Origin of the sequence: Paenibacillus sp. P46E (assembly GCF_001909095.1) — a bacterium.
GTDB classification, from domain to species: Bacteria; Bacillota; Bacilli; order Paenibacillales; family Paenibacillaceae; genus Paenibacillus_AQ; species Paenibacillus_AQ helianthi.
On record NZ_LVYZ01000037.1, the window covers coordinates 1 to 112,012 of the forward strand.

The 112,012-nt window shown below is 50.8% G+C and carries 76 protein-coding genes and 1 pseudogene; 16 read left to right on the forward strand and 61 right to left on the reverse strand.

The window, feature by feature from the left end:
- From A3849_RS12530 to A3849_RS12625, 19 genes are all read right to left on the reverse strand, one after another.
- On the reverse strand, positions 1-840 hold an 840-nt coding region (locus A3849_RS12530), incomplete at its 3' end, for a glycoside hydrolase family 38 N-terminal domain-containing protein (protein WP_483874377.1).
- Positions 827-3,328 (reverse strand): glycoside hydrolase family 3 N-terminal domain-containing protein, encoded by a 2,502-nt coding sequence (locus A3849_RS33540; RefSeq protein ID WP_256700752.1) that lies wholly within the window; start codon positions 3,326-3,328, stop codon positions 827-829. The genes A3849_RS12530 and A3849_RS33540, both read right to left, overlap by 14 nt.
- A gap of 28 nt (positions 3,329-3,356) precedes the next feature.
- Entirely contained in the window at positions 3,357-4,241 is an 885-nt protein-coding gene (locus A3849_RS12545) for a carbohydrate ABC transporter permease (RefSeq protein WP_074111734.1), read from the reverse strand.
- 17 nt (positions 4,242-4,258) lie between these two features.
- Positions 4,259-5,161 (reverse strand): ABC transporter permease, encoded by a 903-nt coding sequence (locus A3849_RS12550; protein WP_074111735.1) that lies wholly within the window; start codon positions 5,159-5,161, stop codon positions 4,259-4,261.
- Positions 5,162-5,252: 91 nt separating this feature from the next.
- The gene (locus A3849_RS12555) at positions 5,253-6,968 is read right to left on the reverse strand and encodes an extracellular solute-binding protein (RefSeq protein ID WP_083613480.1); all 1,716 of its coding nucleotides are present in this window, start codon (positions 6,966-6,968) and stop codon (positions 5,253-5,255) included.
- Between the two features lie 23 nt (positions 6,969-6,991).
- Positions 6,992-9,724 carry an endo-beta-N-acetylglucosaminidase gene (locus tag A3849_RS12560; RefSeq protein WP_306010703.1) on the reverse strand — a complete coding sequence of 911 codons (2,733 nt, stop codon included), beginning with the start codon at positions 9,722-9,724 and terminating at the stop codon, positions 6,992-6,994.
- Between the two features lie 141 nt (positions 9,725-9,865).
- Positions 9,866-11,524, reverse strand: a complete 1,659-nt coding sequence (locus A3849_RS12565) for a response regulator (RefSeq protein ID WP_074111737.1) — start codon at positions 11,522-11,524, stop codon at positions 9,866-9,868.
- A gap of 23 nt (positions 11,525-11,547) precedes the next feature.
- A complete protein-coding gene (locus tag A3849_RS12570; protein ID WP_074111738.1) occupies positions 11,548-13,287 on the reverse strand; it encodes a sensor histidine kinase in 1,740 nt (579 codons plus the stop codon).
- Positions 13,288-13,494: 207 nt separating this feature from the next.
- Positions 13,495-13,566, reverse strand: coding sequence for an S-layer homology domain-containing protein (locus tag A3849_RS33965; protein ID WP_372237761.1), 72 nt, complete (start codon positions 13,564-13,566; stop codon positions 13,495-13,497).
- Entirely contained in the window at positions 13,563-14,981 is a 1,419-nt protein-coding gene (locus A3849_RS12580; RefSeq protein WP_074111739.1) for an alpha-L-fucosidase, read from the reverse strand. The genes A3849_RS33965 and A3849_RS12580 overlap by 4 nt, the downstream gene beginning before the upstream one ends.
- 289 nt (positions 14,982-15,270) lie before the next feature.
- On the reverse strand, positions 15,271-17,430 hold the full coding sequence (gene gnpA, locus A3849_RS12585; protein ID WP_074111740.1) for a 1,3-beta-galactosyl-N-acetylhexosamine phosphorylase: 2,160 nt from the start codon (positions 17,428-17,430) through the stop codon (positions 15,271-15,273).
- A gap of 244 nt (positions 17,431-17,674) precedes the next feature.
- Positions 17,675-18,766, reverse strand: coding sequence for a peptidyl-prolyl cis-trans isomerase (locus tag A3849_RS12590; protein ID WP_074111741.1), 1,092 nt, complete (start codon positions 18,764-18,766; stop codon positions 17,675-17,677).
- A gap of 369 nt (positions 18,767-19,135) precedes the next feature.
- Positions 19,136-20,005 carry a carbohydrate ABC transporter permease gene (locus A3849_RS12595; RefSeq protein ID WP_074111742.1) on the reverse strand — a complete coding sequence of 290 codons (870 nt, stop codon included), beginning with the start codon at positions 20,003-20,005 and terminating at the stop codon, positions 19,136-19,138.
- Positions 20,006-20,007: 2 nt separating this feature from the next.
- Positions 20,008-20,895, reverse strand: coding sequence for a carbohydrate ABC transporter permease (locus A3849_RS12600; RefSeq protein ID WP_256700753.1), 888 nt, complete (start codon positions 20,893-20,895; stop codon positions 20,008-20,010).
- Between the two features lie 248 nt (positions 20,896-21,143).
- On the reverse strand, positions 21,144-23,279 hold the full coding sequence (locus A3849_RS12605) for a discoidin domain-containing protein (protein WP_074111743.1): 2,136 nt from the start codon (positions 23,277-23,279) through the stop codon (positions 21,144-21,146).
- A gap of 158 nt (positions 23,280-23,437) precedes the next feature.
- Positions 23,438-24,871: a carbohydrate ABC transporter substrate-binding protein gene (locus A3849_RS12610; RefSeq protein WP_074111744.1), complete on the reverse strand. Its 1,434-nt coding sequence runs from the start codon at positions 24,869-24,871 to the stop codon at positions 23,438-23,440.
- Between the two features lie 160 nt (positions 24,872-25,031).
- Entirely contained in the window at positions 25,032-26,669 is a 1,638-nt protein-coding gene (locus tag A3849_RS12615; protein WP_074111745.1) for a response regulator transcription factor, read from the reverse strand.
- A gap of 1 nt (position 26,670) precedes the next feature.
- On the reverse strand, positions 26,671-28,467 hold the full coding sequence (locus A3849_RS12620) for a sensor histidine kinase (protein WP_256700754.1): 1,797 nt from the start codon (positions 28,465-28,467) through the stop codon (positions 26,671-26,673).
- A 152-nt stretch (positions 28,468-28,619) separates the two neighbouring features.
- Positions 28,620-29,810, reverse strand: coding sequence for an Acg family FMN-binding oxidoreductase (locus A3849_RS12625; RefSeq protein ID WP_178382669.1), 1,191 nt, complete (start codon positions 29,808-29,810; stop codon positions 28,620-28,622).
- A gap of 228 nt (positions 29,811-30,038) precedes the next feature.
- On the opposite strand from A3849_RS12625, the gene A3849_RS12630 reads away from it, so the two are divergent.
- On the forward strand, positions 30,039-30,620 hold the full coding sequence (locus A3849_RS12630) for an LOG family protein (protein WP_074111747.1): 582 nt from the start codon (positions 30,039-30,041) through the stop codon (positions 30,618-30,620).
- Positions 30,621-30,838: 218 nt separating this feature from the next.
- Here the strand turns inward: A3849_RS12630 and tyrS are convergent, their stop codons facing one another.
- A complete protein-coding gene (tyrS, locus tag A3849_RS12635; protein ID WP_074111748.1) occupies positions 30,839-32,098 on the reverse strand; it encodes a tyrosine--tRNA ligase in 1,260 nt (419 codons plus the stop codon).
- Between the two features lie 611 nt (positions 32,099-32,709).
- Between tyrS and A3849_RS12640 the strand changes: the two genes are divergently transcribed.
- Positions 32,710-34,350 carry a cellulase family glycosylhydrolase gene (locus A3849_RS12640; protein ID WP_074111749.1) on the forward strand — a complete coding sequence of 547 codons (1,641 nt, stop codon included), beginning with the start codon at positions 32,710-32,712 and terminating at the stop codon, positions 34,348-34,350.
- A 274-nt stretch (positions 34,351-34,624) separates the two neighbouring features.
- Positions 34,625-36,124: an amidase gene (locus tag A3849_RS12645; RefSeq protein ID WP_074111750.1), complete on the forward strand. Its 1,500-nt coding sequence runs from the start codon at positions 34,625-34,627 to the stop codon at positions 36,122-36,124.
- Between the two features lie 168 nt (positions 36,125-36,292).
- Here the strand turns inward: A3849_RS12645 and A3849_RS12650 are convergent, their stop codons facing one another.
- Together A3849_RS12650 and A3849_RS12655 are read right to left on the reverse strand one after the other, a co-directional pair.
- Positions 36,293-37,150, reverse strand: coding sequence for an AraC family transcriptional regulator (locus tag A3849_RS12650; RefSeq protein WP_074111751.1), 858 nt, complete (start codon positions 37,148-37,150; stop codon positions 36,293-36,295).
- Between the two features lie 21 nt (positions 37,151-37,171).
- Entirely contained in the window at positions 37,172-38,002 is an 831-nt protein-coding gene (locus A3849_RS12655; protein WP_083613483.1) for a DsbA family protein, read from the reverse strand.
- A 354-nt stretch (positions 38,003-38,356) separates the two neighbouring features.
- On the opposite strand from A3849_RS12655, the gene A3849_RS12660 reads away from it, so the two are divergent.
- Positions 38,357-40,801 carry a glycosyl hydrolase family 95 catalytic domain-containing protein gene (locus A3849_RS12660; protein ID WP_074111752.1) on the forward strand — a complete coding sequence of 815 codons (2,445 nt, stop codon included), beginning with the start codon at positions 38,357-38,359 and terminating at the stop codon, positions 40,799-40,801.
- 121 nt (positions 40,802-40,922) lie between these two features.
- On the opposite strand, the gene A3849_RS12665 is transcribed toward A3849_RS12660, so the two are convergent.
- The 7 genes from A3849_RS12665 to A3849_RS12695 form a co-directional block, all read right to left on the reverse strand.
- Complete coding sequence (locus tag A3849_RS12665; protein WP_074111753.1) at positions 40,923-43,286, reverse strand: glycoside hydrolase family 95 protein; 2,364 nt, start codon at positions 43,284-43,286, stop codon at positions 40,923-40,925.
- Positions 43,287-43,436: 150 nt separating this feature from the next.
- Entirely contained in the window at positions 43,437-45,116 is a 1,680-nt protein-coding gene (locus A3849_RS12670; protein WP_074111754.1) for an extracellular solute-binding protein, read from the reverse strand.
- Positions 45,117-45,300: 184 nt separating this feature from the next.
- Positions 45,301-46,206 (reverse strand): carbohydrate ABC transporter permease, encoded by a 906-nt coding sequence (locus A3849_RS12675; protein WP_074111755.1) that lies wholly within the window; start codon positions 46,204-46,206, stop codon positions 45,301-45,303.
- A 15-nt stretch (positions 46,207-46,221) separates the two neighbouring features.
- Positions 46,222-47,169, reverse strand: a complete 948-nt coding sequence (locus A3849_RS12680; protein WP_083609439.1) for an ABC transporter permease — start codon at positions 47,167-47,169, stop codon at positions 46,222-46,224.
- Positions 47,170-48,048: 879 nt separating this feature from the next.
- A complete protein-coding gene (locus A3849_RS12685; RefSeq protein WP_074111756.1) occupies positions 48,049-50,337 on the reverse strand; it encodes a helix-turn-helix domain-containing protein in 2,289 nt (762 codons plus the stop codon).
- A gap of 432 nt (positions 50,338-50,769) precedes the next feature.
- Positions 50,770-54,615: a X2-like carbohydrate binding domain-containing protein gene (locus tag A3849_RS12690; protein WP_074111757.1), complete on the reverse strand. Its 3,846-nt coding sequence runs from the start codon at positions 54,613-54,615 to the stop codon at positions 50,770-50,772.
- A 354-nt stretch (positions 54,616-54,969) separates the two neighbouring features.
- Positions 54,970-55,404 carry a MarR family winged helix-turn-helix transcriptional regulator gene (locus A3849_RS12695; RefSeq protein ID WP_306010704.1) on the reverse strand — a complete coding sequence of 145 codons (435 nt, stop codon included), beginning with the start codon at positions 55,402-55,404 and terminating at the stop codon, positions 54,970-54,972.
- A gap of 132 nt (positions 55,405-55,536) precedes the next feature.
- On the opposite strand from A3849_RS12695, the gene A3849_RS12700 reads away from it, so the two are divergent.
- From A3849_RS12700 to A3849_RS12715, 4 genes are all read left to right on the forward strand, one after another.
- Entirely contained in the window at positions 55,537-55,992 is a 456-nt protein-coding gene (locus tag A3849_RS12700; RefSeq protein WP_074111759.1) for a CBS domain-containing protein, read from the forward strand.
- Positions 55,993-56,195: 203 nt separating this feature from the next.
- Positions 56,196-56,822, forward strand: coding sequence for a chromate transporter (locus A3849_RS12705; RefSeq protein WP_074111760.1), 627 nt, complete (start codon positions 56,196-56,198; stop codon positions 56,820-56,822).
- Between the two features lie 20 nt (positions 56,823-56,842).
- Entirely contained in the window at positions 56,843-57,382 is a 540-nt protein-coding gene (locus tag A3849_RS12710; RefSeq protein WP_074111761.1) for a chromate transporter, read from the forward strand.
- Positions 57,383-57,413: 31 nt separating this feature from the next.
- Positions 57,414-58,619 carry an ROK family protein gene (locus A3849_RS12715; protein WP_256700755.1) on the forward strand — a complete coding sequence of 402 codons (1,206 nt, stop codon included), beginning with the start codon at positions 57,414-57,416 and terminating at the stop codon, positions 58,617-58,619.
- An 80-nt stretch (positions 58,620-58,699) separates the two neighbouring features.
- On the opposite strand, the gene A3849_RS12720 is transcribed toward A3849_RS12715, so the two are convergent.
- From A3849_RS12720 to A3849_RS12780, 12 genes are all read right to left on the reverse strand, one after another.
- On the reverse strand, positions 58,700-59,467 hold the full coding sequence (locus A3849_RS12720) for a DUF817 domain-containing protein (RefSeq protein ID WP_074111762.1): 768 nt from the start codon (positions 59,465-59,467) through the stop codon (positions 58,700-58,702).
- 709 nt (positions 59,468-60,176) lie between these two features.
- A complete protein-coding gene (locus A3849_RS12730) occupies positions 60,177-61,049 on the reverse strand; it encodes a PhzF family phenazine biosynthesis protein (RefSeq protein WP_074111764.1) in 873 nt (290 codons plus the stop codon).
- Positions 61,050-61,269: 220 nt separating this feature from the next.
- Entirely contained in the window at positions 61,270-64,338 is a 3,069-nt protein-coding gene (locus A3849_RS12735) for a glycosyl hydrolase (RefSeq protein WP_218619233.1), read from the reverse strand.
- Positions 64,339-64,382: 44 nt separating this feature from the next.
- A complete protein-coding gene (locus A3849_RS12740; RefSeq protein ID WP_074085930.1) occupies positions 64,383-65,384 on the reverse strand; it encodes a glycoside hydrolase family 130 protein in 1,002 nt (333 codons plus the stop codon).
- Positions 65,385-65,499: 115 nt separating this feature from the next.
- Positions 65,500-66,336, reverse strand: coding sequence for a carbohydrate ABC transporter permease (locus tag A3849_RS12745; RefSeq protein ID WP_074111766.1), 837 nt, complete (start codon positions 66,334-66,336; stop codon positions 65,500-65,502).
- A 13-nt stretch (positions 66,337-66,349) separates the two neighbouring features.
- Complete coding sequence (locus A3849_RS12750; RefSeq protein WP_074111767.1) at positions 66,350-67,252, reverse strand: carbohydrate ABC transporter permease; 903 nt, start codon at positions 67,250-67,252, stop codon at positions 66,350-66,352.
- A gap of 109 nt (positions 67,253-67,361) precedes the next feature.
- Positions 67,362-68,747, reverse strand: coding sequence for an ABC transporter substrate-binding protein (locus tag A3849_RS12755; protein ID WP_074111768.1), 1,386 nt, complete (start codon positions 68,745-68,747; stop codon positions 67,362-67,364).
- Positions 68,748-68,907: 160 nt separating this feature from the next.
- The gene (locus A3849_RS12760) at positions 68,908-70,566 is read right to left on the reverse strand and encodes a response regulator (protein ID WP_074111769.1); all 1,659 of its coding nucleotides are present in this window, start codon (positions 70,564-70,566) and stop codon (positions 68,908-68,910) included.
- Positions 70,553-72,382 (reverse strand): cache domain-containing sensor histidine kinase, encoded by a 1,830-nt coding sequence (locus A3849_RS12765; RefSeq protein ID WP_074111770.1) that lies wholly within the window; start codon positions 72,380-72,382, stop codon positions 70,553-70,555. The genes A3849_RS12760 and A3849_RS12765 overlap by 14 nt, the downstream gene beginning before the upstream one ends.
- A 396-nt stretch (positions 72,383-72,778) precedes the next feature.
- Entirely contained in the window at positions 72,779-73,447 is a 669-nt protein-coding gene (locus A3849_RS12770) for an SGNH/GDSL hydrolase family protein (protein WP_074111771.1), read from the reverse strand.
- Between the two features lie 356 nt (positions 73,448-73,803).
- Complete coding sequence (locus A3849_RS12775) at positions 73,804-75,204, reverse strand: helix-turn-helix domain-containing protein (protein ID WP_178382671.1); 1,401 nt, start codon at positions 75,202-75,204, stop codon at positions 73,804-73,806.
- Between the two features lie 150 nt (positions 75,205-75,354).
- Positions 75,355-78,033, reverse strand: coding sequence for a YhgE/Pip domain-containing protein (locus A3849_RS12780; protein ID WP_074111772.1), 2,679 nt, complete (start codon positions 78,031-78,033; stop codon positions 75,355-75,357).
- Positions 78,034-78,276: 243 nt separating this feature from the next.
- Between A3849_RS12780 and A3849_RS12785 the strand changes: the two genes are divergently transcribed.
- Positions 78,277-78,804 (forward strand): hypothetical protein, encoded by a 528-nt coding sequence (locus tag A3849_RS12785; protein ID WP_074111773.1) that lies wholly within the window; start codon positions 78,277-78,279, stop codon positions 78,802-78,804.
- A 284-nt stretch (positions 78,805-79,088) separates the two neighbouring features.
- On the forward strand, positions 79,089-79,943 hold the full coding sequence (locus A3849_RS12790) for an AraC family transcriptional regulator (protein ID WP_074111774.1): 855 nt from the start codon (positions 79,089-79,091) through the stop codon (positions 79,941-79,943).
- Between the two features lie 103 nt (positions 79,944-80,046).
- Here A3849_RS12790 and A3849_RS12795 read toward each other — a convergent pair whose 3' ends face one another.
- The 6 genes from A3849_RS12795 to A3849_RS12815 form a co-directional block, all read right to left on the reverse strand.
- A complete protein-coding gene (locus tag A3849_RS12795) occupies positions 80,047-80,931 on the reverse strand; it encodes a DUF1349 domain-containing protein (RefSeq protein ID WP_074111775.1) in 885 nt (294 codons plus the stop codon).
- Positions 80,932-81,104: 173 nt separating this feature from the next.
- Entirely contained in the window at positions 81,105-81,572 is a 468-nt protein-coding gene (locus A3849_RS12800) for a transcriptional regulator (protein WP_074111776.1), read from the reverse strand.
- Between the two features lie 162 nt (positions 81,573-81,734).
- On the reverse strand, positions 81,735-82,334 hold the full coding sequence (locus tag A3849_RS12805) for a response regulator transcription factor (protein WP_372237762.1): 600 nt from the start codon (positions 82,332-82,334) through the stop codon (positions 81,735-81,737).
- 324 nt (positions 82,335-82,658) lie between these two features.
- Positions 82,659-83,006, reverse strand: a complete 348-nt coding sequence (locus tag A3849_RS33545) for a DegV family protein (protein ID WP_372237760.1) — start codon at positions 83,004-83,006, stop codon at positions 82,659-82,661.
- The gene (locus A3849_RS33550; protein ID WP_256700757.1) at positions 83,006-83,596 is read right to left on the reverse strand and encodes a DegV family protein; all 591 of its coding nucleotides are present in this window, start codon (positions 83,594-83,596) and stop codon (positions 83,006-83,008) included. The genes A3849_RS33545 and A3849_RS33550 overlap by 1 nt, the downstream gene beginning before the upstream one ends.
- A 304-nt stretch (positions 83,597-83,900) precedes the next feature.
- Positions 83,901-84,908, reverse strand: a complete 1,008-nt coding sequence (locus tag A3849_RS12815) for a M23 family metallopeptidase (protein WP_074111778.1) — start codon at positions 84,906-84,908, stop codon at positions 83,901-83,903.
- A gap of 200 nt (positions 84,909-85,108) precedes the next feature.
- On the opposite strand from A3849_RS12815, the gene A3849_RS12820 reads away from it, so the two are divergent.
- Complete coding sequence (locus tag A3849_RS12820; RefSeq protein WP_074111779.1) at positions 85,109-85,816, forward strand: response regulator transcription factor; 708 nt, start codon at positions 85,109-85,111, stop codon at positions 85,814-85,816.
- Positions 85,817-85,820: 4 nt separating this feature from the next.
- A complete protein-coding gene (locus A3849_RS12825) occupies positions 85,821-87,584 on the forward strand; it encodes a sensor histidine kinase (protein ID WP_074111780.1) in 1,764 nt (587 codons plus the stop codon).
- Positions 87,585-87,698: 114 nt separating this feature from the next.
- Here A3849_RS12825 and A3849_RS12830 read toward each other — a convergent pair whose 3' ends face one another.
- The 5 genes from A3849_RS12830 to A3849_RS12855 all read right to left on the reverse strand — a co-directional run bounded on the left by A3849_RS12830 (position 87,699) and on the right by A3849_RS12855 (position 93,101).
- Complete coding sequence (locus tag A3849_RS12830; RefSeq protein ID WP_074111781.1) at positions 87,699-88,907, reverse strand: TerD family protein; 1,209 nt, start codon at positions 88,905-88,907, stop codon at positions 87,699-87,701.
- A gap of 286 nt (positions 88,908-89,193) precedes the next feature.
- Positions 89,194-89,454 (reverse strand): S-layer homology domain-containing protein, encoded by a 261-nt coding sequence (locus A3849_RS33970; protein WP_074111782.1) that lies wholly within the window; start codon positions 89,452-89,454, stop codon positions 89,194-89,196.
- Positions 89,427-90,389: a hypothetical protein gene (locus A3849_RS12840; protein ID WP_143191802.1), complete on the reverse strand. Its 963-nt coding sequence runs from the start codon at positions 90,387-90,389 to the stop codon at positions 89,427-89,429. Before A3849_RS12840 ends, A3849_RS33970 begins: the two co-directional genes overlap by 28 nt.
- 428 nt (positions 90,390-90,817) lie before the next feature.
- Positions 90,818-91,795, reverse strand: coding sequence for a diaminopimelate dehydrogenase (locus tag A3849_RS12850; protein WP_074111785.1), 978 nt, complete (start codon positions 91,793-91,795; stop codon positions 90,818-90,820).
- Between the two features lie 34 nt (positions 91,796-91,829).
- Positions 91,830-93,101, reverse strand: coding sequence for a Glu/Leu/Phe/Val family dehydrogenase (locus A3849_RS12855; RefSeq protein WP_074111803.1), 1,272 nt, complete (start codon positions 93,099-93,101; stop codon positions 91,830-91,832).
- A gap of 652 nt (positions 93,102-93,753) precedes the next feature.
- Between A3849_RS12855 and A3849_RS12865 the strand changes: the two genes are divergently transcribed.
- Entirely contained in the window at positions 93,754-94,332 is a 579-nt protein-coding gene (locus A3849_RS12865) for a hypothetical protein (protein ID WP_074111786.1), read from the forward strand.
- Between the two features lie 614 nt (positions 94,333-94,946).
- On the opposite strand, the gene A3849_RS32390 is transcribed toward A3849_RS12865, so the two are convergent.
- Entirely contained in the window at positions 94,947-99,362 is a 4,416-nt protein-coding gene (locus A3849_RS32390) for a fibronectin type III domain-containing protein (protein WP_178382675.1), read from the reverse strand.
- A 295-nt stretch (positions 99,363-99,657) separates the two neighbouring features.
- Between A3849_RS32390 and A3849_RS12935 the strand changes: the two genes are divergently transcribed.
- Together A3849_RS12935 and A3849_RS12940 are read left to right on the forward strand one after the other, a co-directional pair.
- Positions 99,658-100,128, forward strand: a complete 471-nt coding sequence (locus A3849_RS12935; protein WP_074111787.1) for a pyridoxamine 5'-phosphate oxidase family protein — start codon at positions 99,658-99,660, stop codon at positions 100,126-100,128.
- 324 nt (positions 100,129-100,452) lie between these two features.
- A pseudogene (locus tag A3849_RS12940) lies at positions 100,453-100,922 on the forward strand (SDR family oxidoreductase); the annotation flags it as partial.
- Between the two features lie 190 nt (positions 100,923-101,112).
- Here A3849_RS12940 and A3849_RS12945 read toward each other — a convergent pair.
- Together A3849_RS12945 and A3849_RS12950 are read right to left on the reverse strand one after the other, a co-directional pair.
- The gene (locus A3849_RS12945) at positions 101,113-102,492 is read right to left on the reverse strand and encodes an FAD-binding oxidoreductase (RefSeq protein ID WP_074111788.1); all 1,380 of its coding nucleotides are present in this window, start codon (positions 102,490-102,492) and stop codon (positions 101,113-101,115) included.
- Between the two features lie 512 nt (positions 102,493-103,004).
- Positions 103,005-103,925 carry an alpha/beta hydrolase family protein gene (locus A3849_RS12950; RefSeq protein ID WP_074111789.1) on the reverse strand — a complete coding sequence of 307 codons (921 nt, stop codon included), beginning with the start codon at positions 103,923-103,925 and terminating at the stop codon, positions 103,005-103,007.
- A 109-nt stretch (positions 103,926-104,034) separates the two neighbouring features.
- Between A3849_RS12950 and A3849_RS12955 the strand changes: the two genes are divergently transcribed.
- The gene (locus A3849_RS12955; RefSeq protein WP_074111790.1) at positions 104,035-104,475 is read left to right on the forward strand and encodes a MarR family winged helix-turn-helix transcriptional regulator; all 441 of its coding nucleotides are present in this window, start codon (positions 104,035-104,037) and stop codon (positions 104,473-104,475) included.
- 113 nt (positions 104,476-104,588) lie between these two features.
- Here the strand turns inward: A3849_RS12955 and yidC are convergent, their stop codons facing one another.
- The 6 genes from yidC to A3849_RS12985 all read right to left on the reverse strand — a co-directional run bounded on the left by yidC (position 104,589) and on the right by A3849_RS12985 (position 111,725).
- Positions 104,589-105,431 carry a membrane protein insertase YidC gene (gene yidC, locus A3849_RS12960; RefSeq protein WP_074111791.1) on the reverse strand — a complete coding sequence of 281 codons (843 nt, stop codon included), beginning with the start codon at positions 105,429-105,431 and terminating at the stop codon, positions 104,589-104,591.
- A 625-nt stretch (positions 105,432-106,056) separates the two neighbouring features.
- Complete coding sequence (locus tag A3849_RS12965) at positions 106,057-107,019, reverse strand: glycoside hydrolase family 43 protein (RefSeq protein WP_074111792.1); 963 nt, start codon at positions 107,017-107,019, stop codon at positions 106,057-106,059.
- A gap of 25 nt (positions 107,020-107,044) precedes the next feature.
- Positions 107,045-108,523: an alpha-N-arabinofuranosidase gene (locus A3849_RS12970; protein WP_074111793.1), complete on the reverse strand. Its 1,479-nt coding sequence runs from the start codon at positions 108,521-108,523 to the stop codon at positions 107,045-107,047.
- Between the two features lie 32 nt (positions 108,524-108,555).
- Positions 108,556-109,467: a carbohydrate ABC transporter permease gene (locus A3849_RS12975; protein ID WP_074111794.1), complete on the reverse strand. Its 912-nt coding sequence runs from the start codon at positions 109,465-109,467 to the stop codon at positions 108,556-108,558.
- 54 nt (positions 109,468-109,521) lie between these two features.
- Positions 109,522-110,400, reverse strand: coding sequence for a carbohydrate ABC transporter permease (locus A3849_RS12980; protein ID WP_074111795.1), 879 nt, complete (start codon positions 110,398-110,400; stop codon positions 109,522-109,524).
- Positions 110,401-110,480: 80 nt separating this feature from the next.
- Entirely contained in the window at positions 110,481-111,725 is a 1,245-nt protein-coding gene (locus tag A3849_RS12985; protein ID WP_256700758.1) for an extracellular solute-binding protein, read from the reverse strand.
- Between the last annotated feature and the right edge of the window lie 287 nt (positions 111,726-112,012).

Sequence of the window (112,012 nt, forward strand, 5' to 3'; positions counted from 1 at the left end):
CGGCTGGCTCTGGGCAAATTGATAGTCCGGGTATTCGTCCATTAAGGCATTGACGGTAGAGAAGGTCCGGCTGGTCTTCCGCACGGTCTCCCGCGCCGGCCACAGCCAGGCAATGTCGATATGCGACTGGCCAACCATATGAATGGTGCCTTCCGCATTGCCGCCAATCCCTGCGATATCTGTACGCAGCGTCGCTTCCAGGGCCGCTACAGCACTGCCTTCACGTACCGCTGTCTCTTCCAAATTCAAATATTCATCCATCACCCGGTACAAGGCTTCCAGCATCCGCGCGCGGCGCATATCCGCTTCGGGCAGCAGGACCGCCGCATCGCGGACGATGACGGCGGTGTACATCAGGCTCTGCACCGGTTCATTGACCCGTACCAGCCAGGTGCGGATGGCCCGGATCGGCGGCTGGATGACCGCCTGCTGATTCAGCGGGTCCACCGGCTCGGGAATGGGATCAAACAATTCGATCTCCAGCTCCAGCGGCCGGCCGTCCGGCGAGGCTTCCAGGGTTACAAAGGTGTGGTTCCGGTCGAGGCCTTGGCGGGATTCCCCGTTCACCCGCAGCAGGCCCTCGCCGCCCGACTCAAATATGAGCCCCGTACGCTGCCCTTGCCATTCCACAGGAATTTCCAGTGTACGGCGAAAAAAATACGTGGTTCCCTGTACACTCGGGAACAGATTGAAATCTCCGCCTTCGGTATACGGCCGCATTCCGTCATATTGACCCGGCACGGTATAGACCGAAGCCTGAATGTCCCAGCCCTCCAGCGCCTGCTGCTCCAGCCATTGCCGCTCGGACAGCTCGCGGATGAATCTTCTAATCCGTTCCATGTGACCCCTCCGTTCTACGTGACCCCTCCGTTACCTCGAGTGCGGCTTCCAGTACCTCATTGACATGAGGACCCACCAGCACCTTGAATCCTCCCGGCTCCACGACAGGCTGAACCTCCGGGCCGATATATTGCAGCTGCTCCGCGCCGACTTCAAATTCTACGATTTGCGCAGCGCCCGGAGCCAGCGTGATTTTGCGGAAGCCTTTGAGTTCCTTCGCGGGTCTGGATACCTTGCTCGCCACGTCGGAAATATAGAGCTGGACAACCTCGGCGCCTTCCCGTTCCCCCGTGTTGGTCACGGTGACCCGTACCGTTGCGGTTTGGTCTGCCGTAATTGCCTGCGGCTCCACCTGAAGTTCCGAGTAGCGGAAGCTCGTATAGCTCAGTCCGAACCCGAACGGGTAGCGGGGCTGCGAATCGGCTTCCAGATATTGTTTGCCGCGTGAACGCTTGCCGTTGTAGTACACCGGAAGCTGACCCACATCCTTCGGCCAGGAGATGGTCAGCCGGCCGGAAGGATTCACGTCTCCGAACAGAATATCTGCCACCGCATGGCCGCCCTCCTGGCCGGGATACCAGGCTTCCAGAATGGCAGCCGCGTGTTCCTCGATCCAGGGCTCACTCACCGGACGGCCATTGATATAGACCACAACCACCGGCTTGCCCAGTTGATGAATCTTCTTGAACAGTTCCAGCTGCACACCTGAGAGGGCCAGCGAGATCCGGTCAATCCCTTCGCCGCAGTCCATATCGCTCCAGGCATGCTCCGTCACCTTTGACGCTCCGGTCTTCAGGTCGATGCTGCCTTCGCCGAAATCGCGGGCACTTGAACCCCCGAGCACCATGACCACAGTATCAGCCTGCTCGGCGCAGGCCAAGGCGGCTTCGAAGCCTTCTCTGTCGTCGCCTTTGATCCGGCAGCCGGGGGCGTACAGCACCCGCTCTGCTCCAAGCTTGCTGCGGACCCCATCCAGCACGGTGACGATGCTGGACCGCGGCTGGGGCGAGGTATAATCGCCCAGCTGATTGTACGGTGCATCGGCATTCGGGCCGATGACCGCCACCTTGCCGGTGCTCCCGCTGCCGCTATTGCCGCTCGCACTGACGCCGCCACCCAGGTTGCTGCCGGTGCCACCCGCACTGACGCTGCCACTCCCGCTATTGCCGGTGCCACCCGTACTGACGCTGCCATTCAGGCTATTGCCGACGCCATTCCTGCTGCCACTCCCGCTGCCCACGCCCATACTGCCGTTACCCGCCAGCGGCAGCGTCCCGCCTTCATTCTTCAGCAGAATGATGCTCTCCGCAGCCAGCTTCCGGGCCAGCTCCCGGTGCTCCGCGCTGCCGATGAACTTTTCGGCCGCCTCCGGATCGGCGTACGGCTGCTCAAACAGGCCGAGCCTGAACTTCAGCTCCAGTACCCGCTGCACGGCGCGGTCCAGAACCTCCACCGCCAGCTTACCGCTGCGGACAGCACTGGCGAGATGTTCTCCGAACATGACGCCGGACATCTCCATATCGATGCCTGCCGTGATGGCCTGCACCGACGCATCCAAACCGTCCTCGGCGACGTCATGGCCGGCGGCCAGCATTTCGATGGCGCCGCAATCGGTAATCACGAGGCCGTCAAAGCCCCAAGCCCCCCGGAGAATCTCCTCCAGGAGTGCGGTATTCGTCGTACAGGGTACGCCGTCAATCTCATGATAGGCGGGCATAATGGACACCGCGCCTGCTTCCACCGCCTTCTTGAACGGAAGTAAATCCACTTCCAGCAGCTCGCGCCAGCCCATATGCACCGGACCGGCATTGCGGCCGCCCTCGGAGCTGCCGTAGCCGACAAAGTGCTTCAGTGTAGCGCCCACACTATCCGGGCTGCTCAGCGATTCTCCCTGCAGCCCCTCCACGGCGGTCACCGCCAGTTCGCTGATCAGGTAGGCATCTTCGCCAAAGCATTCCTCCGTCCGGCCCCAGCGGGGATCGCGCACGACATCCAGCACCGGCGAATAAGTCACCGTTCCTCCCTGGCTCCGGGTTTCCAGTGCCACCGCCCGGCACATCTCCCGGTACAGATCCACATCCCACGAGCTGCCCAGTGACAGCGGAACCGGAAATACGGTCGCCCCGATGGCCATATGGCCGTGCGAGCACTCTTCCCCGATCAGGATCGGGATGCCAAGGCGTGAGTTCTCGATGGCATAACGCTGAATGGCATTCACTGCCTCCGCCCCCTGGCGCGGGGACAGCCCGCTGGCCAGGGTCACTCCGGTCCACGGATCTGCGCGGAGCATGCCGTAGAGCGAGCCGATGCCCGTCTCCGCTACCTGACGTTTGAAATCCTCAGTAAGAGTAATCTCCCCTTCGGTATGTTCGTAAGCCTGCCAGCCGAAAGGCTGAACCAGCTGTGCAGCCTTTTCTTCCAAGGTCATCTGTCCCAGCAGATGCTCAGCCCGTTCCCGGGGAGAGCACTGATTAGACTTGTCACTCATAAGCTTCTCTGACCTCCCTTTCCTGGAGTTATCCTTTAACACTGCCGAGTACGAGACCCTTCACAAAATACTTTTGTAAAAATGGATAAACAAGCAGGATAGGGAGCGCTGTAAGGAAGATCTGTGCTGCCCGTCCCGTACGGTCCGACACGAATTTCAAGGTATCCGGGTCCTGCATTTTCATATTTTTCAGCGAATTGGCATCTATTGTAACGGCTTGAAGATAAGTCGCGAGCGGATAATGCTCCGGGCTTTTCATATAGATCAGTCCGTCGAACCAGGAATTCCAATGGAATACCATCGTTAACAGCGCAACAGTCGCAAGCGAAGGAAGGGAAACGGGCAGATAGATGCGGAAGAGCACGGTCAAATGGTTCGCACCATCCATCAGGGCCGATTCCTCCAGCTCTTTAGGCAGCCCCCTGAAAAAATTCAGGATTAGAATGACATTGAACACGTTAACGGCACCAGGGAGAACCAGAGCCCAAATCGTATCCAGCAGCCCCGTCTGTTTTACTGCAAGATAGGAAGGAATCAGACCGCCGTTGAACAATATGGTAATGACGAAAACCCATGCATAAATGCTTCTCCAGGGAAACTTATCGTTTTCCTTGGAGAGCGGGTAAGCGGTAAGGACACAGATGAAAAGACTCAGCACAGAGCCGAGCACAAGCCGTTCGACTGAGTTGAACAGGGAATGCATGAATGTGCCGTACTTCATCACGACTGCATAAGAGTGCAGATTGAAATCCACCGGCCAGAAGTTGACCTGACCTGCACTTACCGCGCCCGAAGAACTAAAGGAGACCGCCAGCACATTGAGCATAGGCAGGAGACAAACGATTGATAAGGCGATCAGGAAGACATAATTGCAGATCATAAACAGCATCCGGGATTTTGAACGTTTATACATATCAGGAACCCCTTTGATTAGAAGATTCGGTAATTCGCCAGGCGATAGGCCAGATAATAGGAGCTCGAAATGAAGAATAGCGAAATCAGCGATTTGAATAGTCCGATAGCTGTAGATACGCTGTACTGGGCATCAACAATCCCAATGCGGTAAATCAGTGTATCCAGCACATCTCCCGAAGAATAGGTGGCAGGTGTGTACAGGTTGAAGATCTGGTCAAAGCCTGCATTCAGCACATTGCCCAGGCTCAGTGTCCCCAGGAGAATAATAATCGGCAATATCCCCGGAAGGGTCACATTCAGCGTCTGCTTCCATCGCGAGGCACCATCCATCAGTGCGGCTTCGTACAGGGAAGGATTAATTGCGGTAAGTGCTGCCAGATAAACAATCGTATTGAAGCCAAATTCTTTCCAGATATCGGTAGCTACCAGTACAAATCGGAACCATTGATTATCCCCCAGAAAGAACACCGGATTGAACCCGAAGAAGGCAATCACCTGATTGACCACACCGGACGATGGCGAAAGAATATCCTTCAGAATCCCAGCCAGAATGACCCACGAGAGGAAGTGGGGAAGATAGATCAGGGTCTGAACGCCTTTTTTGATAAAAGTGTGCACCACCTCGTTGAGCAGCAGGGCAATGATGATGGGCACTATCAAATTCCCAATCATTTTCATCACGGCGATCAGTACCGTATTTCGCAGCACCGGCAGAAACTCCGGCATTTTAAACACATAGGTGAAATTATCGAAGCCCACCCAGGGGGAATGGAGCATCCCCTTAAATCCTGAGAACTTCTCAAACGCTATCACAATGCCGGCCATAGGATAATAGCAGTAGACCAGCACGAGAATTATAGCGGGAAGCAGCATCAGGTGCAGGATTGTATGTTCTTTGAAACTCCTCAGATAGCGCATACTCTTCGTCTCCCTCAATCCATTTATTGATATGAGGCCATTCGAATAGGCGAAGGGGAAGAATCCTTCCCCTCCGCTCACCGATATTCTTTTAATGTGAGGCTTTCCAATCATTCACTTCCTTGGTGATTTGGTCACCGCCGAGAGAGTTCCAGTCCGCTACGAATTTGTCAAAATCCTCACCGGAGCCTTTATTCATAATGATCTTCGTAAAGACCTCCTGCTCCAGCTTATCCAGCGAGCTTTTTTTGGTCACCATCGTTGGAGTAGGCGCGCCGTAAAACTCGGATTTCAGCTGATTCGGCAGATTATCCTTTTTGATAATGGCAAAAGCGTCAAATTGGCGCATAGTGCCGTAGCCCTTAGCAATATCTCCTTTTTTGAAAGCTTCAATTGCATTGAAGGCTTCGATCTGCTCGGAATTCAGTTTGGAGGAATCTCCAGAGGCAAGCGCCGCTTCCACTGCATCGAGATTATCGGGAATATCTTTGGTGGTCGGCCAGGATTGCACGAGCGGATATTTAAAGTAGCTGACGACCGGTGTAACATTCATATTTGCTCCGAATTTGGCATTCTCGGACGTTGCTCCCCACATTTTTTCCTGGAATTCATTCAGCAGCTTCACAGCCGCCTCCGGATGCTCATATCCTTTGCGGATGACCGTATAGGAGTTGACCGTTGGGTTGACCGCTTGAACCACAGGCTTGCTGCCATCTACGGATACGATGGAATAAGGCTTCAAGTTGACCAGATCGGCATTTTTACTGACATCAATGGGCCAGAGCGAATTCCAGTTCCCGCCATACCACATGCCAAGCTTATTGCCAATGATATCCTCGCCCAGCTTGCCTCCATCCTTGACAATCCATTCCTTGTCGATGAGTCCGTTTTTGTACAGCTCCTGCAGCTTAAGCAGAGCTTCCTTGACTTGAGGCTGAATGCCGCCATAGACAATCTTGCCGTCGCTGCCCTTCACCCACATTCCGGGATAGGCCTTAAATCCGGCAAACCAGCCACCGAGATCGGCAACATCTCCTCCAGTCATTACCGGACCCTGGGCGATGCCCAGCCCGTAGCTGTCCTTCTTGCCGTTTCCATCCGGGTCCTTGTTCACAAAGGCATCGGCGATAGCCTCCAAATCCCCGATGCTTGCAGGTTCGGCCAGTCCCAGCTTCTTCAGCCAATCCGATCTCAGCCAGATCACATCATTATTGGTTATGGTTCCCGCCAGATTAGGCAGCGCCATAAGCTTGCCGTCAAAAGTAGCGGAGCTGATCCCGATGCCTCCGTCCTTGTTCATCAGCTCTTTGGTGAACGGCTTGGCAGATTGCTCAAAGGCTTCTGTCAAATCAGCAAGCTGGCCCTCCTCAACAAGCTGCTGCAGCTGAGTGGAATTGACCTGAAACATATCCGGCAGATTATCTCCCGAGCCGATGATGACATTCAGTTTGTTGGTATAATCCTCTGCCTTGGCCGCGGTCCAATCCAGCTTCACCTTGATGCCAAGGGTGTCGCTGAAATAACGGCTCCACACATTGTTGTTAATATCATCCCCGGAATCATATACCCAGTTGGATTCCGCCAGCTGTGCCGCTACAATCTCAATCGGAGGATCGTACTTCCCGTCCTTTTGTCCTGCAGGGGCATTGGTGCCGGCATTGGCTCCGGCAGTACCGGCCGCTGTTTCCTGTGCCTTCGGTTCATTGTTCACTTGGGCTTCTTTGTCAGAGCAGCCTGACAACACCAATACCGTGGCCAGAATAAGAGCTAGACCACTGCTTCCTGTCACCTTTTTGCTCACTTGCATGTTATAGCCTCCCTAGAATTCGTCTATCTAAGTGTAAGCGGAGCCGAAAGATTGCCCGCATAGTCTTCCATGACCACGTATACAGAAGTAGCCGCGGAGGTAAAGCTCAGGCTTGCCTTGGTTGTGCGCCCCCGGATGATACGGGGTTTGCTGCCGCTGCTGTAAGTAGTGTCGAAGGATCTTGGTGTTCCGTTCTCATACACGTACAGATAACGCCAATCCCGGGTCGTAGGCATAGGCAGATTCAGTGTATTCCCGCTCCATGACCAGCTCTCGGCATAAGGAGCACAGACGACATCAATGAAATTGCCGCTTTTGGATACCGGCAGATTGCTGCCGATGGCTACAGTTACCTCATAATCGTCCCCGTTTACCGGCATATTGTTGAAGGTAGCGGATGTCGTTCCTTGGGCAACTGTGGTTTGAGCTGAGACAGCCGCCGGAGTCGTGATTTGGTTCAATGATTTAACAGTTACCTTGACTGGGCCTGCCACCCCGGCCGGATTCGTCCAGGATACGGTCAAATCACCATTCGACTGTGAGCTTGCGCTCAGATTCGAAACCGCATTATTCAGGTTGTAGGCGAGGGTCGCAGCCGTTCCTTCACTACCGTCAGCACCTACAGGAACAACCTTGATGGTGCCTGATTGGGCAGGTAATTTTTTAATATAGAACATACTGTCATATTTGCCGCCCATAAAAATGTCATTAACATACACGTTATACTGTTTGACCTGGGCATAGTTGGTGTTCATATCCCAGTTGAGCACCATTTCTCCGGTACCCGGATAAGCGGAAGCGATGGCAAGTCCGGTTGGAGCTGCCGGGGAAACTGCTGATCCGTCATACACACGGAGCTGGCCGACGTTCATCTGATAATTGGCAACGGCGGCGGAGCCGGGGTTATAGACAAGTCCGAGCGCAGCGATTTTTTGGCCTGCATAGGCACTCAAATTGAGCTCAGCAGTAGTCCAGCCAGTGGTCTTGTTACCGCTGCCGGGAACAGCGATCTTGACGACAGTAGTCGGATTGGCTGTCGTCACAAGTCCGATATACATCGTCGAGGTGTCATTATTGGAAGGCTTATTATAGGTAACAGACACCTTGGAATTGGCATTTACGCTAAGGTCGGTCTTATACAAACGGAGAAAATTCTCCGCATTCAGATTTCCTTTGACCACAAGTGAACTGCCGCCTTTGTAGCCTCCGATTTGCTGATAGCTGAACCGGGTTGTGCCGGTAAGGTCATAGGAAGGGCCATAGTCAAAATCAACAGCGAGCCGGTTGCCGGTTGTATCCTGCCACCACTCCCAGGTCACCGGAATGTCCTGCAAGCTCATGTTAGACCATTCTGCAGTATTGGAGACCGCTCCGTTCACATAGTAAGACAGCCCATGTCCCGTATTGAAGCTGGTGCTGAAGTTGTTCCCGCCGATTACCGAGCGTTCGGCAATAACCGAGGCTACGCCCGGCCAGTTACGGTTATCTGCGTAAACGTCAGTAACTGTATTGGTGGATGATGGTGTTGTGTTCTTCGGATTAACATTGGGACCGGACCACCACAGCTGCTCGCGCAAGGTCGTCATCCACTGATATTTATTCTCTGACCGGTGGCTGACCGGATAAGACAATCCCATATCCTCATCCAGGCCGGAATGTACGAAATCTGCCCCGAGTGTAGACAGGCTGACTCTGGGCACGCCTCCGCTCAGCTTGCTGCTCAGCTGCGAACTGTTCGTGGTGCTCCAGCGGTTGGCGCCCGCTTCAATCCCTGCAAATCCATTCTTCAGAATGTTATAGCTGGTGCCATTGGTGGTATTGAAGCTGTTAAGATAATTGATTGCATTGGTAATCTGTGTGCCGGTCATCCCGTAATCGAAGAAAAAAGAATTGGATACCTGCTTCCCGCCGTTATACAGGAAGGAAATATTATTGGCATTGAAGGTGCGGGCAAAGGTATTGGCACCTGTACTGGTATTGACCGAATCATCCCACTGCACATAAAGTCCGGCGTCCTGCAGAACTTTCATAAATGCGATGTAATTCGGAATGTCCGCGACGGCGATATCTGGACTCAGCTCTTCCTGGTTGATGAAGAACCCGTCAAAGCCATAGTATTGGGCCATTTCAATCAGCTTGAGGGCTACCGTGAACTGGCCGCTGGCATTCTTAACGAGCATCTGCTTATACGTCTGCTGACCGCGGTCATTATTGGAGAAGAAGATGCCTGCCAGGGAGAGAACCCCATTCTTGTGCGCGGCATCGGTATAGGTTGGATTCGGGATGTTCAGCATCCCGAACTCGAACCACTTCTCCTGCCAGTTGGACTGCGCCAGGCTGTCGTAATAGGAAGGAGGGGTATAGGCGGTGGCTGTTCCGTGCCAGTAAGAGTAATAATCGGTGTACTGCCAGAAGTTGAAATGGTATTGGGCAAACTTGTTAGTATAGGGGGCATTCTCAATGAAAGCATTTCCATAATCCCCGGCAATGGTGCCCATTTGCACACTAGGATTCAGCGTCTGATTCGCCTGTGTTGCCGTAAAAGGGGCGATCCGGGTCTGCAGTGGCACGCGGGACCGGAGCAGTGCAGAATCGGGATCCGTTTGCGGGGTCCAGTTCGCAATTTGACTGCTGGTATAGCCATGTACACTAGGCTGGTTGGCTCCGTGAGCGCTTTCACCAGTGAACGGCCAGGTGTCACCGGCATTCACTGTTGTTGCCCCTAGCAGCACTAAGGCTATCACAGCTGGAAGCAAAGAGGCCCTCTTTCTTTTTCCCGTCCATGCGTTTCTACTCAATGTCATCACCCATTTCTATAATAATGGTGTTGCCAAAATAACCATAGCATGGGGGAAATAGACCTCTCTACTATTCAATTTACAGATGAACTGTCTTATTTACAGTTTGGGCTTTTCGCGATATTCACTTGGCGTCATTCCTACTGTTTTCTTGAAAAAACGGTAAAAATACCCTTCAGAAATAAAGCCGACCGCTTGGGAAACCTCCTGAACACGCAAGTCACTCTCTTGCAGCAGCAGCTTCGCTTTATTCAGCCGCAGCTCTGTTATGTAATCCAGCAGACCAGTCTTTGTGGTCTGCTTATACAATCGGGAGAGATAATAGGGATGATGGTTGAAGACCATGCCCAGCCTGGTCATGGATAAATCCTCCGCTAAATGACTGCTGATATAATGCTCCAGCTTCTCAACAATGTCATTCTCCTGATTCGTACTTTGAAGGGTCCGGCAAGCAAACAACACATCGGCCAGCTGAATAAAGTAAGCTTTGTATTCATTCCAATCCCTCTCTGCCCCTATACGGAAGAGCAGATCCAGATCCAGCTGCCTGGCAATCTCCTGCCAGATCCCCCAACGGTTAATGGCTGACAAATACATCCCGCCGAGTGATAAGGCAACCTCCAGCCGGATCATCTCTTCATTTCCGTCCGCCCGTACCGGCAGCCCGAGAATATAACCAAGCAGATCGTAGAACTCTCCCCGCTCCCCATTCTCCAGATGCTCCTGCAATTTATGTATCTGAAAGGAAATTGCCGGTGCATGTCTCGGAGTGCTCTCTCCGGGAGCGGGATGGACGGCATCCGCAGTCTCGAGCAGAATCGCTTCCTCCTTGATGCCAAGCCCCCGGTTCAGCAGCAGCTTCAGCGATTCGAAAGGCTCCTGCAGTGCGTCCCATTCGTGGAAGGAATTGCCGACAGCAAAGGAAAGTGTAATATTCAGCAGTTGATGGCAAGCTGCCTGAATATCCTCCAGCGAATGCTGAAGGAACAGCAGAGAACGCCGCCGCAGCTTGTCCGTCTCCGTAAGACTCTCGTCCTCTCTGGGTTGAACGAACCAGATCATCCGTGAAGCTTCATAAGGGTAAGAATAGCACGACAAGAACGGATGGAGATATTCTGCGGCGATATTCTGGATGGAATAGATGATCAGTGCCCGGTCAGACGGGGCGGTTATTCCCCGCCAGTGATCGATACGTGTGAGGAACAGCAGCACCGGAGATTGGCTGTCCAGATGAATCTGGAGATGCTCGAACTGTTTCACACGCTGGGTCAGTGCGACCGGGTCGCCTTGCAGCAGACGGTTCATCAGCTCTTTGCCCATATAAGGCAGTGTGGAGCGAAACTGCTCTCTGGAGCGCTCGATCAAGCTCTGGAAGCGGACAGCTTCCTGCAGCTGCTGAAGCGCATCGATGACTGCCGCCCCAATAACCTCATATCCTTCGGTCTTTAGAATATAATTACCGGCCCCTCCGCGCATAGCCTGCTGGATCAGCTGAAAATCATCATAGCCGGAGAGAAAAATCATGCGGCAATGCGGCCATCGCTGGGATACCTGCTGCTGAAGCTCCAGCCCGCTCATTCCAGGCATACGGATATCGGACAGCACAATATCCACCTTGGTCTCTTCCAGCAGCCGGAGCGCTTCCTTGCCGGAATGTGTGCCATACACCTCCAGCCCTTCCAGCTTCAGATCCAGAAAATACCCAACCAGCCCGTCCACAATAATCTTCTCATTGTCCACAATCAATAACTTACTCATGAAATCCTCCTTCAATAGCAGGGTTAGAGCGGGATACGCAGCGTTACACATAGCCCTCCCGCATGACCTATTGCAAGCTCCAGACCGTAGGCTTGCCCATATCTGAGCTGCAGGCGCCGGTGCACATTGAACATTCCGGTTGTTTCCCCCGAATGAGCGGTCGTGTGCAGCCGGTGGTTCAGCTCCTCAATCATTTCCGGATTCAGATGTCCGCTGTTATCCTCTACTCGAATGATCAGCAATTTCTCATGTTGCTCCACCTCAATTAGCAGCAGCCCAGGTCCCTCCACTTTCTCCAGTCCATGCAGATATGCATTCTCTACCAGAGGCTGCAGGATGAGCCGGGGAACCCGGACAGTCCGGCAAGCCTCCGGTATTTCACCCCAGCGGATCTGAATATCCGGGAATCTTAAGGACTGGATGCCTGCGTAAGCCTGGGTATGCATCATTTCGTTCTCCAGTGACACCTCATCCTCGCCGGTACGGGTGATGTAGCGAAAGTAATTGCCCATGTGAAGCACCAGCCGCTCCGCACTGTCCTTGTCTTCCTGCCGGATTAGCGTCAGCAGAATAAAGAGACTGTTATATAAAAAATGAGGATTAATCTGGGACTGGAGCTGCTTCAGTTCTGCATGCTGAGAGCGTGTCTGCTGCTCCGACACCTCCCCGATCAGGGTGCCGATCCGGCTTACCATCGTATTAAACTGCTGAAATACATCCTGAAATTCATCATTGTAACGGTGCTGCAGGCGGAGCTCCAGATTGCCTTCCCCCACCTGTGCCAGAGAGTTGACCAGCCGCCGCATCGGCTTATGGATAAGCAGAAAGATTCCATAGGAAAATATGTAAACAATCAGAATAGAGACCAGCGTAATGACCCAATACCAGCTCTGGTACTGCTTCAACACACCTAATGCTTCCGCCTCCGGCACGTAATGGACAAGTGTGAGGCCAAGAGACTCCGATTGCTCATAATATATCAGATACATTTTATGGTCCATTTCAATCCGGTCCATTCCGCTTGCCGTCTGACGCTTCTGTTGTCCGGATACCCATTGGCGGATCGATTGGGTGATGGATTCATCGTTCGTATCCCCTATAACCCACTGTTCAGGTTCATTCAAGAGAATGGAGCCGGCATTTTTCTTGCCTGACATTTGTGCCATGGACTGCTGCAATAGCGGTATAGACAGCTCTACCTCTATCATAAACATCATGTCATTTCCTGTGGTCGGATACAGCATTCCAAGAATCAGACGATTATTCACAAAAGTAAACGGAGATTGCGTCCGCTTGTCTTTACCGGCTATCACTCTGATCTCATCATCGGGGATGGTGCTGCTGAAGCTTGTTGTCCAAATCGTGCGGCCGAGACTGGGGAAATAGATGCGGATATCCTTGATATACGGGCTTGAGCTTTTGAGAATGGAGAGCTTGTTCTCAATTCGTAATATGGTCTGGCCCCGTTCATAATCGTCCATCGAATCGGGAATGACCCCCGCCTTGAGGAAATCACCGTCACTGCTGATATATTCCCGTTCCAGGCGGAGAATCCGGTTGATCTCCGTTTCCAGCGAGCTGAGATAGAAATGCACATTGGAGGCGCTGGATTGCAGGATTTCGTTCTGAACCTTGTTTACACTCGAACGGTTCATCACCAGACTGAGTGTTTGAATGGGGATAAGCACAACCAGGAAGGAGATAATGATTTTGGGCAGAATGGTTAAGCGTTGTCCGAATAGATTGAAAGAAACAGGCTTCATAGGCAGGCTCCTTAAACACTCAAATGGACGGAAACATCTCGATGGAATGATTATAATCCTGTCCGTTTAAAAACACATCCGTTTGCCTGCAAATAATTGTCTGTTAGAATGAACTAGACAGCCAGCCGCCGGAAATTTACCGGCGGCTGGCTGTTTTCTATTAAAGGATAACGTGTGTATGAGCTGTGCTTACAGCTTCCAAATGCGCTACACAATGACTGCCGCTTCAGCGCGGGTGAGCGGATCGCCCGGAGCAAGCTTGCCGTTCTTGCCGTTCACGATGCCGTATTCACTATATTTATCCGCGCCAGGGTAGGAAATCCGCGGAACTCCTTGAACACAATTTTCAGGCGGTCTGCGCGCGTCCCCGACAGGCGGATGATTTTTTTATAGCCAATAATGGTTCCTGCGGCCACCTTGATCCATTCCCCCTGAACTTCGCACCAGAGCTCAAACCCTTCTACCCGTTGTCCCTCCATGATCTGTTCCTGCAGAATGACACTGTTCATATCAACAGCTTTCGGGAATGCGATTTCGACCCATGGCTCCCGGTCAGCTTCCGCCGGCTTCCAGCATATACCGTCCTCAATATCCGCCAGCCGAGCCGCTGTATCTGCAGAGCTTGACGCGGTAACCGTCGCCTGCTGCATTAGAGAAACATCTTCCAGCCGGGCAATTCTATTACCCAAATCCGCCAGTGCCTTCCGGTCTGTTTCCACAATCTCACCCTCTTTATTCGGGGGAATGTTGAGCAGGAAGGTTGCATTGCCTCCCACGGCATTCAGATAAATATCATACAACTCTCCGCCGCTTCGGACCTGGCCATCTTCCTCTTCATGATAGAACCAGCCGGGCCGGATGGAGGTATTGACCTCTGCCGGATACCACACCCAGTCCTCGCCCTCATAAGCCGCCATAGCTGCTCGGCTTCCCAAATCCTCATCCATCGAATTCAAAGAACGCGAGAACCCGCCATCATCGGCCTGCTGGGACTTCTCTGCAATCTTTTCTGCATCCTGGAGCCGCTTGGGCACAACACTCCATTCTTCTTGTCTTGTATGTCCCGCTTCATTGCCCACCCAGCGGATATCCGGGCCGCAGACACTGATCACACACTCCGGCTGAAGCCTGCGGATTGTCTCATAGTAACGGTCCCAGTCGTAATATTGCTTTTTGCCGCTGGGCCCCTCACCGTTCGCCCCGTCCAGCCAGACGCACCCGATCTTCCCGTAATTCGTCAGCAGCTCGGTCAACTGATGCACATAGAAATCGTCATAGGCTCTGCCTTCGCCATAGGTTTGCTCTGTCCGGTCCCATGGAGACAGGTAGACTCCGAACAGCATCCCTTGCTCCCTGCATGCCTCTGACAGGTCATTGACCAGATCTCCCTTGCCATCCCTCCACGGTGTGCGGGCTACGGTATGCACTGTATACCGGCTGGGCCAGAGGCAGAACCCATCATGATGCTTGCAGGTCAGAATGACCGCCTTCATGCCTGCGCGTTTCAACACCGAGACCCATTCCCCGGCATCCAATTTGGACGGATTGAACACACTGATATCCTCATGTCCCTCGCCCCATTCCATGCCCAGCATCGTATTGATGCCGAAGTGAATAAACCCGTAGAACTCCAGCTTCTGCCACTGCAGCTGCCTGCCGGACGGCTTCACCTTGAAAATTTCTGTCTGGTTCATCTGTGCGGTCCTCCTTGCTCTTCAACATGTGTATTTTTGAACTAAAATCCTTCATTTCGGGTATGGGCCGTAACTGCGGTGATGTTTGGACTTCCGGCCGCTGTTATGTTTGGATTTCCTGATTTAAACCGTTGTCCACGGTAGAAATCCAAACATAGCCTATGCTTACGATGCCAGCTTTCCTACGGAAAGCTCTCAGGCGGACGCTACCGCTCCTACAGTTCCAAAATCCCCTCCGTTACTTTTACCTTTTTGTATTTTTCTAGTTCGCTTTGCTTTGCTTCGCTTCTTAAAATTCCTTCCACAGAATACCCCCGGCTTCAAGCTGCACCGCCGAAGTGTTGCCCGCTCCATCATAGACAGTGGTGGATTGCGGTTCATGCGAATTGTTGACGATGGCATATGTACCGCTCTCCGGATATGCGTGTACTTCACAGGACGGATTATCCGCGTACCATATCTCTAAATCCGCTTCCTTCCCGGCAGCATAATACAGGCTTCTCATCAGCAGTCTGCTGTTCTGAGGGGTATAAGGCAATCCGGCAATATACACCGCTCTGCCCTCACCCGCCTGATTAGCCGCCAGATGGATTTCACCATGGGAATACTCCAGAATGCTAACACGGTCATGCAGCGCATACACATTCTTCATGCTCTCGCCAAAGCTAAATTCCGTAATACTGTCCGTGATAAAATGCCCTTCGGTCAGCTTGCAGAAATACTTATCTGTGGACAGACTGAAGCCCAGTTCTTTATCCACTCCAAAGCAATCCGCCAGTTGAAAGAACCGGCCGTGATGAGAAACCGCAGAAGGCTCCCCGACCCCGATCAATCCTCCCCCGCCGTAGACCCATTCTCTGAGCAGCTCTACTAAGCGGGAATTCTTCCAGACCTCCCCGCCGGAAAACGCCGTATGGACATCACCCGCATTCATAATCACATCAATGGAAGGGTCAATCCCCTTACTTAACACATCCTCGAAGCTGATAAACTGCACATCGACATTCATTCCGCTCAGCGATTCAAGGATTCCATAATAGGAATAGGCTTGTTTGGAGTACAAGCTGTGTGCCACCGTAAAAGCCTGCCATGTGCGCAAGGCTCCCCAGCAGTTCAGCACGGCTACCTTTAAACCGGTATATGGCTGGGTCAGAAGGATATGCTCGTGAATCTCTCTGAACTCATCCGTAATTTTCTCGACGTAATCTACAAAAGCCGGAAATTTATAAGCCAGACTCAGGTAACCGCCATAGCCCATCCGGTCAATCGGCTTGCGGAGAATCGCCCGGCGGGCCGTGAGCCAGTTGTCCCGGGCTTCGGCGACAGGATCATTGCCATCATAGAATACATCCGGGAAAAAGTAAGGCAGAAAACGTCCCTCTGTGTATTTTACATGAGGAATATCGGATATCATCCGCAGCGTCGTGCCATCGCCTACACTGCCGACAACCGCATCAAGGCCAGTGGATTCAAAGTACGGACCATAAGGCTCTACACCAATCCATTGGTCTCCCAGAAACATAATCGCTTCTTTGCCGCTTTGGTGCACCAGATCCACCAGCTTTTTCGTCTCGGTTGAAACAAAAGCAGAAACAAAATCAACATACTCTAAGTACGATGGAGAGGGCACTCTGAAAGAAGAGTTGTAATATCCCTGATCCACAAAATCCTCTGCAGTCAACGCATAACCCTTCTCCTTGCAAAAATCTTCGAGCATCGCCACAGAGACGCTTGCCCCATAGCCGAACCAATCCACGAATTTCTCCTTGCCGTACTGGTTGAATACGAGACTGAATTGATAAAAGAAAGTAGTGAACCGGACCACATCCACCTCCGGGTTATCCTGGAGCCACTGCTTCATGGTGTCATAGATAAAAGCGTTGGAGTGGGGCTGCTTCACATCGAACGGAATTTCATGCGGCTTGTCGCCCCAGTTATTGGTGATGTGATTGTACATCTGAACCGGGTCCCATTGGATATAGGCCAGAAAAGAAACGGTATACTCATGCCACGGCGTGGTTTTCAGAACGACTACCTTGTTGTCCTGCTCCAGAACCTGCCAATTCTCCACCGGCACAAGCTCCCCGGAGGTTCTGTCGTAGACTTGCCAATACCGTTTGGGATCATGAATATAGTCCACATCCAGCTGTTCGCTGTAATAGGATTGGAGCAAATCAATCACAAGCTCATCCGCCCGAGCCAGCGTGAAATCCGACATCAGGTAGATTTGCGGACACTCTTCCATATGCTGTCCGATGAACTCGTTATGGCCTCTGGTCGGAAAGTAGGCGGTATAGATTGTGGCATCCAGCGATTTGATTTCAGCATCCAGTTGGGTTCCGTCACTGTCCCGGATAGCGTCCGCCCCCCAGCGCAACATCATTTCCTTGGTCTCTTCGACGAATCCCTCTTCACTTGGCAGGGTTACTCTTCCTTTGGGTTTGGTCATTCGTGTCTCTCCCTTTTTTAATGACTTAAGTTTATAAAAACAGGCTAAGCCGTGACTGCGGGGAATGTTTGGACTTCCGGCCGCTGTTATGTTTGGATTTCTTTGATTGGAGCTGCTCTTCTCGGTAGGAATCCAAACATAAAGGCGGACGCTATCGCTCCTACAGTTCCAAACTTCCCCTCCGTCACTTCTGCCTTTTCAAAAAAACTAAACATAAATAAACTAAACACAGTAAATACAGTCATTAAGGCGCTGTAATCGCGTCATAATTACCTTGCTCAAGCCTCACGTCGCTACCGCGGAATTGCTGCTCCAGGTAGCCCTCAAATTTCAGGCTTAACGCCTCCGCCTTTAATTGGCTCTCCACTTCCTGTATGGGTACTGCATAATTCTCCGTTTTATCCACCAGTTTGACGATAGAATAGCTGTCGCCCATGTCCGCTACGGTGGACCAGTTGCCCTTCTTAAGGGTCAGGGCAGTTTGAATAATCATGGCTTCCGGGGATAGCGGATGGGCCTGGCTGTCCACAACCGCCGAGTTCTTGAGCAGGCGGAACCCCCTATGACTTTGCACGACTAGTTCTGAAGCTGCCCCTTTATTCAGCTGTCCAAGGGCAGCCTGCATGGCTTGTAATGCACTGTTTTTATCCTCTTCCCCGGAATAAGGAAGGGACAGCTCCTCAATCTCCAGCCGGGTCCGGTTCTGATAATCCTTGGCATGCGCCTGGTAGACCTGCTTAATCTCTTGTCCCGTTACTTGTAATTCCGTCTTACCCATTAGCTCTTCCAGTTCCAGCTTCAGATTGCTGAGAGTATAGAAATAATACTGGCTGAGATCATATTGTCCCAACCCAAAAACAGCCTTGTTATCGCTGATATCCTGCTCGCGCTGCTTGTTGCCGTCAGCCCAATCCTTCATTAATTGCCCAAATCCGCTATCCTCCACCAGCCCTTTGGCCTGCGCAAGAGTCTGCAGGAGCTTGCCTTTGGCCGCTTCATCCGCAGCGAGGCTCTTCAGCCTGTCGATGGGCCGTTCCCCGCCAAATTCGGTGGTCCAGTAGTCCACTTGGTCCGCCGCGTTATGCTGTAAGCTGAACTCGTTGGTAACGGCGCCTTTTTCCTTATCCATATACAGTTGGAACTCCTGCCGGGTCACAGGCTCTCCATTCACATACAGAATGATCGTGCCTGATCCGGGCTGAGCCGCTTCGGCTGACTCCGAATTCGAAGGAAGCAGCTTCACGAAGCCTATAAGTATCAATCCTGCAAGAACCGTGCAGCCCAACCCCCAAATGAAGGCTTTGCGCTGGATATCCCTTTTCATGAATACTCTCATTACCGCTTCCTCCCGCCGCATGACTTGTCAAGCCGTTCATACCGGTATAGCAGGGCGATTGCTTACGGATTTTTCCCAAACCCTTACCTTCATAATTCCAGAAATAAATGATTTCGTGAGCGTTTGCCCTATTGACCAGATAACTGAGGTGGAATGTCTCCACTTCAATCCGCTGATTGACCTCCCCAGGTATTGTCATCTGGAAAAACTCCACTTATTTCCCCGCAAAATCACCGAATGGATGGAAATGGCGAGAATCAAGTCTACTTTTTCCACCTAATCACCAAAAAACCGGTGAAATTCGCGAATTAGGTTTCCTTTTTCCACTTCAATCGCAAGGGTTTGCCATGACCGGTACAGCCTGAAGCCTCAGCCTTTCACCCCGCCCAGCATCATGCCGGCAGTCAGTTTCTTTTGCAGCAGCACATAGACCAGAATGGTCGGCGCCAGAACGATCACCAGACCAGCAAATAAGGAGCCCCAGTCCGTAGCATACTGCTGAATCTGCATCAGATTGGACAGGCCTACAGGAATGGTTTTCTTCGCGTCATCACTGATAAAGGTCATGGCCATCACGTATTCGTTCCAGAAGTCAAAAAAGCTGAACACAATCAAGGTGATAATCCCGGGCCGGGCCATCGGCACAATAATGCGGAACATGGTGCTGAAGTAGCCGCAGCCATCAATCATTGCCGCTTCTTCGTAGTCGTGGGGAATGGATTTCATGAAGCTGGTTAGCAGAAAAATGGAGAAAGGAAGACTCCCGGTCGCATACACCGCACTCAGCCAAAAGCGGCTGTCCAGCATATGCAGACTGTTCATCAGGATAAACAGCGGAACAATGACATACACGCCCCCGATAAATAAACCGGCAATATAAAAATTATTGAAGAAAGACCGTCCGCGGAATTGCATTCTCCCCAGCACATAGGCTGAAGGTACAGCGGAGATCAGCAGTATGGTCATGGACAGAACAACAACCAGTACGGAATTCAGCATGTAGTCCCCGATCCGGGCACTTGTAAAGGCATGGACATAGTTGATCCATTCAATGCCCCCCGGCAGCTTCCAGGGATTATCCATAATTTCTGCATTTGTTTTGAACGATGCCATCACGTTCCACAGCAGCGGATAGACTACCGCAATGGTCTGAACAATGAGCAGCAGGCGGAGAAGAGTTTTGCCGATAGTGCCGCCAAGAGTTTTTTTGGGACGGTGCAGCGTCTGCTGAGCAGCCATAGTTAGTGTGATCCCCTTTCAGTCAGCCTGTTGCTAATTAGCGCCAGAATCATGGAAATAATGAAGATAAACACGCCGATTGCCATCGCATAACCAAAGTTTGAATTGGCGAAGGCCTGGGAATACAGATAAGTCATAACCACCTCAGAATGATGGTCCGGTCCGCCCGCAGTCATGACTGATACAATGACAAAGCTGATGCTGAGCACACCGTTAATGCTGAAAATAATCGTCACCCGGATAATCTCCCAGAGCATCGGAATGGTAATATGAAAAAATTGCTGTATGCGCGTTGCACCGTCCAGCTCTGCCGCCTCGTACAGGTCGGGTGAGATGCCGTCGATTCCAGCCATGTAGATGACCATATAATAACCTGCCGCCTGCCAGATCAGCGTAACCGCCAGCGCCCACAGTACAACACGCTGGTCTCCGAGCCAGGGCAGTGCCCATCTGCCGAGTCCGACGGTCTCCAGTCCCGAATTCAGGAATCCCATCGTCGGATGGTAGATAAAGGACCACAGAATGGCAATGACCACAAACGATAAAATACTCGGGAAGAAAAACACCGTGCGGTACAGGTTGCGCTCCTTCAGCTTGGATTTCGTCAGAATGGAAGCATTCACCAAGGCGATCAGCAGGGTAATTACAGGTACAACCAGCATGAGCAGCCCGGTATTCTTGAGGGACAGCAGGAAGGTATCGTCCTGAAACATATCTACATAGTTCTTCATCCCGATGAATTTCGGCTTATCGCTGAGCCCAGTCCATAAATAGAATGATTTGTGAAAAATCTGCACGGTCGGGTAGACCTTGAACAACAGAAACAAGGCCAGCCCCGGCAGCAGGCATAAGGCAATAAACAGGCTTCTCCTAGTCTTCATTGTCATCATATGATGTAACCTCCGCTGCATCAGTCCTGAATAGCCTCTTTGCTCGAGTCATGTAATGTTGCAGCCCCTTTCTTCTGGATGCTCTTATTATAGGTTTGAACGCCTTTCCGCCAAATGAACAAAAGGGAGGATGTTCATGGAGGATTTTAAGCTCTAAGGCACATCTTAAAATTGTACAGGTTTGCGGTGTAAAGGGAGGGCTGCCCCCGGTCCATCCATGACGAACCTGAGACAACCCCTGTGCATGATTAGTTGTAAAGTCCGATTTCCGCCAGCTGTAAATTCGGTTCTCCGTTGTTAGCAGTTATATTCAAGCGATAGTAGGCATAAGCAGTCGTATTGCTGAACGTATAAGTCTTCTTCAGGAACCGGCTTGCAAATGCTTCATTGGTTCTGGTATCCAGCGTGGTCCAGCTTGAGCCGTTATTCGATCCCTGCAAAGTCCAGTTCTTAGGGTCACGGCCTGGAACATCATTGGCTGAAGTAATGGAATAGGAAGTGACCGTCTGGGTTACCCCTGTTGCGAATCTGTACTGAATCCACCCGGCATTCGTGGTGATCAGCCACTTGGTAGACGGATTAGCGTCGAACGCCTTCTCCTTTTCTTCTCCGGAAGGACTGCTCGTGGAGCTTGCGGTAACCGTACCTCCTATGGTTACGGACACCGGATCTGTTGATCCGCCGGTCACTGCAGATTCGAAGACGCCGATATCAGGGGCGGAGCCGTTAAACAGTGTATTGCCGTAGAAATCCTTTGTGCCCAGTTGAGGCACATTCAGACCGGCATTGATGAGCGGCGAGGTATCCTGCAGCTTGTACCCGTTCCAGACAGTGGCACCGCTTGTGTAGCCGTTCGAGCCGGCAGCTGGCGCTTGTCCGGGGTTCAGCATCTGCGGAGGCGTGATGACTTTGGCCGCATCATTCGGCTCACCGGCTGCATGGCTGCCATTTGCGACATAGAAGGCATTGTTTCTGAAGACTGCCGTTCCGTAGGCGCTTGGACTGCTTGGCCAGAAGCTGGAGGAAGGTTTGTTCTTATCGTAGAAGACATTGTTGTAGAAATAATAAGGGACATTTTTGAAATAAGTCGAGGCCAGATTGGCGTTCGAGCTGGTGAATTTAGTCACAGCCCCATCATAAATAAACACATTGTTCAGGAAATACGTAGCTGAGGTATCCACATCGAACCACCCGAATTTGATCAGGTAGGCTGCATTATCGTCACTGATGTTGTAGCGGGCAATATTGTTGCTGCTTCTGCCCAGGTAAGACATCCATCCCATCGGATTGTTGTGTGTGTAATTGAACTGGTAGACAATATCCGCATTCGGGGAGTCAAAATCAAAAGCGGTGCCATCCCCGTTGTTCGCTCCCGTCGTTGTCGGCCCTCCATACACCTCGTTGTTCTGGAAGATCACGTTATGGGATTTCCAAGGGTATATCCCGGCGCTCTCCGCATTGTACCGGCGGGACCAGCCATCGACCACGTTGTATTCTACGACAGCATCCTTGGCATCACAGATGTCGATAGCGCCCTGGCCGATATTCCGCATATAGTTATGGCCAATGTAGATGTTGGTCTGCCACAGATTATACGTATCCACCTCATCCTGAAAGGCCGACGGCGTGGTGTAGTTGAAATTGGCGATTGCCAGCAAATCCACCTTTTCAATCGTATTATTTTCGATCCGGACATCATTGAAGGTCATATTCTGCTTCAGCGACCCAATAACGTAGAACATGATTCCACCGTTAAAGGAAGCATTGCCGTATTGATTAGGCCACACGTTGGGACTGTCGACATCATGCACATAATTATCATGAATATAGATATGGTCCATAATCGTGTCGCCTCCGGCAGGAACCTGATCGGTATCCAGCACAACCAGTATTCCGTCACGGATATTCGAAGGCTTACTGTTCAGATAGGTCACCGCCGTCAGATCAGTACTGAAATTATCATCATTAGTGACCTCCAGGCTGCTGATCTCCCAGTATTGCTGATTCCTCAGCATTACAGCACCTGTAGACTGATAGTCGCGCTGGGTGCCTCCCCCGTTGATAATCGGGCGTACTGTACCTCCGTACAGGTCAATTTTAATCGGCAGTCCTGCACTTCCAGATCCCTTGGGCCAGAGCTGTCCATTCCACACTCCGCCGGATTTGAACAGGAGCTGATCTCCCGGCTGGAACGTTGTCGCATTCACTTTGGAGAGTGATTTCCAGGCTGTGGCCGCGGAGGTTCCGGCCGATGAATCATTTCCGCTTGCAGAATCGACATAGTAGATGGTTCCGGCAGCGGCAGCGGTTTGAACCGGCCCCAGTGTGATTGCAAAGGATGAAAGTAAAATAAGCGATAATACCAGCGAATAAACCTTTTTCACTTTTGATTCCTCCTTATTCTGATGATCCCATTCAGCAAACCGGTATTACGGCAAGCTCCTCCTTTCCGGGTGAAACCCGCTGTGGGGTGTCCACCAAAATGTTATACAAAAAACCTGCCCATACTTGGAAAGGCAGGTTTCTGTACTAGCAAGGAGGATTACTGCTGGCCTTGGTCTTGCAGTTCTTTTTGAATTTGGGTGTATACCTTGTACAGCTTCGCAGAATATTCATCCAGGGTCATTTGCTTGCTCATAATGGAGGATATCGGTTTGTATACTTCGTCGCTGGCGTTGTATTTACTTCCTTTGGCTACCGGCTTGAAGGAACCGCTGACGGCTACCATTCCGCTGTCTACCGCTTTGTAAATATTGTAGGTTGTCTCGGAAATATATTCTTTGACCAGATCAGGAGCACCAATGACCGCCATAACTCCCTTGGCCTTCTCCGCGTTCAGCTTGATGCTTTTTTCGCTGTACAGATATTTAAGGAAAGCTTTGGCCAGCTCCGGGTTTTTCGCCTTTGCCGGAATCACCATCTGCTCCACTTGGGTAAGCGCCATAACCTTGCCGTCCGTTCCCAGCGAAGGCACTCCGAGGAATCCGAATTGGAAGCCGTCCTCACGCGGCGCATCCTTCATTTCATCTTCAAACCAGGTGCCATTGGGGATGAACATAGATTTGCCTTGCAGAAAAGCAGTTTGGGATTGGGTATGATTAAGCGCAACCGTCCCCTTCATGAGCGCATTGTCTTCGGTGGCGATTTTCTCAAGCAATCCCCATACCTTGGTATATGTCTCACTCTTCCAGAATTCCGGATCATAATTGAAAAATTGATTCAAGGCCTCCTGGCCGCCGGCACTGGCAATCGCGGGAACAATCATTTCCTCCAGATATCCCGGATAGAGTCCCTGGTAAGTGAACAACGCACGGTTATTTTCTTTGGCGGTGGCATTCGCAGCGAACAGTTCATCCCAGGTCTTTGGCGGTGCAATTTGTTTGGAATCGAACAAGTTCTTGTTATACCAGAGTCCCATCACTCCAAAATTGTAAGGGGCCAGATAAATTTTGCCGTCTCCGTAAGGAGAAATCGAGCTGGACGACAGAACACCGGGCAATATCTGCGTTTTCAGCGGGGTTCCCGATTCTGTATTCGATTCAAAGACATCCGTCAAATCCAGAAGCGCCTTGTCCTTCACCAGTCCGTCCAGGATAGGCGTGTTATCGCTTCCGGAGATATACATGAAATCCGGCGGATTCCCGGCAACGATCTTAGGACGGACCAGCTCGGCGATTTTGGGGCTGGCGGTAATGTTAATTTTGGTGCCTGGATGATCCTTCATGAATTCGGCGGCAACACTGTCCCAATATTCACGTCCATACCCGCCCTGGAATACAGCGACGTTCAGCTCAGGATTATCGAACGTCTCTCCCGCCGGTGCTGCGCTGGCCGAAGCCTCCGCAGTAGCTTCAGCCGCTGCCGAAGCAGAAGCGGAAGGAGCAGCATTGCCATCATTATTAGAGCCGCAGCCCGCAAGCGGTACAGCCATGAGCACGGCTGCTGAGGCGAGCGCAGTCCATTTTTTTATCGACATCTTGATTTGACCCCTTTCTGGTTTTGGATGTCTCTAATTATAGAATCGCAAGGGACTGATACATATTAACAAAAGAACGGAGGTTTATGGACGATTTTATGCATAAAGCTCACTTCCTATGAAAGAATACTTATGAATTTCATGAAAACTAAACTTTCTTTTACTCATTCTTAAAATTGTCCATTTTATCGCTCTGGATATTCTTCACCGTCTTCGGGGCAACCCCGAACTTCTTTTTGAACAGACGGTTGAAATAAAAAGGGTCCGGGATACCCACTTCCATGGCCACCTGCTTAATTAGATAATTGCCGGAGGACAGCATTTCATAAGCCTTCATCATGCGGATTTCATTGAGCCGGGTCAATATGCTGGAGCCCGTTTCGGCTTTGAATACCTGACACAAATAGGGTTCGGAAAAACCGACATGTGCTGCCACCTCGGAAATAAACACCCGCTCGGAGAAATGCTTTTCCAGATAGGTATTGGCCTGCCGGATTTCCTCGCGCATAAACTTCTGGCCGGGGTTTCTCCCGATCATATTCATCACTTCATCATGCATGTCCTGAATAATGAGCATCAGCTGGGAGTCCGTAGGGGCGGCTTCGATTTGCTCTATCCACCAGGTTTCGTTCCATGCGGCTTCCCTGCTGATAATGTTAGAATTGGCGATGCTCCAGACCCCGCCGATGATCGCTCTTTTCACGGAATTCGGCGGAATGCGCAAATCGGCGGCTGCCCGGATTAATACAGAAGCACCTTCAAGCCACAGGTCAATCTCCGTCCCACTGGAGTGGCGCAGGCTGTTTTTCAACTGAATCTCCAATGCCTTAAACTCCTGGTCATCCTCACTCTGTACAGCGGCATCGCCATTACATATGCCATTTTCCTGGTACTTGTTGTAAAAAGAAAGATAATCAGCCGCCTTATTCAGCCGGATTTGCCCGTATATCGCTTCATAGTCAGCAACAGGATTCCCGTAAATGATACAAATCTCCATATTATAATAAATTTTGGACAAGCCTTTGATCCGCTGAGCCAGCTCACCGGGATTCGGAAAGCTACCTTCAGCTGCCGGAACGGGCGAGACAATCAGCATCAAGAACCGGTCCGGCTCTGCGGACACCACATACAGGCCGTGGTTTGCGGGAAATAAACCTTCTGCGATTTGGCGGAGCGTCTCCTGATACCGGGAAACCTCCTGTCCGCGGGAAGAATTGTTAAGAATATGTATGCAAAATGCGTAGGCATGAAGCGAAGGAGGGCCCGACAGGACATCCAGCAGCGCTTTTCTTCCGGCTTGTTCTCCATGGGCACCAGGTCCGGCATCCATCTCTCTCAGCCATTCCTCCACCACGGTCTTTGTATTCTTCTGGTCAGTGTCATGGAGAAGATTTCTTGTGCTGTTATCATGCTTCCGGTCCAGCTTCAGGGCGATCTCTTCCAGGGTAGCCATGAAAGTTTCCGTTTTTAGCGTAAGCTTGAGCATGTAGTCATGGGCGCCGCATCTCAGCGCCTCGCGGACCAGATCAAAGTCGTTATAGTTGCTGAGTACCAGCACCTCACCGGCGAAGGAGGTCTTCATCAGCAGCTTGATCAGCTCCAGACCATCCATCTCACTCATCTTGATATCCGTAATCACAATATCCGGTCCGGTTCTCTGTACCATCTCCAGGGCGGCAGCCCCGTTTGCAGCAGAGCCCGCGTATTCAAACCGGCTGTCATCCCAGCGGATCAGTGATTTTACCGCATGCCTTACGATCATCTCATCATCCACAATCAGCACCTTGTACATAAGCATCCTACCCTTCCTTCTTTTTAAGCGGCAGCCGGATGACTGTCACGGTACCCTTCCCCGGCTCGCTCCGGGTCAGCATGCCATACGGCTCACCGACATACATATGAATGCGTTCCTCCACATTCACAATCCCAATACCTGAGAGCTTGTCATTGGAATGCCTGCGGGTCTGAACCTCTCTGAGGTCGAAGCCTTTCCCGTTGTCCGCAACCGTCAGCTGCAAGATTCCATCCCTACCGGAAATCTCCACGCTGATTTTGACTACACGTCCCTCGTCCCCTCCGGCATGAAGGATGGAGTTCTCGACGATGGGCTGGAGGATAAAACGCGGAACCAGACAATCGTACAGTTCTTCCCGTTCCACACTGCAATTCAGTTCGAAGGATTGGCCATACCTGATCCGCTGGATAACCGCATAGTGCAGCAGATTATCGATTTCTTTGCGTAAGGGAATCATCTCTTCCTGGTCCAGAATCGTATTGTGCAGCAGCTCGGACAACGAGCCAATCCCCTCCTCGACTATCGTATTTCCGCTCATCATCGCGCTCCACTTCAGGGAGTTCAGCGTATTGAACAAAAAATGGGGGTTAATCTGCGCCTGCAGCATCTTGAGTTCTGCATCCCGCTTGGCCTTCTGCTCCAGTCCGACCTGATCAATTAACCGCTTCAGCTGGCCGACCATCTGGTCGATGGTCTCTGTGAGCTTGCCCATTTCGTCAGGAGGAGTTGTGGAAGATAAGCTGAAGTCCAGACGGCCCAGTTTGATCTGCTTGGCATATTGGAGGAGCTCCCGCATGGGCGTACTGATGCTTTTGTATACCCACATAGCCATCAAGGTGGAGAGCAGCAGAATAATCACGCTGATGTACAGGAGGTTGCCCCGGATCGCCAGCAGTTCCGAGACAATATAGGTATGCGGGATCAGTCCGACCATGTACCAGTCTGCGGACCGGATATAGGTGTTGGTCACCAGAACTCTTTTCGCATCCACTTGCGTGTAGAAAGACTTATTGGCTTGGCCTTTAACTATTTTACTGAACACTTCATTCTGCTTGTAACTTGATCCTTGAGGGATACCGGGGTCTGCGGAGGAGACAACTGTGCCGAAACCATCAACAATATAGAGCTTTCCCCCTGTCCCCAGATCCACATGCTCATATGTATTCCGTGTAAAGACTTTTCCGTCGATTACAATGATCAGATAGCCAATTTTTTGATTCAGGTTATCCGCTGAGAAAATCACCCGGCTGAGCGCAATTTTGTCGGTGCCGCGATTGGAGCGCAAATAATTCCAGGTGGTATTGCCCTCAAAAGGATTGATCCGCTTGATCGAATCCGCAATTTGGCTGCCGGGATACCATTCAAACCCGAGATCAAAAAAGGGTTCCTGGTTTTCGGTTAACACGACCACATTCGACAGATTACTGAGTCTGAATACCTGTTCACCCAGCACGTTGTTAACTTTGGTCTGAAATTCATTACGCTCATAATCCGTCATGGATTCCGCCTGCTTCAGCCCGTTCTGAAGCTCCTGATTTACGATAATGGATTCACTTAGCGTTTCATACTGGGCCAATTCCCGCGACACGTTCACCGCAGATTCGGACAAGACCTGCATGGAGAATGCACTCAGCTTTTCCGATATCGAATCCTCATACCTGACATTGGAATACAAGGTAACAAAGATGACGGGCAACAGTGAAGTAATAAAAAATGCGCCGAGCAATCTGTTTTTAATCGAAAATCTTCGCAGATAAGAGGAGCGTTTCCTTACATGCAGATTCGCGCGTGGTATGTTCATGTTAACTATACCCCTTATTTTCGACTTTTCACGACATATTCCCTATCATTCTAACACAGCGCAAAAAAAAAACAGTAGACAGTCAAGATTTGCTCTTAACTCCTGCATACTGTTTTTCAAACATAAATAGTATAAAACAAACTGGCGGCAGCTCAGTCCGCAATAAGATCCGTAACCTCTCTTCTCATACTCAGCGGGGTATCCTGTGTCGGCTGGCCCACGCGGACCAGGAGCTGAATCGTTCCGCCACCCGGAGCATACTCCTTGTGAATCCTCGTGTAAGGCTCCTTCATCTCAGGGTATTCCTCCAGCACCTGGCTCAGAGGCTGCATCACCAGTCCTTCCTCATGTCCGGCCAGAATCAGCCGGCTGTAGAGCATGCCCGCCTTAACCTGACTAGTGCGGCTATTGTCCCTGCTCACAATCAGAGCATAGGCCGGTGAGTGGTCCGCTGCCTCCCGGGCTGCCTGAACGGCAAGCTTGGTTGATGCTTTCTCGTTATTAAACGACGGAAAGAGGGTAATCATCCCCTGAAGGAGATGTTTCTTCACACCTGTGGTTCCTTGTCCTTCAAAGGAGAACCCGTAGCGGTATTTATTCTTCTGATATTCATTGGAACGGAATATGCGTGCTGATTCGTCATTCATCCGCGCAAGTCCGGTTTCGATATTCGTCCCCTCTACTCCATAGGCTCCCAGCTTCTGAATGCTGGCGGAATCCTCCAGTAGGGTTAGGGTTAAATCCTTATCATCATTGGTCTGCTTCAGCTGAGCTGTCTGCTCCGGTGTCAGCGGATCAGGCTTATAGGCCATCCGGTTCGTATCCGGCAAAAACAGATAGTCGAACAACGGATTCACCTGAGGCGCTGTCTTGGTGAGTGTAATGTCCGCCACAGCCTTCTGATCCATGCTCTCGCTTAAGTTCTGCTCATCGTATTCCCCATCCGGGAACAGCTTAATCTCCGTCTGATACCCAAGCTGCTCACCGGCAACCCTAAGGTATTCCAAAAAGGTCCCCTGCGAGACCAGGGTCTGCCGGGCCAACGGGTCTGTTTCAAGCGCAAGCCTCGTATGATCTGTATATAAGGAGAGCTTAAGCGGATTTTGCTTGTCCAGGCGAATTTTCCAGGGCTGCATATTGTGTCCATTCGCTGCCAGGAGCCCGTATGCTGCCAATTGCAGGCGCGGATCTTCGAATTGTCCGGCATAATCCCGCTTCCAGGGCTCCAAATACTCCGCCTTCTTGAATACACCGCTTGCCGTGAATAGCACGCTAACCAGAAGCACGAACAGAACAACAACAGACAGAAGTACGATCATTGATCTTTGGGTACGCTTACTCATAGCCATCTCCCTTTATACATCTCTATTTGATAAGCCTATTCCCATTCAGACGTAATGCTACCCCGGATACAATGACAAGCCGCACATTCCTCCGGCTCCATTACATCAATGCCCGCTTTCTATCCTACCGAGTGCAATAAGTGGATTGATGTGCTACCGTTAAGAAGTGTGCTCCGGGAGACAGCTTCCGGTAAGTGAATTTACTATGCAAAGGAGAGTTATTCACCTATGAAAAGTATCGCTGTATTTTGCGGATCGCGTGACGGAGCTTCCCCCGTCTACAAGGAAAGCGCCCATGCGCTGGGAAAAGCACTGGCAGAACACGGCATCACCCTGATCTACGGCGGGGCAACGGTTGGCCTCATGGGCGAGGTGGCGGACGCCGCTCTGGGAGCTGGAGGGAACGTCATCGGGGTCATCCCCCATTTTCTCAAAAGCCGGGAAATTGAGCACAAGCAGCTCACGGAACTGATCGTGGTGGATTCGATGCATGAACGCAAATTAAAAATGTCGGAGCTGGCCGAAGGATTCATCGCTTTGCCTGGCGGCCCGGGGACGATGGAGGAATACTTTGAGATTTTTACGTGGGCGCAATTGGGGCTGCATCAGAAGCCTTGCGGCATATTGAACGTCCAGCATTATTATGATCCGCTGATTACCCTGTTCGACCAGATGGCCCGGGAGCAGTTCATGCTGGAAAAACACCGCTCAATGGTCCTCACCGACACCACTCCAGAGGGTATGATCCAGCAATTCCTGAGCTATTTCCCGCCACCGGTGAAAACGTACCTTACGGATGAGCGCACCTGATCTGAAATTAAGAATTCCATAGCCGGGGCTTCCGGCGGAAATCTAATGATGCAAGCCGCAAATGGCCAAAATCGAAAAACAGCGACCCTCCGATAGCTGGAAGGGTCGCTGTTTTTCTGCCTTTTTACTCTTTCAAAATCATAAGTCGCTGTCGCTGTTATAGGAGTATCTACTTAAGAGACAGCCACATTTTCCTGCTGAAGACCCTCTGCAGCTGCCTAGGCCAGCTTAACCAGACTGTAGTTTTTCTTGCCTTTGCGGATGATGATGAACCGCCCGCCGATGGCATCTTCGGCAGTGACCTCCGCCCCGATATCGGTAACACGCTCACCGTTAAGTGAAATGGCTCCCTTGGTGATGTCTTCACGTGCCTGACGTTTGGACGGCTCAATACCCAGATCGACCAGCCAATCCACGATATTCTTCGAATCTTTGCCTGATGTGAAGGTCGGCATTTCCTTGAAGCCTTCCTCGATCTCCTCCGCAGTCAGGGAACGGATATCTCCGCTGAACAGGGCTGCGGTAATACGCTTCGCCTGCTCCAGCAGCTCCTCGCCGTGCACGAAGCGGGTCATTTCCTCCGCCAGTGCCTTCTGCGCTTCGCGCTTATGCGGCTCATTCTGTACCTTTTCCGCCAGGACGCTGATTTCCTCTTGAGTCAGGAAAGTGAAGTATTTGAGGTATTTCACCACATCGCGGTCGTCGGCATTCGCCCAGAACTGGTAGAACTCGTACGGTGTTGTTTTTTTCGGATCAAGCCATATTGCACCGCCAGCGCTTTTGCCGAATTTGGTGCCGTCCGATTTGAGCATCAGCGGGATGGTCAGGCCGAACACCTTGGCGTCTGCCCCTTCCTTTTTACGGATCAGGTCCAGTCCGCTTGTGATATTACCCCACTGGTCGGAACCTCCGACCTGCAGCTGCACATCCTCGTGCTGGTACAAATGCAGGTAGTCGAGTGACTGCAGAATCTGGTAGGAGAATTCCGTGAACGAAATCCCGCTCTCCAGACGGCTGGACACCACATCCTTGGCGAGCATAGTGTTGATGCTGAAGTTTTTGCCATAATCTCTTAGAAATTCGATAACGTTAATCTTATGGGTCCAGTCATAGTTGTTGACCATTCGGACCTGATTGTCGCTTTCCGTCACAAACAGCTTCTTCATCTGTGCCGTCAGCGCATCCACATTCGCCTGAATTTGCTCCATCGTCTGGAGGGAACGCTCACTCTGGCGGCCGCTCGGATCGCCGATGGTTCCTGTTGCCCCGCCAATCAGAATGACCGGACGGTGTCCGGCAAGCTGGAAGCGTTTCAGCACCATGAAGGGAATTAAATGTCCGATATGCATGCTGTCGCCCGTTGGATCTACGCCGCAATAGAGTGAAACTGCCTTCGTATTCGTTAACTCCCGCAGTCCTTCTGCATCTGTCTGCTGATTGATGGCGTCGCGCCATTCCAGTTCATCGATAATGTTCAAGCTGATACAGCCCCTTTAATATGATTTTCGTATTCGTCTGATGTACGTTGAATCAGGTAACTCGTACCTCTTTACGGCGGACCAGGCAACAACAAAAAAATCGCCCCCTTGTCTATTCAGACACAGGGACGATTATGATTAACCGTGTTACCACCCAAATTGCACAGACCGCCTTACGGCAGGGCCCGCACCACTCACAGCGAGGTATCGTTCGCTTGATTTCCGCTTGGCATTACCCAAGATACTCCAGAGTGTAATTCGCAGTCCATGTGTGTGCCAGGGTTCCATCCCCCCCGGCTTTCTGTGACAGGGACAAAGGCTGCTACTGTCTCGTTCATCGCATATCAGCTATAAGATTACTGAAAGTATAGTCAATTCAAAATTTGTTGTCAATGCCGGACCCGCCAGCTCTCCTAAGAGTAGACCGGATTGCCTTCATAAAATTAGATTTTTTGTTATCTATTTTTAATAACTATTCCCAAACAAACCCTTATATGTTATGTTGGATATATATGGATATTGGGAGGTGGTCTGGTCCGGGTACCGAATACACTTCTGGGAGCATGCAGAAATTTAGAAAGCAAATCTAAATCCGCAAAGGAGGAACTTCCATGAAACCGAGCAAGTATTTTTCGTTCCGCAGCTTTTGTTTTTTGGCCCTAACGTGTGTCCTTATCCTCTCCCTCTCAATCCCCCAGAAACAGGCAGCAGCAGCGGGAGTCTCAGTCAAGGGCTTTCATGTAAGCGGTACCAAATTAATTGACGCAACAGGCAGCCCTTTTGTCATGCGGGGTATAAATCATGCGCACACCTGGTATAAAAACGACCTGACAACCGTTATCCCTGCCATTGCAGCCACCGGCGCTAATGTAGTGCGGATCGTGCTCTCCGATGGGGGCCAGTGGTCCCTCGACAGTCTGTCCGATGTGCAGAACATACTTGCCCTTTGTGATCAGTACAAGCTGACTGCCATGCTTGAGGTGCATGATGCAACAGGCTCGGATAACGCTTCTACGCTGAATGCGGCTGTCAACTATTGGATCAGCATCAAGGATGCATTAATCGGCAAGGAAGACCGGGTCATCGTTAATATTGCTAACGAATGGTTCGGCTCCTGGAGCACAGCGGCCTGGGCCAGCGGCTATCAATCCGCCATTCCAGCCCTTCGGGCCGCAGGCATCAAGAATACGCTGGTCGTGGATGCCGCAGGCTGGGGACAGTATCCGTCCTCTATTTTCACTAGCGGGAACGCCGTATTCAATTCTGATCCGCTTGCAAACACGATCTTCTCCATTCATATGTACGAATATGCCGGAGGTTCAGCCGCCACGGTAAAGGGCAATATTGACAACGCCCTGGCCATAGGAGTACCGGTCATCGTCGGGGAGTTCGGCTGGAAGCATACCAGCGGAGATGTCGATGAAGCAACCATTATGAGCTATGGGCAGGAAAAAGGCGTTGGCTGGCTCGCGTGGTCCTGGTACGGAAACGGCGGCGGCGTCGAATATCTCGATATGGCCAGCGGCCCTGCAGGCAGCCTCTCGGACTGGGGGAATTCCATTGTGAACGGTCCCTATGGCACGAAGGCTACCTCAGTACTCAACAAAATCTATACCACACCCGGTTATGTTCCTGTTCCGGACAACGGGTCTACACCTACACCGACTGCAACCGTAACGCCAACTCCAACACCGACTGCAACCGTGACACCATCTCCAACACCGACTGCAACCGTGACACCTACTGCCACACCGACACCTACTGCAACTGCAACTCCAACAGTTTCGCCAACTGCCGCTCCAAATGGTCTTCAACTCTATTACCGCGTTGGTAATACGAATACCACGGACAACGTGATCAAACCCCAATTCAATATCAAGAACAACGGTACCTCTGCCGTCAACTTGAGCGGGCTGAAGATACGGTACTATTTCACCAAAGACGGATCGCAAACGCTTAATGGTGCAATGGACTGGGCACAGATGGGTGCGGCCAACATTACCATTACTTTTGGAACTGCCAATGCCGCAGGTGCTGATTCCTATCTAGAAGTCGGCTTTACCCCTGGAGCAGGTTCATTGCAAGCCGGAGGACAGACCGGAGATATCCAGCTGCGGCTATTCAAAAGCGACTGGAGTAATTTTAACGAAGCAGACGATTATTCCTTTGATGCCGCCAAAACGGCTTTCAGTACCTGGAATCATGTAACGCTGTATCAAAACGGCACACTCGTATCGGGCGTACAGCCTTAAGCACGGTCGTTATCACCTGAATCTGTATAAAAACAAAGGGGGAGTACCTTCGGCCGCTGCCGGCCCGCAGTACTCCCCTTTACTTATCGATTCGATGACAAACGGGCGGGACAGGGCTGTCCTCTGATTCTTCAATTAAACACCGGCTGGTGTATAATGCAAGAAGCATCTCTGATACTCACTGGTATAGTGATACATAAGGCATACCATTTCCAATACTACAGATCAGCGGACCTTGCCATTCAAGCGTCCCTGCCGAAAAGAGGTTATCATCATGACATTGTCTGCTTATTCCACCTATGATGCGCTGGGACTTGCTGCGCTGGTCCGTGCGCGGGAGGTGTCGCCGCGTGAGCTTGTTGAGGCGGCGCTCGCCAGATTGGACGAGGTCAATCCCCTGCTGAATGCCGTTGTCCGCACCCGCCGGGAGGCGGCTTTGAAGGAGGCTCATGCCATGCCGGCAGATGATCCGTCCCGGCCGTTTGCCGGTGTGCCCTTTCTGCTGAAGGATATTTCCCAGGCGATTGGCGGTGAGCCGCTCACTTCTGGCGCCCTCCTGCTGAAGGATAACATTGCCAAACGCGATTCGAACTATGTCGCCCGTATCCGAAGCGGCGGGTTTATTCCGCTCGGGCACACGAACACTCCCGAGTTCGGGCTGAAAAATATCACTGAGCCGCTCCTGCACGGACCTGCCCGGAATCCCTGGAGCACGGACCGCTCGCCCGGAGGCTCCAGCGGCGGAGCTGCCGCCGCAGTAGCTTCCGGAATCGTACCGGCTGCGGGTGCCAGCGACGGAGGCGGCTCAATCCGCATCCCGGCCTCCTTCACCGGCCTGTTCGGGCTGAAGCCTACCCGTGGACGTACGCCGGTAGGGCCGGGAGTCGGCCGCCAATGGCAGGGTGCCTCCATTGATTTTGCGCTGACGCGTTCCGTGCGCGACAGCGCGGCCATGCTGGATCTGCTGCAGATTGTGCAACCGGAGGCTGCGTTTCAGACGCCGCTGTATCCGGGCGTCTATCTGGACGATCTCATAAAGCCCGCACCGCGCAAGCTGCGGATCGCTTTTACAACAGCCTCGCCTGTCGGAACCCCAGTCAGCGGAGAGGCTGCTGCAGCTGTATTAAGAACCGTAAAATGGCTCCAGGACGAAGGCCATGAGGTTGAAGAGAAGCTGAGTCCGGTAAATGGCGTACGGCTGATGGAAAATTACTATACAATGAACGCCGGAGAAGTGGCGGCTATGTTCCTGTCACTGGAAACCGGGATGGGCCGCAGCATTGCGGCACATGAGGTGGACATCGTGACCTGGGTGCTGGGTGAAGCCGGTAAAAAGGTCTCCGCCGCCGAATTCGTGCACAGCCTGAACGAATGGGATGTGGCGGCCGCACAAATGGCGGGCCTGATGAGCCGCTTTGACCTCTACATCACACCGGCGAATGCAGATTCCGCACCTAAGATAGGTGAGCTTACCCAGCAGCCGGAGGAAATCGAAGCTTTGCTGCACATAAGTGAGCTGCCGAAGGATGCGCAGCGGCGGATGATCTACGAAATGTTCGAGCCCAGCCTGACTTATACCCCTTTTACACAGCTGTCCAATCTCACGGGTCAGCCCGCCATGAGTGTTCCCTTGCACCTTACGCCGGCAGGCCTGCCTATTGGAGTTCAGGTGATGGCTTCCAAGGGCCGCGAGGATCTGCTGCTGCAGCTGGCCGCCCAATTGGAGCAGTCGGAGATGTGGGTGGGGATGAAGGGGAATCCAATGTTTCCTTAGCCCCAGACCCTTCTTCTTGGAATGCCGGTGGCTGCAGCCCCAAAGATTGCACCATCCCCACAACCAAACATTCTCTCCCGCTTCAGCAGTAGCAGTCCCCGGGTCCGGATAATTTAGAATCAACTGAAGCCCCTTCAGTATGACTTTCGGGAGCTGTGGGAGCAGGTCTTACCCCGAGCGGAATTCCCGGGGTGTCTGTCCGGTCTCACGGTGGAACAGGCGGGAGAAATAATGGACCGAGCTGAAATGATATTTCCCGGCGATTTCTGTGATGCTTAGCGAGGTATGCAGCAGATCCTCCTTGGCCCGGTTCAGCCGGAAGCGGTTCATATACTGGACGGGCGAACAGCCCACTGACTTTCTGAACAGCTCGAAGAAATGCCCCCGGCTCAGCTTCAATTCCCGGTAATAACATTCCAGCGGCCTGGGCACTTCATGCAGCAAATCCTGTTCGAGCCGCTCCAGCAGCGCGCTGATCCGTCGGTCCGGAAACGCCGGGTACCTCAGCATCTGTTGGAGGAAAAAATCAATAAATTCCTGAAAGCTCCGCTGAATGCTCAAATTGCGGATAAATGTCTGCTCATTTACAAATTGACCTGAAGTGTAGAACTTCTGAAACCGTTCAGCCCACACACGGACAGAACCGGCCTGAAGCTGCAGCGGGAGCGGATACGGAAGTTGCGGACCCAGCCATTCCGGCAGCAGCGGCTCCGGTTCATAACAGATCGGGCAGGCCCAATCGAAATGGCCCTCCCGGTCCACATGACCCCAGTCGAAATAACAGCACAGATGTACCATCGGCTCTGCCGGATCAGCCAGCCATTCATGGGACTGTCCGGGAGGCAGATAGACCAGTGAGCCCGGGCTTACCTGGACTTGTGTCCCCTCGGTCTCCAGTACCCCGTAACCCTCACTGACCATATAGACAGAGCTCATATAGCAAATCCGTTTCGAGCTTGACTGCCCCTTGGCAAAAGGATACCGGGTGGCCAGATAGACATACGGGTGCAAGGCTGAAAGCTTCATCTCACCATCCTCCTGCTATGCTTATTGGACGCCGGCGGTTGCTGCCTCCGCTTCAATAGCTGCCGCTAATTCCTCATACGAGCCACCCTTCAGCAATTTGCCGTTCACCATAAACTGTGGTGTTCCATTGACTCCATAGTTTCCAGCCGTTTTGAAATCCTCCTTCACCGGCAGCATGTAAGTATGCTCCTGCAGATCCTTGGCAAAGCGGTCATAGTCAATGCCGCCGATATTATTTTTGACGAAATCAAGCAGAAACTGCGGTGTGGCCCAGATCTTGGTCTCATCCCCCTGATGATCGTAGAGCTTGCTCATGAACTCCCAGAATAGTTCGTTGTCCTGGGCTGCAATGGCTTCCCCCGCACTGGCTGCCATGATCGAATCACGGTCGATAAAAGCAAAGTTCATGAAGAACAGCTCTGCCTTGCCGGTATCGACGAACTCTTGTTTGAAGCGTTCGAAGTACGTTTCCTTCCACTTCTTGCAAGAAGGGCATTTGAAATCTGCGAATTCAATCACCTTCACCTTGGCAGTGCTGCTGCCCAGATGGGGCTGCTTCTCATATTTCAGGCCTTCGGCATCGTATTCCCCTCGAATCTCTGTGTAGTTCGGCAGTCCGTTGAGGCCTGAGGAAGCCGCTGACGGCCGCAGAAAAAACACGGACGCCGCAATCACGAGAACGGCAATCATAACGACAGATATCACAAAGGCTGATCCCGACCGGGGCTGCCCGGTACGGCTCTTGCTTCCGCGGATGGAACGGGTCTGATTGGCTGAATGGGACTGATTGGCTGAGTGGGACTGATTGGCTGAGTTCGAAAGATTGGATAGCTTGCCCTTTGCTTTGGACATGATTAAGATCCCCCTCAAAAGAATTTCATCATCTGGACAATAAATGATAACGCTTTCTAAATTAATGGTAGTGATTCCTTCCAGCTCCGTAAAGGTACGTTTGCGGTGCCTTGCGTACCTTTTTCCCTGTGCAGGCCTTTCCTGGCAGTTGTGATCTACATTTCGATTCCCTATTGCCTGATTACTGTATAACCATCCGCGAATTCATCCGCCGATCGTGCAAAAATGCGACACCTTGCTAAATACAACCGGCCATCACTCAGTTACATTGTAGAGGACTGGATGGCAGGGTTAATGCGCCGATTGCTACGGCTGGCCTGTTACGCGTTTGCAGTGATGAAAGGAGGAGAACCTATGCATGAAACCACAAGTATAGGAAATTCAGAGGATTCAATCCTGTCTTTGCCGCTGGCAAAAGAACAGGCCCAGGAACAGGCGGCCCGGCATAACCTTACTTTTGAGGGACCGGCAGCAGATTTTTTTGAAGGAGCGCTACTGGGAAACGGTGGACTTGGGGTGGTGCTCACTACCCGCCCGGATGCGGTGATGCTCCATTTTGGACACAATAATGTCTGGGATATCCGAATAGCGGAGCAACATGCCGAGGAGATTATGACCTTTAAAGAGGTCTATAAGCGGTTCGAAGCGCTTCCCGCTGAATTGGCGCAGCTCATGGACAACCCGTGGTACAGGGAATATTGCGAGATGGCCGGGGACAACTACAGCAAAAGCTACCCGCGTCCGATGCCCTGCGGTTCACTGCTGCTCCGGTATGACCGGCGTACAGCCGAGGTGCTGGGACACACCCTCCACATCGGGGACGGACGCTGCACGGTTGAGTTTCTGGTCCAGGGAAAGCGGGCTGTATTGGAGGTTTTTGTGGATGCCGTTCAGGACCGGCTGTGGATGTCTGTATGCAATTCTGCTAACGGAGAGGCTCTATCGCTATTTCACGAAGCACGGCTCATTCCCGACCCCAACACGCCTTCCGTGTTCCCCCCCGCTGTAATCGATGTTGATCCCGTGGCGGGAGTATTATCCTTTACCCAAGTCCTGCCCTGTGTGGAAGCTCCCGAGGTTCCCTATAGCGGGTATGAACAAGATAAGGCTTTCCGGCTGGCGGTCCGCATCGCAGGCGCAGTTCCTTCGGCTGGCGGTGAGGGGGACCGGCTGAGCATCGCAGATACCGGCAGCGGCTTCTCCGCCTGCGCGGAGCTATGGGAGGGCCACAGGACGGTAATCCAGCAGGCGGCGGCGCAAATGCACCCGCCCGAATTGTCCGGGTACACCGATGCACGGCAACGGACAAACGATAAGTGGCTGGAATACTGGGAGTGCTCCAGTGTGTCACTGGAGGATGAATATCTGGAGCGGGTCTGGTACCGCAATCTGTACTTTTTAAATTGCTCTGTCCGTGAAGGGGTCACCTGTCCCGGGTTGTTCGCCAACTGGAGCTATGGTTCCATCGGTTCGGAATGGCATGGGGACTATCACATGAACTACAATACACAGCAGCCATTCTGGGTAGCATTCTCCAGCAACCATCTGGACAAGCATCTGCCATATGCGGATATGGTAGACCATGTGCTGCCGGTCAGCCAACAATGGGCACGGGACTATTACGGGCTGCGCGGTGCTTATTTCCCCCATTCCGCCTACCCGGTGGAAATGACGATGATGCCTTATCCGGTTCCGCACTGGGGCTGGGAGGTCTGTGAAACACCGTGGACCGTGCAAAGCCTATGGTGGCATTACCTCTATTCCATGGATGAAGCCTTCCTTCGCAGCCGCGCATTCCAGCCGATCCGGGAAGCCGTCCGGTTCATGGCGGACTACATGCAGCGGCCGGAAGCCCGGGGTCCGCGCTGGAATGACGACTGTTATCATATCTTTCCTACTGTCGTGCCGGAGCTGTACGAGATTGCGCCGGGCTTTGCCCGGAACAGTGATGGTCTGATCGATCTGACACTGACAAAATTTATTTTCCATGCATTTATCCGGGCCTGCGCGGTGCTTGGACTGGAGGAAGCGGAAGACGGCCTGCTTGCAGAGGTTCAGGAAATTCTTAATCAGTTTCCAGAATATCCTACAGCCGAATCCAATGCAGGCCAGGTGTTTGTGTCGGTGGCAGGAGAGAATCCCGAGGTCGTCTACAACGTCCCGGTTCCGCTCGCAACAGTCTTTCCCGGAGAAGAGCATGGTCTGCACTCTTCCCCGGAAGAATATCAGACGGCGGTGGAATCCTACCGCAATCACCGGAATGAAGGCGGGAATGAACTGGTATTCCAAGCCCTGGCCGGAGCACGGCTCGGCATTCTCGATCTGGAGCGGTTCAAGCGGCAAATTGCCTATTGTCTGCTGCCTAACGGCACCTGCACCGACAGAGTACTGATGAGCGGGGGACGGTACCCGGATACAGCGGACTTTGACTTCATGTCCCGGATGGGTGTCTGGTTCGAGAATTTCTCGCTGCCCGCCGTAATCAACGAGTGCCTGCTCCAGAGCTACAACGGGGTGCTGCGGTTCTTCCCGAACTGGCCGGAGCAGCAGAGAGCGGAATTCCGCAGCCTGCGGGCGGTGGGCGGCTTCCTGGTCAGTGCAGCTTTTGAAGCGGGTGAAGTGCAGTGGATTGAGGTGTTCAGTGAAGCAGGAGCCGATTTGTCCTTCTATATCCCTTGGGCCTATGGAGCCGAATGTACCGGAGATTCCGTTGGGCGGCAGATCTGCACAGGAGGGACAGGAACGCTGCAGACAGTTGCCGGGGAAACCCTCCGCATAGTAAAGCACAGCAGGAAATAGCCGGTTCTGGTTATGGATTCAGATCCCCCACATTGAAGCGCCCTCCAATCTCTGATTGAAATTGGAGGGCGCTTTTGTAGGGAATATTTCAGTTCAAGATAAATAACCGGGGTCATTGCTGCTAACCTACCTGCAGCTGCTCCAAGCGGCTGTTCAGTGTATAACTTCCTCCAGCCTCGGTGAGAAGAGTACTCCGGTGTTCACCCGAGCGGACAGTTATTGTACCCGCTGAAAAGGTGCGTAATGTAGCCGTGGTTAGTATTCCATCCTTCCAATCCATATCTACCTCAACCTTCCCTTTGGCGCAAAGCCCTGATACCGAACCTGTGCTCCAATCTGCTGGAAGTGCGGGCAGCAAATGAATTTCTCCAGCCCGGCTCTGCAGCAGCATCTCTGCAATGGCAGCCGTTCCGCCGAAATTGCCGTCAATGACGAAGATATTGCTCTCCGCTCCGGCAATACCAGCCTTTGAATAGGTCAGCAGATTGTCCAGACATAACCCGCTGATCAGATGCGAGATATGCCTGTAGGCCCGCTCCCCGTCATGGAGCCGGGCAAAGTACAGACCAAACAGTGCGGCGGTAAATTCCACATCCTCCAGCTCATCCTGCATCATGCGGTTCTCCAGTGTGACCCGGGCCGCCGCGCTGAGCTCCGGCGTCTCCTCGGGTGTAATCCGGCTGGCGGGATAGAGTGCAAACAAATGGGACAGATGACGGTGCTCGGGCTGTGCCTCCCTGTAATCCTCCAGCCATTCCTGCAGCTGCCCCTGTCTGCCGATCTGCAGCGGCGGGAGTTTGTGGATCGCCTCTCCAAGCTGTACCTGAAGCTCTTCATCCTTGTTCAGCAGCGCTGCCGCATTCAGACAGAATTCAAAAAGCTCCCGGACCAGCACCTGGTCCATAGTCGGCCCCATAGAGAGCTGCCGGTTCTCACCGCTATGACCCTCCGGATAGAAGCTGTTCTCCGGCGAATTCGAAGGTCCTGTCACCAGCCAGCCGTACGCCGGATGTATGGTCATGTAGTCTAGGAAGAAGGCTGCCGCTTCTTTGAGTACTGGGTAGGCCTGCCCCTCCAGAAACCCACGATCCTGACTGTATTCGTAGTGCTCAATCAGATGCATGGCGATCCACAGTCCCCCGGTGACATTGAGCCCCCATGAGGTGTCCCAGCCGGGTGCGGTGAATCCCCAGACATTAGAGAATACATGAGCGACCCAGCCTGCACTGCCGTAGAAATCCCTTGCTGTTACTCTACCCGCACGGGACAAAGCCTCAATGTAACGCATTAGCGGCAGATGACTCTCTCCCAGATTCACAATCTCGGCAGGATAGTAATTCATCTGTGTATTGACATCCAGATGATAATCGCAGCTCCAGCCCATCCGGCAGGCTTCGCCGTCATTCCAGATCCCTTGCAGATGCAGCGGCAGCGGGGAGTCCGCCCGTGACCCGGCAATCATCAGGTAGCGGCCGTACTGCAGGAACAATGCAAACAGCTCCGGGTCTCCGCTGTGATTCTGCTGCAGCAGGGCGATGCGTCTGTCCGTCGGCAGATCCGAAATCTCCGAGCGTCCCAGCCGGACATCGACCTTGCAGAATTCCTGGCGGTAATCCCGGATATGATCCGCGCGCAGGCTGGCATAGCCCTTAGCAGCCGCCTGTTCCAGACTTCTTGCACTCTGTGCCTGCAGGTCCGCTCCTGCATGCTGGTAATCGGTGCTGACCGTAAAATAAATCCAGGCTTCATCCGCCCCGGCTACCGTCAACCGGCCATCCCGGCAGTTTAAGGTTCCCCCGGAGGCTACGACCCTGATTCCGCCTTCAGCCCTTACTCCACAGGTGCCATCGCTGTGCACCTGCTCCCTCGCCTCTGCTTGAAATTCCAGGGTATCCCCGTTCACAGAGCGGACAATGAACGGGCCTGTGCCGCCAGCAGCACTTAACGTGAAGGATACGCCGCCAGGAGATTCACTCCAGATCCTCGCAGCTACAACATCATCTGCATGGGAGGCAAAAACCTCGCGCAGCAGCGTGCACCCCCCGGTCTGAGATTCCGCATGCGCAACTGCACGATCCAAATCCAGCCCGCGTCTGAACCGGGCTTCCTCATTCCCTGCCCGCTCCCCTTCCTTCTCAGCTTCCCCTTGCCTGTCCGGACTATCAAAAGAGAACACAATCTCGCACAATCCCAGGTGGGTCCCGTAATTCCGCTTCTCCGGCTGCAGATATTGCTTGGCAAGCCGGTCACCTTCTGCATAATCACCAGCCATAAAAAGCCCCTGCATGCGCCGTAGTGCCTCCTTCCCGCCAAACGGGCCGGGAACAGCCTCTTCTCGTCCGGACCAGTAGGTCACCTCGGTCATACTCCACACTTCACGCTGCGGAGCCGCCATAACCACTGCGCCGATCCTGCCATTTCCGATCGGCAGTCCCTGGCCCCAGCCCACAGCCGGGCTGGAGTACCATAATTTCAAATCGCTCAATTTGCATCCTCCTGTCTGTTCTCTGATCTGGCATATGAATAAAACCTCCGTTTAAACCATCCGTTCCTTAAAAAACAATAGCAGAAACAGCGATGCCGGCCTTGGCAGGCCGGCATCGGGTGGGCGTAGCACGGTTGCTTGTGCAGCAGCTTATTTCACTGAAGCGTCATACGCCTTTTGCAGAATTTCCAGGTAGCGGTCCAGCTTCAGGTCCTTCAGACCTTTGACGTAAGCATCCCAGTCCTTGTTCAGATCCTTATTGCCGGTAATGAACTGAAGCTCATTCTGCTCAATGTAGTTTCTCAGATTCGTCTGCAGCATGCTGGCTTCGTCAATCTCCGTCGGATCAATCCAGATGGACCAGAGCGGGAACAACTCCTTAGGTTCATGACCCTGGTACAGCAGCGAAGCATTGTACAATCTGCGTTCGTAGCCGTTCGAGGAATAGATATCAGTCGCCTGAACGAAGGTGTCGCGGTATTCCTTAGGCATGTAGAAATGTCCCATTCCGCTCCAGCCCGCATTACGCGGCGCTTCGCCTTCCGCCATCGGGATCGGCTTGATCACCGGTTTGACATCCTTGCCGAGTGCGACATCGCCTGCCACCGGATCGGTCCAGTCGATCCCCTTCATGCCGCTTGCTGCGTTCGTCTGGCCTTCCGGTGTGAACATATAATCCACCATCTTGATCAGAGCCACTTTTGCCTCTTCACTGGCTTTGTTGGTGATGACAAATTTGGCGCCTGGTGACACGCCGCCCGCATCATGTGTCGTGTAGGAGATCCCTTTCGGTCCGGTAAGCGGCGGCAGGGCATTGTAATGTGCGGAACGGGTGTTGCCTGGGTCGATGTTGATAAAAATCGCCGGATGCATGCCTGCACCTGCGCCGAGGATTTCGGCATCCGCATTTTCACCGATTTTCTTAAAGGCCTCTGCATTCTGGGTAAAAGCCCCCGGATCGATCAGACCGGCATCATACAGCGATTTGATATAGGTCAGGCCTTCCTTCCATTCCGGCTTAACAGCGGCTGACTCCACCTTGCCGTCCGTCATATTCAAGTAGTTGCGGTCATCATCATAGACGAAGCTGTTCATAAGATAAGGAATAATGCGTACGCCAAAATCTTCAGTAGAACCGCTCAGCGGCACTTCATCGGCTTTGCCGTTGCCGTTCGGGTCCTTCGTCTTGAAGGCTTCCAGCATTTGCTTGAACTCCTCTGTAGTCTTCGGCTCTTCCAGGTTCAGCTTCTTCAGCCATTCGGTGTTGATCCACATTTTGTTCGGATAGGAACAGTGGAAGCACTCGGCGTAAGCGCCCAGACCATAGATATTGCCGTCAGGAGCCGTATTCAGCGTTTTCATTTCAGGGTGCTTTTCCATGGCTGCTTTGATATTCGGTGCATATTGGTCAATCAGGTCATTCAGCGGAACCAGAACGCCCTGCTGGCCATATTTCAGTACATCCCCCTGGGAGAATTCATCAATGTAGGCAGTGAGCAAATAAGCATCGGGATAGTCGCCGCTGGCGAGTGAGATTTGGCGTTTTTCCTTGGCGCCGTCGGAGGGATTAATCTGCCAGTTGAATTTGATGCCAAATTTGTCTTGAACGAATGTGGTGAATTTATTGGTCGGGATATCAATGCCTGATTCCTGGACGGCAAAGACGCTGACCTCCACAGGTTTTGAAGCCTCCGCTGCGTTTCCGCTGCCAGACGCTGTGCCGGATGCTGTACCGGACGGGCTTTCTGTATTGTTTTTGCCCGAGCAGCCACTGATCACAACTGTAAATACCGTTACCAGCATTAACAAGGCTAACAAACTTTTCTTCAAAGCTGATCAACTCCCTCTTTGTAGTTGGACAGGTTGGATATGTGTTGCCAAGTGGAAACGGTTGACCGTCCTTAAACAGACAATATCCGTTTCAGCGAGATAGATAAGGATCATTTATTGCGCGAAGCATAAATGCTTATCTTTTAAGAAAGACCTCACCCCCTTACCGGTTCATCGCTTCCCCTTACCCCTTGACTGAGCCGACCAGCATGCCCTGCACGAAATACCGCTGAACAAAAGGATAAATGACAAGCACAGGCAAGGTGGCGACGACTATCAGCGCATATTTCAGTAGTTCGGCCATCTGCTGGCGCTCTACCATCGCCATGGCATCCATCGCCCCGGCACTGTTGTTCTGGATAATGATACTGCGCAGCACCAGCTGCAGCGGGAACAAATCCGCCGATTTCAGATAGATCAGGGCATCGAAATAGGAATTCCATTGGCCGACTGCATACATCAGCACCAGCACCGCGATAATCGGTTTGGAGAGCGGCAGCACTACACTGCGGATGAAGCGCATATCGCTGCAGCCGTCAATCTCACTGGCCTCCAGCAACTCCTCGGGAATGGAGGACTGGAAAAAGGACCGGGCAATAATCACCTGCCACACCCAGATCGCATTGGGAATCAGCAGTGCCCAGCGCGTATCGATCAGGTGCAGTTCACGGACCACCATATAGGTGGGAATCAGCCCGCCGCTGAAGATCATTGTAAAGGTAATGATCATCATTAGTACATTTCGGCCAAAAAAAGCTCTGCGCGACAGCGGGTAGGCGATCATAATCGTCAGGGTCACACTGATCAGCGTACCGGCCGCCGTATAAAAGATGGAATTGGCATACCCGCTGATAATCTCATGCGTACTGAACAGGACCTTGAAGCCCTTGAAGGAAATATCGACCGGCCACAGCCAGACCCGGCCCGAGGTGACAGCCGCCGGACTGCTGATGGAGCTGCTGATTATGAAGATAAGCGGATACAGCACAACGATAACTACAAGGATGAGTACGGTGTACACCGCAGTCAGAAATATCCGGTCACCGACGGATTCTTTAATTTTTTGGGGAACTGCTGCCGAAGCTGCCATACAGGAACTCCTTTCTTACCAGATGCTGTTATTGGTGATTCGTTTGGCCAGTCCGTTCACGGTAACCAGCAGAACCAGATTGATCAGTGAATTGAACAAGCCGACCGCGGTAGCAAAGCTATAGTTGGCATTCAAAAGGCCAATCCGGTAGACATAGGTGGCAATAATCTCAGAATTAGCGATATTTAGCGGGTTTTGCAGCAGATAGACCTTTTCAAAGCCAATCGCCATCACGTTACCCACATTTAGAATCAGGATAATCACAATCGTAGGTACAATTCCGGGAAGATCAACGTGGCGGATCTTTTGAAACCGTGAAGCCCCATCCACCCTAGCCGCCTCATAGAGTGTAGGATCGATGCCAGCCAGTGCAGCCAGGTAGATTACGGCGCTATAGCCTGCGGTCTGCCAGATGTCAGACCAGACATAGATGGAGCGGAACATGCCGGGCTCACCCAGGAAATTCACCGAGTCCAGGCCGAAGAAATTCATGGCAATGTTGGCGAACCCCAGACGCGGAGCCAGAAACAGCATAATAATGGAGACCATAACTACAGTGGAAATAAAATATGGAGCAAACGATACAAGCTGAACGAACCGTTTGAACCTGCCGCCACGGATTTCATTAATCATCAGTGCGAGCAGGATCGGAATCGGAAACCCGGCCAGCAGCAGATAGCCGCTCAGCAGAATGGTATTCTTGACCAGCGTCCAGAACAGCGGATTCTCAAAAAACAGCTCGAAGTGCTTAAAGCCGACCCAGGGACTGCCCCATATCCCCTTAATTACGTTATAGTCCTTGAAAGCCAGTACAGCATTCGCCATTGGATAATACTTAAAGATCAGAAAGAACAGCAAAGGTGGAATGACGAGCAGATGCAGCTGCCAGTGTTTCATGATATTTTTTCCGGCGGTATGCAGCCAGCCCTGGCGTTTGCTTCGGGGCGCCGTTTGGGTGCTCATAACCATTTCTTTTTCCAGATGAATCTCCCCCCTTAAAAATTTGGCCAGCGTTACTTCATTGATTTCACTTCGCTTCAAAAACTTGCTTCGGAAGCAGATGCTTAGTTTGGCCAGCCGCTGCTCCCTTGCATTCCTTCGAGCAAAAACCGCTTCGGAAGCATTCGCTTTGTATTATTAGTTTGTGTGATAGCGCTTTCTCACGAGTTGATCATAGGGCATGATAAGCGGCTTTGAACAGGTACACTTCCGTATTTTGCGTACAGATTGCCCGGTTTGCAGGGGGCATCACTTCCTGGGACGGCCTGATTTCCGCGTTCTTGCAAGCGGATACATTATTTGGCATACCCCTTGGGCAGAAACGGCTGCACCGCCCGGGAGGGACAATGCAGCCGCTTTATTCTTGGGGTTGCAGGAGACTCTGCCTCCCTCTTACCGAGGGGTCCTGCTTCTCCCTGTCCCTTCCCAACTTTCCCGGACCATGAGATAAGCCCAAGTGGAATTAGTGAACTTAATTCCGCCGAAAACAGCAAATATGAAGGTTTAGGTGGAAAAAGGAAACTTAAAAACTCCATTTCCCCCTCTATGGAGGGAAATGAGCTGGATTAGTTTTACTTTTTCCACTTAGTCTGCCGAGCGCAGGGTGCTCGGGCCAATTAGTTTTACTTTTTCCACGTAGCTGCCGAGCGCAGGGTGCTCGAGCCAATTAGTTTTACTTTTTCCACGTAGCTGCCGAGCGCAGGGTGCTCGGGACAATTAGTTTTACTTTTTCCACGTAGCTGCCGAGCGCAGGGTGCTCGAGCCAATTAGTTTTACTTTTCCACTTAGTCTGCCGAGCGCAGGGTGCTCGGGACAATTAGTTTTACTTAGGCCAATACTATTCTACTCAGCATTCGATTGTCTGTAGGTGCTGGGGGAAATGCCGGTTAACCGCTTGAAAGCTCTGCGGAAGGAGTGGGAGCTGTTGTAGCCCACTCTTGCCGCAATCTCATCCACCGTATACCTGCTGTCCTTCAGCAGGAGCGCCGCCTGATCCATCCGTACCTTCACCAGATGATCGGAATAATTCACACCGGTCACCTCCTTGAACAGCTGGGAGATGTATTTTTCCGGCCGTTCCACATGCTCTGCCACCCGGTATAGGGTCAGTTCGGTGTCCGAATACATGTCATCGGTATACTGGTAGATCTGCTTGATGATCTGGGTATGTGCATCCTTCTTTTTATTAGCGATGTACCCGCAAAGTCCCTCCATGACGGCATGGAATTCGGCCTGGATGTTATCGGCCGGCTCCGAGGAATTGATGTCGATGATCCGCTGCTTGACGCTTTCGAACAAAGGAGATTCCATGAAGGTTTTTTGATCCAGCAGCTTCAAAAAGGTACCCTTCATCTCCCCGATCAGCTGATGCTTCATCTCAATGGACAGCTCCCGGCCGCCAAGATTCTGCGCAAAGGTGGAATCCATAATGCGTTTGGCCTCAGCCAGCTCCCCGGCACGGATGGTACTGATCAGCCGTTGCTCTGTATCAAGCGGATAATAATAGGTCGTATTCTCGATTCTGGCCTCATGATTCCATGTCATGCCTTTCTTGTTCGTATACACTGCATACTCCAGCGCCTGCTTCGCTTGCTCAAACGACCCGCTGACCTCTGTTACTGAAGCGAAATAGCCTCCGAACCCGGACTGCACCGAAATCTTGTATTCCTTCAGCACATATTGCGCCAAATTCTCCATGATGTGTGTAATCGCCACCTCCTGGTCCGATGCAGATTCCCCAGGGCCGGAGAAGAACAGGCCGACCATTTTGTCCGAGCCCATATCGGCCATAGGCAGCGGTCCCGTAAGCGAAGCGAGCGCCTGCTTCACCAGTAGGCGGGCGGCGTTCAGCTCATTGAGGATCTCCACGCTATCCATCCCGGAATAGCCGTTAATCTGGATCAGCCCGGCATAGCCGGTCCCCTGATTCAGACCGATATCCGCCTGGGCGGCAGCAGAGACAATCTCCTCCCGTGACTCAAACTCTCCGGCAACCAGCCGCTTAATAAAAGCATCCCTGACCAGAGGCAGCTGGCGGTTAAGCTCGCTTTCGAGCAGCTTATTCTTGGTGATCATATTAGCAATATTTCCGCTCAGGAAGTCGAACTCACTCTGCTCTGCCGTCTCCTCCTTGCCGAACTGCTCTTTCATCACACTTAGCATCCGGTTGATCGGTGCACTGTTCCGGTAGGCGAGCACTAGGCCGGCCAGTAATCCTAGGAACAGAGCGCCTCCGGTAATCAGCCAGGACATGTATTTGATTGTATTGGCATTCTCCAGCAGGATGCTTCGGGGAATGCCTGCCTGGTATACCCAGCCATTCGAATCCGAACGGGTTGAAATCACCAGATCATCCCGGTAAAACTGGCTGACCTTGCTGTTATCAAAAGAGGAATCCGCGTGAAGCCGGTTCACATATGCCTCATCTTTTCCTTGGAGCACAATGGTCTTTCCATCGGCATCGCTGATATGAACCCAGCCCCCGTAGCGTTCAGTCAGGCCAGACAACAGGCTGGCGATGATTTTCTCGTCGATCATCACGACCACAACGGCCGGAGAAGAATCATTGAAGCTGTCGAGCGGCAGTGACTGCATGTAGGTAATCACCGAGGTTTGTGCCCCCTTGCTGACAAAGGCGCTCAGCGGTTTGATCTCACTCCGGTGGGTTTTCTGCAGAACCTGCTTCTTCCAGTCCGCCAGTGGAAGTTCGTTGTAATGATATATCTCATAGTAATGCTCCGGACGGTAAGAAGAGCCGGGGGTCAGCACCAGATCGTAATTGGCGAGATAAATATAATAATCCTGCAGGAAATCATTCGTCTGGCCGAAGGTCAGCACATTGCGCATGGTCCTCCAGATTCCGTAGACATTGGTCCCCTCTCCCCGTTCATTCAATAGCACGTTCAGTTCAGGATTCACCGCAAGCTGCCGGGTCAGCCCCTCGACTTCAGCCATCCGGCGCTCAAGAATTTCCTGGCTTTTTTGCAGCTGGATCACACTGTTCTCGATGGAAATGGACTCTGTTACAGAGATCGATGTTCGGTAGGACATGTAGCCGCCTATGCCCGGAATAATTAGAATAATGATGTAGGAGATCAGAAATCTGCGGAAAACCTTGGAGTGTTTGAGCATGGTTTGATTCCCCTCTCAGTTGGTAGCGCTCACAGCATAAGCTTAAAACAAATTGCTTCACAGTCAAGCTTTTGTCTCCAGCGCCATTCGAAAAGACGGTTGTAACTACAATCCGACAGAGTGTATTCCCGGCAGCTGGAGCGCCTTTATTCCCCATAAAAAGCTTATCTTTCTGGTCAGGCGGACACAGAATCCGCTGAATGCTCTATAGTCATCATCCTCGTCCTGTATAGGAAGAATGGAATAGGGCCTTCTAAATCCGCATCATCAGAAACATTTGCTGCACTACGGCCACAAATACAGGCTCTATTCCATAAGCCGACGATTTTCATTGCCTGGGAAATGATGTTCAGGCAGCAGCCGAATAGTTCAGATTCCTTCTCGATTGAAAAGGAGCCGTTGCCGGCTCCTGTGCTTTTTATCTGCTTCTCCTTAATCGCTTAGTTGTTCTCCGCCACCGTTCCTATCCTTATATTCATGAGCAGTGGCAGCCTCGAGGATGTCCTTGAATGCCCAGTGGGTGACCGGGACATCGCTCCACGGGGAGGCTTCAGCACCGAAGAGCGGACCTCTGCCGAGTGCCCTGTTCATCGCGGTCACCGCTTCGGCACGGGTCAGTGCCTTTCCGGGACGGAAGGTACCATCAGTATAGCCATTCAGTATGCCTGCTCCCTGAGCCTGAAGAATGGCTGAACGTGCCCAGTGACCGGCGGCAACGTCTGTATATCCGCCTCCAAGGATAGGATTATTCTTGCTTAGCATTGCAACAAGACTGGCCAATTCCGCCCGCGTGACCTGCTGATTCGGCTTAAAGGTACCCTCCGGGTAGCCTGTCATCAGTCCCATTTCCGCTGCGCCAGCTATTGCTTCGGCCGCCCAATATCCGGAAGGCACATCACTGAAGACTACAGCCTTTCCTTGCTTCTCCTGTGGAGAAGCTTTGAATAGCAGTGCCGCCATTTCGGCACGGGTAATCTTCTGATCCGGTTTGAAGGAACCGTCCGGATACCCGCTCATATATGCCGTATGCTGTTTCACCGCTTCCGGCGAAGCACTTGGAACAGGAGTAGCAGATGGAGACGCAGTCACAACCGGGCCCGTAGTAACAGCGGGTCCTGGAGTTACCGGAGCTGGTGATGCGGTAGCAGAAGGTGATGGCGTTGGCGTTGATGTCGGTTGTTCGCTAGGTGTTGCCGGTTCACCGGCCTTGGTGCTGACGTTGTATTTCAGCTGATCAGCGAACATCAGCGCACCTGATTTCTTCACCACCTTCAGTACGTGAACGCTATCGGGCAGCTCTGCAAGGCTGAAGAGATTCTGCAGAATCTGCCGGTTGCCGCTGTAGGCGCTTGCGGTCTGAATCAGCTTACCGTCCACATAGATTTCCATGTCACCCATATCCGGCCCTTTGGGTCCGGACAAGGAGATTCCAGTCCCGCTGAATGTATATTCAAAAGAATCACCGTCTGTCTCTGTAAAATGAATATCGTTCTGATAATCTCCGCTAAAGGCAAATTTCAGTGGAAGAGTGCCCGCGGGCAACGCGGCGAGGTACGCAGCCTTGAGGGTTACAGTGTCTCCGGCAATTGTATAATCCGTACCTTCCACCAGTTTATAAGTGCCCTGGCTGATGCCGCCGAACAGCTCCGGCTGACGCAGCAGCTTAACCTCGATATCTGCCGGTACTGCTCGGTCGAAGGCTGCTTCTACCGGATTGACCAGGTCGGGGATTTCCACCTTGAGCATATCCAGCAGCATGAAGCTGCCTGACTTCTTCACAGCCTTGAGGGTATGGAAGCCTTCAGGCAGACCCGCAAGGCTGTACAGATTCTGCTGGGCCTGGCGTCCGTTATGATAAGCGCTGACCGTTTGCTGGAACATCCCATCCACATATATATCCATGTCGCCCTGCGAGGTATCCGTTTCTGTATAGAGCTGAATGCCAGTGCCTCTGAAGGTATATTCGAAGGAATCCCCATCCTTCTCGGTATATTGCACATCATCCTTGTAGTCGCCCATTCCTCTCCCGGAACTGCGTGACCAGGTGCCATTGTAAGTGATCCCCGGATCGTCATTGTTAATCAGCGAATAGCGAACAGTAGCAGAGCCTGTAATGGTCACTGTCAGCACTTCGCTTGCACCTCCGTCAAAGATGAACAAGAGCTCCGCTGCACCTGAAGGCAGATTGAAAAGATATTCCTTCTTGATCTTCACAACGCCTCCGCTGACGGAATAATCGCTTCCTTCCGTAAGGACAGCCCCACAGTTCTTAATCTCCAGAAGGGAGTCACTGCCTGCAGGCAATGTGACAGCTACATCAGCCTGTTTGTCAGGCGCCTTGTCGAAGCTTCCTGTGGCAGGGGCAATGAGCTGATTGACACTAATCTTCAGCGCATCCAGCAGCATGTACTGGCCTGAGGCCTTAACCACCTTAAGCGTGTGCTCACTGTCGGTAAGGCCGTTGGCACTGTAAACGGCCTGCTGTGCTTCCTTGGCTCCAGCAGTATAGGTGCTTACCGTTTGCGGAGTCACGGCATCATCCAGATAGACCTGTACGTCCCCTTGCGAGGAATCCTTCTCGGTTAGCAGCTCAATGCCTGTTCCCTTGAAGGTGTACTCGAAGGAATCACCGTTTGTCTCGGTATAATGTACATCTGCCCCGTAATCTCCGGCGGTTCTGCCGGACTGCGACGACCAGGCTCCGCTGTAAGTGATGCTGCTGTCGCTGTCGTTGATATAGACCGAACGGGTAACCGGGCTAGGAGAAGGATTACCGCCCGGCTGTCCTTCTCCGGGAGCTGCAGCCGAATCCGTGATTTTTACAGTAATATCCTGTGAACCCGGAGTCTGCTCTTTGCCTCCGTTGCGCTGCCATGATCCGGTATAACGGACATTCGTATCGTCATCGTTCACGGTGGAGGTTCCGCTCTTGGCGGTTACCTTCAGCATCCGGGATGCATGCGGCTCCAGTACCCCGCCGCTGAAGCCCGTGTCAAAGGAACCCAGCTCACTATGACTCCAGAGATCGCGGACAGAGGCCGGTCCCTCAAGTCCAATATCGCTCCATTTGACATCCACTGCAGCACTGCGGCTGCCGAGGTTGAACAAAGCAACATTATAGGTTCCATCCCCGTTATTGGCATACCAGACCTGCTGCTGGGTATCCATGGACACCGGATGGGCGGGATGTCCGGCCTGATTGACAGCGATAACCTCGTCATTGGTCAGCAGCTGCATTCCATAATCGTCCAGCCGCGTCATATCATTTCCGATATAGAGCTGTGCCGCCGAGACTGCCCAGAAGGTCATGGCGGTCTGCCGCTCATCCTTCGTCAAGCCGTCCATAGCACCGTTCCCGACATTCAGGGAATCGAAATCATTCCAGCCTCCGGGTCCGGCATCTCTCCACCAGATCGCGGCGTCCGGGAACAGTCTGGCAATGTTGGCCCACTGCGTCAAGCCGACATTACTGTCATAGGACTCCACATCCCACTGAATCCGCCAGCCGTTGGCATATTTTTTCCAGAAATCTGCATAGTTATGGTCCAGCGCCCAGGATAGCTCGAACCAGATATTATGTCTGTCCAGAGCCTTGGACCAGGCCTCAACATCACCGCGTGCATCACGGCTGAGGTTGTTGATACCCGACCCCGGGGTTACACTGTCGAACTTCACAAAGTCGATACCCCATTCTCCGAGAAGATCAGCTATGGAGTCGATGTACTTCTGGGCACAGGGATTTTGAAAATCGATTTTGTAGCTGTAGGAATCCCAGTAATCCATGATTTTCAGCGGTTGCACTGCAATGTCGCGTACCCGGCACTCCCCGTTGGTTCCATAGATTTCAAGGTTCTTGTTATACGCGTCAATCGACAGGCCTGGAATCAGATAGATCCCGATCTTCTGCCCGTTGTTATGCACATAGTCAATGACCTCCTGAAAACCGTTAGGATAACGCTCGGCACTCGGCAAAGGCCGGCCGTATTCATCCATGCTGCCATTCCAGCCCGCATCAATATTAATGTATTCATATCCAAAAGCTTGCAGCTTCTCGTGCATGGCATCGGACTGCTTCTTGATGCTCTCCGCCGATATCCAGTTGCCGGAGGGCTCATACACCTGCATACTATAGCTGCTCCAGCCCATATATGGCTTCTGCGCCAGCGATTTGTCCGCCGCCTCCGCCACATTTCCTGTGGTTCCTACCCATCCAGCCTGTGCAGCCACCATCATAAACAGCAGCAGACTGACCCCGATCTTTTTAGCCAAAGACTTCAAAATATCCCAGCTCCCCTCGCAGTTAATAAAGCGCTTTCCTTTTCGGACGGACCTGCCTCATGTGTATGCGTCTTCAAATGGTAGCGCTTTCTACACGAGTAGATCATAGGGGGAGGCAGCCCGTTTTGAATAGGTACAATTGCGGTGTTCGGCGTACAGCTCTCCCGGTTCAGAGGGGGCAAATCCCGGCAGAACAGCCAAATTCCCTTATCTCACAAAAAAACCCTGAGGGGATGAATCCCGCCCAAGGCTCAACATTTCCACAACGCACGAGTTTTACACGATAAAATTCAATAACCATTTAGTTGTACTATGCTTATCCCGGAGATTAGAATTCATCCCGGAACGCTTGTCCTACTCCGGTATTTCCTCATGAATCGCAGCATTAAATTTCCGTAAAAGCTCACCAAAAATCACACGTTCCCCATCGCTCCAGGTACACAGCATTTTCCCTATGCTCTCCTGCCGTGCCTGTTTGTTCTCATTCAGCACCTCTTCACCCGTATCCGTCATTTCAAGCGAATACGCGCGCCCGTCTACCGGGTCGGGGATACGCTTCACATAGCCCTTCTGTTCCAGGGCAGCAGCCTGTCTGCTGACTGTGGAAATATCCAAATGGAATTCATCGGACAGAGCCTTCACTCCGGCTGAGCCGTGGGAGGCAATTTGATGCAGCAGCAGATAAGCGGAGCGGTCCAGATTGCCAATTTTTCTATAGGTGGTCATGGAGACAAGGCGCCGGACCAGAATGGCCATCTCCAGCTCTATCACATCAATTGAATGATCCATGATAATTGTGTCCTTTCTTGTAGAAAATGCGTAGTATGATCATTGACATTACCATTCCCACTTGTATAATACAAGTATATACTTTCATTATACAAGTTATTTAGCGGAATCGTAGCCTGCGGAGGGAAATTTATGAAAGCTCAAGAGTTTATGGTCAGACAAGTATACAAAGTCAAGGAAACCGATACGGTTCGCACCTTTATCGAACGATGCATTCAGTTCCGGATCAGCGGCATGCCGGTAGTAAATGACAGAAATGAGATTGTCGCTTATTTGAGCGATGGGGACATCATGAGATATATCGGCAAACATGAGGATCTTATCGTCGATTCTTTTTTTCAGATCAATGTATTTGTCGGAGATAATGAGGAGTTTGAGGAGCGAACGCGCAGACTGCTGAACCTGAATGTCTTGGATATCGCCAAGAAGAAGGTGATCACCGTTCCCTGGGATGAAGATATTGAGAGAATCGCCACCATTCTCGGCAAAAAACAGATCAAAAAGGTCCCGGTCGAGCGAAACCGTGTGCTTGTCGGTATTATCAGCCGCGGCGATGTGATCCGTCATACCTTTAAAACCCTGCTCTAACCCGCATTCTACATTTAAAAGATGCTCCACAGTCGTTTTTCCGGCTAGTGGAGCCTTTTTGCCGTTTGCTGATTTTATTGCGCCCAATATCCCCATAAATAAAATTAAACGAGTAAAAAGCTGTTCTAAATTCCAAAATGAATTTAAGTATGCTATGCTATGCGGTGTTTGTTTTGTCCAGTGTACGGAAAGGAGTTATTCATATGTTTAAGGATATCAGGGTGAATTGGAGTTTGCTTCTTCAAATCTTCTGGACCTTCTTCAAGATCGGACCTGTCACCTTCGGAGGCGGCTACGCCGTAATTCCGGTCATTGAACAAGAGGTGGTTACGCGCCGCAGATGGATGAACATGCAGGAGACCGGAGATGTGCTTGCTCTCGGCCAGTCCATTCCCGGCTCTGTGGCGGTCAATGCCGCGACGATCATTGGGTATAAGGTAGCCCGTATTCCAGGTGCAATTGCTGCCATCATCGGCATCATTCTTCCCACCTTTCTCATCGTTATCGGTCTTGGCATTGCGTTTCTCCAGGTTCAGGATCAACCGAAGATTGCCGCCGCCTTCAAAGCCATCAAAGCGACGATTGTCGCACTCATAGCCTTCGCCGGATACAAAATTGCCAGAGCGGCTGTGGTGGATAAAACAACGCTCGGCACGGTCCTGACAGCCATCCTGATTATGGCCGCCTTCGATCTGAATCCACTGTACATCATTATCGGCGGGGCAGCTGCCGGAATTGTCCAGGTCCGAATCAAGGACATGCTGGGCTTGACCGTCAAGCTGGAACAGGAGCACGCCGATGCTGCAGGATATATCGACTACTATATTTAGGCCTCTAAGGAGCTGACATTATGCTTTGGGAGCTGTTCCGGACTTTTTTTATGATAGGGCTGTTATCCTTTGGCGGGGGCTATGCCATGATTCCGGTGATTGGAGAGCAAGTGGAGCGAAACGGCTGGATGGATCTTCATACATATATGAATGTTACCGCTGTCGCCGGGATGTCCCCCGGACCTATTGCTACCAACACCGCTGTTTTTGTAGGGTATAAAACTGCTGCTCTTCCAGGGGCATTGCTGGCAACGCTTGGCATCCTGCTGCCCTCGCTGCTTCTGTCCGTCCTGATTGCGGGCTTCTTCTACCGGATTTATCAGCACAAGCTGGTGAAAGCGGGTTTTTACGGATTGCGTCCGGTTGTCGCCGCTATTATTTTTTATGGAGCCTACCGGTTCTCCAGGACCAGCGGGATGATCAGCATGGCCTTCACCTACGATCAGATTATGCTCTGGGGGATTTTTGGCGCCTCCTTATTTGCGTTATGGAAGTTGCGGACCCACCCTTTTTATGTCATTCTGTTATCAGGTTTAGTCGGAATTGCCCTCTTTACCTGATCGGGATACTTGTTAATAAGGAGAGACCTTTGTGCTGCCTATTCATTCACTTATTTCCAGTTCCAGAACCAAGGATATGTATTTGTCCGTCAGAAAAAAAGGGACCGTATCCAAACATACACTCCTCGAGGAAAGCGGCTTGACCGTCAGTACCTTAACCCGTATCCTCGATGAACTGCTTGCTCAAAATCTGCTCCTGGAGGTAGGCTACGGGGAATCGACCGGCGGCAGAAGGCCCACGCTCTATGAGACCAATCCTGACTACGGCTATGTGTTCGGCCTGGAAATCTCCCGGACCCATTCGAGGCTGGTCCTTGCAGATCTCCATCTAACCTTGCTGGATGAATATACATGGGCTATGGATGAGTATGCCACACCGGAACGTCTGATGGATTCCGTGTATGCGCAGGTGTTGCGTATGCTGGAGCAGGCTTCCATTGACATCAGCCGGGTCATCGGACTCGGGATTGGGGCCGTTGGCCCCTTAGACCGTAAGGAAGGAACAATTCTGACACCTGCCGGCTTCACCGCACCAGGCTGGTCGCAGGTGCGCATCAAAGAGCGGCTGGAACAGCGGCTGGAGGTGCCGGTGTGCCTGGATAACGGTGCAAACACCGCGCTGCTTGGCGAATATTGGGCTGGTGGCGACCGGCGGCAGCATCAGCTGCTCTACCTGCATGCCGGCATCGGTCTGCGCTCTGCCATTATGAATGAAGGCCGGATTCTGTACGGTGTCATCGACACCGAAGGGGCTGTTGGGCAGATGATCATTGAGAGCACCGGTGTCGCCTCAAGCGTCCCTGGAGGCAATTACGGGGCATGGGAATCCTACGTTTCCATCCGCACTCTGGAAAGGCAGGCCCGGGAGGAGTGGAACCGCGGCAGATCCACGATCCTCCGCGAGCTTTCGGACCGCCCGGAGGATCTGGAATTCAGCCATTTAATTGAAGCCTTGCGGGCCGGGGATTCCGCAGTGAACAGAATCTTCGGGCAAGCGGCGGTCTATTGCGGCATTGGGCTGGCCAATCTGATCAATATCCTCCACCCCGAGGAGGTCATTCTGGGCGGCCCCCTATTCTCGGCTGCCGATGTATTCTATCAGGAGGCCATAAGGACCGCCCTCGAAAAAACCTACTACCGCGAGCAATACAAGGTCCGCTTCACCAAAGGAAGCCTTAGCGACAACGCGGTTGCAGCCGGTGCGGCTGCCTTAATCCTGAATCAGCTTACGGATTGAGACGGGTACACAAAGAAACAGCGGTAGCCTGGACGGAAATACAAAGTCCCAGACTGCCGCTATTGTACTGAACATGAATCTTACGTATTCCGGCCGGCTTTAACATGTTTTAGCTGGGCAACAATAATGACGCTGATAATGACCAGAAGGAACCATGAACTGATCTTACTGAAGCTAACCAGATGCCAGGCCTCATGCTGGTTGGGATATTTCCATGCACTAAAAAATGTGGCTATATTTTCAGCTAACCAGATAAAAAAACCCACAAGAAAAAAGGCCAGGGTCAAGGGCATTCGATAAGTAATGTTCTGTACCCGGTAGATGATCCATGTTCTCCAGAAGACAACAAGCACAAGCGCCGTCAGCCACCAGCGAAAATCCGGAAGAAAATGATGTGTGAAAAAATTCAGATAGATGGCTCCTCCCAATAGCCCCGCATAGGCAAGCCCCGGCCAGCCGGTCATATCCATCTTCAGTCTGCGCCATACCTGACACATATAGCTTGCTACACTGGCATACATAAATCCGCTATAGAGCGGTACACCGAATAGCTTCGTAAATCCGGGTTCAGGGTATGACCACGATCCCATCCTTACCTTATACATTTCCAGCATTAATCCAATAATATGAAATACACAGATTACTTTAATCTCATCAAGCGTCTCGAGTCCACTCCGGTACATAAGGAACTGCACGGCAAGCAGTATAAGTAGAACGGCATCATAACGATAAATGAAGGGCAGCTTTACTACGCTAGAAAGAGCCAGGGTTCCAAAGATCGCAACCGGAAATATACAGCTCATCGCCTGATGATAGCCAAAATGCAGAAGTTGTATGAATGGTTTCAATAATGGTATCTCCTCTAATGTGCGTCACTTTTGTTGAAGAACAGCAGCATGATCAATTTGAATTTAACACATAATTTATCGTTTATCAATATATTTTAATTGATAAACGATATTTTATTACTGTTTTAGACATTCCAACGGTTTGATCTGATCCTCTCATACATCCCATAATTCCGTTTGCGTAATGTGTCATATACATTTTACAGAAAAGGTAAATAAAATATTACATTCCCTGCTATTTCCTTTTTATGCTCAACGCACTAATTGAACCAAATACCCAAATGAATGCAATCAAATATATCATTTTAACTTGAACCTCGTCATGAAATGCCATAATAGCGAAAACCAGTAGAATTCCAGCTCCCACTTGAAGTGGAAGCATAATTTTTCGCAAGAGGATTGGGGACAAAAAACAGATGATACACGTCAAAAAAATAAGCGGTTCTATAGCCACTGGTTTCGACTCCCTTAAGGTATCTCATTTCTCAGATTATGCCACAATTTACTCCTTTTTCTCAATTGCAAATTAAGACTATAGCCGTGTTCCCACAGATAACGAAAAGCCCATTTGGAGCCGCAAATATCACGGCATGCCAACGGGCTGTATTTTTTAGATACAAGAAATGAACTGCTGCTTGCCACCTGTGCCGCCTCTTGGACAGAATAGCTTAACCTTATCCCATAACTGTTCTCTCTTCGAGACCAGCACTCAGATCACAATGCTTCTCCGCTGTATGCCTGCTGCGATCCCGCCCACCTGAACCCGGGTAATCTCACCGCCATGGTTCAGGCTTAATCCAGCCTTAATCTCGGAAGGACAGCTCATCGAATATCCTTGCCTGAACACTACATGCTGAGCCTGCTGAATGGACAGCTGCCCGTATTTGTACAAATAACTAAGTAACGCGCCGCTTGCGGTCCCTGTTGCACTCTCCTCAGGAATGTCGTACAGCGGCGCAAAGTTCCGGCATTCGGCTGCGGCATCATCCGGGGTATCGAGTGTGAACAGGTGGTAGCCGATGACGTTATATTTCTCGCTGACCGCTGTTATTGCGGCAAAATCAGGTTGTATCCTGGCTAACAGCTCACGGGTACTGACTGGAATCAGAATATCCCGCAGCCCCGTGGACACAATCTGAATGGGCAGCTCCCCGGCCAATTCCTCTGCGCCGATTCTAAGCGATGCTGCAATTTCTTCTCTTGGCAAGGTTTCATAGAACTGTGGCAGCGACTGCGACAAATAGACATCCCCGTCATGGCTGATGCTGACCTCCAATAATCCGGCTTTGGTCTCCAGGGTATAGGTGGCATACGTAGCCAGGTTCAAGGAATACATCAGATAAAAAGCAGCAACCGTCGCATGCCCGCACAAATCCACCTCGCTGGCCGGAGTGAAATAACGGACCTTAAAGTCGGCAATCGCCGATTTTTCCACAAAAGCCGTCTCCGAAAAGCCAACCTCCTTCGCCATACGCTGCATTTCCGCTGTATTCAGGGAGCCTGCATCCAGTACTATCCCGGCGGGGTTTCCACCGCTTCCGTCTTTGTCAAAAGCATTTAAAGTGTACACTTCCACATTCATTCCGGCCATCCTCTCCATATCTTTTTCTAGTCGTATAACCTGCTGCTTGTCCTAGAATGAAGATTATAGTTCATTAAGAGAACGGGGACAATATGCGAAAAAACACAATATTCCAAAATTTCAGAGTCAATTTCCCGGCGAATATGTGCTGCTCTTATTTTTGCCGCTGGTTTCAAAAGTTCAACATTGCCTTGTTCATGTAACCACTTGGTTGTCTGTGCTAAGCCTGCTCTACATGAATAAGCGGAGTTGCCGCCAGTCCAAACTTTACAAACGCGTACCGCGCCTGATACACATGCGTATCCTTATCCAGGTCCTTGTCCGTCCAGCCCGGCTTATCCTTATAGCTGTCCGGCCCGACCTTGTAGACTTCACCTTTGATATGATGATGTGGTCCCAGCAGGTTGCGGCAGCTGCTCGTCAGCTCCACTTCGATGACATTACACCCGCTATGCAAAAAGGAAGAAACCTCTGCGTGGTATGGCTCCCACAAAAAGGTGCGTACCTCGGCCCCGTTAATGAACAGCTTTGTTACTATTGCATCAGGTGGGGCCTGAAAGGAGCATTTCACAGCAGTTGCTTGCGTTGCATCGACGGTCAGGCTCTGACGCAAGCGCATATTGCCGGAGAAGAAAGGAAACCCTTGCCGGGTTAAATCCCCTGTCTGCACCTGCCGTGGCGGCTCCGTCAAACGGAAGGGTCCATCCGTGAATACCGCTCTGCGTTCTCCGTCCGTGTACCCCGAACTCGAATGTACTCCAAAATCGCCAAGCAGATAGATACTCTCCAGCTCCTGATCGATCGTAAGCTTGTTGCCTTCCGCTTCGAATGCCTTAGCCCGGGCCAGTCGTTCCGAGATTTCCTGTGAGCCAAGGAACTCCATTCTCAGAACTAACGTATTCCGGCCGGATACCGCAAGGCGGCTGATATCTAGGGTCTTGAACGAGATATCCCGCCACCAGCCTCCGCTGACCGCCTCTACCTTAACCCCGTTCAGTTCGATCTCCAGCTCCTCCGGCCGTTCCAGTACAAGAAACAGCTCCCTCTGTCTGGCCGTATCGAAATCGATGTGAAATTCAAATTCCAGTTCCACCGCAACCGGCCTTCCGTAAGCCAGCAGCTCCTCCTGGATAAAAATCACCGCCTGCGGCTGTGACCATTCCCCTCCATCCACACGAAGGCGTGCGTTGTCCAGCGTCAGACTGTTGAGATCGGAGTGCACCATTTCCCAATCTGTCGCCAGCTTCACCGCCATGGTCTCCACATTCTCCCCTGGCACCACCGGTTCGGTCGCCTTAGCGTCCCCTGTTAATAATGGTGGATTCGGAAGCGGATCCAGCTTCAGCATATAGGACTGGCCGGGATGCAGCGGAAGCCGCAGGCGCACGCCCAGCTCCAGCGGACGGATATCTCCGGTTTCTAGATCAATCAGCGAAACTGTGCCCTCACGGGCCAGCTGAATATTCAGCAGCGGGTAGAACTCCGTGCCGGAATTCACCACATAATGCAGCGTTGAGCCCGCAAGCTCCAGGGTCCGTACATTGATCGTATCCGCAGCGACGGATTCCCCGACTTCACCGCTGATTCGGATGAACGGCTTGCTGGCCGCGGACACCGCCCGGCACAACGCCTCGCGGCTCCATTCTGTCAGAACAGCAGCCTGCATGAAGCGTGCGAATTCAACATCCTCCTTACCGTCAACCCGCGCCGGACAAGGGTCAAGAGCAATCAGCTTCCCCCCCTGCGCAACGAACTCCCGCAGAAGCTGCGCAGTCTGCCTGTCGACGGTCACACTAGGCGGTACAATAACTACACGGTACGCCGCTTCGCCGACGATGAAGCGGCCGCCGCTGACCCTGCCATGTCCGGCGATTATGCCCTCGCTGCCATAGTCATGCTCGATCAGGCTCTGGCACAGCCATCTCGTGAGCTGGGCAAAAGCTTCATGATAAGGCACCACAGCGGAATGATCCCTGCCGCGCTGTAGCGTCCATGCTGTACGCACCGGATGCAGCAACAGAACCTCCGCCTGGGCCGAGCCTTCGGAGAGCAGCAGGGACAGCCTGGCGAAATAGTCATTGAAGGCTTTATAGTCGCTCCACCAAGGCTGTTGATAAAACAGGGATGGCGGGTAATCCCGTTTGCGCAATCCCCTCAAAGAGTACCCCTGCAAATGCTGGCACATCAGATTAATGCCATGTACGAACTGCCATTCGCCGATTCGTTTAAGGTCAGCGAAGCTGACGTTCCAGCCGGAGCAGCCAAAGCTCTCGGTTATTGTCCGCTTCTTGCCGAGCTGGCGGGCCACCGAGCTGACCTGCTTCGGCACCAGCGCATCGCTCCCCACAAACCTGCCCAGCCAGTCGCAGCCGGGAATCTGCAAGTGTTCATAGAAGGCCATCGGGTCACCAATAGAGGTCACTTGATTCATTAGCTCCTGCTCATCGACGACATGCCCGGTCGCCGACCAGCCCTTGCCTGCGCACCAGTCTCCGATTTGCTTGGCATATGCCTGCGTGAACATGAAGGTTACGGTCTCCCAGTAAGCATATCGGGCCTCGCTGCAGCCTTCCGTATCCAGGAAGAGCGCTGGCAGAACCGCCCTCACATCGCCTCCATGCCTTGAAGTAAACATCTCCCCCAGCTCAAAAGACCAGGGAAGCCCGCCGCGCCCGAACTGCGGCTCATCCGTGAATACACCGCTCAGCTCCGCACCGGAGGCTTCACCGAATTGCTCCCAGTAACGCTCGTAGGTGGTATCGATAAATTCTTTTACTGCCATCGGACTGAGCGTATCTGTATAGTAGGAATTTACTTCATAGCTGATTCTCAAGGAGGCACCGGCTTCTTCGCCCGGAAGCAGCAATCGGTAGCTCTGTCCGTCCGCTGCGGCGGCATACCAGCCAATTGTCCGCTCCAGTTCCGGCGCATCCTGAAATGGAGCCTGTTCACACAGCAGTTGCTTCTGCTGATAGGCCAGTCCTTTGGCGGGCACCTTCCCGTCTGCAAAGCCGCTGGGCCAGCCGTTTTCATCATAGAACCAGGCGTTCATCCCGAGCTCACGGCTTCTCTCAATCGAAATGCGGATGGCCTCCATCCATTCTTCGCCCATGTATGGCGTCTGCAGCCCGCCCCGGGCATGCATGAAGAAGCCGCCAATCCCCGCCCGGTGCATCTCTTCAATCTGCCGCTCCAGCTCCTCCTTCTCCAGCCGGTCATTCCAGGACCAGAGCGGAACGGATCGGTATGCGTTAGGCGGGTTCTTCAGGTCATCCCGCAAGTTCATCATTTGTTCATCTCCCCGTTCGCCATCCGGTTTATCATTGTTGTTCATCAGCCTTTCAGGCACAGGGAGATCAGGTCATCCACATGTGCAGTCGCGAGGCATTCGATCGTATCGGCGGAGCCGTAGTAGATTTTGACCTCACCGTTATCCTCCAGAATCATCCCTCCCGGAAAAATAACATTGTTGCGGAAACCGCCGTCAACCTCATAGCGGGTCTCCGGGGCGAGCAGCGGCTGCTTGGACATGCCGATAATTTTCTTCGGATTCTCCAGATCCAGCAGCATGATGCCTGCGGTGTACCGTTTCTTCCAGGCAGGCTCCCAGCCGTGTTTACCGCGTGCCGGGTCAATATCCACCGCATGGAAGGTTGTCAGCCAGCCCCTGTCCGTCTTTACCGGAGGTGCGGCAGGTCCAACCTTGTCATTGGCGAAAGGAACATGCTCCACAGCGAACAGCAGGTCGGAATTGCCCCAATATTTCATATCCGGGGATTCCGAGATCCAGGTATCGAAGCGGTCCTTGCCGCCACGGCTGTATACGGTAAACGGACGCTCCAGGCGGACGTAATTGCCGCCTATTTTCTCCGGGAACAGCACCATGTTGCGCAGATCGGGCGAAGACAGGCTGAGGATCTCAAATTCCTCAAAATCATCCGTCACTGCGATCCCGCCCCGGATGCCATGCTTGGTATCGACCGCAAAGCACATATAGCAGCGCTCTCCGATCACCGTCAGACGCGGGTCGTAAGCGCGGATAATCTCTTCGTCATGCAGCTTGAAACATTTCTTGGGACTGGCCTCCCAGTGGAAGCCGTCATCACTGAAAGCAATCCCCAGGTCGGTCGTGTGATGCGGCTCAATCGTCTGCTCCGTAAGCGAGCCATAATCATTGCGGAACACCATCACATACTTGCCTTTGAACTTGGTGACGCCTGCATTGAACACAAGCGCTGTCCTATAGGGAACCATAGACGCATCCAGCACCGGATTGCCGGGATAGCGGTGAATCAGCGGACTGGATGTAAGAATTGCGGGAACCTGAACGGTCATGTTGTAAACCTCCTGATTATTGCTTGTAGTCTTAAAAACAGCCCAAAGTAATAGTATCATCTACGTTGTTATAAGCAGTATATTCCATAGGGAGAGGAGATCGTAAAGGCTCAGCCTACCCCTTCAGGGAACCAGCCGTCATCTGCATAAAAGATTTATTGGCAAAGACATACGCTACGAGAATCGGCACAATCGACAGGCAGGCACCAGCCATCATGTAATGAGTCTGCGAGGCGGCGGAAATGCCATACTTCAGATTCGCCAGGCCCACAGTGAGCGTCTGCAGCTCCGGCTTCGTCATGGTGAACACGAGCGGAAGCAGATATTCATTCCATGCGCCGCGGAAGGTAAAGAGTGCGCCTACCCCCAGTCCAGGACCGAGCAGAGGAAGGATTATAGTCCAAAAAGTGCGGCTGAGTGAGCTTCCGTCAATCCGTGCAGCTTCATCCAGTTCACGCGGAATGCCTTTCATGAAGCTGAGCAGGATAAAAAAGATCGAAGCATGCGCGGAGATCAAAATCAGAATAACCCCCCACAGCGAGCTGTGCAGGTGCAGCCTGACCATCAGGTCGAACTGCGGACGCAGCACCACCGCCCCTACGGCGACAAACATTGTGAATGACTGCATGCCGATATAGATTTTTTTGCCGAAAAAATCCATCCGGTCTACTACATAAGCAGCCATAGAGGCTACCAGCAGTGTACCGGCGACCGTGGAGAGCGACACGATTAGACTGTTGACCGTATACGTCGAGAAGTGGGCTTTGTCCCAGGCATCCGCGTAGTTGGAAAAATGCCATTTGCTTGGCAGGAAGGTTGCGCCTGTAGTCAGCTCAACGTTTGTTTTGAACGAGCCGAGGATGGTAATCACCACAGGAATCAAGGTTACAAAGGCGAGTACCAGCAAAAAGATCCATAAAACCATCTTCCCCGTTATCTCTTTTGTTCTCATCTCACATCTCTCCTCAATCAATCCGATTCATTCGTCTGGAGGCATAGAAGTAAACCACGGAAATCATCCCCACGATAAGCGCAGAAACGAATGCGACCGCACTTCCATATCCAAACTCCTGCACCTGGGTTGAGGCTGAGCTGCCCCCGACCGGAAAGAACAGCTTATACAGGTAAAGGAACATGACTTCCGTTTTGCCCGCAGGGCCGCCTTCGGTAAGCACCATTATGCTCTCATAGCCCTTCAGCGCATTGATGATCGCCAGCATAATGACCATCTGCAGCACAGGTCCCAACATCGGCAGGGTAATGAAGCGGAACTGCTGTATTTTATTAGCTCCATCCAAAGAAGAGCTCTCGTAAACATCCTCGGGAATATTCTGAAGTCCGGCCAGGAACAGCAGCATATAGTTGCCGACCGCCCCCCACACCGCCACCAGAATGACCGTAAGCATGGCATGTTTCGGACCCAGCCAGTCAATCCCGGAGGATGAAATGTTAAATTTGATCAGGAACTGGTTCAGAATTCCGTTGTACGAATTAAAGATCGTAAAAAAGACCACAGCCATAACGGCCGTACTGATTACTGTTGGCATGAAAAAAACGGCCCGCAGCAGCTGTCTCCCTCTGATTTTACGGTTCAGAATCGCCGCCAGGAGCAGGGACAGCGGGATCGAGAGCAGCAGCTTGCCTCCCGCATAGACAAAGGTATTGACGACAGAATCCCAAAACTCTGCATCACGCAGAATCCGGCTAAAATTATCGAGGCCGATGAACCGGGCAGTTCCATAGCCCTTGTAGTTGTAGAACATATAGCGGAATGCCCAGGCAATCGGGTAAATTCCCAGCACCAGCGTGAGCAGCGCGCTTGGCAGCAGAAAGCTGTAGGCAAAGGTGGCATTCTTGGTTTTGTTCATGGGTTCCTCCAGGCTCCTTTCCTGTCTTGCTGTCAAAAGATAAGGATGGGGGAAGAAATCCCCCTCCTTAAATGGTCTCTGTAAAATGCTCGGATAAGCTTCTCTGAATTTATTTTGCGAACTTCCCTGCAAGCGCTGCCGGATTAAAGCCTGGGTCCGGTTCGGCTTTCAGGCCGTCATTCTTCATCGCATCATCCAGCGCAGCGTTGTAGCGTTTGTTCAGATCGGCGATCGTAGCATCCAGATCCCCGCCGTTCAGCATGTATTTGAAGAAGGCGTCATCCGATTTCATACCTTCCGGTGCCACTGCCGGATACACCGGCCATACACCGTCATACTGATTCGGCAGGAACCCTTCGATACCTTTGACTTCAGGGGTTTTGGCGGAGGCGCTGATGGAAGGGACCATCGAGATGCCATAACCATTCTCCTGATAGGCTGTCAGCATTTGATCACTGTACATATACTCCATGAACTTCCATGCAGCATCCTTATGCTTGGACTTGGCACTCAGAGCCAGCCATTGTCCGCCGAGGAAGCCCGAAGCGCCCTTTGCGTTGCCGTCAATCGTAGGCGCAGGTGCCGCAGCCCAGTCGATTTTGGCGGGGAACTGTGTGCTGTAGACCCCTGGTTCCGAGGAAAAACTCAGGTACATCCCGATCTTGCCCTCGGCAAACTGTGCCCGCAGTGGATCGATATCCAGCGATTCCACACCTGGAAGCATGCTGCCGTCATCTTTGATCTGCTTGAAAGCCTCGATAATCGGCTTGAAGCCGCTGAAGTCATAACGCGCCGTTTTGAAGTCATAGCCAAAGCCGCCGAAGCCGCTCATTTCAGCAATAACCCGCGCTGAGCGTCCAAGTGCACTGGTCGGATTTTTGAAGTTCTGCGCAAAGCCGTAGGCACCGTCTGCTTTTCCCGCTGCGGTCAGCTTTTTGGCAGTGTCCACCAGCTCCTGCAAGGTTGCCGGGGGCTTGGTAATTCCCGCTTTGGCGAACAGGTCCTTATTGTAGACCAGACGCATCGTCGTACCGTAATTCGGAAGGCTGTAGCGTTTGCCGTCAAAGGTGTTCAGATTAACCATCTCCGGAAATTTAGCCTTCATGTCATCGGACAGATACTCGTCGATTGGAGCGAGATATTCTTTTTTATAAAAAGTGCCGATGGTGTTTTCTTTCACCCGGATCACATCCGGAGAGTCGGCAGTCTGGAAGGACAGGTCCAGCGCTGTATCGAAATCATCGCCCTTGACGACCAATTCCACCTCAATGCCATCGGTATTCGTTGCGTTGAAATCGGCTACCTTTTCCTTTACGAATTCGGCGTCATGGCGGTCACCTGTCCAGTAGCTGATTTTGGTCTTTTCGCCTGATGCCGATCCCGCTCCAGAGTTTGATGGCTCCTTGGAATTCTCAGCAGTATTGGAGTTGCCGCATGCGGCCAGACCGAATGCCAGCACCGCGCTCAGCGAAGTCAGAAGCAGTTGTTTCTTCATTTCTGTTAACCCCCTTATATGTTCAAAGCTGTGTTTGCCTTACACCCTGATTATAGGGCAGGCCATTCATCTGCATAATGCGGGTAAACCCACATTAAGGGCAGATATCTGCTGAACTAATGCCAAACGGGGATGAACACCCGCAGCATCAGCGGATCGTTCATCCCCGTGGATTCGTATGTTGTGAAAAGTCTGCCCTGCCGAGATAAGATATCTTGAACTCCGACGGTGTCATGCCGGTGTATTTCTTGAATACCTCGCTGAAGTAGCGGCGGTGCTCATAGCCAAGCTCCATGGCGATTTCCTGCACCTGCAGCCCTTCAATCAGCATCGTCTTCGCCTTCTCCATCTTCTCGTGCATGACGAACTGCTGAAAGGAGATGCCCGCCACCTTCTTGAACAAGTTCGAGAAATAGCCCTGGCTGAGGCTGATTTGCTTCGCCACCTGCTCCAGGGTCAGGCTGGTGTGCAGGTTGGCACAAATGTAGGCCTTAGCCTGACGGATAATCCGTGTGGATTCGATAGAGCGCTCTTCCTCAATCCAGCGGCAGCCTTCGGCGCACAGTCCCTCCAGAAGGGAACGGATCTCCTGCAACGAAGGATGCGGGCGGTTCTTCAGACGGTTCACTTCCTGCTCCAGCGGCTGGACCTTCTCATAAGGGAATAGCTCCAGCATGACCCGGCAGATTTTGAATGACAGCTCGTAGCCGATGTTCTCCACATACTGCGGCGCGGGCAGCGGGTCGAGCTGAAGCAGCTCATCGAATATACGTACGAGCACCAGCTGGCTTTTCTCACGGTTGCCTGAACGGAGCGCGAAAAGAAATTCCTGTTCGGCGGCAACAGAATAGTGGCTCGCAGCCCGCTGCTTATGGACGATACTTGCGTAGTTGTATACAGCGTTGCCGCCGGTATAGAAATGATAAGCCAGCGCACCAAGCGCCTGCGTATAGGAATCGGCCAGCTCATGGATCGCAGATACGCCCAGTCCCATTCCAATTGAAACCGTGCAGCGGGAATAGCGGCTGACATTAGTACAGCAAGCCTCGGTGATCTGCTCCGCCATACGGGGATCGTCCCCGTTGATGATTCCGACATAACGGTTCGTCGCCTCACGGAAGAGAATTCCTTGCGTCCAGGCCAAGATCGTCTCTTCCAATATATTTTGCAGGCTGAAGCGGATCAGTTCAATCTCCTGCACAGGCTGGCGGCAGTACTTTTCGGCAAACTGATCGATCTCGACGATAAACACTGTGAAATTCTCCTGCGCCAGCGGAATGCCAAGATACTCCCATCGCGCTTTCGCACCCGGCTCAGTCTCCCTATGCTGCATTAGGAGAGTCAGATACTCCTGGCGCAGAATCGGCAGACTTTCTTTGATCCGGGCTTGCATAGCCTTTAGGTTCTCCTGCTCTCTGCGATCCTCCAGACACAGATCCTTTGCCTTCAGCACCACATTCACGATCTCCTCCAGTGAAAAGGGCTTTTTGACAAAATCCATGGCCCCAAGGCGAATTGCCTGCTGGGCATAGGAGAATTCCGAGTAAGCGCTGAGAATAATGATTTTGCAGTGCGGGGCAAACTCCAGAATCGCCCTGGTCATCTCCAACCCGTCCATTCGCGGCATGCGGATGTCGGTAAGCACAATATCGGGTTTCAGCTCACGAATCTTCTGCAATCCTTCTTCCCCGTCGAGCGCCGTACCGGCTACCTCGATGCCGTACTCCTGCCACTGAGGCTTGCGGGCAATCATGTCTACTACGCTTTTTATATCGTCAATCACGCAAATTTTGACCGGCCTTACTTCAGGATATTCCATAACTTCCTCCCTCTTCCTTCTGCGGACCGAGCGGTATCCATAGATCGGTTCGCGAGCCTACGCCCGCCTGGCCGGACAGCTCCATCCGCGCCTCTTCGCCGTAATAGAGCTGCAGCCGGTGCCTGATATTGACCAGGGCATATCCTTTTTTGGAAAGCTCCCGCTCAGTCATCCCCAGCTCCACTTTGGCGGTATCCATGCCTTTGCCATTGTCCTCCACCACAATATGGAGCATGGCCTGCTCCAGCGAAATCCGCACATGTATCCAGCCGCCGCTCCTCCGGTCCGAGAACCCGTGCTGGATACTGTTTTCCACAATCGGCTGCAGCAGTATTTTGGGAATCGGGACCGACAAAAGCTCCTCCTCTTCCGTTTCAGCACGGTACTCGAACAGATTCTCATAGCATTTTTGCTGGATGGCGCAGTACTGCTGCACATGCGAAAGCTCGTCCTCGAGCGTAATCAGATCCTTGCCGCCGCCAAGCCCCAGCTGGAACATTTGCGATAATGCGAGGATCATCTCGTTGACATCCTCATTTTCACCCATCACGGACTTACAGTAGATCGTATTGAGCGTATTGTATAGGAAATGGGGCTCCATCTGCGCGGTCAGCGCCCGGATCTCCGCATGGCGTTTGCCTTTTTCCTTCTGCCGCACATCTTCGATCAGTGTTTTGATCTCCGCCATCATCCGGTTAAACTGAAAGCCAACCTGGGCGATTTCATCGTTGTATTTGCTCTCAAAAGAAACGCTGAGCTGGTTCTCCTCCACTCTGCGCATCAGCCGGCTCAGCTTGAACAAGGGACGGAGAAGTGCCGCCGTCAGCTTGTTTGAGAAAAACCAGGTCGTCAAAAGAAAAACCAGAATCACATACAGAACCGTCCGCTGCACGCCTTTGAGCTGTCCGAGGAGCTGATCCTTGGACTGCATCCCGGCCAGAATCCATTCCGGCGCAACCGCCGACTGCTTATAGTTGACCAGATAATCCTCACCGTCAAAAGGATAAAAGAAATTGCCCTCGCTGTCCGCTGTTCTGTCCTGCAGAAATTCCGGCTCTCTCGGCGGCCCCCCCTGGGCAGGCCAGCCCGTCTGCACTACCGTCTCCCCTTCCTTGTTCAGAAGCAAATACTTTCGGTCCTTACCAGCAGTGCCCTGACCAAGCAGTGAAGCAATCCGGTTCTCTCTGAGATTGACCACAATGAACACGTTGGTGATCGGCGTATGCTCATAAATTCCCCGCACTACAAAGGACACCACACGCTGGCTCCCGGTGAACAGCCGGTCGTAGTGCCCTTTGGCCCAGTATCCGCCGGGGCTTTTTTTGCTATTATCGTACAGCTCCGAGCCGTAAAATGAATTATCCTGTGCTCGGACCTGGGTGGTGGAATAAAAATCCCCGATCGGTGTAGCTATGAGAACGTTCTCAATCATTGGCTCATTGAAGGTTGCCTGCGAGAGGACGTACTGCATTTCCGATAAATGAACATAATATTTCGTCACATCATGGGCCTGCACATCAATCATCATCTGCCTGTAGGCATCACTGAGCATTAGTGATTGGACCGACATCGCCACATCATTCAGCCGATAGTCCAGCAGCTGCAGTGTCTTATCCACCGTCTCTTTACTCGTCTCAAACGCATTGTTCTGAATTTCCTTTCCGGCTATCCGGTAGGTTAGAACTCCCATCGCGCTAATGGATAGCGTTATCAATACGAGAAATGAGAGAAGTACCCGCTGCTTGATGGACACCTGATAATAACGTTCACTCGACTTGCTCCAGATTAGGCTGCCCCACTTTCGAAAGAACCTCATGGATGCCCGCTCTCCTTCCTACCGCAAAAATTCCGCCAGTTCTCCGATAACCAGCTTTCATCCCCTGTACCATACGACCGATTTCGGGTTGATGTCAATAAGTTCACCTTGATTTCCTACCCAGCAATGGTCTCGATCATTTCCTTCTAGAATTCCAGAGCAGCCGGTATATCTGGCCCGCCCGGCCATTCCTTCTTCAGCTCCCCTTCTGCTGAATGAAATCAAATAGAGCATCCCTCCATATCAGAGAGATGCTCAGTGTAGTTAATTATCTGTTCCCACTACAAAATTCAGCACATACCGCTGCCCCGCTCCTGTTGCAAATGGGGCCAGGCCATCCCCAAGGGTACCCCTTGTGTATTCATTATGTTAGAAAATGAAGGTGCAACCACCTGATTAGCCGTTCAAAATGCCGCTATCTGCAACAACGTTCAGCCATTCCCTGGCAATCAGGTCATGACCGGAATGTGTCGGATGGACACCGTCCCACAGCCAGTAAGCCGCATGTGCTCTTGCCGCCGCCGCATCGAAGGCAGCCTGCAGCGGAACATGCACCGCGCCGAACTCCTCTGCCAGATCCAGGACCACCTGCTGATAATGGGTAATATGCTTGGACCACCCCTCCCAGGCTTCCGAAGGAGCACCCGTGTTAAGAATAAACGGCTCACACAGCACCAGTTTGGTCTGCGGGAGCACCTCCCGGGTTTCCTCCAGCACATGGCGGTAAGCCCGCTCGTACCGGTCCGTTACACCGCCAGGCTCGTCTTTCATCATTCTCCAGATATCATTAACCCCGATCAGAATACTTAGTACATCCGGCTGAAGATAGATCGCATCCTCATTCCAGCGGGCATAGAGATCCGAAATGCGGTCTCCGCTGATGCCCCGGTTATAGAATACCGGCTGCTGCTCAGCCAGCTCATTGCCGAGCTTGCCGCCGATGATGTACGCGTAGCTGTGGCCGAGAATATGATTGGGATCTTCGTCACGGCCACGGTTGCCGTCGGTAATCGAATCGCCTTGAAACAGAAAAACCTTGTTTTTCCCAATAGTTGAACTAGTCATCCATACTCATCCTTTGATTGAAATTTAGTGGTTGTGGATACTGTACAGGGAGCGCCCGTTTGGTTCCCATCATAGCAGAAAAATGTTCAAAAACACTAGCTAGGGAATGCTCCCCTGCATCTACAGCGACTTATAGAAAACGCTTTTCCGACGCACATATAATAAAGCCTCTCTAAGGAAAGAGAGGCTTGGGGGTTTCTGAAGATGATTCAGTAAAAAGCTGCAGGAAGAACTTCATTTCACATCGGCCATATAGGTATTACTCGGCACCTACCCCATGTGTCAAAGGTTCAATGAATGAATGCGCTGAAGCGGATTGCATAACTAATGCCGGAGCGCCAACAGCAAAAAAAATGCTACCTGCTGCCAGCAGCAGAGCCACTTTTCTTCTCATTAATCTTCTGCACCTCGCCAATTAGAATTTTGTATCTTTCCTGATCCTCGCTGGAACTGAGATGTCTGTATTGCTCAAATAATACTACGCACTGAACAATATGGCTGTCACTATTCATTCTAACAGAAGTTTCCAGACATTGGAATAAGTATGCGATACCATTCTTGATTCTCTGGGCATTTAAGCAATATACCGCCAATTCGTACAGCAGTACCGTATATTTGTCTTCGGTCACCTGGGCATTCAGTTTCCCCATTCGGGTCTTCAGGTCTTTGAGGCCCAGTCGAGGCTCAAAGCGTTCAATGATTTCATCCACGTTCAAGTCCAGGCGGTTGGCCGCCTGCATGATTTTGGTCAGGCCGGGGACCATTTCGTTCTCTCTGCCGCTAATGAATTCAACATAATCCGCAAGCACCCGGGTCTCTCCGGTCATCAGACGATACAGATATGTATTGGCTTCAGCCCATTCCTTGAACTGCTCCATAATCTGCCGGGCCTCCTCCGTCGTCTCCTGAACCCAGCTGAAATCAGAATACAGCGAGACATAATGAAGGGCCTGGATATAATCCCCGCGTTCATCACATACTGCCGCGCGGAGCAGATGGGCATAGAGGATATAGAAACAAAGGGGCCTCGCAGGTTCTTTCTGGACCGTACGGCGGCTGACCTTGTGATACTTATTCTGATATTGGATAGATGCCTTGTGCCCCATCTCCTCCGCCAGAGCCTCCACTCTGTTCCAGCGGTGCAAGGACGCATAAATATTGGCCAAATCCTTCAGCGCATTCAGCTGATCCACCTCATCAAGCCGCTCGACAAAGTATTCAAAATGCATCGCCGTCCGCAGATTGGCATCCTGATCTTTCCCCAGGGCAATGGTAAACAGCCGGTACTGGCAGAGAGCCAGCCGCTCCGAATGCTGATATTTCTCACTCTCTGCCACACCTTCATATAACAATGCTGCCGCTTGGCGCTTGCCCTGAGCAAAGAATTCCTCCGCTGTTTCAAACAGTGCCTGGGCATAAGAGATATGATCCATAAGGGTCTGGACAACCTGCCGGATGCATTCTAGCTTGTCCAGCTCCGCACAGCGCTGCAGGAAAGGGCCCAGCCGCCGCCAGTCCGGGGTGGAGTGAACAACACATTCATCTATGTATAATTCATAAAATTCACCTTCGGGAAGCCCCATCCCCGCTGTTATCCGGTCCAGCTGCTTCATGGCAATGGGCCGGTTCCCATTGATAATACTGCTGAGCGTACCGGAATTCACCCCGGATACCCCAGCGAATTGATTAATAGTGATGCCTTCTTTTTTCAAATAAGCTTCCAGTTCTGATTGTATTGTTGTTGTTATTGATCCCAAACAAACACCTTCCTAAGAACCCATATATTTGAACTATAATCCAGATATTCCTATATATTAGGTTTTATACCGGGATAGGTCAATGTGCATTGGCACGCTAAATATGGGTTGACAGATCTGGTTAGAGCCGTTCCACTACCCGGCCTCAGGTCAGGAGATCAGCCTGGACTCCTCCGCCTGCTCTGCGGCACGCCGGATGAACCGCTCGAGCGGCTTCTGCAGGGTAAGGGCAAGCAATAGAGCAAGCAAGCCAAAAAGGACCAAATGCAGAGCATCACGAACAGCAACCTCCGGGAGTATGCCCCCGACCGCCTCTCTGAGCAGGCTTATGGCATATGTAAACGGCATATACGGATTCAGGATTTGAAAGAAACGGCCGGTAATGCTGACCGGGAAGGTTCCTCCAGAGCTGGAGAACTGGAGCACCATAAATACAATGGCTATGCCTTTGCCCAGGTTACCAAAGATGTAGACCAGTGTGAACACAATTGTCACAAATACAATACTGATCAGGACGGCAAACAGCACAAACCACAGCTTGTCGGCAACATAGCATTTCAGCAGATACATATTGCCAAGTACCGCCACCAGGGCCTGGAGCATGCCTACAGTCAGAAAAGTCAGCAACCGTCCAAAATACAGCTGGTACCTGCGGTATGCGATCCCTCCAGTATCAACACCGGTCCGCAACAGAGAAATGAGCAGGGTTCCTCCTACCCACAAGGCAAGCACTACATAGAAAGGGGTCATGGCCGAACCGTAATTGGGAATCGGATATAATGCCTTTTCCTTCAGCACCACGGGATTTGCGAGAAAATCGCTGGTTCCCTTGATATCTCCGCCCAGCAGTTCAGCGATTTCCTCCAGATTGACCTCCTTTTTGATCTCGCGGACCGTATCAGCAGCGCGGCGGACGGCCTGCTCCAGGACTGGCAGGTCATTCCGCACCAGTTCTGCCGCCCGGTTCACCCCCTGGTCTGCGCGGGGAAGTCCGGCAGTAATCCGTTCGGACACAAGGCGGAACTTGTCCTCTAGCCCCGGCAGGTCGTTCCGGGCAAATTCAGCCGCCGTATGAATTTTTTCTCCGGCAGCGGGCAGCCCGTTCTGAATGCGCGGCAGCACATTTGTGATGAAATCGCTGAATGCTGCCAGCCGGCCGTTCATTCCGGCTTCCGCCGCACGAACCTCATCTGACATCACTTGCAGAGGTTCCCGCAGCGCGGCCAGGCCGGTCTGCCCGTACTGGATGGCGGTCCCCGCTTCATCCAGCACCGTATCCAGCGCCGCCAGCCGTGCGGGCGCCTCCTGCAAGGCCGTGGCGGCATTCCCCGCCGCCACAGTGAGCTGCTGCAGCGTGCCCTGCAGCGCATGCTGCCCCTCCGCGCCGTAGCGCGTGAGAATTCCACCCAGCGCCTCAGCGCTCCGGGCGGAATTCTCACCGAGCTGCGCCAGCGCGGCGGGGTCCAGCTTGCCGCCGCCCCGCAATGCGGCGGCAAGGTGTGCCGCCTGCGTAGCGCCGGCGGCAAAAGAAGCCCGCGCCCCGGCCAGGGCGCGGAGCTCGCTGCCCGGCACCGCGCCGGGCGCGAGGGTGTTCACGGCGGCGAAGAGAGCCGCCGTGTGCTGCAGCGCGCCGCTTCCGGCGGTCAGCCGGTCTGCGGCCAGCTGCAGCGGGTCCGCCGCCGCTGCGCCCGGCAGCGGGGGGCCTTCAGCGAGCTGGCCTGCCAGCAGCGCGGCGCTGTCTGCACTCTGCTGCAGCAGATAGAGATTCTGCTGCAGCACCTGCGGAACAGCGGCAAAAGCCGCGCTGTTCTGCGTAAGGAACTGCTGCAGCTCCTGCCCGAAGGCGGGCCCTCCTGCAGCAATCCGGTCGGTCTGCGGCAGGCCCTTGGCGGCCGCAGCAACAACGGCGGCAGCCTCATCCAGCCGGTCTGAGGCAAGGCCCAGCACCTGTCTGGCCTTAATGAAATCAGCGTCCAGGCCGGACAAGAGCTGTGCCGCGTGCGTTAGGTCCGGGAGCCTGCCCTGCAGCTCCTGCAGCCTGCCCGCGGCATCGCTGATCTGCCCCCAATGCTCATCCAGCAGCTCTGCTGCCCTGCCGGCCTCTTCTACCTCCGGCAGCTTGCCCGTAAGACTGGCCATCCGTCCGGCCGCACCGGTGATCTGCGGCCAGTCCTCCTGCAGCTTCAATACCAACTTCCCTGCCTTTTTAATTTCCGGCAGGCTCGCCTCCAGCTTAAAAAGCCCCTGCTCCACCTTGCGGATGACCGGCAGCTCAGCCTGAAATTCACGGTCAATGGCACTTAGGGCAGTAAGCACTGTGCGGCTGAGGGTTTCGGTGAAGCGCCCGCTAATCTGAGCGGTAATAGCGGAAGCGCCTTTGGCAGTAATTTTTGGAGCAATGGCATTCATTTTTTCATTTACTGTATAGTCAACTTCCGGTTTTACCAGTTCACCTTCGAGGACCCCTGCCATCCGCTGTGAGAACTCTTCCGGTATAACAATGCTGGCATAATAATCTCCGCGCTGCACCCCTTGCACTGCTGCTTCTGCATCAGTGAACGTCCAGCCCAGCGACTTGTTACCATGCAGGCTCTCCAGCACCTCATCCCCGATGTTGAAACCTGTACCGTTCACAGTGGCCCCTTTATCCAGACTGGCTACCGCGACTTGGATGCCGGATGTATTGCTGTACGGATCCCACACTGCCGCCACATTGACCCAATCGTAGACCGAAGGCAGGACCGCAAGTGCGGCAACCAGCAGCAGAGCTACCGGAGCTTTGAACAATCCCATCCAATCCCTTTTATAAATCTGCCATATTGCCGCCATATTTGCACTTCCTCCCATGCCGTAATCTGGATAGCTTAATATGCCCAGAAAGGCTTATTTAAAGTAATAAATTCATTTCTGCTTGTACCTAATTTTTCCGTTTCACAGGTTGAAAAATTTTTGCAACATTTTCACCGGAATTACGTTAATAAAGGTACAAAGCCCGTTTGAGAAAATCAGCGAAGGGTAATGAGGTATATAGACGTATACCGTGTCATATTCATATCAAGGGGGAATTTTTACATGTTCAAAAGAAAATCGGTTGTTCTGTTTCCTGCTCTGGTCCTCCTGTTCCTCTCCCTCGTGACTACGGCTAGTACGGTAGGTACACGCGCAGATGCACAAAGCGGCAATAAGACTCAGGAACTGACGGTTTATATACATGCGCTGAAGTCCAAAGACGGACATACGATCATGACCGCTGACCAAATCGAATGGTACCAAGGTGCTGAAGCGAACCGTATCTTTGCTGAACGTGAGCCTGAGGCAGCGGCAGAACTTGGCGGAGTACCGGATGATTACTATATTGTGAATGACAGTGACTCGCTCACTTCGTACCCGATCGCTGACAATGCTTCAGTAACCATGCAGATTTACGACCATACAGGGAAGCCGGGGGATTTGGATATACAATGGAATGAAGCGATTACGCTTCACAAGTTCATGACGGAATTCGCCAAAAAGGACATCATCGATCTCAGCCAATCCCCATACCACATTACGGTTCAGGATGGCAAGGTGATCTCGATCGTACAGCAATACATTCCGTAACTTCATAATCTGCACACCAAACGAGCACCGTCTATATAGACGGTGCTCGTTTGGTGTGCAGTAATATCTGTAAAGTTACACGACCGGAAGCTTCGAAGTTTTCTCAATGCTAACTTCAATCCGATTGATTATCTATCGTTACTGTAATTTGTAGTTTGAATATGTGTAAAAAGGTTAGATACCCCCTAAACATTTTAGGTCGTAAGCGCTTTACTTCGGGCCGGGTTTCATTAATAATTAGAGTATAAGCAAGTGTATAAAAGTCTGAAAAAGGGGATATACGGATGACTGCTTTTGAACTGCAAGTGGATACACCGGTTGATCTGGAGATCACCGGCAAATTTGTTGCCCCGTCCTCCGATTGGGTTCACCTGAGCAGAGTACTGCAGGATTACGAGCTTATTGTCATGACTGAGGGCGTGTTATATTTGGCGGGTGACAAACAGCAATTTGTAGTCTCCAAGGGTGAATATCTCTTACTTCCCCCGCTCACCAGACAATACGGAACCCGTTCATCCGATTGCTGCTTCTACTGGCTGCATTTTTCGGCCAAGTCCGGGATCACAATTACCGATGTGGCCATTTCCAACCATAGTGAGCAAGATAATGTCATTCTGTTACCCCAATATGGGACCCTGAAGAGCCTGGAGAAAATTATCGTAATGATGAAGCAGCTGCAGGATTCAGTGCGGGGCTACAATCATAAAACGCTGAACAATTACATGGCGACAGTCATTTTATGCGAGCTGTACAACCAGTTGTTCCATGCGGATACCGATCCGTCCAAAAAAACCAAACAGGAGCAGCTCTACAACGATATCGTGGACTACATAAAATGGAGCCGGAGCGAGCATATCAAGGTGTCGCAAATCGCCGCTTACTTCGGATATAACGATAAGTACCTCTCCCACCTGTTTACCACCATCTCCGGCATCTCGTTGAAGCAATACATTCTTCAGCAAAAGATGGAGCTGGCTAAATTCCTGCTCGCCGACACGAATCAGAACATCAGCGAAGTCTCCATCCAGCTCGGCTATACAGACTGCCATAATTTCATGAAATCCTTCAAGAAGATCGTCGGCCTGACGCCTACAGATTTCCGCAACGCTTATGCGAAGCGGCTGCTGTTCTATGAGTAACCCTGGAAGATTCTACAGACCGAAAGATGCCCCAACAACTTATGCCAGTGAGTTGTTGGGGCATCTACAAACAAAAGTCCCTTCTAATGTGATAATTTAGGGCTTAATTGGTGATCTTCACATTGCCAAACACAGCCTTATTCTTCGCGTCATCCCCCGGATTGCTGAGCGCTATACCGATATACACCTGGCGGTTCATCGAGATCTGTATGGTTCCAACCTTCGTCCAGCGCTTTCCGTCAGACGAAACTGAGCCGGTGAAGGTATTTCCCTTTCGGTTCAGCTTAAGCCAGCTTGGAGCAGAAGCATCTGCTGTCTGGTCAACCGAGTTGCCCGTTGTCTCTTTCCGATACTGGAAGGTTGCCCCATTCTCAGGGGTAATCATCATGTCCGCGTGCTTTGCATCATGCCCCAGCGACTCCCGAATCATAACGCCGGCCTTGGCCCAGCCGTCCATACGTTCAGTTGATCGCATCTGAACAATGATCTCCGCATCCCCCTTCACAGGTTGATAGACAAAGTTCAACTGATCCGCTTTCCCCCAAATATCCGTGGATGTGCTGCTCATTGTAAATTGCTTTTTGGTAGAATTATATACAACATTCCCCGGCATGGAGCCGATATTCCTTGCCTTCCACCCTGTTGGCAGCTGGGCCGGATAGTCATGTTCACCCGGAGGTGTCCAGTCCGGTGTCGGCCATGTCGTACGTTCATCGATTTTGGCCAGCTCGGCTTCAGGCCAGGCCCCATAAGAAAAGAACGACAGACGCTTCACGCCAGGGTAATTCTCGCGGATTCCCTGGTAAATCTCCTGATATTGATCATCAGTCCAGTCATTATCCAGCGTTGCTACAATTTCCACTTGGCTGCTGCTGATCCGGTCGCTCGTATCCTTCAGGATACCGTATGCCGTGCTGTACACCCAGTCGCTGTTGAATTCCCAGTCATCAAAGTACGCCATAGGAGCGACAAAGTCGATAGACGGCATTAATTTTCTTTGCCTACTACATCATTCTGTAACACAAATAAACCCGCAGAAGCCTGTTTACGCATCGTTTCGACCGGAGTGTGATACCCGTCGTCATGATGTAAACACAGGCTCCTGCGAGCTTTTCTACAAAAAACTTGCTGATTAGTGAAAGCAATACGTGGCCTGTGTTGTCATTTCGCCACAATCGGTACGAATATATCCGATAGATGATAGCCCATTTTTTCTTTGAATACCTTGGGTGTAGTAACATGGGTCATTTCGTAACGTTCAGCTGAATCATTCTCGCTTGTTGATATTTCGAAGCATCCACTTGTGTCAATCCATGCGCGAATGGATGCTTTAGTTTCCTCAATGGCCACTTCCTCTGCATCTTTTGAAGTTGCAACTGCATATAATCCCCCAGGGAAATCGGCAACCTCGTATCCGCCTGTATCTTTGTATCCTTCTGGCAGCGCAAAAAACCATTCCAAGTAACCTTTCTTGACGTTATACCACATAAAGTCGCGGGGCGTAATGTAATGCTTGACATCGACAGAAGACCACCATTGGTCAAACGCTTCGAAATCCTCCATAGATGATATGTTTCCCGAATTAACGACCGTTAGAGGTGGGATCTCAATTACACGGATTCGCTCCATATTCACAAAACCTCCGGAAATAGAAGTACTTTAACCAAGAGTATAAGTATAATGGATAAATCAGGTAATGAAATGCATCACAAGTTTTAGTAACATCGAAAGTAAAATGCACATTGGATGAACTGAATGATGCAAAAGAGGGGCTCATGCTGGCATTGCGCCTTACAGCTTCCAACGGCAGGTCATCGTTAAATTGCCCCCATGCAGCTCCGCTGTCAGGGAGCCGTTCATCTTGTCCATTAGACTTTTGGCTATGGAAAGACCAAGTCCTGAATTGCTCATATGGACATTGACCGTATTATCGTCTCCGTGGTAAGGCTCATTCCATACGCTTTCGTATAGATTGGCTTTCGTGAATACCTTTTTCGGTGCCGATAAAAACAATGCGACAATCTCGTACTCCCGGACAGTCAGCACAACCTCCGCCCCCTCTGCCGTAACCGTTTTGGAATCGTGGTCAAGCACCAATCCCTTATGCTGCAATACGCTCGGCACAGCCGGAGGAGCGATCTGCGCATGCCGGCGCAGATGGGAATCGATGAGCGCCGATACTTCCTCGATATCGAAAGGCTTCGTAATGAAGTCATCCGCCCCTCCGCGCAGAGCTGATACCTTGGTCTGCTGCTCACCCTTGGCCGAAATGATGATCACTGGCATACCGCCCCGCACGCGGATCCATTTAAGCAGCTCCTCGCCCGTCATTCCCGGCAGCATCAGATCGAGCAGTACCATGCTCCATTGCCGTTGCTCCAGATAGAGCAGTGCCTCCGTTCCGGAGAAGGCAGGCTGTGGTACGTAACCGTTTTTTTATAATGCTATACAGTAGCCGGCTGATGTCACTGTCGTCATCGGCCACGAGAATATTAATCGAATTATTCATCTAATCTCCTTGTACTATCTGTAATCAGCTTTCAATCCCATGTTCATCAGCATTTATGATAGACTATCTTTACCTCTGATTCCAGAACAGCATTTTTTATGACCTGGAGAAGAGATTAATTTGGACTCCTGTGGTTCGCAAAAAACCAGCAGACCCACTCCGGGACCTGCTGGTTTTTTGTGCAAAGCAATTTGGCTGAGAGGGGCTCAATACTGAAGCACAGGCTCCAGCACATGATTCTGAACAGTGATACTGTTCATGGCTGTATTATTAATCCATGACAGCGCGAGCGTTCCTTCGCCCATATGAACACCTACTACCGGAACAAAAGTCATGATTTCTGTACGCACAGAAGGCGACATTTCCTTGATGGCCGACTCCAGGCTCAGAACCTCTTCCATATTGTTGGCATGCATAATGCAAATATCCCGGATCAGGCGGATATCCTTGTGGAGTGTCTCCAGCAACTTTTGCTTCGTCTTCTTGAAGGTGCGTATTTTGTCCACAACGACAACTTTGCCTTCATCGAACTTCAGCAGCAGATGAATCCGCATCAACTGGCCCAATACAAGCTGGGAGCCAGAGAGTCGCCCGCTGCGGTGCAGCTGGCTGAGACTGGCAGGGAGCCAGAGAGTCGCCCGCTGCGGTGCAGCTGGCTGAGACTGGCAGGGATCAGATAGAAAGACATCTCTTCAATGATATTTTCGATTCTGCTCTTAATCTCCTGCGCTGAGCAACCTGCCTGCTGCCAGTGAACGCCGCGCAGAATCATCTCACGGATCGGGTAAGCGCCTACCTTGGAATCAATGCCAATGACGGTAACTCCAGCAATCTCCGCTGCCTGCATAGAGGTATGATAAGTACCACTAAGCTCGGAGGAACAATGGATCGCAATAATTTCGTCATAGTCTTCCTTCAGACGCTCGTATAACTCTACAAACTCACCAATCGGCGGCTGGGAGCTGCCAACCTTGTCATTCTGGCGCATTTTATCATAGAACTGATCGGCGGTGATTTCGATATTTTCTTTATAACATTCATTATTGACAATTAGACGGAGAGGAACAATATATACATGGTTATTTATGGCGAATTCAGGTTCAATTGTGCTGGTGCTGTCGGTTACCCAAGCGATGGATTTCATGGCACTGCTCTCTTTCGTGAGGGATTGGTTGCGATCAGGAATCAGCAGCTTCAACTATCTGCATATTCATAAATTATACAGGAAACCAAGCGCTCTTATAGCGATTACGAGATAATTACCGGCACTCTTTTCAACATGATTCGACATAAATTCACATTTTACATGATAGATATACCTATTAAAGAACAGACTGGATATGGTATGTGGAGACGCTAAAAAAATTGCCTCTACTTATGATTTACTACTGCCTCATGGCTGGGCGCACCAAAAGAACGGCATCTCTGCCGTCCTTTAACATTTGAAATCATCGAATCATATATGCACCTTGCTCATAATCATCGGCGTCCTTCCAGTGAACGCGCAGTGACTTTGTAGTGTACAGTTCCGCGCTGTCGGCAACCTCGAAATGAAGATGTGGTTCGCTGGAATTACCCGAGTTACCGCATTTACCCAGCGTATCTCCGGCCTTCACTACGTCACCGGTTTTGACGCTGACCGATCCCTTTTGCAGATGAGCGTAGTAGCTGAACTCTCCATTGCCATGATCGATAATGACATGGTTCCCGGCAATCTGCTCCGTATTCTCCTTACCGACAGGCTTATTGTCTTGGATGTCATTGACGATTTTCACAACTTTGCCCGCTGCGGCAGCCAGAATAGGTTTTCCAAAAGCAAAGTAGCTTTCATTTTTGGTGGCGTCGCCTTTATAGCTGAACCCATTGTTTACCACGATGAGATCATACGCATACCGCTGCTGCTCAGCCCCATAATGATAATTAATTAGCTCGTTCGTTCCCCCCCAATAGACAAACCATTTCCCTTGAAAAGGAAGTTCAAAAGTCGTTTGAGTGCGCTTCGCATCCGTCTCAGGATACTGCTGCATCGTATTAAATATTAGCGCCTCTATCTTGTTCTTTCTGTCAAACAGAGCTTGTATTGTTTTTTTTCCTTTGGGGTCCTTCCAAGCATAGTAGCTGGTATTGTTTATGAGAAGATGACTAACCAGTTTATAGGATGTGACGTTCTTGTGGTTGAGGCTGACTTGTTTCTTGAAATCCTTTAACGAAAATTGCTTCTTGAATCCGGCTCCGAGTTGTCCATAAATACGTTCATATTTCTCTTGCTGCAGCAGTTTTAAAAGTTCGTCCGGCCGGAAAGAAGCAGCGGCTACTGCTCCTTTCGAGACAGAGTTTGCTGATACAACCTCAGGCTTGGCGGACTCAGCCGACGCCGAGGCTGCGAGTGAGCCCACAGTCAATATGCCAGCGAGGCTAAGCAGGATCAGGTTTCTTTGGCTAATGATATTGTTCATCCGTTTTCTCTCCTTTATATGGGTTTCACGGATAAGTGTATGCGATGAAGTTTAACACCTGCGAAACGAAACCTTATGATTGTATTAATCCGGAGATTGAAAAGTTAAGGTTCCGTTAAGATTTATATTGTGCTGCTGAAACAAAATGAATGATATATTTAAATGGATACCAAGTTATGTAATAGGGAGATAAGGAAGCGATGAATCAATCAAAGATTCTAATTGTGGATGATGAATCGTCCATTCTAAAACTATTGAAAACGGTATTAAATAAAGAGGGATTTCCACTCGTCGATACGGCCACAACAGGCGAACAGGCCTTACTAGCCTGCCAAACCACCAAGTATGACCTCATCCTGCTTGATGTTATGCTGCCGAAGCAAAATGGCTTCGAGATCTGTCCATGGATTCGGCAAACGACAGATGCCCCTATCCTGTTCTTAACAGCTCGGGTAGGCGATTTTGATAAATTGACCGGGTTTGCCGTTGGGGGCGATGATTACATTACGAAGCCGTTCAATCCGCTAGAAGTGATTGCGCGTGTCCGGGCACAGCTGCGCCGGTATCTCAAAACTGCCGAGGTTCCCACTTTGAACCGGATATACACTTACAGAACATTTCAAGTGGACGAATATGCTGGAGAGCTTCGCGTGAATGATGTCACCGTCGATTGTCCGGCTCAGGTCTTTCAGCTCCTCTTGTTTTTTTGCCAAAGCCCCAACCGGGTATTCAGTAAAAAACAGCTGTACGAGCAAGTTTGGGGCGAGCAGAGTCTTAGTGACGACAATACAGTTATGGTTCATATCCATCGTATTCGCGAGCGCATTGAACCCAATCCCAGTGAACCAGTATATTTGATTACGGCACGTGGCCTAGGTTACAAACTTGTTCGTGAAGCTGAGGATTAATGCGATGAACATCAAGAAAAGGTTTATCCTTCAATATATTAGGCAATTGCTGTTTATCGGCGTCCTTCTATTTGTTCTATTTTTAGGCACATTTACTTTTAGCATTGTAAAGCTGGAGCGGCTTGATCAACAATTGGACTTCATTAAACCCAGTTTGCCTGTGCTCACAGACTCCATTACCCATCATGACGGTAAAATACAATTTGATCCGAAACTTCTTGCCGAGGTACGCGAGCAGGGGGGCTGGCTACAGGTTCTGGGTAAGACAGGAGAGATTATTGCCGCTTACAATACTCCAGCTGATGTTCCAGAACGTTACACTCCTGGTGAGCTGATGAGCTATTGGAAAGCCGAGAAGGATTCCCCTTACGGACTATATGCATGGATTCAAGAGCTGGATGGACAAACCTATACCCTCTTATACGGAGTGAAGAATGATATTGCCATGCTCAAAAAAAACTTGCTGCAGCAAGTGACATGGAGAGCGGGCAAGATTGAAGTGAACGGGAGCTTCAAGCAGCAGCTTAATGATATTCATGGCTCGATCGAGCTGCTCGATGGGAATGGGAAGGTACTAGGAGGTTACGGACAAAGGGGCGAAGCGCCAGATCATTATAGCCTTCAGGATTTGATGCTGCGTAACCAATATCCGGAACGTTATGGCATGCAATCATTTACGGTTTATGATTCTGCGGCAGGCAGCACCTGGGTCATTCATGCTCCCCTGTCTACAACGGTGGCTTCATGGGTCAATGGCGATACGTATAAGGAAGATATTACTGTATTCTTCTGGAAATCTGCTGCTTTGCTTGTGATGATTCTTATTCTTCTCCTGCTTCTTGCTCTTTGGTACGGTCACCGGTTTGGGACACCCATTCTGCATATGATTGATTGGCTTCACTCTTTGGCCAAGGGCGAATTACGTGAACCGATCAGTCCTAACTCCAATGGGATACCTCTTAGCCGTAAGCAGTCTGGACATTTAAAAGAAAGATTCCGCGTACATGCCGAATTGATAGAATCCTTAGCTCACTTAACAGAGACATTACAGAAGAACGAGCATATTCGTAAGCAGCTGGAGATCACAAGAGAAGACTGGATTGCAGGTGTGTCGCATGATTTGAAGACACCGCTGTCTTCCATAATGGGGTACGCACATCTCATGGAATCGAGAACGTATGAATGGTCACAAGCAGAAATTCGTGAATTTGCAGCCATTATGCGTGAGAAATCCACTTATATGGATGAAATGATCAACGATTTAACCTTAACCTACCGGTTGAAAAACGAAGCCTTTACGTTTGAATTCGTCCCGACTGACATGAATGAATTCGTCGATCAAGCCATACAAAAGTGGAAACAGCATCCTCAATTTGCCAATGTTCCGATTCATTATAAGGCTTCGGAAGCACCGATTATCTATCCAATAGATGCCAGATACTTCAGACGCGCTCTGGAGAATCTGCTTGCAAATGCTGCCCTCCACAATCCTGAAGGTACATGGATCAACGTTTCTATAGTTAAGAATAACGTTTCGCAATTTGTAATCCAGATACAAGATAACGGGGTAGGCATAGATATAAAAACGAAGGAACTGCTATTCGAGCGCTACTATCGCGGTACCAATACGGATGAATTAATCCAAGGTACTGGACTCGGTATGGCAATTTCCAAGCAGCTTGTGATCCAACACCGGGGACAGATTGAAATAGAGAGCCAATTGGGGACCGGTACGACAATTTCATTAATGTTTAGCACGACAAGATAATACAATCCATCCTTTATTCAACTAGGCAGTACTAGAAGCAATAACCTAATGAAAAAAGCCCAAGCCACTTGTCTGCTTGAGCTTTTTTCAATTCCTTACTCAGACTACGACAAACTATTTATAATCATTTAAGGGCCCTTGATCCATTATAACTTCTACCATATTTGAAGGTCCCATCCTGAGGATAGGCCTAAACTCCGAATTCGGTCTACTGTATAGCTCCAATGGGCTTATAATAACGCCGTCTGGCGTAATATGAAGTATTCCGGGTACACAGGTATAAATCTTATCATTATTATTGGCATTCTTGGCGGATATCGTAACGGACGTTCCATTATGATTATCTATACTCATGGACACCTTATATCTGTAGAATGAACCGGTTCCATTGGACTGAGCTGAATAAACCACAGGAACAACTGCAAGAATATCATCTTTTAATCTTAATTTTATAACCTCTGTCTTCATAGCTTTGCTGCTTCTCCCGACATCGCCCATATGTTCCACAGTCCCGTTACCAAAACTTTTGAGAGGAGGTGTCCCCTCCGCACCAAACATAGCTACATCAATCTGCTTTCCATCCATTGTGTAGACTAAAGCATATATATCATAATCCGTCCCAGTTTTCCAAGATACAGTAGCCGTGATTTCTGGTGTTTTATCAATAATAACTGGCTTTTGCCCTTTATCGAGATTTATCTTACCCTTTACCTTTTCAAGGCTTATCGATAACTTCAAGTCAGGTTCTTTTGAGGTATGATTTTGAATTGTCTGAGGTTCGGAATGCTTGTCTGGCTCATCAGCTTCAACCTCAACACCATAGTTTTTACATAAACCTTCAAGCCCGGAATCAAATCCGCGCCAGATTGATTTTGCCTTTGTCTGACCATCTCTTAGATATAATTCCAAAACTACGATTCCATTTTCATGCGTGAAACTGGATGGTGATAACTGAATAATCGTATTTTCGGTACATATCTCGGCTGTTAAATTCTTTACATTCGAAAATCCCGTGCTGTTATCCTCTGTCAGAGTTATAGCTATTTTTGTTATACCTTGAGGGACTTTACCCATGTCGAAATTAATTTTATGAACTTTTGTATTGCCCACTTTCTCGGATGGTAAAAGAGTAGCTACACCTGAGGAACTTGTTGGTTGATTATAAAAGATAACCCCGCTATCTCCTTGTACCTTGTCGGAATCCGTTAAAAGAAATGCTGTTAATGAAATGTCTATTAAAGTAGAAATTTCGTGACTAATCGTAATATTACCTTTTGCGGCACTTAAAGTTGTATTTGCTCCCATCTGAAGAAATTGATTCATTTAAACCACTCCAATCCATTAATGGCCCGTATTCAAGTTGACTCTTTAATTCCCGAAATTTCAGAATACATCCTGACTTACTTATATTACCACAAGAAGGTAATACTTAAGATTTGCATTAACATATTGTCCCTTTTGTGGTACGGTTCACCGTTCACTCTAGCGGCGAACAATAAAGGGCATCCTACCGGATGCCCCTTCAGTGCTCTTAACCTACTAGTCTATACAACGGTTTAACCATAATACCTCAGCACTGGGGGTCTCTCCTCACGCTGCAGCTGTTGTATTATTTCGAGAGCTTAATAAATTTAGCTAGGTTGACAGCTGCCTCTGCGCGAGTGATGGATGACCCCGGAAGGAACTTGTTGTTCCAACCGCTTATAATATCTGCTCGCTGAAGTGCCGTAATCGAATCTGCTGCCCAACCGCTGATGCTTGCCTGATCTACGAAAGGGGCAGTCTCGTTTGCCGAAGGAAGAATTATACCTGTCTTCGATGTGAAATTCGTGTGGGGCATCCTTATCTTTTTTGCAAAAAGATCCACCATTGCCGGTCAAAACCGGGAATAAAAATCTCTTCGCAGCCCTGAATCCCGTTCAACCAGCGTCTGGTCAGGGGGATGATATTCTCAAACAAATCTTCCGGGTAGCCCCAGTCAAGGTCCAATTGAAACATATAATGATTCATAGCGATAATGCCATCTGTCCGCAGAGATTTCAATAAAGTGTGGATCAAGGTGATAAAAGGCTGCATGGCATGAACTTCGAGTGTACCTGAGGCAACCTCCTGCTGAAGAAGTTTGATCATGGCCGGCAAAGTTTCCATCCAATCCGTATGGATGGTGTCGATTCCAGCCTGTCCGCACAAAATCGCCTGGATGATATCATTGACCGCATGCTGAAAAACGATAAGATCCACTGACCCGGAAGGCAGATGTTTTTCGAGATAAGCTGCATCTTCCTCTATGACTTTCATATGCAGGGGAAGGCCCAGCGTTTTCTGCAGCAAACTGGTGGTGAGGCTTTTATTCATATTGGCCGTTATGTATGTACTGTTTGGATGGGTTCGTGCCATGACCTGGGGAACCATATCTGCATCACCGGAAGCCACCTCCAATAATGTCAGGTCATCTCCCAACTGCAGCGCTTCAAAAACTTCTGCCCAACGCGCTCTGAAGTAGACTTCATTTACAACGGTAAAGTGGGCAATCGGACTTTCCAGCAACAGTTTAAGCTGGTGTTCAACCTCGTTTTGTGGGAGGGAGCGATATTGCTTCAGTTCTTGCTCGCTCAAAAAACGTTGTGCGCGCTCATTTATTAATGGGTAGCATTTGTCTACGTCGTCTAATGGAATCATAATAAGCTTCCCTTCCTGGCTATAACTATATTTGCTACTATTATAATTATTAATAGATTTTCCAACAATCTGTATTATTAAAGATATATAGGTTAAAATAAAAGTTTTTCCGAATATTACAACCACGTATCTGAATTTTTAAAATCAATAGTCTTGATTATCGGCCTCTGCAAAGGGTTACAAGTGAAGCCGTCCGACTTTGCCTATACTTCGTTCAGGCCGCCATTTCCCCTTACGTGATTTTGCAAAACATTATTTGGTCAAATCCCGTTTCTTATACTCAAAGGGTTCTTCACACGAGTAGATATCATGGAAAAATCCCACATACGGGATATCGTCCTCCAGACATTTAATGCGATATGACAACTCCTCATCACACTCCAGCTCTTCGCCGTTGTGCTGCTTTCTGTATAATATAACTTTGCGGCAACAAAAAAAGAAGAAGCTCAAGCTACACCTAGCTTAAGCTTCCTCTTTTTAGCTCATGCACGTCCTGCTGATTCAGCGATTTTTCCTGCACGGGCTTCTTTCTTCCACTAGGATCTCCACTAACGCTACAGCAGTTCCTTGCGGAGCTGCTCCGGCGATTTCGGCGAGAGCAGGCCGAACGGGATATCGAAGACGGTGTGTGCGCCGGACTCTCCCTTTTGCGCCAGACGGTAGGCCGCGCGGGCATAGGCGACGAGCACGCTGGCGGTAAATTCGGGATTGCTGTCCAGCTTCAGACTGAACTCGACGATCTGCGTATTCCCCTCCCCGGTCCGCCCGCTTCGGATAACATGGCCGCCATGCGGCATTGCGCCATGTTCGGCAGCCAGCGTCTCTTCGCTCACGAAATGAACCACAGTCTCATAATCGGCAAAATAATTCGGCATGTTGCGGATCGTCTCCGCAATCGCCCCGCGGTCTGCGCCTTCCTCAGCCACTACATAACACTCGCGCAGATGCTTATCGCGGGTAGCCAGCACCGGGTTCTCCCCACTGCGTACGCGCGCCACCGCTTCTTCACGCGGAATAGTGTACTGGATGCCGTTCTTGACTCCGGGAACACGGCGGATGGCGTCGGAATGACCCTGGCTTACGCCTTTGCCCCAGAAGGTGAACTCGCTGCCTTCCGGCAGCACAGCTTCTGCCAGCAGACGGTTCAGTGAGAACAGTCCCGGGTCCCAGCCTGTAGAAATGACGCTGACAGTCCCCGCCGCCTTGGAGCTGGCGTCCACTTCCGCATAATACTCCGGAATTCGCGCATGGGTATCGAAGCTGTCAACCGTATGGAACAGCTTCGCCAGAGCCGGGCCCTGTTCCGGCAGATCGGTTGCGGAGCCGCCGCATAGGATCAGCACATCAATTTTCCCCCGATAAGCCTCAATATCGTTAATGGACACCATCGGTGTGCCCGTATCTAACGTGTGGGGATCGCGGCGCGTAAAAATCGCTTCCAGCCGAAGATCAGGATTTTGCCGGATTGCCGCCTCGACGCCACGTCCGAGATTGCCGTAGCCGACGATGCCGATGGAAATAGGTTGGGTCATGGTTATTGTGTCCTCCATTTCATAATATGCTGGATCAGATCCAGCCTCGGGCACTCATCGCTTCGCTAATCCGTTTAATGGAGATCATGAAAGCAGCGGTGCGCAGATCGGTACCGTGCTCACGGGATAAGGCACGGACCGCATCATAGGAAGCGTACATCCGCTGCGACAGACGCTCCAGCACCTCTTCTTCCGTCCAGTAGTAGTTGGCCAGATTTTGCACCCATTCGAAATACGATACGGTGACGCCGCCTGCATTTGCCAGAATATCAGGAATGACTAGCACGCCATTTTCCTGCAAAATTTTGTCCGCCTCTGGAGTGGTCGGGCCGTTGGCCGCTTCGGCGATGATCCGGGCCCGGATGTTGGCTGCATTGGCGCCGGTAATCACATTCTCCAGTGCCGCGGGGACAAGGATATCGACATCCAGCTCCAGCAACTCTTCGTTAGTAATCACGTAAGACTCGCCGTAGTCAGCCAGATTGGCATGGTCTTTGAGCGCAAAGACTCTCGGCAAGTCAAGACCCTCCGCCTGATACAAACCGCCCCTCGAATCGCTGACCGCAACAACCTTACAGCCTTGTTCGGCCAGCAGTTTAGCCGCAATCCGTCCGGCGTTGCCGAAGCCCTGCACCGCAACTATTGCACCTTCCGGAGATACATCCAGCTCCTTGAGCGCAGCAAGCACTGTGTACACGCAGCCTTGTGCCGTTGCTTCATTCCGTCCTTTGGAGCCGCCGAGGATGAGCGGTTTGCCTGTGATGACGCCCGGCGTGTTAACGCCCTTTAGGCGGCTGTATGTATCCATCATCCAGCCCATAATCTCCGGTGTCGTGTAGACATCCGGCGCTGGAATATCTTTATCGGGACCGATGAAATCGGCGATAGCCTCCATAAAGCTCCGGCTGACGCGTTCCAGTTCACCTTTGCTCAGCTTGTGCGGGTCACAGATAACCCCACCCTTGCCGCCACCGTAAGGCAGACCCACAACGCCGCATTTGAAGGACATCCACATCGACAAAGCTTTGACTTCGTCCAGCGTAACGTCGGGGTGGAAACGAATGCCCCCTTTTCCCGGACCGATCGCATCGTTGTGCTGGGAACGGTAACCTTCGAAGACGACCACGCTTCCGTCATCCATCTTGACGGGAAAGTTGACGGTCAGCACACGTTTCGGTTTTTTCAGAATATCGGTAATATGCTGCGGAAGCTGCAAATAGGCAGCCGCTTCATCAATCTGTTTTTGTACAATTTCATAGGGGTTTAAGGTCTCTTGCGCCAGCGCCACGTTCTCTGTAATGCTCATGTGCTTCAGCCCTTTCTCCATCTGATTTTGCGGTTCACCGCATTAAAGAAGGTTAGAATACATCTTACATCATACGTTAGCTTTATAAAAGACTTTTTACGGAAAATCATTGTTATTTTTTTCATCAGATACGAAAATATTCGAATTAATCGCTTACATTTTTGCTTATAGATTGGATTCGGGCTAGATACGCCCTGCCGAACCGACGGAAGGGACTTTTGCTGTGAATCTGCAAAAGTCCCCTTCGAATGGGTGCAGCGTATGGGTTTTGCCTCATTCCGATACGGAATGAAGTCCCTTAACCTCTATTAGTTTTTTACTAAACTGATACGCTACATTAACGCCGGGGTCGATGGCAAATGTGGTGGCCGACATTTGCGGTATGAATTGCGGTGGAGGAGCCGTCGGCGCTTGAACACCTCCCGGTGCAACTCCCGATGATGGCTGAAGCGGTAATAGTGTGCCAGATTGCCCTCATCCTCATATGTATCGAATTCAGCCGTCTGCTCCGCAAACGTCTCCAGCAACTTTTCCACATTCAGTCCATGCCGCAGCGCAGTCCAATGTAGGAAAAAAAGGGAATAGTAGAATAATGCCGAACTACATAACATTATTCGGATGAATATATAAATGAGGTTGGAAGGTTGGCAAAATGAATAATAATAGAAACTGGACAGTTTTGTTTATTGGTGGAGCATCGGGAATAGGTAAATCAAGTATTGCTTATGAAATTGCTCGATTTTATGGTGTGAATGTCTTGGAAGTAGATGATGTTCACCTATCCGTAAAAACAGTTACAGCAAAGGAGCATTTTCCTGTAATTCATTATTGGGATTCTGGTATTGACTGGAAAGATGTTGGAGTTGACGGCAATGTAGACTGGCTGATTGGTGTAAGCAAAGAAATGGCTCCAGTATTAAAAAAACTCGTAAACAGGCATATTGAAGATAAAGTACCTATCATTATTGAAGGTGATTTTATTGATCCTGATTTTACATTATCTTTCGATAACCCGGAGGTAAAATCAATATTTATACAGGAATCAGACAAAAATCAAATAGTGCAGAATTATTTAGCAAGAGAAGGTGGCGAATTACAACATTATAGAGCTGAAATAAGTATTTCGTATGGAGATTGGATAGCGGATACCTGTAAGCGAAATGGGATTGATTTGATCGAATCAAGACCTTGGAACACTGCTTTAAGCAGAGCCATAAAGTGTTTATTGTAATGTAAGGCCTTAGTCTACATAGGTAAAGTAAAGCGGATACCCATGTGTGAAGTATCCGCTTTTTATCAACGTCTCCTGATTGTGGAATATACAATTTTACCGATGATCCCGCCCGTGAGCCAAAGCCATTTGATAAACAATACGACGGCGAGTACTATCACACCTAGGATTACATTTTTCGTCCCCTTGCTCATACGAAGTCTCCTCCCCTTGCAAAGTCCGTCAGTGACGCTACTTGTCATAACATTTGCCAGCGTAAATTATGAAGACCAGCAACGTGGAAAGAACCATCCATACGAGCAAGTTGGCAAGGCTCAGCCAAAGCTGCCCCAACCCCTTGTCCAGAACAAGAGCTGACAACCCCTCCATGAAATGATACGAAGGAATGATGCCAATCACATCCATAACGAACGGTACCTTCAGCCCAGGCGCGAAAAATGGGGCCAAAAACAAAAAACAACAGGATCGGAAGCCCCACGATGGACGTCTAAATATTCCATTATTAACGCAATTAGTTATGATAAGGCTCTCCTTGCACGCTATAACGGCTGGATGAAAAATATCCCTCAAACCGGATTCTATCGGTCGAGGGATATTTCGAGTAGGGCAGCTATTTAATTATCGATTAGATTAGAGTTTTGCAGAAGTCTTTGAACAATAACCGCGACTTCCGCTCTTGTTATGAAGGCTTTAGGAGCCAGCTCACTACTGTTTCGTCCCGAAACAAGCCCGGCTTTCAAACAGTCGGAAACCCCGCTCTTAGCCCAAGTCGATATCGTCTCCGCATCAGTGAAAGAGTCTGGTAATTGTTTGGTCATCTGGTGATCCATCACCTCAAGCCGGGTAATGATCATCGCTCTTGCCAGAATGACCATCGCTTGTTCGCGTGTCATCTTATCATTCGGGCGGAAGCTGCCATCATCAAATCCGCTGATCAGATTGTACGTGAATGCCGTCCCAATCGCATCGGCGAACCAATCCTTCCGATCAACATCACTGAAAGGCGGTACCCCTGCTTTTAGTTTTAGTCCTAAACCGCGAACCAGGATGGCCGCAAACTCCGCACGCGTAATGTCCTGGTCAGGATTGAAGAGACCTTTGGCAGCGCCATTGATGACCTTGCGTGATCCCATATCGTTTATGGCTTTTTTAGCCCAGTGCCGTTCTACATCCTTGAACTCAAGCGGATGCCATATCACAGAATAGCTGCTATTCGTCAAGCTGTTCACCTTGGCATAATACTTGCCGTTCAGAAGTACGATTTTTGTCGGCACATGGCGCAGCGTTCCATCCGCTTCAATGACGACTCCAGTCGTGATTTTACCAGGATCGATACCTTCCGGAATAACCATTGTACGTTCAACATAAGCTTTGAACTCATTGACTTCAATGGTGGTGTCCTTATAAAGAGCTCTTACCGTAAAATTAAGCGGTGGAACGACAATTCCCACTGTTCCTTCTGCAGCTTCATTCGGAACCCATGGAATCAGCGATCTGGGCTTAGCAATTTCAATCTGAACCTTAATATCTTGCAGTGCTGCCGCTTTACCTACCTGCTCCGAGATCGCTTGGATGTCGATCTGCTCAGCTGGTAAACGGAAGGTCGCTTGATCCGTTTTTATTTCCAATATCGCTTGCCGCATTTCCATTTTCCTGACTAGCTGTCCGTTGAGCTCTCCGATCACGACATCGGATTTGGTGTACACCGGAACCGTTACTACGGCAAGCTGGCCTTCCTTCGCAAGCTTATCTTCAAGCTTTTTCTCGTCAATCGTGACGGTTGTTACCGTTTGTGAATTTACGCTCGTTACCTTTGCTGTCCCTGCACTCTCCGTTTGGCCGTTAACAAGAACGATAACAGCCGTTTCATCAGATTTGGATGTTGGCTGGGCCGGCGCACTTCCTTGCGGCGAGGTGTCCTCACCGCTGTCAACGTGAAGAGCTTCGGGTATTACGCCGTTAGAAACGGCGGAAACGGTGCTGCTGCCGCCACTGTTGGTCGCAATTACCGTAAACGTATAGGTTATGCCATTCGTTAAGCCGGTCACTCTGATCGGACTACCCGTACCCGTTGCCGCTATGCCACCCGGACTTGCCATGACGGTGTAACCTGTGATCGGACTGCCTCCATTGCTGGCCGGTTCGGTGAAGGTCACAATCGCTTCACGGTTGCCCGCAACGGCGGTTACGCCCGTCGGTGCGCCCGGCGCGGTTGGAGGCGCAATCGGCGTCACGCTATTCGAAGGAGCCGAAGCGGTCGAGCTCCCTGCACCATTTATTGCAACGACGGTGAAGGTATACGTCGTCCCGTACTTTAGACCGGTAACCGTGATTGGACTGCCTGTACCACTAGCCGTCAAGCCCCCCGGGCTTGAGGTCACGGTATAGCTGGTAATGTGGCTGCCTCCATTGCTAACCGGGGCTGTAAACCTCACAGTGGCTTGCGATTCGCCATTCGCTACATCAGCCGTTATTGCAGTCGGCGCGTCAGGTACCGCAGCAGGCGCTGTCGATGCTGTCGGCGTGACGCTACTCGAAGGCACCGAAGCCGCCGAGGTCCCTGCGCCGTTTATTGCAACGGCAGTGAAGGTATACGTTGTCCCGTACGTTAGACCGGTAACCGTGATTGGACTGCTTGTACCGCTAGCCGTCAAGCCCCCGGGGCTTGAGGTCACGGTATAGCCGGTTATGCCGCTGCCTCCATTGCTAGCCGGGGCTGTAAACCTCACAGTGGCTTGCGATTCGCCATTCACTACCTCAGCCGTTACTGCAGTCGGCGCGTCAGGTACCGTAGCAGGCGCTGTCGATGCTGTCGGCGTGACGCTATTCGAAGGCACCGAAGCCGCCGAGGTTCCTGCGCCGTTTATTGCAACGACAGTGAAGGTGTACGTTGTCCCGTACGTTAGACCGGTAACCGTGATTGGACTGCTTGTACCGCTAGCCGTCAAGCCCCCGGGGCTTGAGGTCACGGTATAGCCGGTTATGTCGCTGCCTCCATTGCTAGCCGGGGCTGTAAACCTCACAGTGGCTTGCGATTCGCCATTCACTACCTCAGCCGTTACTGCAGTCGGCGCGTCCGAAGGGACAGACACGATTTCCAATTTCTGAATGCGGTGGTTGCTGAATTCGGATACGTATACGATCCCGTTGCTATCTACCGCCACGCCGAGTGGACTGTTAAACTCGCCCAGGCCGCTGCCCGCTCCGCCTCCGCTCTTCTTCCACTCGCTCCATACCCCTGTAGCTACCGTCAGCTTCTGGATGCGCTCGTTATTGGAATCGGCCACATATACATTGCCGCTGCCGTCTACCGCCACGCTGTATGGTTCATTAAATTCGCCTAAGCCGCTGCCCGCTCCGCCTCCGCTCTTCTTCCACTCGCTCCACGCGCCTGTAGCTACCGTTAGCTTCTGGATACGATGATTTCCCATATCCGCCACATATACATTCCCATCGCCGTCTACCTGCACACCGGACGGTTCATTGAACTCACCTAAGCCGCTGCCTGATCCGCCGCCGCTCTTTTTCCACTCGCTCCACACCCCTGTAGCTGCCGTCAGTTTCTGGATGCGGTGGTTACTGGAATCGGCCACGTACACATTCCCGTTGCTGTCTACCGCTACACCACCGGGATAACTGAACTCGCCCAAGCCACTGCCCGCTCCGCCTCCGCTCTTCTTCCACTCGCTCCACACGCCCGAGTCGACATCCAGCTTCTGAATGCGGTGGTTATACGGATCTGCAACGTACATATTTCCGCTGCTATCTACAGCAACATCTGTTGGAGATTCAAACTCTCCCAGGTCGCTGCCTGATCCGCCGCCGTTCTTCTTCCACTCGCTCCACACGCCCGAGTCGACATCCAGCTTCTGAATGCGGTGGTTATCGAAATCGGCTACATACAGATTATTCTGGTTGTCTACCGTCATACCGGCTGGATAACTAAACTCGCCCAAACCTGTACCAGCAACTGCTCCCCGATACCCATATTCGCTCCATAGTCCCGCAGCTACCGTCAGCTTCTGGATGCGGTGATTTCCGGAATCGGCCACATACACATTCCCGCTACTGTCCAGCGTCACGCCCTTGGGATTATTAAATTCTTCCAGACCGTTGCCTGATCCTCCGCCGCTTTTCTTCCACTCGCTCCACACGTCCGAGGAGACATCCAGCTTCTGGATGCGGTGATTTTTAGAATCCGCCACATATAATACATTGCCGCTGCCGTCTACCGCTACGCCAGAGGGTTGATTGAATTCGCCTAAACCGCTGCCCGTTCCGCCTCCGCTTTTCTTCCACTCGCTCCACACACCTGAGGCAACATTCAGCTTCTGGATGCGGTGATTTTTAGAATCCGCCACGTACACATTCCCGTCGCCGTCTACTGCCACGCCAGAGGGTTCATTAAACTCGCCTAAGCCGCTGCCCGTCCCGCCTCCGCTTTTCTTCCACTCGCTCCACACACCTGAGGCAACATTCAGCTTCTGGATGCGGTGATTTTTAGAATCGGCCACGTACACATTTCCGTCGCCGTCTATCGCTACGCCGCGGGGATAACTAAACTCTCCCAGGCCGCTGCCTGATCCGCCGCCGCTCTTCTTCCACTCGCTCCATACCCCTGTAGCTGCCGTGAGCTTCTGAATACGGTGGTTATAATAGTCCGCCACATATACATTTCCACCGCTGTCTACCGCCACGCCGCTAGGGTTAGCAAACTCGCCCAGACCGCTGCCTGATCCGCCGCCGTCCTTCTTCCACTCGCTCCACACGCCTGTCGCGGCCGTCAGCTTCTGGATGCGGTGGTTTTCAAAATCGGCCACGTATACATTCCCGCTGCTGTCTACCGTTACACTGTAAGGATTAGAAAACGCTCCAAGATATTTATTGCCTGCTTGTCCGACCTTGGCATATTGACTCCATTGATCTGCCGCTTGCACAGGAAAAACAAATAATGAGATAGAAACCATAAAAATTAAAATGACCGATACCCACTGTTTTCCTGTGAAATGAAACGTACTCTTCTGATTCATCACTTTTACTCCCCTCATCCTTGGCTCATACATACCCTCCCTGCATGTTATAAGATCCTTCTCTCAAAATCCTCTCAAAATACGGAAGACATAAAGAATCCCCCTCCGCTCCACAGTGAATAATTAATTCTTCCACTGCCTAAGGGGGATATCATTCGCGGCAATTCCACCCTAAGTCGGGCAGAGGATTATGATAGCGATTTAATATTTTTTCGTATTATTCTTCACATGCACTAAGATTTTACAATGATAAGCTTAATATTGTATGCCTTACGACATTTTAGGAGGTAATATAATGAGCAAGTACGACGAAGCCATGAAGCTGCTGGAAGAACAAGTGGGTAACAAGGACGGCCTGATCTCTCTGTCCACCATCGCGCTGGAACCGGGGGCCAATGGCAAAAGCCGTCCCGCCGCCCGCATTGTAGACGCCTATTATGAGGAAGGCGCGTTCTACACCGTCACTTACGCGACCTCAGGCAAGATGCAGCAGATCGCCCAAAACCCCGAAGTCGCCGTTTGTATCATCGTCGAAAACTTTACGGCCGATGGGATCGGTGAAAACCTGGGCTGGGTATGTGACGAGAAAAACGCGGAGATGATGGCAAAGCTGCGCACAATATTCGCCGGGTGGTATTACGAAGCCAATAACGACGAAGACCCTAACACATGCCTGCTGCGCATTCGCCTGATAAAGGGCCTGTGGAATGACGCCCATAAAGGGATCAGAAATGAGATTGATTTTGTCAATAAGACGGCAAATTAAGTAGTCTTTGTGATGTGAAGTGAACATTGGATAACAGACAATATTAGCTCCAAGGGAGTGTCCGCACACTCCCTTTTTTCGCCGTTACTTATGGTAAGGTTCTCCATATCATCTATTTGACGAATATTAAAACTTCATTCCGGAAGCTTTATCGAAGTGAAAGCTACTACTGCCTTCGTGCTAATGTACTTATGGCTTTGCAATAGGATAGCAACATTTCAACAGCACTCCTATGTTACAACTATAGAGGAACAGAGGATAAGGAGATGAGAATTGATGGGCAAATTAACAGGAAAAATAGCGTTAGTTACAGGGGCCAGCCGGGGAATCGGGCAAATTCTTACTTTTGAAGAAACGACGGAAGCTACTTTTGACGAAGTGATGACGATTAACGTCAAAGCGCCGTTTTTTGTAACGCAGCAAGCTTTGCCGCGGTTGAAGGACGGCGGGCGCATCATTAACATTTCTTCCTTCGTGACGCGGGTAGCTTCCCCAGGTGTCTTCACTTACAGCATGACAAAAGGAGCGATCAATACCTTTACGCTGCTGCTGGCCAAGCAATTGGGAAGCAGAAATATTACAGTCAACTCCATCCTACCCGGCATCATCAACACCGAGATGAATGAAGGAACTTTGAGCGATCCAGATGGACAAAAATATGCGGCAGGCCTTTCCGTTTTCAACCGTTGGGGAGAACCTGGAGACGTTGCGGATATCGCCGCCTTACTCGCTTCTCCGGACAGCCGCTGGGTAACCGGCAGTTGATCGACGCAAGTGGCAGTTCGCATCTTTAAAAGCCGGGCAATCCTATCTAGCAACAACATATATAATATTAAAACACGGAAAGCAACACGAGTGCATGTCACACAACGTGTTGTTTTCTTCGTTTGCATTGGACTATTCCAGTTGATCGTATTGTTAGAAATTGCCAAAGGAGCTGCCGCCGTCAGCTCCTTGTTTTAATTCGATCTGGTGTGCGTATTGTCATTTTCTGACCTGCTTACCCACTGGAATACTCTGAGCAAAACGAAACACATTATGAGGATCGTACTTTCGTTTCACCTGCTTCAATCTGCCAAAGTTCTCGCCATAATACGCCTTGGGCCAATTCTTAATCTGCAAATCGGGAAAATTCACATAATCTCCTTTAACAAAGGGACGCAACGCTCTGCGGAACCTTTTCACCCACTGAATATTCTGCTCCTGCTCCATGTTATTTCTCCACCGGGCTGACAGTTCGTAGATTGTCTCAGCCTTCCGATGAGGATAGGCCGTTGCATTAGGCGATACCTGGCTCACCGCGCTTCCTGCACCACCTAAGCTCTGGCTCCACACGCTAGAATGCCTGTTGGGTGCTTTAGATAAAAAGTCACGTATAATTCGTACTCCTTCAGGCGGCAAAGGTTGGAACCCGTAGGCCCCGGTTATTTTAAACTTTGGTTCCAAATTCAGGTCCGATTCAGCAAAAAATTTGGTTGCTTCAATAAAAGGCACTGTCTTCACCATCACCTTCACCGGCGTGCCTGCTCGCAAGAGCGGTCTAATCAATCGACGCAGCTCCTCTTCACCGCCAAGCAATTGCCCGGTAGATACAATGGTTCCCACCTGTTTGGCAGCCACCTCAATTGTTGAGGTTAAGCGGTTTGTGACAGATGGGGCCCAGCGTTGCCAAGCCGGCAACACCTTCTCAAGATCACTCCATTTCCACTTTATACTGTATATAGAAACCGATGAAATCGGTCTAACCCGAAATGTATATTCTGTAGCAACACCAAAGTTCCCTCCCCCTCCGCCTCGTGATGCCCACAACAGATCGGAATGTTTTTTCCTGTTTGCCACAATCGTCTTTGCCCCATATCGCCCTGAAGCTACGACCATCTTCACTTGTTTCAAGTTATCGCACGTAAGTCCATATTTGCGGGAAAGTAGTCCAACGCCGCCTCCCAGGGTAAGTCCAGCTACGCCTACGTCGGGCGCAGTCCCCGCCGGAATTGCCACGCGCTTATTCCACAGTTTTTTGTACACACGGGCAAGTGGATTTCCCGTTTGTACAATGGCCACTCTATTTTTCCGATCAACCTTAACCTTATTCATCTCGCTCACATCAATAATAATACCGCCATTTACAGCCGAGAAGCCTTCATAGCTATGCCGTCCACTACGCACTCGCAGCCGTATGCCCCGCTCACGAGCCCATTTGACGGCGTTGATCACATCCTGAGTTCGTTGACAAAAAACAATGACCCTTGGAAATTTAGAAAAGCGCCGATTGAACTCCATTCTGGCAGTATTGTATGACGGATTGCCCGGAATTACGATCCTTCCGGTTAATCGTGTACTTTTCTTTTTCAACTTTTGTGCCATCTACATTACACCATCCCTGCTCATGACATAAGCCTTTCTCATCAGCTTATGTCTATGTAGGGACATCTGTCCTAGTAACGGCAAACGCCCAGTTTGAAACGTAAAATAGTTCAAACCACTATCATGTACTGTGAATTCTGGAAGTTCCCTTGAGATTTCGGCAGCTAAAATAGCTGTGTTTGCTCTAAAAGCTTCAAGAGCATTAACTAGAGCATTCTTTTTTCTCCAAATACGGAATCATTACCAAGAGATGTGCTCTATAATCTACTTTCGCTAATATAAAAGCTCGACATAATTCGCCAGAATATTTTCTGTTCCTTCTTTATTAAGCAAAAAAACCTTGAGCAATATAATTAACTAGTTTTGTTTACTTTTTAATACTTAGTTCTCAAGAAATTTTCACCCCAACTTGTGATACGGTTCACCGCGCTGTTTGTAACGGCAAGTTTTAGGGCCATCCTTTGTCGGGATGGCCCTTTCTTTGATTCGCTTTGATCACGCCTTTTAGGTTCTTACTTGGATTCGATGCGACCTAACGGATTGGCGTCCTCCTTCAGAGCCTTCTGGGCTTCCAGCCAGCTGAAATCGTCGAGATTGAGCACATCGCGAAGGTAAGACCACGTGAGTTGCCCGAGCAAGGCAACTCGTTCGGGGTTCTCGTCTGTCGTCTCCGCGATGTTGTAGCCTGCAATTCCGCCAAGAGAGTGTTCTGCCCCAAAGAGGGTGAGCAAGCTCTTGCTGCCCGGACTCAGGAAATAGGGGTCGGTGAACCAGTCCGGTCCCCGAGTAGACAGCAGGGATTGGTCATGATCCCCCGCCACCACCAGGGTCGGCGTCCTCATGTCGGAGAAGCTCGGGTTCATAAATGAGAAGTGCTCTGCAGCGAACGGAGTCAAGTCAGCCCCGCCCAGTCCGGGCGTTGCAAGCAATACGCCCGCCTTAATACGCGAGTCGGACATATCCTCTCCCTGTTCCCCGTAGGCATCGAGAACGCGTGCACCAAGCAGCATGCTCACCGTTTGACCTCCCCACGAGTGTCCGGCTGCAGCGATACGACTTTGGTCGAGACGTCCGCTTAGACCTGGTACGGAAGCTTCAATAAAATCAAGTTTGTCAAGGATGAGCTTTAGGTCCTCGACGCGGAAAAGCCAGATTAATGGTGTACGGGGATCGTCAAGAGGAAGATTCAGCGTCCTCGAGTCGAGATGGGTGGGCTGAATGACCACGAAGCCGTGAGCAGTCCAGTAGTCGACTAACGGACCATAGCCGTCCAACGAATTACCAAAGCCATGCGAAAAAATAATAATAGGCAATTGACTCCCCGTCGCTGGCGCTGATACCCGCACCTGCAAATCCTCACCACGTCCCAGGGCTGACAGCACTACCGGCTTTACCGAGATGACTGGAGTAGACGTACTTACGTTCATTTTCATAATAGATGTTCCTTTCTTGTTCTTCTCAATATCAGTCTAGGTTGACACGTCAACCTAATGCAAATGTAGCATATTGAAGTTGACACGTCAACTATGCTATTATATTCCCATGGATAAGAGCGAACTGAACCAAGAAGAAATTCAATTATGGTATAAATGGAAAGGCTCCTTTCACAGCATCTTTGGTCGCGTAATTAAAGAGATGTCCGAGCACACCGGATTATCCGAGGGCGATTATGGAGTATTGGATCGGTTAGACCTTCTGGGGGACGGAAGACTTCGCCAACAGGAGCTGGCAGAATCTATGGACTGGGATAAGAGTCGATTGTCACATCATCTGACGCGGATGGAAAAACGCAGGCTTGTGATGAGGAAGCCATTAGACGCAGATCGCGGTGTTCAAGTCATCATCACTCCCATTGGAAAATCAGCATTAGATGATGCCCGTCCCATTGTCTCCATGGCCATACGCAAACATTTTCTGGATCAATTAACCGATCTAGACATTGAGTCGATTACGAAGCTGGCGGAAAGAACAAAAAAGGGGTAACAGCGTCTTGTAATGCCCCAATGTCATGACCGCGTTTTTTGAAGTAGACACGCCGAACGTTAATTGAACAAGCCCCTTCCGCCAAATTGGCAGAGGGGGCTTGTGTTTCAATTTTATAAATCTTCTACACCGGTGGGTAGGTTTTTACTTGCTGCATTTGGCTTCTTGTACATTTTATTGAGTATGATCGTTTGCACGATAATGAATATACCGCCAGCCGCCCAATATAGTGGTAACGCGGCGGGCATTTGAAATGAAAATACACCCATCATGACTGGTGATAACAATCCGATGAACGCCATTTGATTATTTGGATTTTGCTGAACCTGCGCCGAAACGGATTGAGACACGCGGAACTGAACGTAATACACCGCAGCGGCAATAAGCGGCAAAATCATATCTGTTGTCCCCAAGTTAAACCACAGAAAATCATGAGCTGCAATTTCCGGGGTACGACGAATGGCGTAGTAAAATGCAAGGGTGATCGGCCATTGGAGAAGCATCGGTAAACACCCCATGTTTAAGGGATTAAATTGATGTTTCTGGTAGAGCTGCATCATCTCGGCTTGCTCTTGTTTTTTGACATCCGCACTAGCTTCGTTCTTATACTTCTCCTTAAGTGCAGTTAGTTCCGGCTGGAGGACGGCCATCTTTTCTTTCATGTCCGATTGCTTCTTGGTTTGATTCATCATGAGCGGCATGATCGCAAGTCTGATGATAAAAGTCAGCAGTACGATTGATAATCCGTAGTTTCCGTGAAATTCATTCGCGAAAAATTTAATCAAGATCGAAAAGGGATAAATAAAAAAGTGATTAAATATCCCTTCTGAATCGACATTAATCGAGTTTGATTGGGATGCGGCCGAACATCCGCTGAGCACAATGATTGGAATAACTCCAATCAACATGACAAGAATGGGCTTAGCCCATTTTTGGAGCAGTAAAATCTTTTTCATCGTTGTCCTCCCTAATTGAAAGTATGGAATATCAATGTGGGGAAGGACCCTTGTCCTCTTCATCTGGCGCTTCTCTTCGTCTGACGGTACGTACTATCCACCGCTGAATGCTGCTCGGTTGCGACAGTCTGACAGCCACAAACCAGGTTGAACCGGCTGGAGCAATTTCATAACCCCAGTGTAACTGTTGTGTAGAAAAATAGGTGAATGGAATTGACACTAAGGAATAGATGAGAGCGATCGAGAATGCCAATAGAACCAAGTCATAAAAATGCTCCAGTTAAGTTCACCTCCGCATGAGCCAATGTTGGAAAAAATTGAATAATGGTTATACGTTAGAGAAAACTTTATGGTTTCACTAACCTGCCTATTAGCTTAAAACCGCTTACTTGACCTGTATCATCTTAATATCCACAAGGGATGCCCTTTCCGGTCTAATAATTTTTTCTCTGTATACAATTTTATCCCCCTAATCTAGGACTTCATTTTATTTTTTAGCCTAATCGTTTATTTTCTTCGAACGGCAAAAAGTGCCCTGCAACCCTAATTAGGGCTGGTAGGACACTTTTGTTACTTGCCTAATGGCTATTCATATACCAATATTATAATACCTATATCTGCTTCCTTACTTCCCGCCATCCTTCACCGGCACTCCGAAATTCGGCGTGCCGTCTTCATTCCACTCCAGCACCTGGGCGCGGGTATGGCGGTTCGGATCATAGAGCGGGTCCCCGGTGATCTCCTTGTAATTGCGCGCATGATAGATCAGCACATCTTCCCCATTTTCGTTAACCGTGAAGCTGTTGTGACCCGGACCATATTGTCCGTTCACTTCACTGGTCTGAAATACAGGTTCAGGGTGTTTGCTCCAGGAGGCGGCATCCAGCAGATCGCTGTCTTCGTCAGCTGTCAGCAGCCCCATGCAGTAATTATGGTCCGTGGCACTGGCCGAAAAGCTCATGAAGATTTTGCTGTCCCGTTTCAGTACGGCTGCACCTTCGTTGACACTGAATCCGATAATTTCCCATTGATGTTCCGGTTTGGAGATCATGGTCTGCGGGCCTTTCAGTGTCCACGGATTCTCCATCTCTGAAATGTACAGGTTGGAATTCCCCGGAATGTCCGGGTCCTTCTGTGCCCATACATAGTAGAGCACTCCCTTGTGCTGGAAGGTTGTTGCGTCCAGTGCAAACGACTCCCAGGCTGTCTTCACCTGGCCCTTCTCCACCCAGTGTCCCTCCAGGGGATTCGCGGATTCGTTCTCCAGTGCGTACATACGGTGATCGAACAGTCCTTCCTTGGTCTCCGTAGTCCGGGCAGCCGCGAAGTAAATGTACCATTTGCCTTGAATATAATGAATTTCCGGAGCCCAGATGTTGGCACTGAGCGGTCCGGTCTCATATTTGCGCCAGGCCACAGCTGGTACGGCATCCCGGAGTCCTTCAATAGTTTCGGCCCGCCGTACTTCAATCCGGTCGTATTCCGGCACCGAAGCCGTGAAATAATAGTAACCATCCGTATGCTTATAGACCCAAGGATCCGCACGCTGCTCCACAAGCGGATTGCAGTATTCTCTATTCCTGCTCATAATGTTTCTCCTTTATATCGTTCTTTTACTCCAGGGTAAGGACAACAACCGATGCCGGAGGCAACTGGCAGTCCAGCACTCCGTCCTTCATCGCGGCCACAGTGAAAGGAGCCGTCCCCACGGTTTCCGGCGCCTCAAAGGTATTGTGGGCATTCAGGTCAGAATGGGTCAGAATCTGGCCCGATACGCTTCCTGCCATAGTGCCTATCATCTCAATGCTTAGGCTGGCACTGTCCGCATGGCTGATGTTGCAGAGCGAAATGTAAATCTTGCCGGCGGCATCCCGGGAAGCAGATACGCTTACCTGAGGCAGAGACTCCCCGCCCATGCTGTACACCGGACTCTCAAAAGCCACCTCAAGCAGCTCGTTATCCTGATGCACCTTGTACATCTCAAAGACGTGATAAGTAGGCGTAAGCAGCATTTTATCGCCTTCGGTTAAGATAAGCGCCTGCAATACGTTGACCATTTGTGCAATATTCGCCATTTGTACCCGTTTGCTGTGATTCTGGAAAATATTCAGGTGAATTCCAGCCACGAGCCCGTCACGCAGTGTATTCTGCTGGTACAAGAACCCCGGATTCGTTCCCGGTTCACTGAGGAACCAGGTTCCCCATTCATCTATAATCAATCCTACCCGCTGCTCCGGATCATATTTGTCCATGATCGCTGAATGCCGGGTAATCAGCTCGTCCATATGGAGGGATTTCTTCATTGTTTCGAACCATTCGCCTTGGTCGAAGCCAAGTGCATAACGCTTCTCTTCCCAGCTTCCCGGAATTGTGTAAGAATGCAGGCTCAGACCATCCATAAACCGTCCGGCTTCGCGCATCAGCACTTCCGTCCAGTTATAGTCGTCCACGTTAGCGCCTCCGGCGATTTTGTAGAGCTTGTTGTCCCCATAATTACGCGCATACGTCTGGTATTGGCGATACAGGTCGGCATAATATTCCGGACGCATGTTACCTCCACAGCCCCAGTTCTCATTCCCGACGCCAAAATATTTCAGTGCCCACGGTTGTTCCCGCCCATTCCCGGCCCGCAGTCCTGCCATGGGAGATTCGCCGTCAAAGGTCATATACTCCACCCATTCAGACATCTCCTGAACAGTGCCGCTGCCGACATTGCCGCAAATATACGGTTCACATTCCAGCAGCTCGCAGAGCCGGAAGAATTCATGCGTGCCAAAATGGTTGTTCTCGACTACGCCGCCCCAGTGGGTGTTGATCATCCGCTTGCGTGTTTCGGGAAGGCCGATGCCGTCCTTCCAGTGATACTCATCGGCGAAGCAGCCGCCCGGCCAGCGAAGCACAGGAATATCCAGCTTGCGCAGCGCAGCTATGACATCATTACGGATACCGTCCGTATTGGGAATGGGAGAATCTTCACCCACCCAAATCCCTTCATAGATACATCTGCCGAGATGTTCGGCAAAGTGCCCGTAGATATTTTTATTGATTGTACTTTTAGGCAGATCTGATAGAATTCTCATCTTCACAGTCATTGTTTCTCTCTCCTTACCCGGTCTCTATTTACTTAACCCTTGATACCTGAATTCAGATTGATCGATTGGACAAAGTATTTCTGTGCGAACATGAACAACAGCAAGGTTGGAATAATCGCCAAGACCGCTGAGCCCATCAACTGCCCGATCATACGGTAATTTCCATAAATGTCCTGAAGCAATAACAGCCCTGCAGTAACCGGCATTTTATCCACATCCGTAAACACGATTACAGGCCACAAAAAGTCATTCCATGATCCAGTGAAGGAGAACAAGGCACATACGATCAATACAGGTTTGACTAGAGGCATAATAATCGAGAAATAAATCCGGAAATGTCCTGCCCCGTCCACGTGAGCGGATTCATCAAGGTCCTTCGGAATTCCGTTCATAAACTGTCTGACCAGAAAGATATTGCCCATGCCTGCCAGTCCCGGAATAATCATCGCCCACGAGGTGTTGACCCAGCCTAACGCGTCAATAATTTTGTAGGAAGGGATCAGATTCACCACGCCAGGGAAAAACGAGATGCCTAGCAAGGTGAAAAAGAGTGTATCTCTGCCTTTAAATTTCATCCGTGAGTAGCCATAACCGGTAATGGAAATAACCACAACCACAAAAAGAGTATGCATCGTTGCAATGAATAACGAGTTCATCAGCCAACGCAGTATAGGAGCGGTTGAGGTATTCTCCAGAATTGCGGTGTAGTTTTCAAGAATCCATTTTTTAGGGAACAATCTGAATCCGGAAGAGACTACCTCAGACTGTGACCGGAAGGAAGTCGTGATACCAAAAATAACCGGAATAATCCAAATAATACAAAGCACGATCAAAAACAAGTAAGATACATATTTCGAGATGCTGATCCCCGAGGCTTTTCCTTTCACTGCCTGTTCTTTGACGCGGGGACGTTTATCGTATTGCTGCGTCATCTGATTGGACATACGGGTACACCTGCCTTTTTAAATTCCACTTTGGGTTCCTTGCCATATCGTAAATTAAGCCGCATTCCGGTTCATTACATAATATTGCAGAGCCGAGATGGCCAGGATAACCAATCCAAGCAATACAGCCATAGCCGAAGCCATACCCGCAATGGACTCCCCATTACCGAATGCCAGCTGGCGGATATACATCATGAGTACATGTGTACTTTGGCGTGGTCCTCCGTCAGTCATCATCAAAGGCTGCCCGAATACGTTGAAAGCCCCGGCAGTTGTCATAACAAAGGTGTAAATCAGCGGGAAACGGATCGAAGGTAGCGTAATACTTGTAAACCGTCGTATCGTTCCGGCTCCGTCCATCTCTGCCGATTCATACAAATCCTGCGATACACCGCTGATAGAGGCACGGTAAATAATCATGTTGCCGCCGACCCCACCCCAGATCGTGATGATAATAACGAGGATCCAGGCATAAGGCTGGTGCGCCGGCCAGGAAACATTCGAACCAAAGACATTGCCGGCCATCCCCAGTTGCTTGTTAAAGAGCAGCAGCCAGATCAGCGCCCCTGCAGATATGGAGATTAAGCCTGGAACGTAAATAATCGATTGGATCAGGCTTTTCCCTCTGACTTTTTTGTGTTCAAGCGCTACCGCAACGAGCAGCGGAATAATGATTAACAGCGGAACACTCAGCAGGACAAATATAAACGTGTTCTTAAGACCGTTATTAAATTGCGTATGGAAGGTCGATTTGCTGTCAAAAAGAATAGTTCTATAGTTATCCAGCCCCACCCAGACCGGCTCGTTCATCAAATTCCATTTGGTAAACGAAGCATAAATCCCGTAGAATGTCGGCAGCAAAATAAAAACAGCAAACAGGATAACATGTGGACCGACAAAGAAGGCAGGCGCGAGATTCAGTTTCTTTTTCATAGGCATTCATTTCTCCTTTGACATGAAGCAATGTTCCGGATTACGGCCCATTGCTTCATGCTATCATTTCCGCTATTCTGTTATTTTGCTGCTCCGCTGGTTCCTTCGGCGATTTTGTCTTCAACAAATTTCTGCATGGTCTGCAGAGTCTCATCGATGTCTACATTACCGCGTACAATATCCCCGCAATACGTATCTACAGCTTCTGCAATGTACGGATAGTATTCATAGGTGTAAATGTACAGGGATTTAATTTCTTTTTCACTGGAAGTGAAGAAGGATTGAATATAGTTCTTGAATTCAGGACTTTCATTGACTTGCTTACTGGCTACGATCTGTCCTGCTTTAGCCCACTCGATTGAATTCTCGCGGATGAACTCCAGGAATTTACCGATGCCTGCTACTTTTTCCTCGGATCTGTCTTTATTCTTCATCATACTGAACAAGTGGGAGGACGATCTGTTAGTGAACTTATCTGGTGTTGGTGAATACACATTGGTGACTCCAAAATTCAAGCCTTCTACCTTTGCATGTGCAGTAGAGCTCCATGTACCATCTGTGGAGAACAATACGTTGCCTGATTGGAACATCAGGTATCCGTCTTCACCAAAAGGTGTCATCAATCCCGCATCGTTGATTTTTTTCACATCTTCGAAGGCCTGCTTCATTACCGGAGTGTTGACGGCTGGTTTGCCGTTCTCCTGAATATCTCCACCCAGGTTCTGAATCTGTGCCAGAATAACCCAGCCCAACAGTGCATCGTTAACAACATAATCGCCTTCAGCCAGCTTTCCTTTTAGGGAGAGCATTTCATCAATGGTTACCACATTATCATCAAGGAACGATTCAGCACCATATTTCTTAAGCAGATCTTTGTTGTAGTACATCACGTTACTGTGGATATCAAGAGGAACTGTATATTGAGTACCGTCAATTGTGCCTGTCGACCATGCTTGCGGCAGATAATTTTCCTGTTTGATCTCAGGCTGTGCAGCAGTTACGGCTGTCATAGGCTCAAGTACACCCTGCTTGACATAGCCGGGAACACGGTCCGCATGAATAATGGTTAAGTCTGGAACCCCTTTGCCGGAGTTAAGAACAGTAGACAGCTTGGTGTACATATCGGAGGTAATTACATGTTTCACTTTAATCTCCGGATTGGTGGCATTGTAATCCTTTACAAGTTGATCCATATAGGCACCGTCGTCACCAGTTAGCGGCGTCCAGAACGTAATTGTCTTTGAATTATCTTTTCCGCACCCCGCCAATACTGTTGATAACATTAGAACAAGCATTAATACTGAAAGCCCCCATTTTTTCTTCACACTTTCTCCTCCTAATGAAATAATTTTAGTGAATCATCTACAAAAATGTTTTTGCAAACAATTAACTCTGTCCTCTTCGCAGGTTGTGCCTATCTTAATGTGGCTGGCAACCGCTTCTTCTTTCACATCTTCATTAAATAATTAAAAAACATTTGAATGTATTCGCTTACAGTTATAAAATAACATACAAGAGATGCCTTGTAAACAGATTTATCTAAACCTATTCACATCTATCCAAAACAAAATGCAAAACATAGCTTTTTTATGAAAATAATTCACTTTTCACC

Coding starts and splice junctions, on each gene's coding strand:
- A3849_RS33540 (WP_256700752.1), bottom strand. CDS start 3,328: ATGAGTGACAAGTCTAATCAGTGCTCTCCCCGGGAACGGGCTGAGCAT.
- A3849_RS12545 (WP_074111734.1), bottom strand. CDS start 4,241: ATGTATAAACGTTCAAAATCCCGGATGCTGTTTATGATCTGCAATTAT.
- A3849_RS12550 (WP_074111735.1), bottom strand. CDS start 5,161: ATGCGCTATCTGAGGAGTTTCAAAGAACATACAATCCTGCACCTGATG.
- A3849_RS12555 (WP_083613480.1), bottom strand. CDS start 6,968: ATGCAAGTGAGCAAAAAGGTGACAGGAAGCAGTGGTCTAGCTCTTATT.
- A3849_RS12565 (WP_074111737.1), bottom strand. CDS start 11,524: ATGAGTAAGTTATTGATTGTGGACAATGAGAAGATTATTGTGGACGGG.
- A3849_RS12570 (WP_074111738.1), bottom strand. CDS start 13,287: ATGAAGCCTGTTTCTTTCAATCTATTCGGACAACGCTTAACCATTCTG.
- A3849_RS12580 (WP_074111739.1), bottom strand. CDS start 14,981: ATGAACCAGACAGAAATTTTCAAGGTGAAGCCGTCCGGCAGGCAGCTG.
- gnpA (WP_074111740.1), bottom strand. CDS start 17,430: ATGACCAAACCCAAAGGAAGAGTAACCCTGCCAAGTGAAGAGGGATTC.
- A3849_RS12590 (WP_074111741.1), bottom strand. CDS start 18,766: ATGAGAGTATTCATGAAAAGGGATATCCAGCGCAAAGCCTTCATTTGG.
- A3849_RS12595 (WP_074111742.1), bottom strand. CDS start 20,005: ATGGCTGCTCAGCAGACGCTGCACCGTCCCAAAAAAACTCTTGGCGGC.
- A3849_RS12600 (WP_256700753.1), bottom strand. CDS start 20,895: ATGATGACAATGAAGACTAGGAGAAGCCTGTTTATTGCCTTATGCCTG.
- A3849_RS12610 (WP_074111744.1), bottom strand. CDS start 24,871: ATGTCGATAAAAAAATGGACTGCGCTCGCCTCAGCAGCCGTGCTCATG.
- A3849_RS12615 (WP_074111745.1), bottom strand. CDS start 26,669: ATGCTTATGTACAAGGTGCTGATTGTGGATGATGAGATGATCGTAAGG.
- A3849_RS12620 (WP_256700754.1), bottom strand. CDS start 28,467: ATGAACATACCACGCGCGAATCTGCATGTAAGGAAACGCTCCTCTTAT.
- A3849_RS12625 (WP_178382669.1), bottom strand. CDS start 29,810: ATGAGTAAGCGTACCCAAAGATCAATGATCGTACTTCTGTCTGTTGTT.
- A3849_RS12630 (WP_074111747.1), top strand. CDS start 30,039: ATGAAAAGTATCGCTGTATTTTGCGGATCGCGTGACGGAGCTTCCCCC.
- A3849_RS12640 (WP_074111749.1), top strand. CDS start 32,710: ATGAAACCGAGCAAGTATTTTTCGTTCCGCAGCTTTTGTTTTTTGGCC.
- A3849_RS12645 (WP_074111750.1), top strand. CDS start 34,625: ATGACATTGTCTGCTTATTCCACCTATGATGCGCTGGGACTTGCTGCG.
- A3849_RS12650 (WP_074111751.1), bottom strand. CDS start 37,150: ATGAAGCTTTCAGCCTTGCACCCGTATGTCTATCTGGCCACCCGGTAT.
- A3849_RS12655 (WP_083613483.1), bottom strand. CDS start 38,002: ATGTCCAAAGCAAAGGGCAAGCTATCCAATCTTTCGAACTCAGCCAAT.
- A3849_RS12660 (WP_074111752.1), top strand. CDS start 38,357: ATGCATGAAACCACAAGTATAGGAAATTCAGAGGATTCAATCCTGTCT.
- A3849_RS12675 (WP_074111755.1), bottom strand. CDS start 46,206: ATGGCAGCTTCGGCAGCAGTTCCCCAAAAAATTAAAGAATCCGTCGGT.
- A3849_RS12680 (WP_083609439.1), bottom strand. CDS start 47,169: ATGAGCACCCAAACGGCGCCCCGAAGCAAACGCCAGGGCTGGCTGCAT.
- A3849_RS12685 (WP_074111756.1), bottom strand. CDS start 50,337: ATGCTCAAACACTCCAAGGTTTTCCGCAGATTTCTGATCTCCTACATC.
- A3849_RS12695 (WP_306010704.1), bottom strand. CDS start 55,404: ATGGATCATTCAATTGATGTGATAGAGCTGGAGATGGCCATTCTGGTC.
- A3849_RS12700 (WP_074111759.1), top strand. CDS start 55,537: ATGAAAGCTCAAGAGTTTATGGTCAGACAAGTATACAAAGTCAAGGAA.
- A3849_RS12705 (WP_074111760.1), top strand. CDS start 56,196: ATGTTTAAGGATATCAGGGTGAATTGGAGTTTGCTTCTTCAAATCTTC.
- A3849_RS12710 (WP_074111761.1), top strand. CDS start 56,843: ATGCTTTGGGAGCTGTTCCGGACTTTTTTTATGATAGGGCTGTTATCC.
- A3849_RS12730 (WP_074111764.1), bottom strand. CDS start 61,049: ATGAATGTGGAAGTGTACACTTTAAATGCTTTTGACAAAGACGGAAGC.
- A3849_RS12735 (WP_218619233.1), bottom strand. CDS start 64,338: ATGATGAACTTGCGGGATGACCTGAAGAACCCGCCTAACGCATACCGA.
- A3849_RS12740 (WP_074085930.1), bottom strand. CDS start 65,384: ATGACCGTTCAGGTTCCCGCAATTCTTACATCCAGTCCGCTGATTCAC.
- A3849_RS12745 (WP_074111766.1), bottom strand. CDS start 66,336: ATGAGAACAAAAGAGATAACGGGGAAGATGGTTTTATGGATCTTTTTG.
- A3849_RS12750 (WP_074111767.1), bottom strand. CDS start 67,252: ATGAACAAAACCAAGAATGCCACCTTTGCCTACAGCTTTCTGCTGCCA.
- A3849_RS12755 (WP_074111768.1), bottom strand. CDS start 68,747: ATGAAGAAACAACTGCTTCTGACTTCGCTGAGCGCGGTGCTGGCATTC.
- A3849_RS12760 (WP_074111769.1), bottom strand. CDS start 70,566: ATGGAATATCCTGAAGTAAGGCCGGTCAAAATTTGCGTGATTGACGAT.
- A3849_RS12765 (WP_074111770.1), bottom strand. CDS start 72,382: ATGAGGTTCTTTCGAAAGTGGGGCAGCCTAATCTGGAGCAAGTCGAGT.
- A3849_RS12770 (WP_074111771.1), bottom strand. CDS start 73,447: ATGACTAGTTCAACTATTGGGAAAAACAAGGTTTTTCTGTTTCAAGGC.
- A3849_RS12780 (WP_074111772.1), bottom strand. CDS start 78,033: ATGGCGGCAATATGGCAGATTTATAAAAGGGATTGGATGGGATTGTTC.
- A3849_RS12785 (WP_074111773.1), top strand. CDS start 78,277: ATGTTCAAAAGAAAATCGGTTGTTCTGTTTCCTGCTCTGGTCCTCCTG.
- A3849_RS12790 (WP_074111774.1), top strand. CDS start 79,089: ATGACTGCTTTTGAACTGCAAGTGGATACACCGGTTGATCTGGAGATC.
- A3849_RS12795 (WP_074111775.1), bottom strand. CDS start 80,931: ATGCCGTCTATCGACTTTGTCGCTCCTATGGCGTACTTTGATGACTGG.
- A3849_RS12800 (WP_074111776.1), bottom strand. CDS start 81,572: ATGGAGCGAATCCGTGTAATTGAGATCCCACCTCTAACGGTCGTTAAT.
- A3849_RS33545 (WP_372237760.1), bottom strand. CDS start 83,006: ATGCGGATTCATCTGCTGCTGAAGTTCGATGAAGGCAAAGTTGTCGTT.
- A3849_RS33550 (WP_256700757.1), bottom strand. CDS start 83,596: ATGAAATCCATCGCTTGGGTAACCGACAGCACCAGCACAATTGAACCT.
- A3849_RS12815 (WP_074111778.1), bottom strand. CDS start 84,908: ATGAACAATATCATTAGCCAAAGAAACCTGATCCTGCTTAGCCTCGCT.
- A3849_RS12820 (WP_074111779.1), top strand. CDS start 85,109: ATGAATCAATCAAAGATTCTAATTGTGGATGATGAATCGTCCATTCTA.
- A3849_RS12825 (WP_074111780.1), top strand. CDS start 85,821: ATGAACATCAAGAAAAGGTTTATCCTTCAATATATTAGGCAATTGCTG.
- A3849_RS12830 (WP_074111781.1), bottom strand. CDS start 88,907: ATGAATCAATTTCTTCAGATGGGAGCAAATACAACTTTAAGTGCCGCA.
- A3849_RS33970 (WP_074111782.1), bottom strand. CDS start 89,454: ATGGTGGATCTTTTTGCAAAAAAGATAAGGATGCCCCACACGAATTTC.
- A3849_RS12850 (WP_074111785.1), bottom strand. CDS start 91,795: ATGACCCAACCTATTTCCATCGGCATCGTCGGCTACGGCAATCTCGGA.
- A3849_RS12855 (WP_074111803.1), bottom strand. CDS start 93,101: ATGAGCATTACAGAGAACGTGGCGCTGGCGCAAGAGACCTTAAACCCC.
- A3849_RS12865 (WP_074111786.1), top strand. CDS start 93,754: ATGAATAATAATAGAAACTGGACAGTTTTGTTTATTGGTGGAGCATCG.
- A3849_RS32390 (WP_178382675.1), bottom strand. CDS start 99,362: ATGAATCAGAAGAGTACGTTTCATTTCACAGGAAAACAGTGGGTATCG.
- A3849_RS12935 (WP_074111787.1), top strand. CDS start 99,658: ATGAGCAAGTACGACGAAGCCATGAAGCTGCTGGAAGAACAAGTGGGT.
- A3849_RS12945 (WP_074111788.1), bottom strand. CDS start 102,492: ATGGCACAAAAGTTGAAAAAGAAAAGTACACGATTAACCGGAAGGATC.
- A3849_RS12950 (WP_074111789.1), bottom strand. CDS start 103,925: ATGAAAATGAACGTAAGTACGTCTACTCCAGTCATCTCGGTAAAGCCG.
- A3849_RS12955 (WP_074111790.1), top strand. CDS start 104,035: ATGGATAAGAGCGAACTGAACCAAGAAGAAATTCAATTATGGTATAAA.
- yidC (WP_074111791.1), bottom strand. CDS start 105,431: ATGAAAAAGATTTTACTGCTCCAAAAATGGGCTAAGCCCATTCTTGTC.
- A3849_RS12965 (WP_074111792.1), bottom strand. CDS start 107,019: ATGAGCAGGAATAGAGAATACTGCAATCCGCTTGTGGAGCAGCGTGCG.
- A3849_RS12970 (WP_074111793.1), bottom strand. CDS start 108,523: ATGACTGTGAAGATGAGAATTCTATCAGATCTGCCTAAAAGTACAATC.
- A3849_RS12975 (WP_074111794.1), bottom strand. CDS start 109,467: ATGTCCAATCAGATGACGCAGCAATACGATAAACGTCCCCGCGTCAAA.
- A3849_RS12980 (WP_074111795.1), bottom strand. CDS start 110,400: ATGAAAAAGAAACTGAATCTCGCGCCTGCCTTCTTTGTCGGTCCACAT.